Source organism: Aestuariibius violaceus (assembly GCF_040779325.2).
GTDB classification, from domain to species: domain Bacteria; phylum Pseudomonadota; class Alphaproteobacteria; order Rhodobacterales; family Rhodobacteraceae; genus Aestuariibius; species Aestuariibius violaceus.
This window is the reverse complement of record NZ_JBFONT020000001.1, coordinates 992,518-1,102,316: the sequence shown is the minus strand read 5'-3', so window position 1 is coordinate 1,102,316 and position 109,799 is coordinate 992,518. Positions and strand designations below refer to the sequence as shown.

Sequence of the window (109,799 nt, the reverse complement as noted above, 5' to 3'; positions counted from 1 at the left end):
CCTTCCAGTTGTTCCAGGTGTTCGGCCCGACGCCGCGGATGTCGCAGACGGTGAGGACCGTCAGCAGGTCGAGCCGTTCGCGCGTCTGCACCGCCTTGGCGAAGTCGCGGACGGTGCGCGGGTCGGCGATGTCGCGTTTCTGGGCCATGTCGGACATCAAGAGGTGATGCCGGACGAGCCACTCGACCGTCTCGGCTTCCTTCTTTTTCAGCCCCAACCGGGGCGCCACGTCACGGGCGATGCGGGCGCCGAGGATCGAGTGATCCTCCTGCCGCCCCTTGCCGATGTCGTGGAGGAGCAGCGCCACGTAGAGGACGCGGCGGTTCACGCCGTCCTTCAGGATGCCGCTGGCGACGGGCAGTTCCTCGACCAGCTCCTCGCGCTCGATCTGGGCGAGCTGGCTGATGCATTGGATGATGTGCTCATCAACGGTGTAGCTGTGATACATGTTGAACTGCATCATCGCGACGATGGGTTCGAATTCCGGGATGAAGCGGGCAAGCGCACCCAGTTCGTTCATCCGGCGCAGGCCCCGTTCCGGATTGCCGTGCTTGAGGAGGAGCCGGAGGAAGATCTGCGCGGCTTCGGGGGTGGCGCGCACCTCTGCGTCGATCAGGTCGAGGTTGGCTGCGATGAGGCGCATGGCGTGCGGGTGGAGCAGCGTGCCGGTTCTGAGCGCCTCTTCAAAGATGCGCAGCATGTTGAGCTTGTCGGACAGGAAGGCCGCGTCATCGGCCACGGTCAGGCGGTTCTGGGCGATGGCATAGGGCGCGCGGGCCTGCTTGCGGCGCTTGAAGATGCGGGTCAGCATCGGTTCGGTCTTCACATGGGCGTCTTCGAGGGAGACGAGGAAGATCCGGGTCAGTTCGCCGACCGAGGTCGCGTGGCGGAAGTAATCCTGCATGAAATGTTCGACCGCCCGGCGCCCGCCCTGATCGAGGTAGCCCATCGCATCGGCGACCTCGACCTGCAGGTCGAAGGTCAGTTGGTCCATCGCCCGGCCGGTGATCAGGTGGAGATGGCAGCGGACGGCCCAGAGAAAGTCCTCGGCCGCGAGGAAGGTCGCGAATTCGTCCCTGGTGAAGACGCCGAGATCGACGAGTTCCGCCGCGTCGGTGACGCCGTTGACGTATTTGCCGATCCAGAAGAGCGATTGCAGGTCGCGCAGGCCACCCTTCCCTTCCTTCACGTTGGGTTCGACCATGTAGCGCTGGCCGCCCTGCTTGCGGTGGCGTTCCGCGCGTTCGGCGAGCTTGGCCTCGACGAAGTCCGAGGCGGTGGACTGGAAGAGGTCTGACATGAGGCGACGGCGCAGCTCGGACGAGAGCGCCTCGTCGCCCGTCAGGTGGCGGTATTCGACGAGGCTGGTGCGGATCGTGTAATCCTCGCGCGCAAGGCGCAGGCATTCGCCGACCGTGCGGGTGGCGTGGCCGACCTTGAGCTTCAGGTCCCAGAGGACGTAGAGCATCTCTTCCACGACGCTTTCGGCCCAGGGGGTCAGTTTGCGTTCGGTCAGGAACATCAGGTCGACATCGGAGTGGAGCGCCATCTCGCCCCGCCCGTAGCCGCCGATCGCGACGAGGGCGATCTGGCCCGGCGCGTCGGTCTGGGGGCGCGAGTGGATCTTCGTCGAGACGACATCGAAGAGGCTGCAGACGATCTGGTCGGTGAGCCAGGCATAAGCCCGCGTGACGGGGCGCGCGGTGCGGGGGGCGGCGCGGAATGCCTCTGCGATACGGGCGAGGCCGCCTTTGCGAGCCTCTTTCAGGATCCGGACGATTGCGGTGCGGCGATCGGCGGGATCGGCCCCGGCGGCCACGTCAAGGGCCGCGCGGACCGTGTCACGGTCGAAGATCTCGATGGCAGGCGCGACCAGACCCTCTTTCGGGGCCCAGTCGCCGCCGTTGTCAGAAACCAGCGCGGCCGAAGGTCGTGGGAGCTGGGTCAAGGATGACCACCCGGTTGTTGCGGATCGTCGCGACTGCGAGGGCCCTTTCATTAGTCCCATCGCGCAGAAGACGGAAGATGCCGCCCGTTCCCCGGAAGCCGGAGCGTTGCGTCAGGGCCGAAGCCGACAGCGCCTGCCGGTTGCCGGAGCTGACGAGCGCGCCGATGGCGGCGATGCCGTCATAGGCGAGGCCCGCCACCGGGTGGGCCGGTTCGCCGTAGGCCGCGCGGTAGCGCGCCTCGAACCGGGATTGCAGCGATTGGTCGGGGATGGCGAAGAGCCCGCCCTGGAGCGCCGGGAGCGTGAGGAACGCGGCCTCGGAATTCCAGCGGGTCAGGCCGACAAGCTGTGCGGGGGGGACCCGTTCCTTGACGCCGGTGGCGAGAACCGAGAGCTCGTCGCCCGGGACGGCGGTCGTGAAGACGGCCTGGGCGCCGGTTGTCTGCACCGTGTTGGCGATGCGGGGGCCCGCATTGACGATGCCGTTCTGGGACAGCGGGTAGCTTTCGACGCCGACAACCGTGCCGCCATTGCTGCGGACGGCAGCCGTGATGGCGTTGCGGCCGGTGGCACCCGGAACGGTATCGGCATGGGCGATCACGTAGCGGTTGACGCCCTGGCGGCGACCATATTGCGTCAGCCGGTCGGCCGTGTTGTCGAATGTCGGGCCGAGGATGAAGACGTTGCCACCCGCGATGGCGGCGTTGTTGGAGAAGGCCAGCACATTGACGTTGTTGCCCGCGACGGCGACGCCTGCCGCGTTCGCGGCCTCGGCATAGAGCGGGCCGAGGATGATCTGCGCGCCGTCGGCGACGGCCCTCTGTGCGGCATTTGCCGCCGGGCCCGCACGGCCGGCGGTGTTGTAGACCCGCAGGTCGATCTGCGCATCGTTCAGATCGCCGATGGCGAGGCGCGCCCCGTTCTCCAGGCTGCGGGCGAGGAAGGCGTCCGTGCTTTGCCCAGAGCCGTTCGGCACCAGAAGGGCGACACGGACGGGCGCATTGGTGTCGATGGTCGGACCCCCGCCAAGGCCGGCGGTGCCGATCGGTTCACAGGCCGCGAGCCAGGCGATTGCGAAGAGCGCCGCAAGGCGGGCGGCGGCCTTGCGGGCCGGACGGATAAGGGCGATCATGGCTGGCTCTCTCCTCCAATTGCGATCTGCAATCGCCCGGAGGCCGGCCGATCGCGTCGTGGCCGATCATAGGCGAGCGACAGGAGGGGTCGAGTCATGAATGTTAAGAAACAGCCACTCTCCGCCGGTCTGTATCTTGTTTCGACTCCCATCGGCACGGCGCGCGACATTACCTTGAGGGCACTCGACGTGCTGGCCTCGGCCGATGTGCTGGCGGCCGAGGATACGCGGACGGCGCGCAAGCTGATGGACATCCACGGGGTCGCGCTGTCGCGCCGCCCGCTGGTGGCGTATCACGACCACAGCGCGGCGAAGGTGCGGGCCCGGCTGGTGGACGAGATCGCTGCAGACCGGTCCGTCGCCTATGTGTCTGAGGCGGGCACACCGCTGATCGCCGATCCGGGATACGCCCTGGCGCGGGACGTGCGGGAGGCCGGGTTCGCGGTGACGGCCGTGCCTGGGGCATCGGCGGTGCTGGCGGCGCTGGCGGTCGGCGGGTTGCCTACGGACAGGTTCTTCTTCGCGGGCTTTCTGCCGTCGACCGGCGCGGCACGGAAAGCGGAACTGGCGATGCTGGCCCGGATCCCGGGAACACTGGTGTTCTATGAGGCGCCGCAGCGTGTTCGGGAAATGTTAAGTGATATGTGCGAAGTCTTGGGACGAGAGCGGGAGGGGGTGGTATGCCGGGAACTAACGAAACGGTTCGAGGAAACGGTGAGCGGGACATTGGGCGATCTGGCGGACCGCTTTGCTGAAACCGCGCCGCGGGGGGAGATCGTGGTGCTGGTTGGCGCGGCGACGGAGGCGCCGGTGGACGATAAGGATGTCGAAGCCGCCTTGCGGCGGGCGATGGAGACGATGCGGGTGAAGGATGCCGCCGCGGTGGTGGCAGGAAGTCTGGGATTGCCTAGGCGGGAGGTTTATCAGGCGGCCTTGCGGCTTCAGGACGAAGACTGATGTGACTTGAGTTGGAGTGAGTGATGAGTGGGAAAGTGTCTTTTGCGGCCGGCTTCGCGGCTGAGGAGAGTGTCGTCGATCGGTACCGCCGGAAGGGGTGCGAGGTGGCGGCCCGGCGCTGGCGCGGGAGTGTCGGCGAAATCGATATCGTTTTGCGCGATCCAGTGGACGATGGCCTGATCTTCGTCGAGGTGAAGAAGAGCCGCAGCTTCGGCAAGGCAGCGGAACGGCTGAACCGGAAGCAGATGAACCGGATCTGCGCGACAGCGGAGGAGTTTGCGGCGGGCGAACCGCGCGGCCTTCTGACCGATATGCGGTTCGACGTGGCATTGATGAACGGGATCGGCGACGTGCGGATCCTGGAAAACGCCTTCGGCGAGGCTTGAGCGGCCATTGTCACGCCCGCGCGGCTGGGCCATCTAGGGCGGATCGACCCGAGGATGGAGCGCGCCGATGGCCCTTGAAATCGCCTTTCAGATGGACCCGATCGAAGGGGTCGATATCGACGCGGACAGCACCTTTCGGCTGGCCGAGGAGGCGCAGGCGCGGGGGCATTGGCTGTTCGTCTATACACCCGACCAACTGGCCTTCGAGGAAGGGGTCGTCGCGGCGCGGGGGCGGGAGGTAACGGTACGGCGGGAGCGCGGCAACCATGCCTCTTTCGGGGACGAGACGCGCAGGCCGTTATCGGACTTTGATGTGGTCTGGCTGCGACAGGACCCGCCGTTCGATATGGGCTATATCACGACGACCCATTTGCTGGACCGGGCGGAAACGCTTGTCGTCAACGATCCGTTCTGGGTCCGCAACTACCCCGAGAAGCTTCTGGTGTTGGATTTTCCCGACCTCATCCCCCCGACGACCATCGCGCGGGACCTCGGCACGCTGAGGGAATTCCGGGACCGGCACGGGGATATCATCCTCAAGCCGCTTTACGGCAATGGCGGGGCCGGCGTGTTCAAACTGTCGAGCACGGACGGAAACCTCGCCTCGCTGCACGAGATGTTCAGCGGGCTGAGCCGGGAGCCTCTGATCGTTCAGAAATTTCTGCCGGACGTGACGCAGGGCGACAAACGCGTGATCCTGGTCGACGGCGCGCCGGTTGGCGCGATCAACCGGGTACCGCAGAAGGGCGAGACGCGGTCGAACATGCATGTGGGCGGGCGGGCCGAGTCCAGCACGCTCACCGACCGTGACCGGGAGATCTGCGCGGCGATCGGGCCGCTTCTGAAGGAGAAGGGACAGGTCTTCGTCGGGATCGACGTGATCGGCGGCTGGCTGACCGAGATCAACTTGACGTCGCCCACCGGCATTCAGGAACTGGAGCGGTTCGACAACGTCAACATCGCCGCGAAGATCTGGGACGCGGTTGAGGCGCGGCTTGGCTAAACTTACGGCTCTGCGCCGGTGACGCGGAAGCTGACCGCTTCGGCCACATGGGGGCGGCGCACAGTTTGGGAACCATCGAGATCAGCGACGGTGCGCGCGACGCGGAGCACCCTGTGGTAGCCGCGGGCGGAGAGACCGAAACGTTCGGCCACGCGACTGAGAAGTTCGCGGCCTTCGCTGTCGGGGGCGGCGGCCTCGTCTAGGGCGGCGCCTTCCAGATCGGCGTTGACGCGGACGCCGGTCATGTCGATGTAGCGGGCGAACTGTACCTGGCGGGCGGCGGCGACCCGTTCGGCGATTGTGGCCGAGGTCTCGCCATCTTCGGGCAGGTCGAGGTCGGTGAAGGCGACGGGCGGGACATCGACGCGCAGGTCGAAGCGGTCCATCAGAGGGCCGGAGATGCGGCCGAGATAGTCCTCTCCACAAGCCGGGACGCGGGCGCAGGCGCGGGCCGGATCGCTCAGATAGCCGCAACGGCAGGGGTTGGCGGCGGCGATTAGCATGAACCGGCAAGGGTAATGGATGTGGGCGTTGGCGCGGGCGACCATAACCTCGCCCGTCTCGATCGGCTGGCGGAGCGTTTCGAGGACCTGGCGGGGGAATTCGGGGAATTCGTCGAGGAAGAGGACGCCGTTATGGGCCAGCGAGATCTCTCCCGGCTTGGCCCCCTTGCCGCCACCGATGATCGCGGCCTGGCTTGCCGTATGATGCGGATCGCGGAAGGGCCGCGCGCGGTTGATGCCGCCACCGCTGAGGAGACCGGCGAGGGAGTGGACCATCGATGTCTCGAGCGCCTCGGGGGCGGTGAGCGGCGGCAGGATCCCCGGCAGGCGCTTGGCCATCATCGACTTGCCGGAGCCGGGGGTGCCGATCATCAACGCGTGGTGGCGCCCGGCCGCGGCGATTTCGAGGGCGCGCTTGGCGCGTTCCTGCCCCTTCACGTCGCGCATGTCGGGCCCGCCGGAGGTCGGCATGACCTCGCCCGGTTCAGCGGGCGAGAGGACGTTTTGGCCGGTGAAGTGCTGGACGACTTCCGAGAGGGATGCGGCGCCGATGACGGCGCAGGCGCCGACCCAAGCGGCCTCGGGCCCGCAATCTTTTGGGCAGAGGAGCGTTCGGTCTTCTTCGGCCGCCGTCATCGCAGAGGGGAGCGCGCCGATGACGGGGACGAGGGTGCCGTTGAGCGAGAGCTCTCCCAGCGCGACGGTCTGGGCGATGGTATCGCGGGGCAGGACATCGATGGCGGCGAGAAGCGCGAGGGCGATGGGCAGGTCGAAATGGGAGCCTTCCTTGGGCAGGTCGGCGGGGGAGAGGTTGACCGTGATCCGCTTGGAAGGCAGGGCGAGGTTCATCGCGGTGAGCGCGGCGCGGACCCGTTCCTTCGCCTCGGTCACGGCCTTGTTCGGCAGGCCAACGATCGAGAAGGCGGGCATGCCCGGCGTGACGGCGCATTGCACCTCGACCAGGCGTGCCTCGACCCCTTCGAACGCCACCGTATAGGCCAGCGCAGTCATCCCGATCCTCCTTCTGCCCCGGGAAGCAGGAATAGACGGCTCGTGGTTAGCGAAGGGTTAAGGGCAGATCAGCCGGGCCAGTCGGTTTGCGGGTAGTCGCGGACATATTGCGGCAGATCGGGACCGTCGGTCAGGGACTTGGCCCGCCAGGCGCGAAAGGTGGGCTCGGCAAGGTGGGCGGCGACGTAGGATGACGCGCTATCGGAAATGGAGAGGCCGTAGCCTGCGATCCGCGCGGCGACCGGGGCGAAGAAGGCATCGGCGATGGAGTAGTCGCCGCACAGCCAGGGGCCGCCGGAGCGGGTGAGGGCATGGTCCCAGATCACGTCGATCCGGCGGAGGTCTTCGGCGACCTCGAGACCCGGATCCCAGTCGCGATAGGCGACGCGCAGGTTCATCGGGCACATGGTGCGGAGCGCGGCGAAACCGGAATGCATCTCGGACGCGAGCGCGCGAGCGGTGGCGCGCTCAGAGATCCCCGCAGGCCAGAGGCCGGCGTCGGGGAACAGGTCGGCGAGGGTTTCGGCGACGGCGAGCGAGTCCCAGACGACGGACCCATCATCGAGGACGAGGGTCGGCACGGTTCGCGCGGGAGGCGTGTCGGTAAGCTGCTCGGCCACCGACTTGCCAAGGAACGAGATGAAGTCGGTTTCGACCGGCAGATCGAAGCGGTCGACGAGAAGGGCGGCGCGGAGCGACCAGCTGGAATAGGCGCGGTCGCCGAGGATCAGGCGATGGGTCATGCAGCGGTTTTCGCCGGAGGAGTGGCGCGAGGCCAACGAATTCTCGTGATGGGGTGGCGCACGGTTTTCGATGGTCTCAGGGGCGCCAGTTGATGCCGCGGACGGACCAGGCGCCCTCGTGCCGTTCGATGATTGTGAGCGAGAGCGGGTCGATGCGGATGCGGAAGGCGGCGACGGCGTCGAGGTCGAGGGCGCGCTGGATCTGGGTGAGGACGGGGCCGAAATGGCAGACGATTGCGATGTCTTCGGGACCCTCTGCGATGAGCTGGTCGATGGCGGTGTCAGTTCGTGCCCGCAGGTCGTTCCAGCTTTCGCCATCCGGAGGGGCGATGGGGCCCGGCGTTTCCCAGAACGCGCGCAGGTGGTCCGGGGTCTCTGCATCGATATCGGCGAAGGTGCGATCCTCCCAAGCGCCGAAATGCAGTTCCCGCAGGTTGGGATCATGCGGCAGGCGGAGGCGGCCTGCGGGGATGCTGTCTGCCGTCGACTTGGCGCGGGAGAGATCGGACGAGATCATATGGGCGGACGAAGGAAGCGCGTCGCCGAGGCGGTTCAGCGCGGCGGTGTCGGAGAGATCGGCGGCGAGATCGGTCCAGCCGACCATCGTCTTGGCATGGGTAGGCCCGTGCCGGATCAGCCAGAGGCGTTTGGTCATTTGATCGGCAGCTCGCCCTTGAGCACGAGCGGCAGGCCCGCGGTCACCAGAACGACGAGATCGGCCATGGCCGCCACGCGTTGATTGGTCTCTCCCTGGATGCGCTGGAATTGCCGCCCGAGTGAAGTTTCGGGGATCACCCCGCCGCTGACGTCATTGCTGACGATGGTCACCGGTCCGTTGCGATCCGAAAGCGCATCCAGCAATGCCTCAAGGCGGGGCGCTATGTCATGCCCGCCGAGGAGGAGATTGGTCAGCCAGAGTGTGAGGCAGTCGATCAGGACAGGTGCCGCTGGGGGGGCCGTTCCGAGAGCACCCGGGAGGTCCTCCGGCGCCTCGATCGTCTGCCAGTCATTCCCCCGGCGTGTCCTGTGACGTGCGATCTTCACGGACATGTCATCGTCAAAAGCCTGCGCCGTCGCGATGTAAATCCGCGGCAAATCTTCAACTATGACAAGACGTTCCGCGAACAGAGACTTACCGGAAGAAGCGCCACCTAGAACCAGGGATGTCGTTTTCAACGCCATGCGCGCAACTTTATTGATCCAGCGACGTTTGATCCCCGTAACACAGCCATGTCGCAGAAAACAGACGCTGCCGATCGGCATACACTTAGGAGAGCGCAATGGCCCTAGACGGATCTTACGATCAATCCCTCTCTCGCCGGGCCATGAAGGCCGAACTCTTGGATGCCGAAACGGAGTTGCGCCTCGCCTATGCCTGGCGGGACGAGCGCTGCGAAAAGTCGCTGCATCGTCTGATCACCGCCTATATGCGCCTCGCGATTTCCATGGCGGCGAAGTTCAAGCGCTACGGGGCGCCGATGAACGACCTGATCCAAGAAGCGTCTCTCGGGCTCATGAAGGCGGCCGACAAGTTCGACCCCGATCGCGGGGTGCGCTTTTCGACCTATGCCGTCTGGTGGATCAAGGCATCGATCCAGGATTACGTGATGCGTAACTGGTCAATGGTTCGGACCGGATCGACCTCTTCCCAGAAGTCGCTGTTCTTCAATATGCGCCGGGTGCAGGCGCGGCTTGAGCGGGAGGCGGCCTCGTCCGGAGAGAACCTTGACCGGCATCAGTTGCGCCAGATGATCGCGAGCGAAGTGGGCGTGCCGCTGCATGATGTCGAGATGATGGAAGGGCGCTTGTCGGGATCTGACTATTCGCTGAATGCGACGCAGTCGGTCGAGGACGAAGGGCGCGAGTGGATCGATACGCTTGAGGATGACAGCGAGCAGGCGGCCGAGACGGTGGAGAACCGGCACGATACGGATTGTCTGCGCGATTGGCTGGTCGCGGCCCTTTCGGCGCTGAATGATCGTGAGCAGTTCATCGTTCGTGAACGGAAGCTGCGGGAAGAGCCGCGAACGCTTGAGAGCCTTGGCAACGAGCTGGGCCTTTCGAAAGAGCGTGTGCGGCAGCTGGAGGCGGCCGCCTTCGGGAAGATGCGGAAGAGCCTTGAGGGGCAATCGCGTGAGGTGCATCACTTCTTCGCATGACACCTTCCGGACAAGGCAGACTTAAAGGCGTGCGATTGAACGGGTTGCGCGCCTTTTTTGTTGCGGTCTGGCCTGCGATCGGCTCTGCCGCGGCGGCGGATGATGTTGCCGATGCGGTCGAAATGGCGCGTGAGGCCGAGATCGTGATCATCGGCGAGTATCACGACAATCCGGAGCATCACCGGATCCAGGCTGAAATCGTCGCGGCCCTGCAACCGACGGCAGTCATCTTCGAGATGCTGTCGGACGATCAGGCCGCGCGTATCGAGCCAGACACCGTGCGGGAGGCGGACGTTCTTGGCCCGCTGCTTGACTGGGAGCGGTCCGGGTGGCCCGATATCGCGTATTACGCACCGATTATGGCCGCGGCGCCCGAGGCGCGGATCGTCGGGACCGGGCCGCACGGGTTGAACCGCGATGTCGATCCACCCCAGATGGCCGGGGTGCCGGAGGATGCCGCCCGGTTTGGCTGGCCGGGTCCGCTGCCCGAGGAGCAGCAGGCCGCGCGCGAGGCTTTGCAGGCGGAAGCCCATTGCGGGGTGATGCCGGAGGCACGGCTGCCGCTCATGGTCGATCTGCAGCGGCAGCGCGACGTGATCTTTGCGGCGCGGACGCTGGAGGCGTTGGAGGCTTTTGGTGCCCCGGTGGTTCTGATCACCGGCAACGGCCACGCACGCAATGATTGGGGGGTGCCTTTCGCTTTGGCGCAGGCCGCCGATGCACGTGTCGTCGCCATCGGGCAAGGAGAGGGCGGGGAAGCGCCGCTTGGACCCTTCAACATCGTTCTGGATGCGGACGCGCCAGAGAGGAGCGACCCTTGCGCGGCTCTCCTGGAGCAGGCTGGCTAGTCCATTTAGAATCGTTCCAAAGAGTTGACACGCGCCCGCAGGATCCGCATATTCCGTAGACCGCTTTCCGGAGATCCAGAACATGTTCATCCAGACCGAATCGACCCCGAATCCGGCGACGCTGAAGTTTCTGCCGGGCCAGTCCGTGCTCGATGCGGGAACCGCGGATTTCCCGACGCCGGACAGTGCCGGCCCCTCGCCGCTGGCGCAGCGGATCTTTGCAGTGGATGGCGTGACAGGCGTGTTCCTCGGCAACGATTTCGTGACGGTCACCAAGGCCGAAGGGGTTGAGTGGGACCACATCAAACCGGCGATCCTTGGCGCGATCATGGAACACTACCAGTCCGGCCAGCCGGTGATTGAGGGCGAGCGCGCCTCGGGCCACGCCGAGCATACCGGCGAAGACGCAGAGATCGTGGGCCAGATCAAGGAGCTGCTCGACACGCGCGTGCGGCCCGCGGTGGCGCAGGATGGCGGGGACATCACGTTCCACGGCTTCGACCGCGGGATTGTCTACCTGCACATGCAGGGCGCCTGCGCCGGGTGCCCGTCTTCGACGCTGACGCTGAAGATGGGGATCGAGAACCTGCTGCGGCACTACATCCCGGAAGTGCTTGAGGTCCGCCCTGTCGCCGCCTGACCCGACAATCCTCGCCTTCGACACATCGGCCGCGCATTGCGCGGCCGCTTTGCTTCGGGGTGGAGAGATCGTTTCCAAGCGCTTCGAAGAGATGAAGCGCGGGCAGGCAGAGCGGCTGATGCCCTTGCTTGAGGAGGTTCTGGCTGAGACCGGAAGTGTCTGGGAGGAACTGGATGCCATCGGAGTCGGGATTGGGCCGGGGAACTTTACCGGCATAAGGATCGCGGTGTCCGCAGCACGGGGTTTGGCCTTGGGGCTAGGGGTGCCTGCCGTTGGAGTGTCGACGTTCGAAGTGGCCTACGAGCCGATTGACTACTCAATGGCCGGAGCCCGAGCCAGGAAGCGAGCACAAGTCAGGCAGTTGAGCGACTACGTGTATCTGGCGGCTCCAAAAGACTGTCTTTACGGTCAACGTTTTAAGTTCGGTAGGCCGCAAGGAGAGCCTTGGTTAGAGAAACCCCAAGACAACGATCTTTCACCTCACGAAGCCGAGGTCGAATGGGCCGAAGGTGGCATCGAGAAGCTATCAAAGCTTGCGGCTGAGAAGACTTTAACGGGAGAAGACATCCCGCGCCCTGCCCCTCTGTATGTCCGGCCCGCGGATGCGGCGCCGCCGAAGGATCCGGCTCCGGTGATCCTTGATGGCTGATGTGGAGGCTCTGGCGTTGCTGCATGCGGCTGCTTTCCCGCGGGGGCGCGGGTGGTCGGCGCGGGAGATCGCGGCGATGCTAGATCTGCCGGGGGTCTTCGTGGTGGAGCGTGAAAGCGGCTTCGCGTTGGGACGGATTGCTGCGGATGAGGTGGAGCTTCTGACGCTGGCGGTCGACCCGATATTCCGCCGCCGCGGCGTAGGGGGCGCATGTCTGACGGACTTCGAGGATGTGGCGGCCGGACGGGGCGCGGTGACCGCGTTTCTGGATGTGGCAGCGGATAACGGCGCGGCGCGCGCGCTTTATGCGCGTGCGGGATACGCCGAGACGGGCCTTCGCGCCGGGTATTATCCGGGCGGCGTGGATGCGGTGCTGATGCGGAAACCATTGGTGGGCCTTGCGGTTTCCGGCTCGCCCGAGCTGGGCGAAACCTCCCAGACTGAGGTTGAACGTTAGACCCGTCTGAGTCTGTTGGCGAGGCGGAGACAGTGCCCGGCCCCGTCTGCCTGAATTACGGGCATGTGACCGTCGTGACCCTAGCGTAAACACTAGAAAGCTATTGATCTTCCCCGGATCAGCGGGCCTTATCTTGCGGTGTTTACCTGCGGGGTGGCGGTTCTGCTCTGGCCTCCCGCCAAAGAGAACAGGGAGTTCCCGGATGAGCTTGAAACAGACTTTCCTTGGCGCAGCGGCGGTGCTGGCACTGGGTGCAGGCAGCGCTTTGGCCGATCCGGCCATTGTCTTTGACCTCGGCGGCAAGTTCGACAAGTCGTTCAACGAAGCGGCCTATAACGGCGCCCAGCGCTGGTCGGAAGAGACCGGTGGCGACTACCGCGAGGTCGAGATGCAATCCGAAGCCCAGCGCGAGCAGGCGCTGCGACGGCTGGCGGAAAGCGGGTCGAACCCGATCGTGATGACCGGTTTCGCCTTCGGCAACGTGCTGTCCGAAGTGGCGCCGGATTACCCGGACACGACCTTCGTCATCGTCGACTCGGTGGTCGATGCGCCGAACGTGCGGTCGGTGGTGTTCAAGGAGCATGAGGGGTCGTTCCTCGTCGGCATGATGGCGGCGATGGCGTCGGAAAGCGGCACGGTCGGCTTTATTGGCGGGATGGATATTCCGCTGATCCGCAAGTTCGCCTGCGGCTATGCGCAGGGCGTTCTGGCGGTGAACCCGGATGCCAATGTGATCGCCAACATGACCGGTACGACGCCTGCCGCGTGGGCGGATCCGGTGAAGGGGTCCGAGCTGACGCAGGCGCAGATCGCACAAGGGGCCGATGTCGTCTACGCGGCAGCGGGCGCGACCGGCGTGGGCGTTCTGCAGACGGCGGCAGATGAGGACATCCTGTCGATCGGCGTGGACAGCAACCAGAACTACCTGCATCCCGGTGAGGTTCTGACCTCGATGCTCAAGCGGGTCGACAATGCCGTCTTTGACGCCTTCACGGCCGGTGCGGACGTCGAGACTGGCGTGATGGTCATGGGGCTTGCCAACGAAGGCGTGGGCTATGCGCTGGACGAGTTCAATGCAGAGCTTGTGAGCGACGAGATGAAGGCGACGGTGGACGCGGCAGCGGCGGCGATCATCGCCGGCGAGACCGAGGTTCACGACTATATGAGCGACGAGACTTGCCCGGCGCTCTCCTTCTGAGGACGGCTGGCTAAGACCACGAGCGGGGCCGCGCCGGATGGCAGCGGCCCCGTATGTATACTTGGAGATCGTCTGCGATGAGCGAGACCGCACCGGCAATCGAGCTGAAGGGTATCTCGAAGGCGTTCGGGCCGGTTCAGGCCAACAAGGATATCTCGATCAGGGTGATACCGGGAACGATCCACGGAATCATCGGTGAGAACGGCGCGGGCAAGTCGACGCTGATGTCGATCCTCTATGGCTTCTACAAGGCCGATGCGGGCGAGATCTGGATCCGGGGGCAGAAGACCGAGATCCCCGATAGCCAGGCGGCGATCTCTGCAGGCATCGGAATGGTTTTCCAGCACTTCAAGCTGGTGCAGAACTTTACGGTTCTCGAAAACATCGTTCTGGGGGCGGAGGACAGCGGCTTGCTGCGGCCGTCGCTTGCGCGGGCACGGCGGGAGCTGGAGCAGCTGTCCAAGGAGTATGAGCTGAACGTCGAGCCCGATGCGAAGATTGAGGATATCGGGGTCGGGATGCAGCAGCGGGTGGAGATCCTGAAGGCGCTCTACCGCAAGGCCGAGATCCTGATCTTGGACGAGCCGACCGGCGTTCTGACCCCGGCGGAGGCGGATCACCTGTTCCGGATCCTCGCCAACCTGAAGGCCGAGGGGAAGACGATCATCCTGATCACCCACAAGCTGCGCGAGATCATGGAGATCACCGATACGGTCAGCGTGATGCGGCGCGGCGAGATGACGGCGACGGTGAAGACCGCCGAGACCTCTCCGCCCGAGCTGGCCGAATTGATGGTCGGGCGCAAGGTGCTGTTGCGGGTCGAGAAGGCGCCCGCGACGGTGGGCGAGACCGTGCTGGAGGTGCGGGATCTTCGGGTGAACGACGACAAGGGTGTCGAGCGGCTGAAGGGCGTCAGCTTCGACATCAAGGCGGGCGAGATCCTGGGCATTGCCGGGGTCGCCGGGAACGGCCAGTCGGAACTGCTCGAGGTGCTTGGTGGGATGCGCGCGGCGACCGGCACGGTGCGGATGAACGGGCAGGAGATCGATCTGACCGGCACCAAGTCCGACGGCCAATCGCGGCGCGCGCGCGGGATCGCCCATGTGCCGGAAGACCGGCAGCGCGAGGGGCTTATCATGGAGTTCCACGCCTGGGAGAACTGCGCCTTCGGCTATCACAAGGACGAAAAGTTCGGCAGCGCCTTCCTGAACAATGCCGCGATGAAAGACGACATGGCCGGCAAGATGGAGCGGTTCGATGTACGCCCGCCGGATCCGAACCTGGCGGCAAAGAGCTTCTCAGGCGGGAACCAGCAGAAGATCGTCCTGGCGCGCGAGATCGAGCGGTCGCCGGATCTGCTGCTGGTTGGTCAGCCGACGCGCGGCGTCGATATCGGCGCGATCGAGTTCATCCACCAGCAGATCGTCGCGCTGCGCGATCAGGGGAAGGCGATCCTGCTGGTCAGCGTCGAGCTTGACGAAATCATGGGGCTGTCCGACAGGATCGCCGTGATGTTTGATGGGCAGCTGATGGGCGAACGGCTGCCGGGTGATACGGACGAGACCGAGCTTGGCTTGCTGATGGCGGGTGTCACGGATACCAGCGGTGATCATGACTTCCGCAAGGTCGAGGCCAATTTGGCCCATGCGGGGCGCGAATGATGCGTTGCGTAACGATTGATCCGTATAAGGTTCGCGAGCTAGGTTTGCCACGCGGGCCGGGGGAAGTTTGGAAGGGCAGTGACAATGACCGACGAAGATCGGGACGCAGACGCGTATCAGATCGACGCAGCGATAGACCGGCTGATGCGCAAAGAGGCGGAGCTGAATCCGCAGCGCAAGCTGCGAGCGCCCAAAAATCCCTTCAAAGGAGGCGATCTGCGAAGCTACCTGATCTTTGGGGGCGCAGCTTGTGTCGTGATCTTCATCCTGGGCGCGGTGTTCGGCGCCTGACATCAAGGCGCGGAGGGCTCTGATGGAGGTCATGCCCAAATGGGTCGAGATCGTCCTCGTCCCGCTGATTTCCCTTCTCCTGGCCGCGATCCTGTCGGCCCTCGTGATTCTCGCCATCGGAGAAGACCCGCTCGAGGCGTTGCGCTACATGGTCGACGGGGCGATCGGATCGGCCTACGGCTGGGGCTACACGCTCTATTACGCGACGAATTTCATTTTTACCGGGCTTGCTGTCGCGGTCGCCTTCCATGCGCGGCTCTTCAATATCGGTGGTGAGGGGCAGGCGGCGCTGGGGGGCCTTGGCGTGGCGCTAGTCTGTCTTTTCATTCCCTGGCCGCACTGGTCGCTGGCTTTGCTTGGCGCGATGGCGGCCGGCGCTCTCTTTGGCGCGCTCTGGGCGGCGATCCCGGCCTATCTGCAGGCCGCGCGGGGCAGCCACATCGTGATCACGACGATCATGTTCAACTTCATCGCGGCCGCCGTTCTGAACTACTTCCTCGTGGGCCCACTGAAACCTGCCGGTTCGATGGATCCTGCCACCGCGCGGTTCCCCGAAGCGACCAACCTGCCGACCTTTCACGAGATGTTCGGCTGGACGGGGATCGGGTTCTCGCCCTCGGTGCCCGCCAATGTCTCTTTCATCATCGCGGTGATCGCGTGCATTGCGGTCTGGGCGCTGATCTGGCGGACGCGGCTCGGCTACGAGATCCGTGCCTTCGGCCAGTCGGAGCCAGCCGCGCTCTACGCCGGCATCTCAGGCACCAAGATCGTCATGATCGCGATGCTGATCTCCGGCGGACTGGCCGGTCTGATGGCGATCAACAACGTGATGGGCGAGGCCGAGCGGCTGGTCCTGAACGCGGTCGAGGGCGCGGGCTTTATAGGGATCGCCGTGGCGCTGATGGGCCGATCACATCCGTTCGGCGTGTTCCTCGCCGCCCTGCTCTTCGGGTTCCTCTACCAGGGCGGGGCCGAACTGGCGCTCTGGACGTCGATCCCGCGGGAGTTGATCGTGGTGATCCAGGCGCTGGTGATCCTTTTCACCGGGGCTCTCGACAACATGGTGCGGATGCCGCTCGAGCGGATCTTCCTCGCCATGCGCCGGCCGCCCAAGCCCGAAACCAAGCTGGAGGCGGCGGAATGATTGCGGACTGGTGGCCGGCACTTCTGATTGCTTGGGGCATCCAGGCAGCGAGCCTGCTGTCGCCCGGGCCTGCGGTAACCCTGCTTCTCGGGGTGTCGGCTTCGCGCGGACGTGGCGCAGCGGTGGCAACGGCCTGCGGGATCGGTTCAGCGGCAATCGTCATGTCGCTCGGCACGGTGCTGGGAGTCGCAGCGATTTTCGTGCTCTATTCCGACCTGATGACGGTGGTGCGGCTGGCGGGGGCTGTCTTCCTCTTGTGGCTCGCCTTCAAATCGTTCCGGACCGCGATCGTCCTGCCGCCCCTGCCGGATGTCCAGTTCCGGCCAAGGAGCGGGTTCCGGACGGCGCTGACTGGATTTGTCCTCCAGCTGTCCAACCCCAAGGCAATCTTCTTCTGGCTGGCCATCGCGAGTGCCGCCAACCTCGCAGCAGCCCCTTGGCCCGTCGTCGTTCTCTTCGTCCTCGGCGCATTCTTGAACTCGCTCCTCATCCATCTCGGCTGGGCGCTGCTTCTGTCGGCAGCACCGGTGCGGGCGCTTTATCCCAGAGCGCGGCGCTGGATTGAGGGCGCGATCGGCGTCTTCTTCACCGTTTTCGCGGTACGGCTGGCGATGGAGCGAAGCTGATGGACTTCGGCACGCTTCTCCAGGTCCTCGACTCGACGGTGCGGCTTGCAACACCGCTTCTGCTTGCTTGCCTTGCGGGGCTGTTTTCCGAACGGGCGGGGATTTTCGATATCGGCCTCGAAGGGAAAATGCTTGCGGCGGCGATGCTCTCAGCCGCGATGGCCTTTGTCACGGGATCCGCCTGGATCGGCCTTCTGGCGGGGATCGGTGCGTCGATGTCCCTGGCGGCGGTTCACGGGATCGCGTCGATCACCTTTCGGGGGAACCAACTGATCTCGGGCGTCGCGATCAATTTCCTCGCAGCGGGGCTCACGGTGGTGGTTGCGCAAAGCTGGTTCAGCCAGGGCGGGAGGACGCCTGCGCTCATGTCCGGCGGCCGGTTCGAGCCGATCACGCTTCCCTTTGCCGAGGCGCTCTCTGACATCCCGATCCTCGGCCCGCTTTATGCCGAGCTGATCTCCGGCCACACGATCATCGTATACATCGCCCTTCTCGCTGTCCCCGCCACCTGGTGGATCCTGTTCCGCACCCGCTTCGGCCTGCGCCTGCGTGCCGTCGGCGAAAACCCGGCTGCGGTTGATACGGCCGGGATCTCCGTCGTCGGCCTGCGCTTCGCAGCGGTGGCGATTTGCGGGATCCTCTGTGGGATCGCAGGGGCCTATCTCTCGACCGCCCTGCAGGCCGGCTTCACCAAGGACATGACGGCGGGTCGCGGCTTCATTGCGCTGGCCGCACTGATCTTTGCAAAGTGGCGCCCCTGGGCCGCCCTTGGCGCCTGCTTGCTCTTCGGTTTCCTGCAAGCGCTGGAACTCCGCCCCGACGTCATCGAAGCCGTGCTCAGCGTCCGCGTCTGGCCGCAGCTTCTGGTCGCCCTGCCCTACATCGCGACGGTCATCATCCTCGCCGGCTTCGTTGGCAAGGCGATCCCGCCGCGCGCCGGCGGCGAGCCCTATGTGAAAGAGCGCTAGCTCCTTCATCTGGCCAAAAATACTCAGAATCCGCCAGCGCGCGAACCATCCCCGCCACCTGACCAATAGCGACCACCCCGCCTGCTGCGTCCCGCCCGCTGCAGGCGCGAACGCAGCGCACAGCTCCGGGTTCTCCCGCCCGCCCCATTGCGCTGCGACGCGGCGCGGCGCTATGAGAGGTCATGCAGATATACCTCCCCATTGCAGAAGTGTCGGTGAACGCCTTCCTTCTCGTGGGTCTGGGCGGCCTCGTCGGTATCCTGTCGGGCATGTTCGGTGTCGGTGGTGGCTTTCTGATGACGCCGCTTCTGTTCTTCATCGGCATCCCCCCACCAGTCGCCGTGGCGACGGAAGCGAACCAGATCGTCGCCTCGTCCTTCTCCGGCGTGCTGGCCCATCTCAGGCGGCGGACAGTCGATCTGAGGATGGGCACCGTCCTCCTCGTCGGGGGGTTGATCGGGGCGGCGGTCGGGGTCGTTATCTTCAACTGGCTCAAGGCGATGGGCCAGGTCGATCTTTTGGTGCGGCTTTGTTACGTTCTTTTCCTCGGCGTCGTCGGCGGGCTCATGTTCATCGAAAGCCTCAACGCCCTGCGCCGCTCCAGACGGAAAGCGCCCCCCGTGCGGCGGCGTCATAACTGGGTGCACGCCCTGCCGTTCAAGATGAAATTCCGGGTCTCGGGTCTGTATATCTCGGTCATTCCGCCCATCCTCGTCGGGATCAGCGTGGGTGTCCTCGCTGCGATCATGGGGGTCGGCGGCGGGTTCATCATGGTGCCTGCGATGATCTATCTGCTTGGGATGCCGACGAAGGTTGTCGTCGGAACATCGCTCTTCCAGATCATCTTCGTGACCGCGTTCACCACGCTTCTTCACGCGACGACCAACTACACGGTCGACGTAGCCCTGGCCGTTCTGCTGTTGATCGGGGGCGTCGTCGGAGCACAGTTCGGCACGCGGCTCGGCGCGCGCCTGAAGGCCGAACAGCTGCGCATCCTGCTGGCGATCCTCGTGCTTGCGGTCTGCGGCAAGCTGGCCGCCGATCTGCTGATCGAGCCCCGCGAGCTCTACTCCATCGGAGAGGTCGAGTGAGCCGGACACTCCTCGCGCTTCTCTGCCTTCTTGCGGGGCCGCTCGAGGCCGAGGAGATCGTCCTCGGTCTCAGTCGGGATCAGGTCGCGATCACAGCGACGTTCGAGGGCGACGATGTGCTCATATTCGGGGCCGTGCGGCGCGAGGCACCGATCCCGGAGGGGGCACCCTTGAACGTGATCGTGACCGTCAAGGGCCCCGACGAGCCGATCACCGTCCGGCGCAAGGAACGCCGCTTGGGCATCTGGGTGAATACCGATGCGGTCGAGGTGGATTCCGCGCCGTCTTTTTACGCTGTTGCCGCAACCGGCCCCTTGCGGGAGGTTTTGAAGGATACCGAGGATCTGCGCTACCGCATCACGATCCCCCGCGCGATCCGGTCGGTGGGTGCGCCGATGAACGTGACCGATCCTGCGGCCTTTACCCGTGCTCTGATCCGGATCCGGGCGGGAGACCGCCTGTACCAGACCCTGGAAGGCGCCGTCGATCTGGAGGCGCAGACGCTTTTCCGGACCGAGATCGGGCTGCCCGCGAACCTCACCGAAGGCGATTACATCGTCCGCATCTTTCTGACGCGGGAGGGTCGGATCGTCGATGTCTTCGAGACTGTCATCCCGGTCGAAAAGGTTGGCCTCGAACGGTGGCTCTACAATCTGGCCCATGAAAAGCCACTGATCTACGGGCTCATGTCGCTTGCCATCGCGATCTTTGCGGGTTGGGGGGCGTCCGAGGTGTTTCGGATCGCACGCCGTTAGGGCGCGAAATCGCTTGCCGGATTGGGTCCAGGGGCGTCTACTTGGCCACATATTGCTAAGAGGCGCTGCATCCAATGGATACGGTCCTAGGAAGATGCCCGGGCGCGCCGCATGCGAAGGTGCAGGGATGGTGGCCACCGCCGGTCGGGGTCGTGTGTGACGCGACCTTACCGACAGACGGAGATGTGCATGTTCCCTTCACTGACACGCGGGGCCGACAACCTCGAGATCCGATGGCCTGACGGGCTGATCGGGCAATTCCCGTATATCTGGCTTCGCGACACCGATCCGGCGGGGTTCCACCCAATGACCGGCGAGCGGGACTTCGATCTGATGACCGTGCCGCCCGACATCGCCCCGGAAGCGGCCGAGATCGAGGGCGGTGCCTTGTTGCTTCGATGGCCGGGAGAGGAGCGGTCAAGCCGGTTCGACCTCGACTGGATCAGGACGCACCGCCCCGGTGTGTCGCGAGCGGACCCAGCGGATGTGCCGTTGAAGGTCTGGCGGGCAGAGCTGGGGCCGGACGGTGTACCGCGGACCTCTGCGGAGGCGGTCCTCACATCTGATGCGGCACTTTCCAGCTGGCTGCGCAAAACGAAAGCCTTTGGATTATCGATCGTGGACGGCTTGGCTGACGACGTGGACGCCGGGGAGGCCATCGCGCGGCGGGTCGGGCATCTGCGGGAAACCAATTTCGGCATAACCTTCGAGGTCGTATCGAAGCCCGATCCCAACAACCTTGCCTATACGGCGGACGCATTGCCGCTCCACACCGATCTGCCCAATCAGGAGCTGCCGCCGGGCTATCAGTTCCTCCATTGCCTAGCGAACGAGGCAGAGGGTGGCGGGTCGGTGTTCTGCGACGGGATCGCCGTGGCAGAGCGTCTGAAAGCTCAAGATCCTGACGGGTTCGAGCTGCTGTCGACGGTTCGGGTGCCGTTCAGGTTTCAGGATGCCGAGACGGACATCCGGTCCCGCAAGACGGTCTTGACGCTTAATGAGGACGGGCAGGTCAGCGAGCTTTGCTGCAACGCTCACATCGCAGATATCCTCGATCTGGATCCTGGGATCATGCCCGCCTATTACCGCGCCTACCGTCAGATGATGGAGCTGACGCGCGATCCTGGCTATGTGATTTCCCTGCGTCTCTCTGCGGGAGAGATGGTCATTTTTGACAACCGCCGGGTGCTCCACGGGCGCGAGGCATTCGATCCGGCTACCGGTTTTCGGCATCTGCACGGCTGCTACGTGGACCGGGGCGAGTGGGACAGTCGGATCCGGGTGCTCGCACGTGCGATGGGCGCAGGCTAGGGATCCGCACTTTCCGCTTCGAGCGTGAAAGCCGCTGGGGCCGCTTGCAGGTCGTCGATGCGAAGCGCGCCGCTTGGCTTGGCCAGCCGGTTCCGGACGACCCAGCGCAGCTGGGTCTCGGCGCGGGTGATCGCGACATAGGCGAGGCGTTTCCAGAGAGGCTGACCCGCCTCCACCCGACCCATGCGGGCGGCGGCGTAGAGGTCCGGCGCGAAGACCTGGACGCGGTCCCACTGGGAGCCTTGCGCTTTGTGGATCGTCACTGCCGCGCCATGAAGGAACGTCGCCCCCATGCGGGCGGCGAAGGGGATGAACGGCTCTTCGCCATCCTGCTGTTCGATCTTGACGATGGAGGCGGCCGAGACCTGCGGATCCTCCGCGCCGATCACGTGCAGGCGGGAGAAGCCGGGGCGACGGCCGGGGCCGAGGTAGATGACCTGCGCGCCCTTGATCAGACCGCGCGCCTCAAGATCGAGGCGCTTCTTGCGGTGCTTCAGCGGCAATTCGATCCCGTCGCAGATCAACGGTTCGCCCTCGAGCAGTTCGTCCTCCGGGGCGCCATAGGCGGCGCGGAAAGCGTGGATCAGGCGGATGCGGGTCGCATTGCGCCAGACAAGGACGGGGGAGCGGGCCATCAGATCGGCCTCGACCCGTTCGGCCCAGACGACACGGGTGTCGCTCCGGGCGGCGTCCTGGATCATGTCCTCGAAGCGCTGAAAGTCGACATTCGGGTCTGCCAGCGCATGGGCGAGATCGAGGATCGGGTTATCCGCATCCTGCCTGTGAATGCGGGACAGCTCGCGGCGGCGGGTCGGCGGGAGGGCTTCAAAGACCATGCCGGTCCCCTCCCCCTTCGGCTGAACCGGAGGGAGCTGGGCGGGATCGCCAAAGAGGACGAGGGTTGGAAAAATCTCCTGCAGGTCCTCGAATTGCTTGGGATCAAGCATGGAGCTTTCGTCAACGAAGCCGATATCGAGCGGTTCTTCCCGCCGCTTCCAGCCGGTGATGAAGTCGGAGCCGCGGAGGCCGGCAGCGGCGAGCGCAGCGGGGATGGACCGGTGGTTCTCGTAGGAGACACGCGCGCGTTCGAGGGCCTCGTCGCTCAGGCCCTCAATTTCGGGCCGGTCGCCCTGCCCGGCCAGCCAGTCGGCGATCGTCTCGTACTCCGGGTCATAGACCGGCGTGTAGAGAATACGGTGGATCGTGGTCGCTGGGACGCGGCGGTTGCGCAAGACGCTGGCCGCCTTGTTGGTGGGCGCGAGGATGGCGAGGGTTCGGCGATCCTTTCGGCGGCGGCCCTCGTAGTCGCCGGAGACGACCTCTACGCCGAGCTCTTCGAGCGCGTGGTAGAGCCGTGCGAGAAGCAGCGTTTTACCCGACCCGGCCTTGCCTGTGATTGCGAGAACCGATGAGCCGTCGCGCGTGTCGGCGGGCGTCAGCATCTCCTGATCAAGGTCGATCCCGGCCGAACGGAGAAGCTCCGTTACGGCGTCATAAGCCTCGGCTTGATCGTCGGAAAGGTCGTGTGCGGGGAGCGCCATGTGACGACCTTAGAGCGGTCGCCAGTTGGGAGCCAGCGGTGTTCAAGCAGTTAGCGCGGTCAGGCTGTTTTGCCCAAAATGCTGTTCGAACCAATGCTCCGACAATTCGGAACTCACGCCTGCGCGTTGGAGAACCTGATCGCGGTCTTCCATGGTAAACGACCAGAGGCCGACGCTGATACGGTCGCGGCCTTCGCCCTGGCTGCCCAAGACTTCGGGAGACGCACCGATCATCCGGTATATGCGGATCATACGGGCATCGAAGACGCCAAGGAAATGCTCGACCGAGAAGCCCCGCATGAGTTCGCCGCCGCCGAGCATCAGAAGGCCCGCAACCTGCGAATCCGCATCGGGCGAGAGGCAAAACCGAGTGCATTCCCAGATAAACGGGCTTTTCAGATGGGCGATATCGGCGATGTGGGAGAAGTGATCCTCGACCATCGTCGAACCGATCGTGGGCAAGAAGCGGGCAGATCCACCGTGCCGACCGTCGGGCCGCTGCCAGATCACGTAAAGGGGGTTGAGATCGTCGTACTCGTCGCGCTCAAAGCCGTCTGCGTCCACGCTGACCTCCCAGCCGAGACGATCGCGGAACTGCGTCGTGCGGTCGCGGAACATCGTATCGCGGAGTTGCGGATGATCGTTCAGTTCGTCGCCGAAAAGATAGCGTAGCATATCGTTACCCTGTGCCGTCCGTGGTGACAGGACGGTAGGGAGGCGATCGCTAACGATCGTTGAGGACTACGTGCGCTTGAGGCGCAACAGGTTCTAGGACGCCCGTCGCTCCGGAAGCCGGCCGGGCCATCCACCCAAGGCGTTGGGCGCTGTCGCGCCGATCACGATCAGGCCCTGCGACATGGCCCGAGCAACCGCATGGGTGGTGTTGAGCGCGTTGAGCTTGAACCGCGCGCTTTCGATATAGGCGCGGAGCGTGTGTTCCGAGATCGAGAGCGTGTCGGCGACTTGCGCACGGCTGTAGCCCATCGCGAGGAACGTCAGCGCATCGACCTCTCGTGGCGACAGGCTTTTCGACGCTTCGGGAAGCCGAGTCTCTTCAAACTCCAGTCCCTTCTGATTGAAGACGTTCGCGACCAGGATCAGCTCACGCCGGTGCTTCTCGGTAAATGTTTCCCACTCATCGTCCGAGCATTGAGTCGACACCGTAAACAACGCGAATTGTCCGTTCGGCCCGCGGATCGGGATCGAGTAACCCTGATTGCCGACCCCATGTTCGAGCGCCTCCTTCTGGAAGGCGCGGGCGGCTTTTGAGGACCAGTCGAGCCGCTTCCAATCGACCGGATGAAACCTCTGGAAGCATCCGATAACGACGGGATCGATGCGGAGATAGTCCCGCTCCACATAGATCCGCGCCCACTCTCGCGAATAGGTGCCGCAGCCGTATTGCTCTCCCTCAGAGGAAACCCAGTGGTAGACGATATGGTCGACCCTGTAGAGATCGCGCAGGGCAGTTATATGCCGCTGGAGATCATCAAGTGAGGTCGCTTGTTCCAGTTCTTCCAAAAGACTGTTCAGTTTTTGCGGCATACGTCCTCTTGGAGGCCTGCGGCCCCTTTCGATTGGACGCAATCTCGGCGGTTGCCACCAAACTTGCATCGCCCAGCTGCTCAGCAAGGATCGGCAAACCGTTCTGACGTGCAAAAGCGGTCAGATCCGCTAGGACGTCCAATATCCATTCCTGTCCCGTCACTACCTTCTCCCTCAAGAAGTTAACAAACTGTTAACACAACTATAGCAAGAGCACGGATTCACGAATATTCACCGTTTGAAACCCCCCATTTTTAGCGGGTGTGGCAAAATTTAAGTGTCTGATCTGCAAGCACGCGTGTTTCCCGCCGGGTAAAGACAAGCCCGCCCCCGGTCAGGAGGCGGGCTTCGAATCGGGCACCTATCAGAGGTTCTCGGGCAGCGCGTCCTCAAGCGTCCGGAGTCCGGCTCGCGGGGCCTGAACCAGCACCGCCATATTCCCCGGCTTATGCTCGTTGCGCATCATCTTCATATGCGCGCCCGGAATGTCCTCCCACGGGAAAACCTCGGACATGCACGGATCGAGCCTGCGTTCCACCATCAGCTTGTTGGCGGCAGCCGCCTGCTTGAGATGCGCGAAATGGCTGCCCTGGATGCGCTTCTGATGCATCCAGACGTAGCGGGCGTCCATGGTGAGATTATAGCCCGTCGTCCCGGCGCAGATGACCACCATGCCGCCCTTCTTGACCACAAGGGTGGAGACGGGGAAGGTCGCCTCGCCCGGGTGCTCGAAGACCATGTCGACGTTGACGCCTTTGCCGGTGATGTCCCAGATCGCCTTGCCGAACTTGCGGACCTCGGTGAACCAGGCCTTGTAGTCATCGGTGCCGACCTTAGGCAGTTGGCCCCAGCAATCGAAATCCTTCCGATTGATGACGCCCTTGGCGCCGAGCGACATCACGAAGTCACGCTTGTCCTCATCCGAGATCACGGCGATCGCGTTGGCCCCGGCGGTGTTGATGAGCTGGATCGCATAGGAGCCAAGGCCACCGGAGGCCCCCCAGACGAGAACGTTCTGACCCGGCTTCAGTTCATGCGGATGGTGGCCGAACAGCATCCGGTATGCGGTCGCAAGCGTCAGGGTGTAACAGGCCGCCTCTTCCCAGGTCAGGTGGCGCGGGCGCGGCATCAACTGCTGGGCTTGGACGTTGGTGAACTGCGCGAAGGACCCGTCCGGCGTCTCGTATCCCCAGATCCGCTGGGAGGGGGAATACATCGGGTCGCCGCCGTTGCATTCCTCATCATCGCCGTCGTCCTGGTTACAGTGGATGACGACCTCGTCCCCGACCTTCCAGCTTTTCACCTTGTCGCCGACAGCCCAGACGATGCCGGACGCGTCGGAGCCTGCAATGTGGAAGTCTGCCTTATGGACATCGAACGGGCTGATCGGGACACCGAGCCCGGCCCAGACGCCGTTATAGTTCACCCCAGCCGCCATCACGAGCACCAGCACCTCGTGACTGTCGAGCGCGGGAATATCCACGACCTCGACCTCGAACGACTTGTCGGGCTCGCCGTGGCGCTCCCGCCGGATCGTCCATGCATACATCTTCTTCGGCACGTAGCCCATCGGGGGCATCTCGCCGATTTCGTAGAGGTCCTTCTCGGGAGCGTCGTAGGCGAGCGGCTCCGGGGAGGTGTCGAGGGCCATGAGGCGTCTCCTTGCGCTGACGTTTCGCCGCGCTGCGGAAAAACGGCGCGGTTCAGAGGGCCATATCAGATGCTAAAGCAACTTTGCAATCTTCAACCAGCCATGATACGCAATTTTATTACTTTGCGACTGCAGAAACAAGGGAGTCTTGCGAAGGCCATCCTGCAGATGCAGCATAAAAGGCAAGGATCCGCCGTGCCCCCTCGTCTTTCGGGTAGGGACCATCGGCATTTTCGACGATCAGGTCGCGCTGGCGCAGCGCCGCGATGCCGCGTTGATAAAGATCGGCCGGATCGGAAACGGGCAAGCGCCGGTCGCGTTCTTGCGCCGTTTCGGCCAGCGCCTGTACGCGCGCCCGTGTTGCCGGGCCACCCACTTCAAGCACGGCCCGCGCGGTGATTGGCACCGGCAAGATGGGGATGATGGCGGTAATTCGAGCCATGAGTTCCCGCGCGAGATCCTCTGTATCACCCGTATAGTCGGCAAGATGGAGCGGTTTGCCAAAACTCACCGACGCGATGCCAAAGCCGGCGAAACGGCCAGTCAGGCGCTGCCTCAAATGGCCCAGGAGCGCTCGGGCGATCTTCGTTTTAGATACAACAAAACGACGATCGGTCTGGCCTTGGGCGGCAATCAACACCCTGTCTTCCAGAACGCGGTCGTAGTTGAGTCCGACCGGCACGAAGATTACATCACGGCCCTCTTCCCCCCGGCGGGTGACATAATCGAGCAGACCGTGCTTGGGCGCCGCGGTGTAGCCATCAAGTGATAACCCGCCTTCGGGAAAGAAGGCCTGCGTGACGCCATTCTCTGTGGCCAGTTGCACATAGCGCGCCAGCACGCGCCGATAGAGGTGCCCGCGAGACCGGCGGCGAATGAAGTAGGCACCCATCATCTTGATCAGGGACGAAAGCGGCCAGATCCGCGCCCATTCGCCGACGGCATAGCTCATCGCCGAGGCGCGGGAGACAAGCCAGGTGACGAGCACGTAATCCATGTTGGACCGATGGTTCATCACGAAGATCACTGTCGCGTAAGGATCGATCGTCACAAGCGCATCCCGATCGAAGCTGCCGATACGCACCTCGTAAGTCGAATTTGTAAGCCAGCGCGCCAGGCGCATACCGACAGAGAAATAGGCGGTAGCCGAGAAAGACGGCACGATCTCGCGTGCATAGGCCCGTGCTTGCTGGAAGGCGACGTTTTCAGGGATGCCTTCCGTCCGGGATTCTTCGACGACAGCGTGGGTCACTTCGGGATCGTACAGAAGCCTTTGGATCATGTCGTGCCGGCGCGCGAGTTTGAACGGCTCAATTGGGCGGGCAAGGCGCTTGTTGAGCTCGGCAACGACCCGCTCCGCCCGCTTGCGGAAAAACCAGCGAACCGATGGCAGCAGAAAATGACTGAGTGCTGTGACTGCTGCGAAAGCGAGAATCACCAGAAGGAGCCAGAGGGGGAGCGTCACCGGTTGGGTCATCTCAGTCGACCCTGACAGGGAAACAGGTCTGCGTAAATCGGAGGCAAACCAGATAATGGGCGCGACATTATGTTACAAAAGGGAGGGGTTCTACGCAGGGTTGTGACCAAAAAACCGCAGTTACGGGACAAGACCAAGACGAAGGAACGGACGAATTTAGTCTGGCTTGTCGCATTTCGCCTAATTGGTTAACAACCTGAACGTGTATAAGTGAATTATCTTCAACCCGAAGCTGCAATCCAGACCATGGAACGGGACGACTAATATGACACTCACCCCACTACTCTCCCGACGTAAAGCCCTAATCACGCTTGCCTCGGCTGCCTCTGTCACTGCCTTCACACCTTTGCGCGCAAATTCGGCAACCGCAGCCGAAGCTGCACGAAAGGTCAACCTGTCCGGCCGGCAACGTATGTTGACCCAGCGCATGAGCCGTGCCGCCGTCTTCTCCCATCTCGACGTCGAGCAGACGCGGCACATGGAACTGCTGCGTGTCTCTCATACGGACTTCACCAAGGCGCTTGCCGGGTTGCGCAATGGCGACGCCGATCTTGGCCTGCCGTTGGAAGACGATGCGAAAGTGATTGAGGGCATCTCCTCTGTCGAGGAGCTCTGGACGCCGTTCGATGCCAAGGTTCGCGGGATGCTAGACCGCGATGCCGTGACGCCTGAGGACATCGCCTACGTTGCTGAAACGAACACCAAGCTGTTGTTCCTTTGCGACAACGTCGTCCAGCAGATCGTCGAAGTCTATGGCAACAAGGACGTCCACATCGGCCACGTCGTTTCGATCAACGTCGCCGGACGTCAGCGGATGCTGAGCCAGAAGATGGCCAAGGAGGCCGGGCTGATCGCTTTCGGCGAGCACAAGGAAGAGGTCGCTGCGACTTTGAACAAGACCGCGGATCTGTTTGATGTATCGCTTTCGGCACTGATCACCGGACTGCCGACAGTGACCCTGCCCGCGCCGCCGCCTGGCGTTATGATGAAACTCTACGAGGTCGAGGCGGTCTGGGCCGACTATCAGCCGATCATCCGCCGCGTCGCCAACATGCAGGAAGCCGCAGACTACGAACTGGCAGCGATCGCGGCGCAGGCCGATCCGCTGCTCAAGAAAATGAACGACGCAGTTACCGCCTACGAACAACTGGTGAGCTGATCCGGCATCAGGCGGTGGGACCTGAATGCTGCGATTGCAAACTTTCCGGTTATGTCGTATTTCGCCTTGCACACGAAATATCGTTGCGAGGCGAAAATGGCGGACCAACCCTGGCTTTTCCGGACCTATGCCGGTCATTCGACGGCTGAGGCATCAAACGCGCTTTACCGTGGCAACCTCGCGAAAGGTCAGACGGGGCTGAGCGTTGCCTTCGATCTGCCGACACAGACGGGCTATGACAGCGACCACGAACTGGCCCGTGGCGAGGTTGGCAAGGTTGGCGTCCCGATCTGTCATCTGGGCGATATGCGGATGCTGTTCGCGGACATCCCGCTCGATCAGATGAACACCTCTATGACAATCAACGCGACAGCACCCTGGCTGCTGGCGCTCTATATCGCGGTCGCCGAAGAGCAGGGGGCGGATGTCCGTGCCCTGCAAGGCACGGTGCAGAATGACATCATCAAGGAATATCTCAGCCGGGGAACATATATTTGCCCGCCCGAGCCGTCCCTTCGGATGATTACCGATGTGGCGGCCTATACGCGTCAGCATCTACCGAAATGGAACCCGATGAATATCTGCTCCTATCACCTGCAGGAGGCAGGCGCGACGCCGGAGCAGGAACTGGCCTTCGCTTTGGCGACGGCACAGGCGGTGCTGGATGATCTGAAGGGCAAGGTCGCGCCGGAGGACTTTCCGGCGATGGTTGGTCGCATCTCGTTCTTCGTGAATGCGGGCATCCGGTTCGTCACCGAGATGTGCAAGATGCGTGCCTTCGTGGAATTGTGGGACGAGATCTGTCAGGTCCGCTACGGCGTAGAGGATCCGAAGTATCGGCGCTTCCGCTACGGCGTGCAGGTCAATTCGCTGGGCCTGACCGAGCAGCAGCCGGAAAACAACGTATACCGCATTCTGATCGAAATGCTGGCGGTCACGCTGTCCAAGAAGTCTCGGGCCCGGGCCGTGCAGCTGCCTGCATGGAACGAGGCGCTTGGCCTGCCACGGCCTTGGGACCAGCAATGGTCGCTCAGGATGCAGCAAGTGCTGGCCTATGAGACCGACCTTCTGGAGTATGAGGATCTGTTTGACGGCAGCCCGGTCGTGGCCGCGAAGGTTGAAGAGCTCAAATCCGGTGCACGCGCGGAACTTGCCCAGATTGACGCTATGGGCGGCGCCGTGGGCGCGATTGAATACATGAAAGGGCGCCTCGTCGAATCGAACGCCGAACGGATCGGCGGGATCGAAAGCGGAGAGACGACAGTCGTCGGCGTGAACCGCTGGGAGGAGGGGGAGGACAGCCCGCTCACCGCCGGGGACGATGCCATCATGGTTGCGGATGCCGAGGCGGAGGCAGACCAGATCGCGCGACTTGCCACCTGGCGGGAGGCGCGAGATGGCAACGCGGTTCAGAAGGCCCTCGTCGCCCTGCGCGAAGCTGCGAAACGAGGGCTCAACATCATGGGCCCGTCCATCGAAGCCGCGAAAGCCGGTGCGACGACGGGCGAATGGGCGGACGTGATCCGGCAGGTCTTCGGCCAGTACCGCGCGCCAACCGGTGTCAGCCCGCTGCCATCAAATCGCACCGAAGGCCTTGACGACATCCGGGCCCGGGTCGATGCGGTCAGTAATACGCTTGGCCAGCGCATGACATTCCTCGTAGCAAAGCCGGGGCTCGATGGTCATTCCAACGGGGCCGAACAAATAGCAAGCCGCGCGCGTGATTGCGGAATGGCGATTATCTACGAAGGAATTCGCCTGACACCAGCAGAGATTTTAGAGACCGTGCGATCGGAAACACCCCACGTAATCGGGCTTTCCATTCTTTCTGGATCTCACATACCTTTGGTTGAAACACTAATGGAATTACTACGAAAAGCGGAGCTGGATCATATTCCTGTTGTCGTTGGTGGCATCGTTCCGGACGAAGATGCCGTACGGCTCAAATCGATCGGGGTTGCCAAAGTCTACACGCCAAAAGACTTTCGTCTTGGGGACATCATGAATGACCTGGTCGATCTGGCCTCTGCGGAAAGCATTGCGGCAGAGTAACCAAGTCGCGAACAAATCACGATCTCAGATTTCAGGATTTGATTTTCGATCGATTTTCTGTCTTTAGGACTTCATCTAGTCCGGAGAACAGAATGAAAATTGATCTGAGCAAGATGAAGCGCAAGGAGCTCGAGCAGCTGCGCGCCGACATCGACAAGGAACTTGAGCAGGCCGCTGCACGCGATTTGAAAGAAGCGCGGGACAAGGCTGCGAAGATTGCGGCCGAGCATGGCTTCACACTTGACGAACTCACTGGAAAGGCGTCGGGACGCAAAGGGCGCCAGACGAGCAAAGCCCCGGCGAAGTATCGCAACCCTAAAGACCCAACACAAACCTGGTCCGGCCGTGGTCGTCGCCCGAAATGGATCGTCGATGCAGAAGCCAAGGGGCAATCGCTCGACAAATTCTTGATCTGAGGCCATTCTCAGCAAGCGTTGCAGGCCCGGCTCCGCAGCCGGGCCTTTCTATTTTCTGGAGAAAGAAATGACCGTTCATATCGGAGCAAAGCCAGGCGAGATTGCCGAAATCGTCCTTATGCCAGGCGATCCAATGCGGGCGAAATGGGCGGCAGAGACTTTTTTGAAAGACGCCACCTGCGTGAATGAAGTGCGCGGGATGCTTGGCTTTACAGGTACATGGAACGGAAGTCGCGTGACGATCCAAGGGTCAGGAATGGGCATGCCAAGCCTGTCGATCTATGCCAATGAACTGATGCGAGACTACGGGGCAAAGACCCTTATCCGGATTGGGTCCGCCGGGGCGATGCAACAGGAGGTCGCGATCCGTGACCTTGTTATCGCGATGACAGCGTCGACGATTTCCACACCGTCGTGCGGCTTCTTTAAAGAACTGAATTATGCCCCATGCGCCGATTGGAAATTGCTTCACAGCGCCTGGGCCGCGGCCAAAAAGACGGATGCAAAGGTTCACGTCGGAGGCATCTATTCGTCGGATGTCTTCTATGATGAACGCCCGGACCTGAACGAACAAATGCAGCGGCACGGCGTGCTCGCCGTCGAAATGGAAGCGGCTGAGCTTTATACCGTCGCTGCCCGGTATGGCTGCCGTGCCCTGGCAGTTTTGACGATCAGCGATCACCTTTTGACGGGCGAGGCCTTACCATCGGATGAGCGCGAAAGATCCTTTGGCGAAATGGTTGAAATCGCATTGGCGGCGGCAACAGCCGAGCCCTAGGGCGGCGGGACCTTGCCTGCCTCCACCCGAAGTCTGGGCCATTATGCGCTAAGACTTTCTTCCCCGCTGGAACTCTTGGCAGGAAACAACGTTGTTGCGCTGCACTTCAAGACAAGAAGGACCACACCTTATGACCAAGACTTTCAAACTGATCGGCATCGCCGGAAGCATCGCCCTCCTTGCCGCCTGCGCCCGAAACGAGCCCGAGCCGGTCGTGATCGTCCAGCCCCAGCCGATCATTGCCAAGGATGGCACGGTGATCCAGCCAGAGCCTGTTGTGGTCCCTGCCGAAGACGACGGTCTTGCCTCCGGCCTGTAAGGCAGTTCGGCGTGGCATCCTGCGGGATGCCACGCTGGCCCTTTGAGCGCGACCGTAAGGCATATTCCTTAAGAACCTATGAAAGCGTCGAGTCGGGCCTCAAGACCTCAATCTTGAGCGGGTGACAGATCGCTTCATCGCTCGAATGGGTCGCACCGCAATCTCCGCCGGGACAGGCGGAAAGGGCGATAAGCAAGTCCATCTCGGCCAGGAACTCGATGAAGTCGCCTTGCCGAGCGGGGCTCGCCTTCATGAAGTATTTCCCTGAATCGCGCATGAAGCCCGTGCACATGAAGACGTTCAACACGTCATGGATGTGCGGTTCCACATCTTCGAATGAGAGATCCAGATGATCAGCCAACGCCCGGGTGAGGTTCGAGTGGCAGCAATGCTCATAACGCTCACCGCCCGACAGCAGCGCATGGGTGTAGGGATCGCAGCGGGTTCCGATGACGTCGTGGACGCCACCTCCAAATTCGTCGATCCCGTACCAGTCAAGCGTATCGTGGATGATCGTGGCCATCGGGCGGAGATGCGGCAAGGTCGACCAGAGCCGGTCGCCCGTTGAGACATGGGTTCCATGCAGCGCGCGGGTCTTTCCGGAAAAGAACCGCTCGGACAGGTCCGCAACGTTCCAGAGGTTGAGGTCGCCGACCTGCGATCCTTCCGGGCAGGAGATACGGAAGACGTGGCCTTTGGGAACTTCGATGCAGCGTCCTTCCCGGGGCGGAACGGTCACGTTCCCCACCATCTTCAGATCCTCGCGAAGACGGGCAAGCCGCGCCGGATCGGGGCGCGGCAGGCTGTCGTTGGGATAGACGATGACCGGCGGCACTGTACGCCGCCGGTCGGCATCTTCAGGCGGGTGCGGCATCCTCTGCATCCTTCGCTCGCGATGGGCGGCCACCGAAGAGGCGCTTTCCGCCTTCCGTCTTCGGCCCGTACCAATCCTCGTTCCGTGTCGCGAGCATCGTGCCCGCCAGAGCGGCGAAGGCAAGGGTCGCGCCAGAGATGAGCGCGTAATCCGTACTGCGCAAGATGAGGAAGAGAACGCCGTAGAGGGTCACCAGCGCCCCACCAAGCCAGATCGTTCGGCGGCCGAGCCTCAGTGCTGTCGCCCCGAAGAGGGTGATGAGACCGATGGTTAGCGCACTCGCCAAGAGATACGCAGCGCCGAACCCGATCTGTTCGGCATAGGCGACCATCAGGACGAGAAACAGCGACTGGGCCAGCCCGATCAGGATGTACTGGACCGGGTGGGCGGGCCGTTGGCTACCTTTCTCGATCAGAAGCACCGCCAGGAAGGTGAAGGCGATGAAGAGAAGGCCGTAGCGGGCGGCACGGAAGGCCTTCTGGTAGAGGTCGTTCGGTTCGTAGAAGCGGACGCCAAACGTCGTGCTTTGGGCCTGATCCTCGGCCGTCGCGCGCGAGATCTGCGGCAGGTTGCGGGCCAGATGCGGCACGATCCAGCTGGCGGTGAAGCCGTCGGTCGTCACCTCTCGTTCGGTCGGCAAGAAGGCCCCGCTGAAACTCGGATCGGGCCAGTCGCTTGTCATTTCAAGCGAGGTGCGGCGCCCGACCGGCGTGATCTCGAAGGAATGCGCACCGTTCAACCCCAAGCTGAGGGCGTAGCTGTCGATATCTCGCGGATCGCCGGTATCCGCCTGAATGCCAGCGCGGTTGCCGGACCCGCCGCGCGGCTCGAGCGATAGATCACGGCCCTCGGCCATCAGAGCCGTTTCTCCCCTCAGCCCGCGATTGCTGCCGAGGCCAATCTCGATCCTGGCCTCCTCCCAGAGGATCGTCTCCCCTTCGCCGAGGTGGTCATCGAGGTCGTCGAGGTCGAAGTCGAATCGCGCATCGATCTGCGCGAAATAGACCGGGACCTCGAAGATCCCCCGGCTGCGGACCGAGCTTTCGGTCACGGCGTCGAAATCGAAGGTGTCGGGCAGGATAAAGATTGGCGCTTTGCGGATGATCTCGGTCTGCTGAACTGCTTCGACCGTGACGCGCCGCGTGACCGGATCGACACGCTGTTGCTCTTCGACGACGGTGTGTGGCCCTTCGACCGGGATGACGAGCTGCGGGCCAAAGATCGTCTGCGACCCGCCCCATTCGGCGCCCAGCTCGCGCTCTGTCTGGCGGGAGTAGTCGGCGCGCTCGCCGATGAGTTCTCCGATCAGAAACATCGGCACCGACATCAGGATGACGAGCAGGCCGACGATGAAAAATCGCATTCCGGCGGATCTAAGCATAATGTCCCTCCATTGCTTTTGGAGGGCACGCTAGATGGGAGGCGCTGGACTGCTGAGGGCCGCTCGTGCAGCCCTCGTGCAGGCGTCAGACCATGCGTTCGACCATCATCTTCTTGATATTCGCGATCGCCTCTGCCGGGTTCAGCCCCTTCGGACAGGTCTTCGCGCAGTTCATGATCGTATGACAGCGGTAGAGCTTGAACGGATCCTCGAGGTCGTCCAGCCGCTCCGGCGTCGCCTCGTCCCGACTGTCGATGATCCAGCGATAGGCATGAAGCAGCGCGGCGGGGCCGAGGTAGCGGTCGCCGTTCCACCAGTAGCTCGGGCAGGCGGTGGAGCAGGACGCGCACATCACGCATTCATAAAGCCCGTCGAGCTTCTTGCGGTCTTCGATCGACTGCTTCCATTCTTTCTCGGGCCGGTTCGTCTTGGTCTCGAGCCACGGCATGATCGAGGCGTGCTGGGCGTAGAAGTGGGTCAGGTCCGGGATCAGGTCCTTGACCACCGGCATGTGAGGCAGCGGGTAGATCTTGATGTCCCCCTGCACCTCGTCCATCCCGTAGATACAGGCGAGCGTGTTGATCCCGCCGATATTCATCGCGCAGGAGCCACAGATCCCCTCGCGGCAGGACCGGCGGAAGGTCAGTGTCGGGTCGATCTTGTTCTTGATGTAGATGAGCGCGTCCAAAACCATCGGCCCGCAATCGTCGAGGTCGACGAAATAGGTATCGACCTGCGGATTCTTTCCGTCATCCGGGTTCCAGCGGTAGATGTGAAACGCGCGCAGATTGCTCGCACCGTCCGGCTTGGGCCAGGTTTTCCCGGTCCGGATGCGGGAGTTCTTGGGGAGTGTCAGCTGAACCATCGATCACCCTTTCCTCATCAGGATTTTCCTAGCCGAAGCCGTGATGAAGCACCAACCGAAAATGCGAGAGAAATCGACGCACTAGGCATCAGAACTGGGAGAGAAACTGATTAATCGACGCACTGGGGATCCTTAGAGAAGGCCGCGATTGTGAAGCCAATCTTTCCACAAGCTGCGCGGGAATGTCATCGCGAGCAAGCGTCGGTAGACCTGTCTCTGCACCGATTTCGCGGGCGCGGTTATCTATGCTGATCGCCAAGACACGATGCCCATGCTTCAATCCTCTGATGCAGCCGTGCAAACGCGTGCCGACGACGTCGGTACTGGTCGATTCCAAGTAAGCGTCGTAGGCGCCAAGTGATGCTGGCAGAACGGTGATGCCTGAGAGATCGGTGAGTTCCCGCAGATAATCGAGGTCTCGCGGCTGCTGGGGCCAGAATGTGAGCTTCTGGTAAGTGTCCTTGAGGATCGCGACCATTTCCGCATCGAGCGGATCGGACTTGTGCTTGGTCAACGTGAAGCAGACGGTGTCAGGTTTTTCGGCAGGTACAGACGGAGAGTAATCGGCATATCGCCAAAGCGTCGGGCAGGTCGTGTTGATCGCCTTCCTGCCCGACGCCGCAACGATTCTGCCACCCGAGCTGTCGCGGACGGCGTGAGCGTATCTGGACGACAGAACCTGGGCCAGGAGCTTGCGTTGCACCCGCAGCACCTTATCAAAATCCCGGTTTGCACCCACACCAAAGAGAACGACCTTGTTTTTCAGAACCGGCCGATCCTCTTCGCGAATTGTCCAGATGAAACGCCGCTTTGTCTGATCGTGAGGGGCAAGCGCATTGGTGCCGAGAAGAAACGCGATCTCTGCCTTTTCAACCAGTTGGCGCCCCCATGGGCCGAGGCCATCGTGGCCGGAAGACGTCGTGATATAAGCCTCTGGGAAGAGGGTCTTGATGTATGGCCGACACTCTTCAACGATGATCTCGTCACCCAGATTGTCGGACGCGATGGAGGTATCGATCAGATGGATATGTCGCATGACGCTTGTCCTGCCATGGACTTAGCCGGATGGACAGCGATTTAGATCACCGGTATCCGGTCGAGGCTTAGGTATGGACCCAAAAGATGTTTGCCCTCGCATCGCTTAGCTTCGACGCACCAAGCACGACCTTTATCCGGCTTCATGCCCGAAGACTGGCGCCGGGTAACACGGTTTTTGTAAGCACCGATCTTCCCGAGGACCCCCTGCCCGGCCCGGTTCTGGTGACGGGCGGGGCCGAGCCTGTCGCGCTGTCGGCGGATGGCAAGGACGTGGTGCTTGGAACGGCGCTTTCCCGGAAAATCTGGAACAAGAGAGAGCATCACATCGCACGGTTTCTGAAGCATTACTCCGTCAAGACTCTGATGGCCGAGTTCGGCCCCCGAGGCGTGGCGATGCGACGGCCAACGCAGATGGCAGGCGTGGATCTTTATGTTCATTTTCATGGGTCTGACGGCTCCCGCGCCTTGCGGGAGGAGAGATGGCAGAATCGCTATCCCAAGCTTTTCGAAGACGCGAAGGGCATCTTCGCGCCGTCGCGCTTTATTGCCGACAACCTTGTCGCTGCAGGCTGCCCCGCCGATAAGATCACCGTTACGCCGTGCGGCATCGAGCCAGAACACTTCCCCCTGTCAGAGCGGCAGCCGAAGCGGTGCCTTGCCGTGGGCCGGTTTGTCGAGAAGAAGGCCCCGGACATCACGGTTCGTGCCTTCCTAAAAGCGGCCGAGCATGACCCTGATGTTGTGCTGGACTTCGTTGGGGACGGGCCGCTTCTTGAGACATGCAAAGATATCGCCGGGGGGTCCGATCAGATCAGGTTTCATGGCAGCACAGGTCACGACCGTGTTCGCGCTCTTATGGGACAGGCGACCTATTTCCTGCAGCATTCTGTGACGGCAGAGGACGGGAATACAGAAGGATTACCCGTTGCGATCCTTGAGGCGATGTGTGCCGGTCATTGCGTGATCACAACCCGCCATAGCGGCATCCCCGAAGCGATCGAGGATGGTGTCCACGGTCTTCTGTGCGACGAACATGATGAGGCCGCAATGGCGGCCAATCTCAAAAAAGCTCTTTCGGATCAGAGTCTTGCGCTAGAGCTTGGCGACGCTGCCCGGGAACGGGTCCTTGCGCATTTCACCGCTGATCAGTCGATTGCCAAGCTACGCTCGGTCATGGGATTGGCCTAGAGAAAGACATCAAATCCATTCTGCGCGATGCACCGCACTGTCTCCGGACGCTGCGCGATGGCAACGATGGTTTCCGTCGTACGGGCGTCCGGACCTGTCAGCGCGGCCCGGGCGATCGTCAGGATCTCCGAGGAAGAGGCGTTGTCGATGATGCAGTCGGTGACCGGGGCGACGTCGAGGCCTGGAAAGCGGGTTGCGACAACGCCGCTGACAACGCTTTTGGCCGCCTCGCGGGCCAGCGTGTCGGCCGTGTCAGGCGTCGAGGTGCAGGCGACCAGAAGGAACGGTAGGGCGAGAAGAGACTGCTTCGACATTTGATCAGGTCTTTTTCTTGTTCTGGATCAAAGCGATACAGGTTCGCTTTCCGCCGGTCATGCCAAAAAGTGAAAACTGGCAGAACCGGCGGTTTTCGGCGTGGCGATCTTGCCAGAGGCTTTAGTAGACCCGCGCCTTTGGCTCGATCTTCTTGAGGTCGATGCCGCCTTCGTTGTGGCCCATCAAGGGGTTGAGGTGGACGGGCCGGTAGGTGAGGTCGACCCCGCCATTGACCCAGGCCAGGGTGTGCTTGCGCCATTCGTCGTCGTTGCGGTCTGGGAAATCCTCGTGGGCATGGGCGCCGCGGCTTTCCTTGCGGGCCTCGGCGGAGACGACGGTGGCGAGCGCGTTGGGCATGAGGTTGGTCAGCTCCAGCGTCTCCATCAGGTCGGAATTCCAGACGAGGGACCGGTCAGTGACGGACAGGTCGTCGACCTTGCCCGCGATTTCCGTCATGTTTTCAACGCCTTCCTTGAGCGTCTCCGACGTGCGGAAAACGGCGGCATCCTTCTGCATGGCCTTCTGCATCTCGAGCCGAAGGTCGGCCGTCGGGGTCTGGCCCTTGGCGTGGCGCAGGCCATCGAAGCGGGCGAAGGCCTTGTCGATGCTGGCCTGGTTCGGTTTCATCGGCGCGGCGGCGGCGTCGACCACCTCGCCCGCCTTGATGGCGGCGGCGCGGCCGAAAACCACGAGGTCGATCAAGGAGTTGGAGCCCAGGCGATTGGCGCCGTGGACGCTGGCACACCCCGCTTCGCCCACAGCCATCAGGCCAGGCGCGATCCGGTCGGGATCATCTTGTGTGGAGTTCAGTACCTCACCCCAATAATTGGTAGGGATACCGCCCATGTTGTAGTGAACCGTCGGCAAGACCGGGATCGGTTCTTTCGTCACATCTGCCCCGGCAAAGATCTTGGCCGATTCGGAGATGCCCGGCAGACGCTCTGCCAGCGTCTCGGGCGGGAGGTGCGAGAGGTTGAGGTGGATATGGTCCCCATCGGGGCCGACCCCCCTGCCCTCGCGAATTTCCAACGTCATGCAGCGCGACACGACATCGCGCGACGCGAGGTCTTTGTAGGTCGGTGCATAACGCTCCATAAAGCGTTCGTTCTCCGAATTGGTTAAGTAACCGCCCTCACCGCGCGCGCCTTCGGTGATCAGGCACCCGGCGCCATAGATGCCGGTGGGGTGGAATTGCACGAATTCCATGTCCTGAAGCGGCAGACCGGCACGGGCGACCATGCCGCCGCCATCGCCGGTGCAGGTATGGGCCGAGGTCGCCGAGAAGTAGGCGCGGCCATAGCCGCCGGTCGCCAGAACGGTCATCTTTGCGTTGAAGACGTGGAAGGTGCCATCCTCGAGCTTCCAGCAGAGGACGCCCTGGCAGATGCCATCATCGCTCATGATCAGGTCGATCGCGAAGTATTCGATATAGAATTCGGCGTTGTTTTTAAGGCTCTGGCCATAGAGCGTGTGCAGAATCGCGTGACCCGTGCGGTCGGCCGCGGCGCAGGTGCGCTGCACCGGGGGGCCTTCGCCGAACTCGGTCGTATGGCCGCCGAAGGGGCGTTGATAGATCTTGCCGTCCTCGGTGCGCGAGAAGGGCACGCCGTAATGCTCCAGCTCGTAGACGGCCTTGGGTGCTTCTCGGGCGAGGTATTCCATCGCGTCGGTATCGCCCAGCCAGTCGGAGCCCTTGACGGTGTCGTACATGTGCCATTGCCAGTGGTCGGGGCCCATGTTGCCGAGGGAGGCCGCGATGCCGCCCTGGGCCGCAACGGTGTGGGACCGGGTCGGGAAGACCTTGGTCACGCAGGCGGTCCTGAGGCCCTGTTCGGCCATGCCGAGGGTCGCGCGGAGGCCGGCGCCCCCGGCACCCACTACCACGACGTCATAATCATGCGTCTCGTAGTCGTAAGCGGCCATAATCGTTATCCTTTCCTAGATCGCGATGCGGGCCACGGCAAAGATGCCGGCCGCGGCAAGCGCGATGCTGATACAGCTCATCACAACGATGAGGAGCTTGCGGGTGAAGCCTGCGGTATAGTCCTCGATCAGGACCTGAACGCCGCCCTTGAAGTGGTAGAGGCCGACGCCGAAGGTGAGCGCGGCGATGAGGGCGGGCAGCGGCTGGCTGTAATAGGCGATGACCTCTTCGTAAGGTTTTCCAAGGGCATAGCCGAAGGTGAAGAGGAAGAGCGGCATCAGGATCAGAAGCGCGGCCGATGAGACCATCATCGACCAGTGATGGTCCGTCCCCGTCTTGGCGGAGCCGAGGCCGATGGCGCGTTTGCGGTCGGTCATGAAGGACATGTCAGGCTCCTTAGACGACGATGGCGGTGAAGATGGTGAGCAGGACCGAGCCGATGATCATCACATAGCCCATGGTGTAGGACGTCTCGAGGTCGAGGCCATAGCCGCTGTCCCAGATCAGGTGCCGCAGACCGCCCAGGAGGTGGTACCAGAGCGCCCAGACCGACAGGAACAGGACCAGATCGCCGAACCAGGAGCGGACGAAAGCGTCAGCGGTTTCAAAGGCTTCCGGGCCGGTCGCCGCGGCGAGAAACCACCAGACGATCATCAGCGCGGCGACGATCAGGGCGTTGCCGGTCAGGCGCACGAAGATCGAGGTCATCGAGGTCATCTGCGGCTTGTAGATCGTCAGGTGCGGAGAGAGCGGGCGGTTGCCCCGGTTCACGTCGGCCATGGATCATCCCTTCGCTGCGCGCGGCAGGTAGGCTCCGCGCTGGCTGCCCTTACCTGGAACAATTCCAGCCAGTTGTCACGGGGGGCATGGCGTCGCGGCGGGAGAATCCGGCGCTTGTGATCACGTTCGTTAACGGAGCGGTCGGCGGGGGTTTGGCCCGGCAACGGGGAAACCGCGCGAATCGGCTGGATTTCCTTGGTTAATAGGCGTTTCGCCCTGTCGGCGATCGGTCGGCATTCCGTCGGACTTCTGTCGGACATCGGGGGTGGAAATGCCATCGTTAACCGGGCGGGCGGAGGTTTCGGCGCGCAACGGGCGGAAACACTGGTCGCCCCGGATAGCGGATCGTTGATTTTCGCCGACATCGTGCCGGCCGGGAACTGCGGCCTTTCGCCATCTGTTTGCGGTCAACCAAGATGGAGAGGTGGCATGGCGAAAGATCGGGTAGCGGTGGTGGCAGGCGGCAGCGCGGGGGTCGGGCGGGCCGTCGTTTCGGCACTGCTGGACAAGGGCTACAAGGTGGCCGTTTGCGCCCGCGGGGAAGAGCGGCTGGCGGCCATGCGCGAGGAGATCGGCGCGGAGCGGTTGCTGGCGACGTCGGTCGATGTGGCGGATGCGGCCGCGATGGAGGGGTTTGCCAAGGAGGTCGTGGAGACCTTGGGCGTGCCGTCGGTCTGGGTGAATTCGGCCATGCTGACGGCCTTTTCACCCTTCCGCGAGATGCCGCCGGAGGAGTTCGAGCAGATCGTGGCCGCGACCTTCATGGGTCAGGTCAACGGCACCCGCGCGGCCTTGCGCGTGATGGAGCGGGGACGGATCGTCAACATCGGCTCGGGCCTCGCCTATCGCCCGGTGCCGTTCCAGTCGGCCTATTGCGCGGCGAAGCATGCGATCAACGGGTTCACCGGGTCGATCGCGTCGGAGCTGATGCGGGAGAAAAGCGGCGTGTCGCTGGCACTGGTGCAGCTGCCCGCGGTGAACACCCCGCAATTCACCTGGGCACGGAACCGGATGAAGAAAAAGCCGCAGCCCGCACCGCCGATCTACACGCCTGAGCTGGCGGCGAAGGCGGTGATGAAAGCGGCGGAAGGCGACGCGCGGGAGATCTTCGTCGGCAAATCGGTGATGCAGCTGGTTTTCGGGACGATGGTGCTGCCCGCGTGGCTCGACAAGAAGCTGGCCGAGGACGGCGTGGAGACGCAGAAATCGGACGAGGCGGAGCCCGGGGACCGCGAGGACAACCTCGAGACCCCGGCGGAGCATCCAGCGACCGCCGATGGACGGTTCGGGGACCGCGCATCGAGCGACGGATGGATCGTCGATGCCGATCTGGCACGGAAGGTCGTGTTCTTCGGGGTGCCTGCGCTGGCGTTTCTGCTTGGGTTGGTGATCGGGTGAGGAGCGTTATCCCCGGCTTGACCGGGGATCTCGTTGAGCTGGGGAGATCTTCGGATCAAGTCCGAGGATGACAAGATTGGAGAGGTCAGGTAGCGCCGGGCGGGGTGGTGATAGCGGCGAGGCGCGCATCGGTAGCGCGCCTCTAAAGAAAGCCTTAGCGCGCCAGCGGCAGGCCTTCCTTGTCGCCCATCGAGCCGATGATGAGGCGGACGAAGTCGATCAGGGTCCAGATGCCGAGACCGCCGAGGGTCACGAGCATCAGGAGGCCGGTGCCGATCTTGCCGAGGTAGAAGCGGTGGACACCGAAACTGCCAAGGAAGAAGCAGAGAAGGACTGCGGGCACGAATTTCTTTTCGGAAACGGCGCCCATATCGGTCGTTGCTGTCATGGTTATGTCCCTTTGATTACTGGGGTTTCAATCAGGAAAGCCGGATCGGCCGGCCTTGGCCGTCGCGCCACTTCTCCACGATGAGGAGGTAGAAGATCACCATGGAATGGAGGATGTCGACCAGCAGGAACAGCAGCCCCATGGGGCTTCCCAAGCCGTAAAGCAGGTAGAGGCCTAGGATAAGCAGGCCCAGATCCACCGCACCATGCAGGTAATCTTCGAGATAGAAATGATGAATACCGACGACGCCGAAGATCCCACACAGGATGATCGCTGTGCCGTAGGATTTTGGCGATCTTTCTTCGTTGTCGAATGCCGTCATTTCAAAAACCGTCGTCTTTCCCTTGGCCGCCCGCGTATCGCTGGCACGGCCGGGCGCAACCTTCTGGGACTTTGCGGCATAAATCAGATTAAAACGTGGCGCGCCGGACACGGGTGACTTTTTTGCATCTGTGGAGGGAACCCGCTGTCTAGGCAGGCATGAGCGCCCAGTAATCAAGGTCGAGCAGGACGTCCGCGAGGTACTTGCCGTCGTCCCCGCGCAGGGCACCCGGCGCCCCCTTGGTCGCGACGAGGCGGAGGCGGAGGGCGGTGAGGCCGGGGGCGAGATCGGCCTTGTCCAGGACCTCGGACCAGGCGCGGACAGTGTCGCCCGCGAAGCAAGGATTGGCGTGGGCGCCGGCATTGATGGCGAGGATCATCTGCGCGTTGGCGAGGCCATTGAAGGAGAGCGCACGCGCCAGGCTGATGACGTGGCCGCCATAGATCAGGCGCTTGCCGTCCTCTCGGTTCGTGGCGTCGAAATGGACCTTGGCGGTGTTCTGCCAGAGGCGGGTGGCCATCATGTGTTCGGCCTCTTCAACCGTGACGCCGTCGACATGGTCGATGATTTCGCCGATCTGGTAGTCGGCGGCGCGGTGGGGCTCTCCGGCGAGGGCGGTGTCGTAGCGGTCGAAGGTGAGGCCGTCGGGGAGGGTCAGGGCATTGGGGGCCACGTGGTCGGCGAGGTCGGGGATGGTGGTTTCGGGGGCGGGAGCGTCGGGGTCGGATTTGCGGACCATGACCCAGCGCACGTAGTTGAGGACGGGGGTGTCGGCCTCGTCCAGCCCCGTCGTGCGGACCCAGACGACGCCGGACTTGCCGTTGGAATTCTGCTTCAGCCCGATCACCTCGGAGACGGAGCGGAGGGTGGTCCCGGGATAGACGGGCCTGAGGAACCGCCCTTCGGCATAGCCGAGATTGGCGACGGCGTTGAGGGAGATGTCGGGGACGGTTTTGCCGAAGACGGTGTGGAAGACGATCAGGTCGTCGAGCGGGCTTTGCGGCAGGCCGCAGCGCTGCGCGAACGCATCCGAGGAATGGAGCGCGTGGCGGGCCGGGTAGAGCGCGTGGTAGAGCGCGCGTTCCCCGCCCGAGAGGGTGCGGGGGACGGCGTGGGTTATGGTCTCTCCCAGGCGGTAATCCTCGAAGAAGCGGCCGGGATTGGTTTTGGTCATTGGTCGCCGAGTTTCATGTCGGGGGAATAGGCGGCGGTGACGTGCTTGGTCACCGCCTGGCCGCAGCGCATGACGCCGTTGGCCTGATCGAAGGCGTAGGTCGGGTTGCCGTGGAGCTGCCAGCCCTTGTCGAGGGCCTGGGTGACCTTGTGGCAGAACTCGGACGTGTCGTCGTGGGTGAGGAAGCGGTAGAGCGTGGGCATGTCAGCCTCCGAACGGCCAGGGGCCGAGCCAGCCGTGGAGCAGGGCAACCACGGCGAAGACGACCAGAGCGGCGATGGGGGTGGTGATTTCCTTGCGGATTGGGGCGATCGGCGGACGCTCCCACGCGGTCTCGCGGTTGAGGACCACGATTTCGGCTGTGGCCCAGAGTAGGAGGCCGCCGAAAAGGATCAGCGAGGGGAGGTCGCCGTTTACCAGCAGGTGGGCGGCGGTGAAGATGATGAACCCGGTGAGCTGCGGGTGGCGGATGGTGCGGGTGACGCGGGATTTCGCGCCGGAGGCGGCGAAGAGGTAGAAGGCGATCAGCATCAGCAGGTTATTGAGGTGGACCGCCCAGGACGGCAGCTGCCAGAGGAAGATCGGGTCGGCCCAGCGGTAGCCGAAGATCATCGCGAGGATGGCGAGCGCGAGGGCCGCGGTGACGGCGCCTTTGCCGGCCTCGCCCATTGCAGCACGGCGGTCGGGCGCATAGCGCTTGAAGAAATGGGCGGCAGCCCAAAGGGCGACGCCGACGATCAGCAGTAAGTATCCCATCAGGCGGCCCGGGCGATCGCGTCGGCCTTGGCGAGCGTGGCCTTGGCGGTTTCGACATGCAGGTTCTCGACGATCTGGCCATCGACGACGGCGATGCCTTCGCCCTTGGCGGTCGCCTCCTCGTAGGCTTCGATCTGGCGGCGGGCGAGGTCGATTTCGTCGTCGGTGGGGGCGAAGACCTCGTTGGCGATGGCGATCTGGTCGGGATGGATCAGGGACTTGCCGTCGAAGCCCATGGCACGCCCCTCTTCGCATTCGGCGCGCAGGCCGCCCGTATCCTTGAAGGCATTGTAGACCCCGTCGATGGCCACGACCCCGGCGGCGCGGGCCGAGATCAGGCTGGCCTGGAGCGCGGTGGTCAGCGCGGCGCGGCCGGTGGCGTGGAGATCCTTGGCGAGGTCGTTGGTGCCCATGACGAAGCCCGCCATGCGGCGGGAGCGCGCGATGGCGGGCGCGTGGAGGACGCCGATCGGCGTTTCGATCATCGCCCAGATCCGCGTGTCGTCATAGCCGGGAAGCGCATCCATCTTTCTGGCCAGTGTCTCGATATCGTTGGCGCTGCCGACCTTGGGCAGGAGGATCCCGTCGGGGTTCTCATTTGCGATCTCGGACAGGTCGTCGGCGCCCCAGGGCGTGTCGAGCGCATTGATCCGCACGATGCGGGCCCGGTCGCCATAGCCGCCCTCTTCCAGCGCGGCGCGGAGGGTGCCGCGGGCCGCCTCTTTCTCGGCCGGGGCGACGGCATCTTCCAGGTCGAAGAGTATCGCGTCGACAGGCAGCGTGCGGGCCTTTTCAAGCGCACGGGCCTTGGCACCGGGAATGTAGAGGGCGGAACGGTAGGGGCGGGCTGGCATGGGGACCTCGCAATATTGTTGCGCCGCATTGACATGAAGGGACGGGATCTTTCAAGACACTTGTCACCAAACGGTCGCAGCGGGCCCCCTGAATAGCGTTGCGGCGCTTGCATCGCGGGGGCGCGGCGTTACACTTATAGCAGATTTCTTTGACTCCTTTCCGAGGACTCTCTCGATGAACAAGATTTTTAAGCAGGACACCCGCCTGGGCAAGTTGACGACTGCGCTGGGCAAGGACGTGCTGGTCCTTCTAAGACTGAACGGTACGGATCGTCTGAATGGCCTTTTCGACTACACCGTCGAAGCCCTTTCGACCGATCCCAACATCGATTTCAACGCACTGATCGGCACCCATGCGACGGTCGAGATCGAAAGCCACGACCATGGCCCGAGCTATTTCGATGGCATCGTGACGCAGGCGCGCTGGCTGGGCTCGGGCGAGAACGGCATGCAGTATGCCATGACGCTGAACCCCTGGCTGTGGCTGGCCGGGCGGCGGCGTAACCAACGGATCTTCCACGACGTCAGCGTGGTCGAGATCCTCGAGACGCTGTTCGAGCCCTATGCGAGCCTCGGCGATCCGCATCTCGAGAACCGGCTGAAGAAGGATTATCCCAAGCTCGAATACACCGTGCAGTACCGCGAAAGCGATCTGGCCTTCGCCTGCCGGCTGATGGAGCGGTTCGGGATCACCTACCACTTCACCCATGCCGAAGGGTCGCACACGATGGTGCTGACCGACACGGTGGAAGAGCACAAGCCGATCCCCGGCGACAAGCGGCCCTTCAAGGGCGTGGACGGGCACCACAACCACGAAGACGAGCATTTCTGGGAGTGGCATCCGGAGCGGAACCTGACGACCGGGGCGATTCGCCTGACCGACTGGAACTTCAAGACGCCGACCGCGTCGATGGAGGTCGACCGGATGGGCGACGCGGCCTATGCGCAGGGCCAGATCGAAAGCTACGATTTCCCCGGCGATTACCTGGAACAGGGCCGCGGCAAGGTCGTGGCCGCCCTGCGGACCGATCAGGAGCGGGCGCAGGACAGCCGCCACCGGGCGCTGGGCGACTGCACCTCGCTAAGCTCGGGCATGACCGTGGCGTTGGTCGGCGACGAGATTGCCGGCGCGACGGGGGAGAGCTATCTGTGCCTCGAAGCCACGCACACCTATTTATCCGAAGGCTACGGGTCGGGCACGAGTTCCGGCGACTACGCCTATACCGGATCTTATGTTCTGACGCCGGTCGCGACGCCGCTTGCCCCGCAGCGCGTCACGCCGCGCCCGATCGTCCATGGTCCGCAGACCGCTGTCGTCGTCGGTGAGGGCGAGATCGATTGCGATGAGTTCGGGCGCATCCTGGTCCATTTCCCGTGGGACCTGGACAAGGACTATTCGATGCGCTGCCGGGTCAGCCAGAACTGGGCCAGCAAGGGCTGGGGCGGCATGGTCATCCCCCGGATCGGGATGGAGGTCGTCGTCGAATTCATCGAGGGCGACCCGGACATGCCGCTGGTCACGGGCTGCGTCTATAACGGGCGGAACGATCCCCCCTACCCGCTGCCGGCGGCCAAGACGAAGAGCGTCTTCAAGACCGACACGCATCAGGGCAGCGGCTTCAACGAGCTGACCTTCGAGGACGAAAAGGAGCAGGAGCTGATCTATATGCATGGTCAGAAGGACCATCAGATCGACATCCTGAACGACCGCGCCAAGACGATCGGGCGCGACCAGTCCGAAAGCGTCGGACGCGACAAATCGATCACCGTCGGCCAGGACCACACCGAAAGCGTCGGACGCGACGCCCGGCACAATGTGGGCCGCGACGTGATCTACGACGTCGCCCAGAACCAGCAGGAGAAATACGGCAAGGACCACGTCCACTATGTGGGCAACATCCACAAGCAGGACATCTTTGCTGACCACCTGATCCAGACCGGCCGCAACCGGGAAGAGACGGTGAAGGGGCGCTATACGCTGAACGTCAACCAGTCGATCACCAACAATACCAAGACGCACACGCTGATGGCGTTCGAGAAGTTCGTGATCAAGGGGCCGGGCGGGAAGATCACCATCGACGCGTCGGGCATCACGCTGGAGGCGATGAAGATCAACCTCAAGGGCATGGTGTCGATGGGCGGCGGCGGCAGCGCACAGGTGCCGACGCTGCAGGGCGCGGCCAACAAGGGCCTGCCGCTGGTCGAAGAATGCCTCGCGCAGAAGGATGAGGGCTGATGCTGCCCATCGCACGGCTTGGTGACAAGCATGTCTGCCCGATCTGCGGGCCGAACATGATCGTCAGCGGGGGAACCTCGCTGTGCGACAACAAGCCCGTCGCGCGGGTGGGCGATATGACCGCCTGCGGGGCGACGATCGTTCTGGGCTCCAGCATGGTGAGCGAGCAGGGCAAGCCGATTGCCTATCTGGGCTCGACCACGTCCCATGGCGGTGTGATCGTCAGCGGATCGCCGACCAACAAGATCCTGCCGTAAAGCCCGCGCAACACCCTGCGTGCGGGCCGTCAACCGGCCTGCAATCAGACCGCGTCCACCCTTCCTCCATATCCAAGCGATGGAGGACGGAAATGGAACGCAAGCAGGGTTGGATCGCGCTTTTCTTCTGGGGATGCGCTGCGGCGCTTGCCGCGCAAGTCGTGGCGGCTGAGGGAGCGGCCTGCGGGCCGCGGGCGCAGATCGTGGAGCAGCTGGAAGACCGCTATGGTGAGCGGCGGCGCGCGGCGGGGCTGACGGCGGACGGTCTGCTGATGGAGCTGTTCGCGGCCGAGGGCACGGGCAGCTGGACGATCACGCTCACGCAGCCCGGCGGCCCGACCTGCCTGGTCGGCGCCGGTCAAGCGTTTCACGCCCTTTCCGCCCAGGTGGCGGAGGATGGCCAAGGCGCCTGACGCTCTTGCGCCAAAGGTTGCCGAAGGACGGCAATCGCCCGGCCTCCCCCTGAAAACCCGGGCCGCGGGATGATATTTTAGGTCTCTGCGATGACACCTTTGAAGGAGGTTGAGCTAATGAGACTGCATGTGATGACCGCGGCGGCGCTTCTGCTTGGGGGGGCGGCTTTTGCCCAGGACGCGACCGGAGAGGTGGCCCCGACCGAGCCGACGGAAGGGACGACCGAGATGTCCGACGGCATGGTCGCGCCCGAGCCGGAAACCCCGCTTCTGGTCGATGAAAACCAGCTGGCCAGCCGCGGCGTGCAATACACCGCACCGTCGGTCCAGCTGGAGGGCTTCAGCACGGCCGACGCCGCTGCAATTCCGGCGGAGCAACTTGACGGCGCGCGAGTCTACAGCACCGACGAATCGAGCGTTGGTGAGATCGGCGAGCTTCTGGTCGACACTGAAGGGAACCTTGCTGCCGCTGTGATCGAGGTGGGCGGCTTCCTCGGCTTCGGGGAAAAGCCCGTTGGCGTTGAGATCTCGGAATTGCAGATCATGCAATCGGCCGAGGGTGGCAGCCTGCGCGTTTATATCGACGCGACCGAAGATCAGCTGCAGGAACTGCCGGATTACCAGATCCAGTAAGGGATCGCGCTTGACGTGATCGGGCCGGTCCTTCGGGACCGGCCCTTTTTATTTGGAGGGGGCCGGCCCCGGCTGCGTTATCTCCGGGTCAAGCGGCGCCAACGGCCTTGTCGCGCAACCCCATTCAAGGCCGGATGACACCCTCTTACGGTTGGCCCCCGCCTGCTTGAACGGGTGCTTTTCAAAAAAAGATGGCATTTGCCGCGAATAACTTCCGGCGCCGGTGCGTAGCCTTCCCGAGAGCGGCGATGAAGACGCTCACGGGATGACCGAGACGACGGATTACAGAGTGGAGAAGGACGGACAAATGCAAGACGCACAGTACAGCCTGGTTCTGGAAGGCCCCTCGGAGAAGCGGGACTACCTGTTCTCTGCCGATGCCGATCTTCTGCGCGAGATCGGGATGCGGTGTGCCAATGATCTGGAGGTCTATGACGACCTGATCCTCGTCTCCCCCTGCGGCCGTGAGCTGGACCGGTTCGATATCTGGACAAGCCAGTGGCAAGGCGAGGCGGCGTAACCTCCGCTGGCCCCTGCGCGCTCCCGATCAACGGCACCTGACTTTTGGTCATCTTGGCAATGAGCCGAGGATGACCGACAACCAAAACTACCAAACCTGTCTGTCACGCCACAAGACACGCGAGAACAGGACGGGTTCGGTGTGTGTGGTGCTGCTCAGGCCCCAGTGAATTGTTGTTACGGCCTGAGGATGTCGGCAATGAAGATAGCAGTTATCGGCGGCGGTTTGACGGGGTGCCTTGTCGCCTTGGAGCTTGCCGAACGCGGCCATCCCGTGGCGATCTTCGACAGGGAAGACGCGCTGATCCAGCGGGCATCTCTCGCCAACGAAGGCAAGATCCATCTGGGCTATGTCTACTCCGCCGATCCGACCATGCGGACGGCGCAAACGCTGATCGACGATGCGTTGCTGTTTCGGCCGCTTATCGAGAGGTGGATGGGCGCCGCAGAGTTCGACGCCTGTCTGACGGAACCGTTCAGCTACGTCGTTCCGCATGGCAGCCAGGTTTCGCCCGAGCGGATCCTCGAGCATTTCCGGCAGGTGGATATCTGTCTGAAGGAACGGCAGGACGAGCTGAATCTGTGTTATCTCGGGCAGGCGCAGCTATCGAGCTTCGCCGTTGCGGGACGGTGCCCGACGACGCAAGGATTGTGGGTCGAGACGCCGGAGCGCGCGGTCTGGCCGGCCGGCATTGCCGCGGTCCTTCGTACCTGCGTGGCGTCCCATCCCCGGATCGAGGTCGTCGCGGGAGCGGCGGTCTGTCATGCGCGGGCGGGCCGCGGGAAATGGCAGCTTGTCCTGGCCGATCCCGGCCGGGCACCCGAGGGCCCGTTCGACATCGTCGTCAACGCCGCCTGGGCCGAGCGGCGCAACATCGACCGCGGCAGCGGCTTTCCGTCGTCTGACGCCTGGTTCACCCGGTTCAAGTTCGGCGTGCTTCTGGAGAACGCGGCGGAGGCGTTCGGCGGCGCAGTGCCACGGAACGCGACCGGGACGCTCGGTCCCTATGGCGACAGCGTCTATTACGAGAAGGACGATTGCCTTTACTGCAGCTGGTACCCGGTCGGAATGTGCTACACCTCATGCGAAGATGATACGGATTTCCTGCTCCCCGCCGCGGCCGAGGCGAACCGGCTGATGCGGGAGACATGGGAAGGCTATGCCACCCTCGACCCGGCCTATGGAGTGCTGGGAGCTCTGGCCGGTCGGCTTGAAGCCCGGCTGGTTGGAGATTTCATCGTCGCGGCCGGGCAGACCGATATCGTCGATCCGGCGAGCGGGCTGCACGAACGCTGGGTGCAGGGGCCGCGGGAACTCGGTCGCGGATACTGGTCGGTCGATACCGGGAAGTACACCTCGGCGCCCCGATGCGCGGCCACCTGCGCTGACGCGATCGCGGGGGCGGCATGATCCCGTTCCTCAAGCCGCGCCCGCTGGTGTCGGTCTGTATTCCGGCCTATCGGAGCCAAGATTTCATCCGGGAGACGGTCCAGAGCGCGCTGGATCAGACAGTCAGCGATATCGAAATCATCATTTCGAATGACGGCGGCCATCCGACCCCCGACCTGAGGCCCTTTCGGTCCCATCCCAACGTCCGGATCTACGAACAGAGGCGGCGGCAGGGATGGGTGAGAAACAGCAACCTCGCGCTGTCGAAGGCGCGGGGGGCTTTCTTCATGATCCTGCCGCATGACGATCTGCTGAGGCCGACATACCTGGAGGAATGCCTCCGCATTCTGGAGGAGGACGATGCGGTGTTCGGCGCCTATAGCGATATCGGCCGGGATGGTGGGCTCATGATAGCGTCGGAGGTTCCTGGCACGGTCGAAGCGCGCATGATCCATGTGATGCAGAACCTCTATAACGGATACAGCTATCGCGCTCTGATGCGGCGGCGTCCGCGAGATTGGGCCGGTCTGCGGCTGACGCCCAACCCGCCGTCGGATTTCTGTGTTGATACCACCTGGATCCTGCAGCAGGCCGCTCTGGGCGAGCTCAGAAAGGTCCCGCGGCCGCTCTACTGGAAGCGCATCCATGATCGGAACACTCATACGCAGTGGCGGACCCTTCCCGGGCACATGCTGGCGGCGGCCTGGCGGCGGCAGTGTCTGCAGATGGGCAAAATTGCGCTTCGGGCCACGGGAGACGCCGAGTTGGTCGCCGAACTGGTCGCCCACAGGCTGGATCCGCGTAACGTGGCCGAGGCGCCAGCTCATCTGAAGGCGTTGGCGCCCTTGGGCTGTCCTGCTTGACAGCGCGGGCGCTCGCCTCTCTTTCTGGGGCGATGTTTGCCTTGTCGCCGAAGATGATCCGCCTTGCCGCCGCCTTGTCGCTTCTTGCCGGCGATCTGGCGGCGCAATCCGTCGAGCAATGCCACGAGTTCATCGATGTGACGATGATCACCGAACCTTGGGAGGAGCGCAGCCGGAGCTTCGCGAACGGCGCGGTGCGGGTCTTCGAGGCCACGGGCGATCCGAACCTCGCCAACAGCGCGGTGATCGGTCTGCTCCATCCCGTGCCGGGGGAGCTGGCAGGATCGGGGATGTTCCGCGGCTGCACGGCGATCCTGAGCGATCGCGACAGGCGGAGTTTCTTCGGCGAGGTTCTGATCGAGGCGACCGAGGCGAGCTATGATCCGGCGACAGGGCTGACGCTGCGCATCCCGGTTCGGTACGCGACCGATTCCCGCGGGCTGCCGACAGAGGACATGGTGACGGTGACCGTCAATCAGGCAACCGGCTGGGTGACGGCGGAATGATCCTGGGCGTCGGCACGGACCTGGCCAATATCGAGCGGATCCAGGGCACGCTGGAGCGGTTCGGCGACCGGTTCCGCAACCGGGTGTTCACCGAGATCGAGCAACGCAAGGCGGAACGGCGCAAGGACGTGGCGGGGACCTATGCCAAGCGCTGGGCCGCGAAGGAGGCGTGTTCCAAGGCACTGGGTACCGGTCTGCGCATGGGGATCGCCTGGAAGGACATGGCGGTGTCGAACCTGCGCACCGGCCAGCCGGTGATGCACGTGACCGGCTGGGCGGCGGAGCGGCTGGCCGAGATGACCCCGCCCGGTCACGAGGCGATCATCCACGTCACGCTGACCGACGATCATCCCTGGGCGCAGGCATTTGTCGTTATCGAGGCACGGCCTCTCGCCGATGTGGCCGGCGGTCGACCCACGCCCGCTTGACACCCCACGTCGCCCCCCGCATGTAGCGCCGGACCACTTCGGAGCCCCACCCCTCATGTCCGAAAAGACCGGTATCCTCTCCAGCATCGTCGAGACGCTGAAGACCATCGTCTACGCGCTGCTGATCGCGGGGATCTTCCGCACGCTGTTCTTTCAGCCGTTCTGGATCCCGTCGGGGTCGATGAAGGACACGCTGCTGATCGGGGATTTCCTGTTCGTCAACAAGATGGCCTATGGCTACAGCTACGCCTCGTGCCCGTCGATCCGCATCCCGCGCTTCGGGATCGATATCGATGCGCGCGATTTCTGCGGGGTCTTCGACGGCGACAATGGGCGGCTTTTCGGAGGCGAGCCCGAGCGGGGGGATGTGGTCGTCTTCCGCCATCCGGTGACGGGGCGGGATTTCATCAAGCGGCTGGTCGGTCTGCCGGGGGAACGGATCCAGATGCGCGGCGGCGTGCTGCATATCAATGGCGAGCCAGTGGAGCTTGAGGATGACGGGGTGTTCGTCGAGACCTACATGCCGCAGGGCCCCGAGCAGCTGAGCCCGCGCTGTGCGAACACGCCGGTCTCGCCGGGCGGGACCTGCGAGAAGCCGCGCCAGACCGAGACGCTGCCGGGCGGCGCGACCCATCCGGTGCTGAATGTGGGCGAGCAGGCCTCTGACAACACGGGCGTCTTCACGGTGCCTGAGGGGCATTACTTCTTCATGGGTGACAACCGGGACAATTCGACCGACAGCCGGGTGCCGCGGGCATCGCGCGGGGTGGGGTTCGTGCCCTATGAGAACCTGATCGGGCGGGCCGACCGGGTGATGTTCTCGTCCGGGGGGCGGTCGATGCTGGCCTTCTGGACATGGCGCGGCGACCGGTTCTTCGAGAGGATCGAGTAGGGCGTGAGGAAGGCGCTTTTCGCGGGATACGACTGGAGCGGGACGACCCCGCGCGGGACGTTTCTGCTGAGCCTGATCGTGCTCTTGGCCCTGATCGCCGCCGTCCGCTATGCGCTGCTGACGCCGGGGGTGCCCTATTGGGCCGAGGCCGGGGCGATCGTCCTCGGCGCGGCGCTGATCGTGCCATGGGTCGGGATCTTCGTGCGCCGCCTGCACGATGCTGGGCGCAGCGGCCTCTGGGCGATGTTGAGCCTCGTGCCGGGGCTAAACGTGCTGTTGGCGGTCGTCCTGATGCTGCTGCCGGGAAGTGCGGAGTTCAAGCGCTGGCCGCCCTCCGGCGGGCGGTCGCTGGGTTACCTGCTGATCTGGGGGCTGGCCCTGGTGGTGCTGAGCCGCCTGCTCTGGGAGCCTTACACGATCCCGTCGGGCAGCATGAAGCCGACCTTGCTGGTGGGCGATTACGCCGCCGCCATGCGGTTCGGCGACCCGGTGGAGCGGGGGGCGGTGATCGCCTTTCGCCATCCCGTGACCGGACGGGCCTTCGTCGCGCGGATCATCGCCCTGCCGGGAGAGACGGTGGAGATGGCGGACGGGACGGTGGTTCTGGATGGCGCCCCCTACCCCGCCGAGCCCGCGGGCATGTTTACAGAGGTGATGGCGCGGCAAGGCCCGCTGGGCCTCGTGCCGCGCTGCACCAACGGTGCAGTGGGCTTCGGCGCGGTCTGCGAAAAGCGGATGCTGGTCGAGGAACTGCCGGGGACCGCGCCCTACGAGATCCTCGACATCGCCGATCAACGGTCGGACGATGCGGGGCCTTTTACCGTGCCTGACGGCCATGTCTTCGTGATGGGCGACAACCGCGACAACTCGACCGACAGCCGGACGCCGCAGGCCGCGCGCGGCTTTGGATATGTCCCCATCGAGAATATCGAGGGGCGGCTGATGCGGGTGCTGTTCTCTTATGCCGGGGTCTCTCCGCTGGAGGTTTGGACCTGGCGGGCGGGGCGGTATATGGAGCCTGTCCGATGAAGCTTTCCTCTGACCTTCAGGCCTTCGCCGACCGGATCGGCCACGATTTCGCCCGGCCCGAGTTGCTGGTGCGGGCGCTGACCCATGCCTCGATGTCCTCGGCTCACCGGGACGATAACGAGCGGCTGGAGTTCCTGGGCGACCGGGTGCTGGGGCTGGCCATGGCCGAGGCGCTGCTGGAGGCCGACCGGACCGCGCCCGAGGGGACGCTGGCGCCGCGGTTCAACGCGCTGGTGCGCAAGGAGGCCTGCGCGGATGTCGCCCGTGACGTCGATCTGGGGGCGGTGCTGAAACTCGGCCGGTCGGAGCGGAAGACGGGCGGGCGGCGGAAAGACGCGCTGCTGGCCGACGCGATGGAGGCGGTGATCGCGGCGGTCTACCTCGACGCGGGCTTCCCGGCGGCGCGCGATCTGGTGCGGCGGCTGTGGGGCGACCGGATCGATGCGGTAGAGGACGATGCGCGGGACGCGAAGACCGCGCTACAGGAATGGGCCCAGGCCCGCGGGCAGACGCCGCCCGACTATGTCGAGCTCGCCCGGTCGGGGCCGGACCACGCGCCCGTCTTCACCATCGAGGTGCGGTTGCAGTCGGGGGAGACGGCGAAGGCCGAGGCCGGGTCGAAGCGGCAGGCGGAACAGGCGGCGGCGAAGGCGCTTTTGCGAAGCTTGCCTGATTGAATAGAAGACGGTTTGCGCCCGAAAGTCTTTTGAAAGAAAGCCTATTCGTCAGAAGACGAAACCAATGGTCTGGCTAGTGAGATGCTTTGACCTAAGCAACATCCTCGATCTTTGATAAACGATCGCGCAAGTCTTCGATGACATCGGACTCAAGTTCCCAGCGGGGATTTCCAAACTGTCTGGATCGCGCGTTGAGATCGCCAATGGCGTTTTCAAGCGCCTGCCGAGCATCCACGACCCGTCCGAAACGCGCCAATGTGAAAGGTAAAGTGAAGTCCGATGCGCCGATGACGCACGTTATCCCGGTAGGAGGCATGGATTTGCGTTGCGAAACCCATTCAAAGCGACCGTTCTCTTCGACCAGTGGCATAAGGTCGGTCATTGTCTGGTGGTGCGACCAAAAGGCGTCTGCCTGGATTACACCAGCGCGACACATCTTGTCGGCCTCTTTCCGGAACGAAGCTTCACCGCGTTCAACGTGAGCTTGTGGGACTGACCGTTCACTTGGTTGGACCCAAAGATCGCCACGCGCAGTTTTGAAAGTCCGATGCCACATGACCTTTCGTCCCGAAAGGTGCGGTACGAAGTCGAGACTGTACCCCCATGCCACAGAGAGTGGGCGAGGAAGGCCAGCGTCATGAACCATGAAGAGCCGTCTCAATCCTTCGGATGTCGGGTCCGGGTCACACCAGACGCTGGATTTCTGCCGATCCGACCGGAGCAATCCCATAGGCTGAAGGAGAGGGTCCAGTATGGATGCGATGTATTTCTTGCATGTGCGCCAATCAAAATCCGGCAGAGCAGGATGCGTTTTGGTTGAGAAGAGACGCCGCAAGATCATAGAGATAGGTCCTCTCGGATAAACCGCCCGATTATGCCATGAAGTTTTTCAGGTTTCTTTGCAAGCTGGCCGCCACGCGCTAAAGCGCTCCAGCCTTGTGCCGAGACGTCTACACTCTCGTCCCCCGTGACGCCGCCGCCGGGACCGCCTAAAAGGCCCCACCGCAATCGCAAGGATAGCCCATGACCCGCGCCGGATTTGTTGCCCTGATCGGAGAGCCGAATGCGGGCAAGTCGACGCTTTTGAACCGGATGGTGGGGGCCAAGGTCTCGATCGTCACGCACAAGGTGCAGACGACGCGGGCGCGGATCCGCGGGGTCGCGATGGCCGGCGAGAGCCAGATCGTCTTTGTCGATACGCCGGGGCTGTTCCGGCCGCGGCGCAGGCTCGACCGGGCGATGGTGGCGGCGGCCTGGGGCGGGGCGGCGGATGCGGATGTGATCGTGCTGCTGATCGAGGCGCATCGGGGGATCACCGACGGGGTGGAGCAGATCCTCGAGAACCTGGCTGACCACGCGGGCAAGGCACCCGTGGCGCTGGCGATCAACAAGATCGACCGGGTGAAATCCGAGGTGCTGCTGGGGCTGACGCAGGAGATGAACGAGCGGTTCCCATTTGCGAAGACCTTCCTGATCTCGGCCGAGAAGGGGCACGGGACGGACGACCTGAAGGATTGGCTGGCGGGCGAGGTGCCCGAAGGGCCGTGGCTTTACCCCGAGGATCAGATCGCGGACCTGCCTTTGCGGATGCTGGCGGCGGAGACGACGCGGGAGAAGCTGACGCTGCGGCTGCATCAGGAGCTGCCCTATCAGCTGACCGTTGAGACGGAGGGCTGGGACGAGCGCAAGGACGGGTCGGTCCGGATCGACCAGCTGATCTATGTGGCCCGCGACGGGCACAAGGGCATCATCCTCGGCAAGAAGGGCGAGACGATCAAGGCGGTGAGCCAGGCGGCCCGCGCCGAGCTGGAGGAATTCCTGGATCGCAAGGTGCATCTGTTCCTGCAGGTGAAGGTGCGGCCGAAATGGCTGGACGAGGCAGAGCGGTATTCCGAGATGGGCCTTGATTTCCGCGACGGTGATGGCTGAGGCGCGGCTGGCCTCTGGCCTGTGGGTGTCGGCCTATCTGGCGCGGTTGCGGCTGGCGGATATCCCGGCCTTCGTGGTCAAGCGCGGCGACGACACGGCGGGGGCGGTGCTGGTGAAGCTCAACACTTTGGACGGGCAGGCCAAGGCGTTCCAGCGCAGCTATGACCTGATGAGCGGAGAGCGGGTCTGGATGACGCTCGCCGATGGGGCGGAGGCGGAGGTGGACGCAACGCTGGCCCGGCAGAGGGACATCGACCGGGATCTCTGGGTGATCGAGGTCGAGGATCGTGCGGGGCGGCATCTGCTGGATGAAGACGGGTTGAATTAGGGCGCCTGTCGGGGAAGGGGCCGCCCCCCAACTCCGGTCATTTGGGAAAGTGCGTCTTCGATCCTAGCGGGTGCCGAAGGTCGCGATGGCCTTGTTGAGGAGGGTCAGGAGCTGGGCGCGTTCAGCCTCGGTGAGGCCGCTGAGGGCGTCGGAGTTTTCGGCGTCGGCCGCCGCGATGGCGGGATCTCGGAGCGCGCGGCCCTGATCGGTCAGCCAGGTACGCTTGACCCGACCGTCCTCTGCGTCGCCCCGTCTTTCGATAAGACCGTCACGCTCCATTCGGGCGAGGGTGTTGGCGACGGTCGCCTGTTCGATGCCGAGGCGGTCGACGAGTTCCTTCTGGGTGAGGCCGTCACGGTCCCAGAGTTGCAGCATGACCGGGAAGACGCCGGTCGAGAGGCCGAGGGGGCGGATGCGGGCCTGCAGGCCGGAGGCGAAGAGCCGGGCGAGGTGGTTCGTGAGGTACCCGGCAGAGCTGCGCATCGAGAAGGTCATGGGGCGATCATAAACTTCATAGTGCGCTATGCAAATTATAGATAGTATGCTATGTTTTCGGTGTTCCTGAGTCGGGTTTCGGCTCAGGCGTGATCATAAATATAGCACGCTATGAAAGGAGTGCGTGATGATGAAAGTCCTTGCCCTCAACCTCGCCGCCGGCACGGCCTCGGCCGATGTCGTCTTGATCAACGCCTTCGAGGTTCCCGACGGCCAGCGCGAAGCGGCCATTGCCGCTTGGGAGGTCTCTCGCGACTTTCTGGCCGAGCAGCCGGGCTATATCTCGACGGTGCTGCACGCATCCCTATCGCCGGAAGCGCGGTTTCAGTTGGTGAACGTCGCCCGCTGGGAAAGCGCCGAGGCATTCGAGGCCGCCATCGCCGAGATGCGCGCGGCAGGCGCTTCTCCTCAGATCGAAGGGCTCGGGATCAATCCGGCGCTCTATACCGAAATCCGGCGCGATTGAGGGGGCCTTACGGCTCTTCGAAGAGGCCGGTGGGGAAGCCGTCGATCGTCTCGGTGTTCTTCTTGCGCCAGTAGGCGTCGACGCCCTCCGGGCCTATCTCCTCGTAATATGGGAGGAGTTCCTCACCGGCGCGCTGCCCCTGATAGGCCATGAGCGGGACGCCCGTGCCGCAGGAGGTCTGGACGCTGTCGATCGTGACGTCGAAGATCTGGCGGCTGCCGGCCATGGACGGGAAATCGGCCGCGGCGGCGTCCCATCCGACGTCGCGGGGGTGGAGGATGTCGGCGCGTCCATAGACCCGCAGGATCAGCGCGTCGCCCTCGAAGGCGCAGAACATCAGCGTGATGCGGTTGGCGAGGCGCAGGTGGCCCGCCGTCTCGTTCCCGCTGCCGGAGAGGTTGAGCCAGCGCAGGCGGGTGTCGCCCAGGATTCGCAGCGTGTCCGCCCCCTTGGGAGAGAGGTTGACCCGCCCGGTCGGCGCGGCCGTGGCGACGAAGAAGACCGGTTGTCTTTCGATGAACCGGCGCAGCGTGCCGTTGAGCTTTGTTCCCAGTGCCATGGCGCCCTCCTGACGGGAGGCTAGTCAGGCAGGGGGGCGGCGATCAATCCCTGACGGGCTGGTGACAGGGCTAGCGGCGGCCGATGATCTCTTCGGCCAGCGTCGGGTGGACTGCGGTGGCGCTGAGGAGGTCGGCGTCGTCCAGTTCGCCCGCGATGGCGGCGGCAGCCCAGGCGATTTCGTCGGCGGCGCTTTCGCCGATCAGGACCGCGCCGATGACCTTCTGCGTGTCGGGGTCGCGGGCGACTTTGCCGTAGGCTACGGCCCCGGTCTGCCAGACGGTGCCCTCGGGCAAGGGGGTCGTGTCGCCCTGCAGGAGGTCGCCGGTATCGGGCTGGCCGACCTGGCCCATGGGCGGGTGCAGGAAGGTGGCGGTCGCGACGAGGTCGAGGTCGATGGGCGGGGCGCCTTGCCCGAAGAGGATATCGGCCAGCGCCTCTCCATCACGGGTGGCGACGGGGGTGAGCGGCAGGCGGTCGGCGACATCACCGATGGCGTAGACGCCCGGCTGGGAGGTCTCGAAGCGGGCGTCTATGGCGAGCGCGCCGGTATCAGCTTTTTCGAGTGTTTTCGGGAGCTTACCGAGGCCGTCGATGTTCGGCGACCGGCCGGTGGCGCAGAGGACGCGGTCGGCCATGTCGGTGGTGCCGTCGGAAAGGGTTAGCGTGATGCGGGTGCCGTTGCGGCGGGCGCTGTCAATGGTGAGGCCGTTCGAGATCGCGATGCCGCGGTTCTCGAAGGTCTGCGCGGCGTGGGCGACGGCATCGGCGTCGAAATCGGTGAGCAGGCGGTCGTCTTCGTTGACGATGCGGACCTGCGCGCCGAAGGCCCGGAAGATCGAGGCGAATTCACAGCCGATATAGCCGCCGCCGATGACGACCAGACGTTCCGGGATCGTCGTCCAGCCGAAGACGTCGTCGCTGGTGTCGAAAAGCTCGGCGCCGTCGATGGGGAGCGTCTGGGGGGCGCCGCCGGTGGCGAGGACGATATGGGGGGCGGTCAGGGTGCGGCCCCCGGCCCGGACCTCGCCGGGGGTGTCGAGGGTGGCGGTGGCGCGGATGAGGGTGACGCCCTTGTCGGCGAGATCGTCTTCGAAGTTGCCGCGGATATCGGAGATTTGGCTGTCTATTCGGGCCTTTAGGGCGGCGAGGTCCAGCGTGCCGGGCGGCCCGGAGAGGCCGAGATCGGCCATGGAGCGGGCGCGGGCGAAGACCTCGGATGCCTCCCACATCAGCTTTTTCGGGACGCAGCCGCGGTTGACGCAGGTCCCGCCGAGGTGGTCACGCTCGATCAGGGCGACACGGGCGCCGTGGCCCGCCGCCCGCTTGGCGCAGGCGAGCCCGGCGGAGCCGCCGCCGATCACGATGAGGTCGAATGTGTGATTTGCCATGAGGACCGAACGCCGCCCGGCATCGGGGCGTTCCGGTTCACTGGAGAGGCGGATGTTAACGGGATGTGAGCGGTGCGGACGGCGGGCGGAAGGGGCGCAACCGCCCTGCCCCCGCGAATCGGGCGGATTTCCGGGTTAATCGAAGGAATTCGGCGCGTTGCGGCGTGGCGGCGTCTGGTCGGCATCACGTCGGCATTCTGTCGGACATCTTTCAGCGAGTTTGCCTGGTAACGGACCGTTCTGCTGCGGTGCGGCGCAACGGCGTGGACAATTGGGCGGATGGCAGGGATTGTTTCCAAGATTGGATGATGGGTGAAATCACCCATCCTACGGTGGGTGATTGGGCCGGGGCGTAGTGCACTGAAAGACCGGATTTGCGATGGCGGAGTATCGCCTCGATGTGTTTGCTCGAACGGCCGTTTTTGGGGGACAAACCGAAAACTCCCGCCTCTCGTCTTCTTGCCAATCCGCGGCGTGCAGGTCGAATTAATCGCTGTCGACTACGGGTTGCTTGCGTAGTGCCTCCAAGACTTTCTCGACGACCGAGAACCGGAGTTCGATATTCTGAAAACTTACGACCGACGGATCGCATTCTTCAACGCTGCGACTTTCTCGGCAGCGATCCCCATAAAAAGCAGCCATGTCGTCGCCAACCAAATTAACCACGACAAGTGGTTCTTCATTAGGAGGATCATCCATGAATTTCAGCGAGTAAAACCAGCAAGTGCTCCTGCAAATTCCGTAGACATAACGACCATGCAGCATCGGCGCTTTGGAGACAACTGCGGTATGGGAGGTCAAATAATTTCCGTGCAGGTCTTGTGATACAAGCCAGAATGCGTCGTTGAAGGAGGTAAAGCCAGCGTCACTCAAATCATCGCGAGTGCGAATATTCCAAGTTCTATTTGGCAAATAGCCCTCTAGCTCAGTACCGTTTCTTAGAGCATGATAATCGCGGTGCTCTGCCAAGTGATGATGCAAACGAAAGTCATCCAAAGTACTATCCTTACTTAGAATATAGAATCTGAAATCGACAAGCGGTCCAGAGGGGTGGTCTATCTCGATTCCGAAATATTCAGGTAGCTTCGATAGGACGCCACGCCCAAAACGCATTATTTCAGTGTCTTCATTCAATCTGCCAAACCCACGCCGTATTGTGTCGTCATCGCGGGTTTCCAAATACATATCAAAGTCCAAGACCCTCCAGTTGACGTAGACCTCGCGTGCCCAATGCTCATGTTTGAAAGTCGGCCTGATTATTCCTGGGCTGGACTTTGCTCCGATGGGAAGAACACCAAATAAGTTCCCGCGGATCTGTTTGTCCGTTGAGGCAGGAAAATAGTAACGTCTGCCGTCGACCTCGTAAGTCATGTGAAGATCGGGAAATTGACCGCAATCTTCCATTCGGCACAGCTCATCCCAGTCCTTTACAGCTGTGGAGCCGTCAATGAAAGAAATGACGTTGAAACAAGCGTAAGCTAGGAGTCCGAGCGGGACGGCTATCCAAAAAATTTGCCTCACGGGTAATACTTAAGGCTGCAACTATGGCGAGAATTTGTCGCTTCTTGAAGTCCGGTTAAAGGACGGCGCATTGGCAAAAAAGGCTCAAAGCATATGCTCGGAGTTCCTAACCCTTACCGCCTTGGCGCTTCGGTGGTTAGGGACACGGGTGCCGAGCTTCTCCGATCCGCCTCATAGGCGGGAGAGGTAGGTGGCGTATTCGAGGGGGTGGATGATGGGCATGAGACGCGCGATCTCGTTCCGGCGGATGGCGGTGTAGAGGTCTCGGTAGGCGTCTCCGAAGATCCAGGCGGTGACGTCGGAGGTGGCGAAGCGGTCGATGGCGGCGGACCAGTCGTCGCCGAGGGGTGGGGTTTCCGTCTCGCCGCGGGGGGCGGGCGGGGTGAGGCGCTGGTCGAGGCCCCAGAGGATGCCGCCGAGGATGGCGGCCAGCGCGAGGTAGGGGTTCGCGTCGGCGCCGGCGATGCGGTGTTCGAGGCGGGCATCGCGGCCGGATGTGGTGGGAACGCGGACGCCTGCGCCGCGGTCGTCGAGGCCCCAGTCGGGGGCGGTTGGCGCGAAGCTCATCGGTTGGAAGCGGCGGTAGGAGTTGAGGTGGGGGGCGAAGATCGCCTGGCAGTCGGCCATTGTGGCGAGGGAGCCGGCGATGGCGTGGCCGAGGGGGTCGGAGAGGCCATTTTCCGTGGCGAGGATGTTGTCGCCGTCGGCGTTCAGCAGGGAGACATGGGCGTGGAGGCCGTTGCCGGGGCTGTCGGCGTAGGGTTTGGCCATGAAGGTCGCCTCGAGATCGTGAGAGGTGGCGACGGTGCGGACGAGGCGGCGGAAGAGGACGGCCATATCGGCGGCGTGCAGGGCGTCGGCGCAGTGGCGGAAGTTCACCTCGAACTGGCCGGGGCCGTATTCGGCGATGACGGTTTCGGTGGTCAGGCCCTGGGCGGCGGCGCCTTCGAGGATCGCGTCAAGGACGGGGGCGGTGCGGTCGAGCACCTCCATATCGTAGTTCTGGGCCTGGGGGGCGCCTTCGGGGGGGACCGGCGGGTCTTCGGGTGCTGTGCGGGGTTGCAGGAGGTGGAATTCAAGTTCGAGCGCGACGCAGGGGGTGAGGCCGCGGTCGGCGAAGCGGGTCACAATGTCGGCCAGACGCCCGCGGGGGGAGGCCCATTCGCCCGCCATCTCGACCAGCACCTGCGCGCCGCCGCCGGGGATCGGGGCGAGGGTTCCGGGGACGGGGAGGAGCGCGCCGTCGGGGTCGCCTTGCACGATGCCGAGGCCGCTTTCGGGGACCTCCTCGCCGAAGATGTTGGGGGCATAGGTGGAGACGGGCAGCTTGACCGTGCCGCGGCCGATCTTGTCGAGCGCGGTGCCGGGGACCCATTTGCCGCGGAGGACGGCGTTGAGGTCGCAGAGCATGACCTCGACCCGGTCTGGTTCTCCGTGGGTCTTGAGGAAGGTTGCGACTTCGTCTTTCCAGCTCATGCGGCGGCCAGTCTTTCGTCGCGCTCGCGCCGGATGGCGGCGTGTTTGGTCGTGAGGGAGGCTGCGATGACGCCGAGGGCGACGAGCCCGATCAGGATGGTGGAGAGCGCGTTGATCTCGGGCGTGACGCCGAGGCGGACGGCGGAGAAGATGCGCATGGGCAGGGTCGTCGCGGCGGGGCCGGCGGTGAAGGACGCGATGACCAGATCGTCGAGCGAGAGGGTGAAGGCGAGGAGCCAGCCGGAGAGGACGGCGGGCCAGATGATCGGCAGGGTCACCAGCCGGAACGCCTCGGCCGGGGAGGCGCCGAGGTCGAGCGCGGCTTCTTCGAGCGAGCGGTCGAAGGAGGCGAGCCGGGCGGAGACGACGACCGAGACGTAGCACATGGCGAAGGTCGTGTGGGCGAAGATGATCGTGAAGATCCCCCGGTCGAGCCCGATCGCGATGAAGAGGAGGAGGAGGGAGAGGCCGGTGATGACCTCCGGCATGACGAGGGGCGCGTAGATCATGCCGGAGAAGAGGGTGCGGCCCCGGAAGCGGCCTGCGCGGACCATGGCGAGGGCGGCCATCACGCCGAGGATTGTTGCGATGGTGGAGGAGAAAAAGGCGACGCGGAGGGTAACCCAGGCGGCGTCGAGATAGGCCTCGTTGCGGAGGAGTTCGCCGTACCAGCGGGTGGAGAAGCCGCCCCAGACGGTGACGAGGCGGCTGTCGTTGAAGCTGTAGACGATGAGGATGAGCATCGGCAGGTAGAGGAAGGCGAGCCCCAGCGCCAGCGAGGTGACGTTGAACCAGGTCGGGCCCCTCATGCCTCGGCCTCGCGCTGGCGCTGTTCGTTGCGCTGGAAGAGGATGATCGGGACGATCAGGATCAGCAGGAGGATGACGGCCACGGCGCTGGCGACGGGCCAATCCAGGTTGTTGAAGAACTCCTCCCACAGCACCTTGCCGATCATCAGCGTGTCGGACCCGCCGAGCAGGGAGGGGATGACGAATTCTCCGATGGCCGGGATGAAGACGAGGAAGCAGCCGGCGATGACACCGGCCTTGGAGAGGGGGATGACGACGAGCCAGAAGGCGGTGATGCGGGAGCAGCCGAGGTCTTCGGCGGCCTCCAGCAGCTCTTTGTCGATGCGGCCGAGCGTGGCGTAGATCGGCAGGACCATGAAGGGCAGGTAGGTATAGACGATACCAATATAGACCGCCCAATCAGTGTTGAGGATCCGGAGCGGTTGAGAGATCAGGCCGAGGCCGAGGAGGACCTGGTTGAGGTAGCCTTCGGTTCCGAGGATGCCGATCCAGGCGTAGACGCGGATCAGGAACGACGTCCAGAAGGGCAGGATGATGAGCATGAGCAGCGTCGGCTGCCAGCCGTCCGGCGCGCGGGCGATGCCATAGGCGATGGGGAAGCCGATGGTGAGCGCGAGGAGTGTGGAGATGGTCGCGATCTGGAGGCTTGAGAGGTAGGCTTTCCAATAGAGATCGTCTTCGCTGAGGAAGACGAAATTCTCGAAATCGAGCTGGCTGAGGTAGTCGCGGAGCCCATCCGAACTTGCCCATGTCGGCAGGTAGGGTGGAATCGCACGAACCGGGTCACTTAGCGAGATGAGCAACACGATGGCGAAGGGGATCAGGAAGAGCGCGAGCAGCCAGAGGTATGGCAAGGCGATGGTGAGCCGTCTCATTGCGTCAGCACGATCCCGGCGGCGTCGCTCCAGCCGAGCCAGACCTCGTCTTCCCAGTCGAAGGGGCGCTCGGTGGCGCGTCTGGTATTGGCTGTCATTGCCTTGACGACCTGCCCGGAGGGCAATTCGACGTGGTAGGTGGAGGATAGGCCCAGATAGCCGATGTCGATCACCTTGCCTTGGACAACGTTGTCGGCCTCGGGCTTGTCGGGGGAGATCGTCACTTTCTCGGGCCGGACGGCGTAGGTGACGTCACCCGAGACGTCGCCTTCGGCGTGGAGGGTGACGCCTTCGGCCACGTCGACGGCCACGCGGCCGCCATTGGGCCGGGCCTGGCCCTGGATCAGGTTCACGTCGCCGATGAAGTCCGCCACATAGACCGAATTCGGCTGTTCGTAGATCCGTTCGGGCGTATCGACCTGCACGAGTGTCCCGGCATTCATCACGGCGACGCGGGAGGCGACGGTCATCGCCTCTTCCTGGTCGTGGGTGACGATGACGAAGGTGGTGCCGGTCGTCTCCTGGATCTCCATCAGCTCGAACTGGGTTTCCTCGCGCAGCTTCTTGTCGAGCGCGCCGAGGGGTTCGTCGAGAAGCAGGAGCTTCGGCGCCTTGGCGAGCGACCGGGCGAGGGCCACGCGCTGCCGCTGGCCGCCGGAGATCTGGTGCGGCTTGCGATTGCCGAGATCCTTGAGCTGGACGAGGCGCATCATCTCGTCCACCCGCGCCTCGCGTGCGCCCCTTTCCATCCCGTCGCGGCGCAAGCCGAAGGCGATGTTCTCGCGCACAGTCAGGTGGGGGAAGAGCGCGAAGCTTTGAAACATCATGTTCACGGCGCGCTTGTTCGGCGGGACATGGGCGATGTCGTTCCCGTCGAGCAGGATCGTGCCCTCGGTCGGGTCTTCGAAGCCCGCGAGCATGCGCATCAGGGTGGTCTTGCCGCAGCCCGAGGGGCCGAGGAGGGCGAAGAATTCCTGCGGGTAGATCTTCAGGTCGAGATCATCGATCGCGATGAAGTCGCCGAAGCGCTTGGTGACGCCCCTGAAGTCGATCAGGGGCGCCGCGTCAGGATCGGTCCACGGCGCGAAGGCCGCTGCGTTGACCATTCGGTCTAGCGCTCTTGCAGGGCGAGCCGGAGGCCCAGCCCGCAATAGATGCTGCCGACAACGCGCCCCTGCCAGATCTGGAAGGTTCTGTTCCCGCGCAGCCAGTCACTGAGATGACCGGCGGTGATCGCGAAGATGAGCGTGCTGAGCAGGCCGAGCGCGATCAGGATCGCGCCGAAGATCGCAAGTTGCATCATGACGGCGCCGTTTTCAGGCACGACGAACTGCGGGAGGAAGGCGACAAAGAACAGGGCCGTCTTGGGGTTCAGCAGTTCGGCGAGGATGGCCTGCCGAAAGGCGCGCCGAGGGGTAACAACCTGGACCGGGCGGTCGGATCGGGGACGGCTTGCGAAGATCGCCTTGAGACCAAGATAGATCAGGTAGGCGGCGCCCAGATATTTCACCACGGTGAAGGCCACGGCAGAAGCGAAGACGATTGCCGACAGCCCGATGACGGCGAGAATGGTGTGGATCACATCGCCGACGGCAATGCCGAAGGCGGTTGCGATCCCGGCGCGGGTTCCCGACCCCGTTGCCCGCGCCATGGTCAGGAGCGTCGCGGGGCCGGGGATGAACACGAACCCCGCGACGATTGCCGTGTATGTCAGAAGGCTTAACGGATCGATCATGACCATACCTCGCCGAAAGTCTGCTTAGGTGCCCGACTTGATGCGGGTCCACATCCGCGTGACGGTCCGCTGGGTGCGGGCGTCGTAGGGCGTTGTCGTGTAGAGATTTTCGAGCGTCGCCTCGTCGGGATAGATCGCCGGATCCTCGATCACGTCGGCCTCGAGATATTGCTGCGAGGCGAGGTTGCCGTTGGCGTAGTAGACGTAGTTCGAGGCGGCGGCCATGTTCTGGGCGTCGAGCATGAAGTCGAGGAACTGGTGGGCGCCGTCGGGGTTCGGCGCGTCCGCCGGGATCGCCATCTGGTCGAACCACATCAGCGCGCCCTCCTTCGGGGCGTTGTAGACGATCTCGACCCCGTTGTCGGCTTCGGCCGCGCGGTCGCGGGCCTGGAGGATGTCGCCGGACCAGCCGAAGGCGACGCAGATCTCACCGTTGGCGAGTGCGTTGATATATTCGGAGGAGTGGAATTTCTGGACGTAGGGCCGGACAGCGCTCAGCACCGGTTCGGCCAGTTCGATCGTGTCGGCATCCTGCGCGTCGGGGTTTTCGCCGATGTATTGGAGTGCGGCCGGGATCATCTCGGTCGGGGCGTCGAGGAAATAGACCCCGCATTCGGCGAGCTGTTCCATATTCGCCGGGTCGAAAATCAACGCGAGGCTGTCCAGCGGCGCGTCTTCTCCGAGGATCTCTTGCACTTTTGCGACATTCGCGCCGATACCGGTCGTGCCCCACATGTAGTTGATCGAATACTGGTTGTCGGGGTCGTACTGCGCCGTCCGGTCTGCGATCACGTCCCACAGGTTCTCGGCATTTGGCAGCTTCTCGAAATCGAGCGGCTGGAAGGCGCCCGCCGTGATCTGCCGTTGGAGGAAGGTGCCGGTGGGCACCACCACGTCGTAACCCGAGCTGCCCGCCAGCATCTTGGTCTCGAGCAATTCGTTGCTGTCGAAGACGTCGTAGATCAGATCGATCCCGGTCTCTTCCTCGAACTGGGTCAGAAGCTCTTCGTCGATATAGTCGGACCAGTTGTAGACCCGCACCTCCTGCGCCAGCGCGGCCTGCGCGGCGAAAAGGGTGGCGATGGCGGTAACGGTGGTTCTCATTAAGGCGACTCCCCTAAGTGTCGGACTTTGCAGCGTAGGAAATAGCGGATCGCGCGCGCTTGCAAGACAGACGCGCGCTTGCCGCATGCGCCGCATGGACAAGCGCCGCCTTTCCGAGCAACTTGGCCGAAAAGACATCCCGGCGGGGGCCGCGGCACTGTAACGAGGGACATCCGATGAACATCCTGACGAACCATCTGCCCACCGCCGAGCTGCAGCGCATCGACGCGGCGCATCACATGCATCCGTTCACGGGTGGCGATGCGCTGGCCAAGAAGGGCGCGCGGATCATCACCCGGGCCGACGGCATGATGCTGACCGACAGCGACGGGCGCGAGGTGCTCGACATGATGGCGGGGCTCTGGTGCGTCAATATCGGGTATGGGCGGCACGAGCTGGCGGAGGCGGCGTATCGGCAGATGAAGGAGCTGCCCTATTACAACACGTTCTTCCAGACCTCGCATGTGCCCGTCATCGCGCTGTCGCAGAAGCTGGCGGAACTGGCGCCGGAGCCGTTCAATCAGACGTTCTTTGCCGCCTCGGGGTCGGAGGCTAACGACACCAATATCCGCCTTGTCCGGCAGTATTGGGCGGCGGTGGGCAAGCCCGATAAGAAGATCATCATCAGCCGGAAGAACGCCTATCACGGCTCGACAATGGGCGGCGGGTCGCTGGGCGGGATGGCGCATATGCATTCCCAGGGCGGGCTCCCGATCGAGAACATCGTCCATATCGACCAGCCGCATTGGTGGGCCGAGGGGGGGGATATGACGCCCGAGGAGTTCGGGTTGCTCCGCGCGCGGCAGCTGGAGGAAGAGATTGACCGGCTGGGCGAAGGCAACGTCGCCGCCTTCATCGCCGAACCGATCCAGGGGGCGGGCGGCGTGGTCATCCCGCCCGAGACCTACTGGCCGGAGATCCAACGGATTTGCGATGCGCGGGAAATCCTTCTGATCGCCGACGAGGTGATCCTGGGCTTCGGGCGCACGGGCCGCTGGTTCGGTAGCGAGTATTACGGGATCCGGCCGGATATCATGACGATCGCCAAGGGGCTGTCGTCGGGTTATGCGCCGATCGGCGGGTCCATGGTTTCGGACCGGGTGGCGAAGGTCATCGCCGAGAGCGACTTCAACCACGGCTACACCTATTCCGGGCATCCGGTGTCCTGCGCCGTGGCGCTGGAGAACCTGCGGATCATGGAGGAGGAGAGCCTTCTGGATCATGTGAACCAGATTGCGGCGCCGGCGCTTGCCAAGGCCATCGCGACCTTCGAGGACCATCCGCTGATCGGCGAGGCGCGATCGCTCGGGATGCTGGGCGCGCTGCAATTCACGCCGGACAAGTCGCGCCGGGCTCCGTTCAAGGCGCCGAAGGGGACAATCGGGGAAATCGCCCGTGATGCCTGCTTCGCCAACGATATCGTCATGCGCCATGTGGGCGACCGGATGATCGTCTCTCCGCCGCTGATCATGACCGAAGCGGATACGGAAGTCTTCGTCGACCGGGCGACCCGGGCGCTGGACCAGACGTATGACAAGGCCAAGGCGGAGGGGCTGCTCGAAGCCGCCTGATGGATCTTCTGACCGCCAACGACCGGCCGGGCGAATACCCGCCCTCCTACTACGCGGCCGTGAACGATCTGCCGGAGCCGCGGCTGGCGTTCGAGGCGTCGGCGATCACCGATATCGCCATCGTCGGCGCGGGCTATACCGGCCTGTCCGCCGCGCTGCATTTGGCGCGTCGGGGCTACCGGGTGACGGTGCTTGAGGCGCAGCGGGTAGGGTTTGGCGCCTCGGGCCGCAATGGCGGGCAGGTGGGAACGGGACAACGGCGCGATCAGGACTGGATCGAGCGCAAGGCCGGCAGCGAGGCCGCGCGGCACCTTTGGCAGATGGGCCTTGATGCGGTGTCGCTCGTTCGTTCGTTGGCGGCCGAGGCGGGGGTGCCGGTGAAGGACGGCATCCTGGAAGCCGTCTACCGCCCCGACCGGATGCCCGCGGCGCATATCTATGCCGACTGGTTGGGCACCGAGTACGGGTATGAGAAGACCGAGACGTTCTATCGCACCGATCTGCGGGACCTGATCGACAGCCCGGTCTATGAGGGCGGTGTGCTTGACCACGGCGGAGCGCATCTGGACCCGCTGGCCTATGTGCTTGGCCTTGCGCGGCTGGCAGAGGCGGCGGGCGTCACGATCTACGAAAACTCCCGCGTTACCGGCCTGACGGATCGCACGGTGCGGACGTCGAAGGCGACGCTGACGGCAGAGCATATCATCCTTGCCTGCAACGGGTATCTCGGCGATCTGGCGCCTTATGTCGCCGACCATGTGATGCCGATCAACAATTTCATCGTCGCGACCGAGCCGTTACCTGATCCCCCGATCAAGCGGGACATCGCGGTGGCCGACGACAAGTTCGTCGTGAATTACTTCCGGATGCAGGACGACCGCCTGATCTTCGGCGGCGGCGAAAGCTACGGTTATCGCTTCCCGCGCGACATCGCCCGGAAGGTGCGCGGGCCGCTTGCCCGGGTCTTTCCGCAACTGAAGACCGTGAAGATCACCCATGCCTGGGGCGGCACGCTGGGGATCACGATGACCCGGATGCCGCATCTGATGCGTGTGGGTCCCGCAACCTTGTCGCTTTCCGGCTATTCCGGCCATGGCGTTGCCATGGGAACGCTCGCCGGTCAGATCGCGGCAGAGACCATCGCCGGGCAGGCGGAACGGTTCGATACGCTGGCTGCGATCCCTGCGCCGCCCTTCCCCGGCGGGACGTTTTTCCGCAGCCCGTTGCTGGTCCTCGCCATGCTTGGATACCGCTTGCGCGACATGCTTTGAGAGGTCAAAGCCACCCAAAGTTGCGTTTCCGTCTTGCGAACGATCCTGTGCGAAACCCCTTTATCGTCCCGGATCGTTCTCAATCTTGCCCGATTCTGTCCCGATACCTTTGTCCAACAAGGAGTTACCGGGAGCGTTCGGATGGATCGTCTGACCGAGATGGAGGCGTTTGCCACGGTCGTGGATCAGGGCGGATTCACCGATGCCGCCAAGAAGATGGGGATTTCGAAATCCGCCGTCTCGAAACACGTCTCGTCGCTTGAGGCGCGGCTGGGGGCGCGGCTGCTGAACCGGACGACGCGCCGTGTCAGCCCGACCGAGATCGGCCTTGCCTATTATGACCGCGCGCGCCGTGTCCTGAACGACGCCGGCGAGGCGGATGCGCTTGTCACATCGATGCAATCGGCGCCGTCGGGTCTGCTGCGGATCTCGGTCGCGACCGATTTCGGCGTGAACCATCTGAGCCCGGTGATCGGCGCGTTCCTGCAGGAATATCCCGACATCACCGTGAACATGGTGCTGAACAACCGGTATGTGGAGCTGATTTCCGAAGGCTTCGACATGGCGATTCGGATCGGCGAGCTTGAGGATTCGACCCTGCGCGCCCGCAAGCTGACCGAGACGACGAAGCGGATGATCGCCTCGCCCGCCTATTTCGAGAAGTATGGCCGGCCCGAGAAGATCGACGACCTGAACCATCACAAGCTGCTGCATTACTCGAACCAGTCGAATGGCGCGGTGTGGAAGCTGACCGCGCCGTCGGGCGAGAAGCGCCAGGTGCGCACGGCCGGGTGGCTGACCGTGAATGACGGGCAATCGCTGTTGAACGCCGCGATCTCGGGGCTTGGCATCGCCTACCTGCCGTCGTTTCTTTACGCAGAGGCGAAGGCGGATGGCGTGGTCGAAGAGGCGATCCCGGACTTGCCGGTGGAGCTTCAGGGGATCTATGCCGTCTACCCGCCGGGCCGGTTTACCCAGCCCAAGGTGCGCGCCTTCATCGATTTCCTGGTTCACTCCTTCACCGAGAAGGGCCCGGAGAACTGGTAGGGTCCCAAAGCTCGATTGAGGCGTCCGGCTGAGGCCTTCCGCCAGCACCGCGGTAAGTAGTCTTGCGTTTCCTTGGTAAAGCAGATCGTGCCGCAGACCATCACAGGTCTTGGGTCAGACGGCGCGGTTGCGTTATGCACCGGGATGCCACCAAAACCCAATATGCGGCCTGATCCGGTTACTCGGTTGATATGACGATCGCCTCGACCCGGCGATTGGCGGCCCGACCCTCTTCCGTCCGGTTGTTTCCGATCGGGGCCAGATAGCCCATCCCCTCGCCTTCGAGCCGCGTGCGGTCGATCCCGTAGCTGTCGACGAGCCGTTGCAGCACTGATCGGGCGCGGGCGCGCGACAGGGCGATGTTTGCCTCAAGCGATCCTTCCGCGTCCGTGTGTCCGACCAGCGCGATGCGCAGGGCCGGATCGGTGCGCAGGGAGGCCACCAGCGCGTCGAGGCTGGCGAACGGTCCCGGCCCCAGATCAGAGGATCCGGTCGCGAAATTCAGATCCCCAAGGATCGCCCGGCCGACGGTTCCGAGATCGCGTGCGATGTTCCCGCTGAGCCCGGTGGTCGTCGTCGGTGCGGCGATGATTGGCCGGGGGGGTGGCGATGGCTCGGCAGTTGCGCTCTCCCTCGGGGTTTCGTCTTCCTTCACCACCGCGGTAAGCGGTAGGTCCAACCCGCCAGCGACGCTTATCATCTGAACAAACCCGGCCGAGCTGGTTCGGCTTACCAGCACCAGGAGCGCTGCCGCATCTTCTGGCCGTTCTGCCGACAAGAACCGGAAATCCCCCAGATCGACCTGCATCCGCGGTGCGCCGATCACGTCGATCCCGAAGCGGAAGTCGAAGCCGCCGCAGCCTTCGGTTTCGCAAGCGAAGAGGATGTCCCAGTTATCCGCTTCGAGCTGCTGGCGGATCGGCGCAATCAGCTGCGCCGTGGTCAGCCCGCCGCCGATCCGCCAGACCCGGCGGTTGACCGTGCCTGTGCGTTCTTCCACGGCGACGCCGGTCTCGGCCCAAGGGCCGATTGGCATGGAATAGGTGGTCGCCGGCTCGACCTCTTCGACCTGAAGAGTGGCCGTCGCCGGGAGGTCGAGCGTCTGTGCTGCCCCTGGCCCGGTCAGAAAGGCCGCCAGAACGACTGTGATGAAGCGCGTCATCGCGCCTTTGAATGGTAATCGTCGTTCGGGCGCATATCGACGGCCGATGCGACCCGGTTCGACATGTTGAAGAAGCCGACAACCGACGCGATGTCGAAGATGTCCCGGTCGCTGAAGCCAACCTGCCGCAGCGCTTCCCGATCATCCTCCGTGATCTTGTGGCTTTCGACCGTCACCTTCTCGGCGAAGATGAGCATGGCCAGTTGGCGGGTATCGAGGGGAGCGGTGCGCCAGTTCATCACCAGATGCTCGCCCAGCTTCGGGTCGCCCGACAGTTCCCGCACTGCCGCACCATGGGCGGTGAGGCAGTAGAAACACTTGTTCACCGACGACACGGCGACGGCAATCATCTCGCGTTCGAGCTTGGACAGGCCGCTCTCGCCCAGCATCAGGTCGTTATACATCCCTGTGAACGCGTTCAGCTTGTCGATGTCGAACGCGTAGGCGCGGAGCACGTTCGGGACGAGGCCGAGCTTTTCCTGACAGATGTCGAAATACTTCCGCGTTGCCTCGGGCATCGGATCGACCTCGGGGAGATCGAGGGCTGTGGGGGTGTCGGTCATGCAGACTCCGGATCGGGGTGAATGCGGTAATGGTAGTGGCCGATCTCGGACATGCCCAGAGCGCGATAGAATCCGTTTGCCGCTGTATTAACCTGGGTTGTCATCAGCAGGATGTGTTCGGCGCCGTGCCAGCCGGCCCACCGCGCCGCGGCCCCCATCATCTGTGCGGCCAGGCCCCGGCGGCGGAAACGATCCAGCACATGCACCGCATGGACCATCGCGAGATCCTCTGCGCAGCCGACGAACAGCGCACCGGCTGGCTGGTTGTCTGTTCGCCCGAGGAACGCGGTTTTTGGCTCGGGTGCCCGCTCCATGATCGCAAGCCGCGACGGGCCGATCCCGTCTTCGGCCCAGATTTCCTTCATGATCTCCAGGGGCGGCCAGACGTTGAAACAGGTGATGGGCGGTGGAGCCGGGAATGCGCTCACCGGCGCGGAGTAGGCATTCACCGCGTCCTTCACGCCATAGCCGCGGGCCGCGAGCAGCGTGTCCAACCTATCCTCACCCTCCCGGATCATGAAGAGCGGGGTCTGTCCCAACGACCGCATCGCAGCCTCCGCCGCGGGTATGTCGTTGTCGGTGACCGCGGCTTCTGCGGTTGCCGACGACACTCGCCCGCCACCGCCGCGCCCTTCGCGGATCGTCCATGGTCCGACGCGCTGGCGCGAGGCGGGCGGCCACGTCCCTTCGATGACGCGGTAGAGCCCGGCCATTCCCGGCCCGGTCATTCCGGCAGAAGCTTCGTCAGCTCCACCATCGCGGCGTCGATGCGGCGGGCATCCGTTCCGCGCACGACAACCTGGGCGCCGAATATCCCGTCCTTCTGGAACGGATAGGAGCCGAAGCTGAGATCCCCATACCGTTCGGCCAGGTCCCCCAAAGGCCCGGCGATATCGCCTTCGCCACGCTCGATCCTGAGGGATTGCGACAGAAGCGGCGCGCCCCCTGTCAGAGTTGGCAAGACGGAGGCCACCATCGCTTCGAAGATCGCAGGCACGCCCGCCATGACGTGCACGTTCCCGATCGTGAAGCCCGGCGCTGCCGAGATCGGGTTGTCGATAAGGACGGCCCCTTCCGGCACCCGCGCCATACGCAGCCGTGCCTCGTTCAGTTCGGTACCGGCCCGCTGGTAATGCGCTTCCAGGATCGACCGCGCATCGTCGCGGATGCGGATCGTCGCGCCCATCGCCTCGGCCACGCAGTCGGCGGTGATGTCGTCATGGGTTGGCCCGATCCCGCCGGAGGTAAAGAGGTGATCGTACTCGTCCGACAGGGCGCGCACGGCCGCCACGATCGCCGCCTTGTCATCGCCCACCACCCGCGCTTCGGCCAACGTAATCCCGTGTGCCGTCAGCCGCGCCGCCAGATGGTGCATATTCGCATCCCGCGTGCGCCCTGACAGGATCTCATCCCCGATGACAAGCATGGCGGCGTTCGGATTTGACATGGCATTCCCCTCTCTTCCCCTGCGGTATAGGAGGGCGCATGCGCTTTGACACCCCCCTCGTCCCCGCCCGCCTGATCCGCCGCTACAATCGCTTTCTGACCGATGCGGAGCTTGAGACGGGCGAGATCATCAAGGCCCACTGCCCCAATCCCGGCTCTATGATGGGCCTGAAGGAACCGGGCCTGCGCATCTGGCTGGAGCCGAACGACGATCCGAAGAAGAAGCTGAAGTATGGCTGGCGTCTGGTCGAGCTGCCGGATGGCCACTGGTCGGGTATCGACACGGCCGTTCCGAACCGTGTGGTGGGGGAGGCACTGCGCAGCCGTGCAGTGGCTGAGCTGTCCGGGTATGAAGGCGTCCGGCCGGAGGTGAAGTACGGTACCAATTCCCGCATCGATTTCTTATTGACCCAGGAGGGCCTTCCCGACGCCTATGTGGAGGTCAAGAACGTCCACCTTCGGCGCGAGGACGACTGGGCCGAGTTTCCCGACAGCGTCACCGCCCGTGGGGCCAAGCATCTGGGTGAGCTGTCTAACATGGCGGCCCAGGGCCACCGCGCCGTGATGCTTTACCTCGTTCAGCGCACCGATTGCGCACGGCTCAAGATGGCTGCCGATCTGGACCCGGCCTATGCCGCCGCATTTCAGGCGGCGCGGGACGCCGGTGTCGAAATGCTCTGCTACGACACCGTGATCGACCGCGACGGCGTCTCTTTCGGTCGCCCATTGCCGATTGCTGCGACGCCGCATAACTAGAATATCCGCGATAAACGGCCTATTTATGGTCTGTGGCAAGCGACAGGAGCGTGGTTTTGGACGAGTCGAAAGGTCGGCTGACGAGGGATGGTATTCGTATATACGATCTCGCGGATTTCGCCGGAATGCACCGTGCGGGGCGTCTTGCCGCGCAGATCCTCGATGCCGTGGCTCCGCTTGTCGTGCCGGGGCAGACCACCGGTGCGCTTGACCAGTTCATCACCGAGCAGGTCGAGGCCGCGGGAGCGACGTCTGCCACGATCGGCTACAAGGGCTACGAGCATGCCAGCTGCATCAGCGTGAACCATGTCGTCTGTCACGGTATTCCTGGCGGCAAGGTCCTGAAGGACGGCGATATTCTGAACATCGACGTGACCGTGATCGTCGATGGCTGGTACGGCGATACCAGCCGGATGTATGTGGCCGGCACCGTCAGCCGCAAGGCAGAGCGTCTGATCCAGGTGACGCATGACGCGCTTATGCTGGGGATCGAGGCAGCGAAACCTGGCAACACCTTCGGCGATATCGGCTTTGCCATCCAATCCTATGTTGAACGCCAGCGCATGTCGGTCGTTCGCGACTTCTGTGGGCACGGTCTGGGCCGCGTCTTCCATGCGCCGCCCAACGTGCTGCATTACGGGCGCCCTGATACCGGCCCGCGGCTGGAGGAAGGCATGTTCTTCACGATCGAGCCGATGGTGAATCTCGGCCGTCCGGAGACCAAGGTGCTGGCTGATGACTGGACGGCTGTCACCCGGGATAAGTCGCTGTCCGCCCAGTTCGAGCATTCCGTGGGCATTACCGCCCATGGTGCTGAAATCTTTACGCTTTCTCCGGCAGGTAGGTATCATCCTACTTGGACATGACGTAACCGCACTTGCAAATCACTTGCAAATAATGTCAGCATAGCTTACCTATTTCCTGCCTGACCGAGCAGAAAAGGGGGGCATCCATGATGAGTTTCTTGAAGTCCACACTCGCCGCCATCATCGCCGCGACCGGCCTGACGGCACCGGTGCTGGCGGAGCCCGAGGTAACGCTGCGCTTCCAGCACTTCGTCTCACCGCTCTCTGCGAACCCGACCTATTTCATGGACCCTTGGGCCCGGGCCATCGAAGAACAATCGGGTGGCCGGATCGAGATCGAGCTTTATCCCTTCATGCAACTCGGCGGGAAGGCCCCGAGCCAGTATGACCTGATCCGCGACGGCGCGATCGATGGCGGCTGGGTCATCCCCGGCTACCAGCCCGGCCGCTTTCCCGAAGCGGAAGCGCTTGAATTACCCTTCATGACCACAAAAAGCGCCGAAGAGGCGAGCCGTGCTGCCTGGACTTTCACGCAAGAGCACCTGATGGACGACTTCGCGGATGTTCACGTGATCGCCGCGCATATGCACGGGCCTGGGATCGTTCACAAAACCGGCGCACCTGTCGGGACGGTCGAGGATTTTGATGGCCTCCGCCTCCGCGGCCCGTCCCGTCCGGCGACGCTGCTGCTGAAGGAGATCGGGGCAGAGCCTGTCGGCATGCCTGTCCCCGCTTTCCCCGAGGCGTTGTCGAAAGGTGTCCTCGACGGTGGGGTGATCACGTGGGAGATGTCGCCGTCACTCAAGCTCGATGATCTGACCGACAGCCACACGGATGTCGCCGGGGACCGGTCCCTCTACAACCTCTACTTCATCTGGGCGATGAATAGAGACGTCTACGAAGACCTTCCGGATGATCTGCGGGCAATCATCGACGCCAATTCCGGCATGATGGCGAGCGCCTGGGCGGGGCGTGCCCATGATACCGGCGACAGGGTCGGACGCGAGCTGATGGCTGCCGCGGACAATACCATCGCCGAACTGAGCGAGGCTGAAACCGCGCGGCTGCGTGAGATCGGGGAGAAGGTGCGTGCAGACTGGATCGCCGAAGTCAGCCGCAAAGGTCTAGACGGTGCCGGCCTGATCGACAGCGCCGAAGCCGCGGTGGCCGCCGAGATGGCGGATCCCTCCTGAGCGGCTACCCCCAAAGCTCTGGCGATGGCGGGAAGACATTTCCGCCGTCGTAGCGCAGGGGGGGCTTGCGGTCTTCGGCGAGCAGGAGCGGGCCGTCGAGATCCACGATCTCCGCTCCCTGGGCGACGAGCATGGCGGGAGCCATGGCCAGTGATGACCCGACCATGCAGCCGACCATGATCCCGAAGCCGGCCTGCCGCGCGGCGTCGCGCAGTGCCAGCGCCTCGGTCAGGCCACCGGTCTTGTCGAGCTTGATGTTCACCATGTCGTACTTGCCAGTGAGTTCCGGTAGCGACGTGCGATCATGGCAGCTTTCATCTGCGCAAACGGGGAGGGGGCGCGCGATTTCGGCCAACATCCCATCCTTCCCGGAAGGCAGGGGTTGCTCGACCATTGCAACACCGAGCCGCACCAGGTGAGGCGCCAATTCTGAATACAGCTCTGCCGTCCACCCCTCGTTCGCATCGACGATGATCTCGGTGTCGGGCGCGCCGCGCCGCACAGCCTCAAGCCGTTCCATATCGCCTTCGCCACCGAGCTTGATCTTGAGCAAGGGCCACGCCGCATGTTGTCGCGCCTTCTGCTCCATCACCTCCGGCTCTGCCAAGGATAGTGTAAATGCCGTTCGCACTGGCTTGGGACGATGCAGTCCTGCCAGGTCCCAGGCCGGCCGCCCTGCCTGCTTGGCCTCCAGATCCCAGAGCGCGCAATCGACTGCATTTCGCGCCGCCCCGGGCCTCAGAGCCTCCTGCAAGTCTATACGGCTTATGTCGTCCGGCAGGGCTTCGATTGCCTTTGCAACGCTGTCGAGCGTTTCATCGTACCGAGCATAGGGCACACATTCGCCTTGTCCTGCTGCAGTGCTGTCGAACGCGTCGACGCGGATGACCTGCGCCTCTGTCCGCGATCCGCGGGCAATGGTGAAGGTTTCGGCCAGCGGAAAGATGTCGCGTGTGACGCTCAGGCGGGTGCTCATCGGCCCTTGCGGGCCTCTTCGCTGGACCGAGAAGATCCGTGAGGATCGACGAGGGCGTCGACCAGCCGCCCGGCCCCGTGCCGTACCGGATCGACTGTCGGCAAACCCATCCGAGCCTCGATCTCCTTCACGCAGGTCTGAGCTTCGTCATCCGACAGTGCCTTGGTGTTCACGGCAACCCCAACCACTTTGCAGGCCGGGTTTGCCAGACGCGCCAGAGGCAGGGCCGTGTCCCGCAACGCCTCAAGCGTCGGCAAGCTGTAATGGGGCAGACCGCGCATATGCGTCCGCGTCGGCTCGTGGCACAGGATCAGCGCGTCGGGCTGGCCGCCGTGGATCAACGCCATCGTCACTCCGGAATAGGAGACATGGAAAAGGCTTCCCTGGCCTTCGATATGATCCCAGTGATCAGCGTCGTTATCCGGCGTCAGCCATTCCACCGCCCCCGCCATGAAATCGGCGACCACCGCGTCCAGGGGCACTCCAGCGCCGGTAACCAGGATTCCAGTCTGCCCCGTGGCCCGCATCGTCGACTTCAGCCCCCGGGCCTGCATCTCGCGGTCCATCGCCATTGCCGTGTACATCTTGCCGATGGAGCAATCCGTGCCGACGGCCAGACACCGCCTGCCCGTCCGCTTCTGCCCGTCTGCGATCGGGTATTGGACTGTCGGGACCCGCACGTCATGCAATTCCTGCCCGGCCCGCGCGGCCGCCTCAGCCAGGGCCGGTTGATCGCGGAGCATCGTATGGAGCCCGCTTGCCACGTCGAACCCTGCAGCCAGCGCATCACTCAGGAATGCAATCCAGTTGTCGGCCATCCGTCCGCCCCGATTCGCAACCCCGACGACAACCGTCTTTGCTCCGGCGGCCTTCGCCTCGTCCAACGTCATATCGGGCAGGCCCATATCCGCCTGACAGCCCGGTAGTCGCACCTGACCGACGGCGATCTCGGGCCGCCAGTCGCGAATTCCCTGTGCGACCTTGGCGGCCAGCGCGTCCGGCGCGTCGCCGAGGAACAGAAGATAGGGTGTTGGAATCATTGAAGGCTCGCCTTTGGTATGGGGAAAGCATGGCAGAGCCTTCGATGCCGCGAAAGCCCCACAGCGCTTGCGCTCTGTTGCGCAAGAATCTATCGGCAAGGCGACAAATCATTTGCAATTCTTGCCTGAAGGAATCCGTACATGTCGTTCCTCATCCAGCCTGTCGCCCCGGCCCGGCCGAACCGTTGCCAGCTTTTCGGTCCGGGCTCTCGTCCTGCGCTGTTTGAAAAGATGGCGGCCTCTGCTGCGGACGTCATCAATCTTGATCTCGAAGACTCGGTCGCCCCCTCCGACAAGGATACGGCGCGGCAGAATGTGATCCAGGCGATCTCAGAGGTCGACTGGGGCACCAAGACGCTGAGCGTCCGGATCAACGGGCTTGATACGCCGTACTGGTATCGCGACGTGGTCGACCTGCTGGAAAAGGCGGGTGACAGGCTTGACCAGATCATGATCCCAAAGGTGGGTACAGGCGGGGATATCTATGCCGTCGATGCGCTGGTGACCGCGATCGAGGCTGCCAAGGGCCGGGCCAAGCCGATCGCCTTCGAGGTCATCATCGAAAGCGCCGCTGGAATCGCCCATGTGGAAGAGATCGCCGCGGCCAGCCCGCGCCTTGTTGCGATGAGCCTGGGTGCCGCCGATTTCGCGGCCTCCATGGGCATGGCGACGACCGGTATCGGCGGCACGCAGGACGACTACTACATGCTGAAGGACGGCCAACGGCATTGGTCCGATCCGTGGCACTGGGCGCAGGCCGCCATTGTCGCCGCCTGCCGTACTCACGGCCTCCTGCCCGTCGATGGTCCGTTCGGCGACTTCTCTGACGATGAAGGCTACCGCGCCCAGGCCCGCCGCTCCGCCGTGTTGGGCATGGTCGGCAAATGGGCGATCCACCCAAAGCAGATCGCGCTTGCCAACGAGGTTTTCACGCCGTCCGAGGCGGCCGTGGAAGAGGCGCGAGAGATCCTCGCTGCCATGGAAGAGGCCAAGGCAAAGGGAGAGGGGGCGACGGTCTACAAAGGGCGCCTTGTCGATATCGCGTCGATCAAGCAGGCGGAGGTCATCGTCCGACAGGCCGAGATGATCGCGGGCTGACCGGGATGTGACTTGCCGGGCTGGGGCGGCGCTGCCACGTTGCGCCGGAACGACGGACAGGAGACTGCCTCATGCGCCCCCTCTCCCTTTGCCTTGCCCTTCTGGCCGGACCGGTGGCCGCCTGCGGGCCGGACACGGATTGCGTGATCGGCGACCGGACCTACCGGCTTTACCTGCCCGAGGGTCATAATGGAGAGGAGATCGGCGCGTTCTTCTTCGCCCACGGCTATCGCGGTTCCGCCGCCGGGGCGATGCGCAACGGATCGCTCCGCAGTCTCGCCGACGAACTCGGCATGGCCTTTGTCGCGCTCAAGTCGGCGGGGGAGGACTGGAACCTCGCCCATCGCCCGCGGGAGCCCCAGCAGGAAGAGGCGCGCGAATACGACTACGCCGCTGCCGTGATCGAGGATGTCGCCACCCGCGTCCCCCTCGCCCGCGATCGCCTTGTCGTCACCGGATTCTCGGCGGGCGGCATGATGACCTGGACGCTCGCCTGTGGAATGTCCGAAAGCTTCGCGGGCTTTATCCCGATGTCCGGGACGTTCTGGGCACCTGTCCCCGAAAGCTGCCCCACACCGCCCGCGAACATCGTCCATATCCACGGGACCGAAGATCCGGTCGTGCCGATCAAGGGCCGCCCGATCGGAGAGACGAGCCAGGGCGACGTTACGACCGTCATCTATCGCTACACCGCCGAAGGCGGCTTCAACGATCCCTCTCAGACGGAGGCCCCGGGCGGCTTGTCCTGTACCGAGACCGCCAATCCCGATGGCAAGATCCTCGACCTTTGCCTCTTCACCGGCGGCCATTCCTTTTCGACCGAGCGCTTGCGACACGGTATCGATCGCGTCCTCGGCGCCTCCTGACCGTCAGCCGCCCGATATCTCACCTTCCTGCATCGCGAAACGCTCCACATAGCTGTCGCAAAGCGTGATCGTGCGCCCGTTCCGGCTCCACTCTGCCGCACCGTCACAATTGGCAAACCGCAAGGTGATCTGCGAGTGCCAGTCGACGTTGCGAAAGACCACAGCGAGTTCGGCCAGAACGCCGCTTTCCTGCATCTCTGCTGTGAGCGGCCCGTCTTCGTATATCAGCCGGAATTCAGTGCTCAGCCGCCCCTCGGGCATCCGGTAGGGCGCCACGATCCGCCGCCAGCTTCGCGCGATCTCGGGCGCGGCCTCCGCACAATCCTCGGCGGCATCGCGGGGCATGTCCACCAGTTGCGCAATCTCGCCAAACCGCCCGGGATCAGAGCCGTAAAGCAGACAGGCCGCGCGGAATGCCCGCCGCGTGTCAGGAGGGTGCTCGCCCCATAAGTCCGCCTCACCTGACTGCTCTCCTTCCAACCACAGCGACGCGGCCCGTGCCATCACGATATCGGCTGCTCGATCGGGCCAGATCTCGGCCACGGCCAGCGTCGCGAAGGCATCGGCGATCACCTCCTCGTTGCCGAGGACCGGCAGGTCGAATTCCCGGATCAATGCGTGCGCCATCTCGTGCATGACCACGTGGATCACGACATTTTCCACAAAGGGCGTTACCTCGGTTTCCGCCGCCGCCGGCGCGGCAAGTGCCGCCGCGAGAAGCCCTGTCCGTATCATGCCGCGTCCTCCATTGCGCCCCGTGCCTGGTTCGGCCTATCACCAACCGCGCACCCAGAGGGAGATCGCAATGAGCCGCACCGTCTACGTCAACGGCGAATTCCTGCCCGAAGAGCAGGCCAAGGTGTCGGTCTTCGACCGTGGCTTCCTGTTCGCCGACGGCGTCTACGAGGTGACGAGCGTCCTTGGCGGCAAGCTGATCGACTTTGCGGGCCACACCAAACGCTTGGACCGTTCGCTCAAGGAGCTTGGGATGGAGATGCCGCTGACCGAGGACGAGCTTCTTGGTATCCACAGGCATCTCGTCGAGGAGAACGGCATCGAGGATGGCCTCGTCTATCTCCAGATCACCCGGGGCGCCGCCGATCGCGATTTCGCCTACCCCGAAGCGGGCACGCCCCAGACTGTCGTCCTCTTCACCCAGGCCAAACCCGGCCTTGCCGATAGCCCGCAGGCCGAGAGGGGCATCCGCGTCATCACGATCCCTGATGAGCGCTGGGGCCGCCGGGACATCAAGACGGTACAGCTTCTCTATCCTTCGATGGGCAAGATGATGGCCAAAGCCGAGGGCGCCGACGACGCCTGGATGGTGGAAGACGATTGCGTCACCGAAGGTACGTCGAACAACGCGTATATCGTCAAGAACGGCACCATCGTGACCCGCCACCTGGGCACGGAGATCCTGCACGGCATCACCCGTTCAGCCGTCCTTCGCTTTGCGCGCGAAGCGCAGATGAAGGTTGAAGAACGCGCCTTTACTCCTGACGAAGCAAAAGAGGCCGACGAAGCATTTATTACCTCTGCTTCGAGCTTCGTCATGCCTGTCGTGCAGATCGACGAGGCAACCCTTGGCGACGGCACCCCCGGGCCCGTTGCCCGCCGCCTGCGCGAGATCTATCTGGAGGAGAGCCGCAAGGCTGCCGTGTAGAGGTCAGCCCGTCGCGACGACTTCAATGTCGGCGTCTTCCAGATCGTCGGCGTCGAGCCCTTCGAAGACGACATAGGTCTCGCCGTCGTAGCTCAGCGTGGCGCCGTCGTCGGTATCCTCGAACTCGATCAGATCCTCGTCGATATCGTCCTCATCAAGCTCGAGGATAAGGGTCTCGTTGTCCGGATCGAAATCCGTAACCGTCGCTGCCGGACCGTCTTCATCAGGTTCTTCGACGATGAACCGGTCGTCGTCATCGCCCCCGGTCATGACGTCGCCTTCGTTGCCGATCAGTTCATCCTCGCCGTCGCCGCCGTCCAGAACGTCGCGGTCGCCGTCATCGTCGGGGTCGGCCCCGTCGAGCAGGTCATCCCCATCTTCGCCACGCAGGACGTCCGCGCCCTCGCCGCCGACCAGTTCGTCACGGCCCGAGCCGCCAGTCAGGACATCGTCCCCATCTTCGCCGAAGAGGTCGTCATCACCGCTGCCACCGTCGATCACGTCGTCGCCATCATCGCCAAAGGCGACATCGTCGCCGCCGCGCATCAGGAGGGTGTCGTCGCCCTCGGTGCCGCGAATCCTTTCATCGCGATCGGTGCCCTCGAACGTGGCGCCGTCATCGTCGTCATCATCATCGTCTCCGAATGAAAATTCGAGGGATGTCGCAAAGGGCAGCAACAACAGGAGAAGGAGGATATACCAGCCGCTTTCCATTTGTGATCTCCGCGCCAGACGTCATTCCGATCCTTCGACGCGGTGACGGCAACGTCAACCCGGTCGCGGCTGTGCTCTGGCGGCGTGATGCTCTCTGATCCTTGGTCCCTCGCACGAAAAAGGGCCGCTTCGGCGATGAAACGGCCCTTCCGAGAAGTACGGAGGTGGGTCGGTTAGATCACGATCCACCTGGGATGGGTATCACCACCAGGATTGCCTAGTGGCGGACCTCCCAAGCTGTCCCGACCTCGCTCTCCAATGTTTCTCTGATCACTGGATCACCTCCTTTCTCAATGTTTCGCCTATGGAGAACGCTGCCACAGATGTTGCGTTCTACCAAACGAAAAATACCACAGAGAGCGGTCAGGCGGCGCCTTGCCGCAGGCGGGACACGATCAGGCGGAACGGGATGAGTGCGATCAGCGCGATGGAGAGCTTCACACCCCAGTCTGCGATGGCGAGTGTCACCCAGAGCGGGGCTTCGGGGCCGGTCAGCAGGAGGGGCGCTGCGTCCTGTGCCCAGGCGATGTTCGCGTCTGCAGCGGCGCCGAAGGTGAGGGCGGCGGAGAAGGCGATGAAGAAGAAGAGCGCGGTGTCCACAGTGGAGCCAATCAGGGTCGAAACGAGCGGTGCGCGCCACCAGACGCCCTCGCGCAGGCGCGAGAAGATCGCGACGTCGAGGAGTTGCGCGACGAGGAAGGCGGTGGCCGAAGCGATAGCGACGCGGAGAGGGACGGCGGGCCCGTATTCCAGCACGATCTGCGAGCCGATGACCGAGCAGACGATCCCGATGGCGAAGCCTGCGAAGACGACCTTGCGGGCCTGTGCCGCGCCATAGAGGCGGTTCATCAGGTCGGTCACCAGGAAGGCGAAGGGGTAGGTGAAGGCGCCCCAGGTGAGGAGCCCGTCAAGCAGCAGGAACTGCACGAGGATGTTCGAGGCGACGACGATGGCGGCCATGGCGGCGATGCCAGGCAGAAGCGTGCGGGACATGGGACTGATCCGTTTTGACAAGGGTGCGGCACTTGGCCCGCCACGTTGGCGGACGCGGCTGAGTAGGGCAAAGCGCGGTGCCGGTCAATCGGGCAGGCGGTATTCGACGATCTGGGTTTGCTGCAGCGGGTTGAAGTTGTCGTCGGAGATCATGAGGAGGCGGATCGAATTGTCCATCTCGTCGCGGAAGACGGTGATGCCTTCGAGGTTGTCGTGGGTGAAGGCAGGGGTTTCGAGGTGTGTTTGCTCGCCCGAGCCGTCCATCGCGAAGCTTCTGACGCGGCTGCGGAAGGCGAGGCCCGTGAAGGCGCGTTCGAGGACATAGAGACGGTTTTCTAAGATGTCCGCACCTGCGACGAGAAAGGGCCCTTCGCGTGGGATGCTGAAGAGGACAGACCACTCAACGCCATCAAAGCTGAAGACAGGGAAGGGTCGGTCGAGTTGGCCGGAACGTTCGGGAATGGCGATGACGTTGCCGTTGTCGTCGGTCGCCAGCGCTTCGATTCCGGAGTTTTGCTGAAGGCGAGCCTCGGGCGGCAGATCGGGGAGGCGCGAAACGGTACCGTCGAGAGTATAGCGGAGAATGCGATGCTGGCCTTCGAACGAGATGTAGAGGGCATCGGCGGCAATCGTTAGGCCCTCGGCATCGAAGCCCGTACCTGTCAACTCGGCGACGGGCCTAAGATCTTCGGCAAGAATTGGTTCCAAGTCGATTATCCCGGTTCCAATGCCCGCATCGTTGCGAAAGATCGGCCCGGTATAGATGCTCCCGCGGTCTGTAATGATCGTGAACTTGCCAGTTGTAAGCAAATCGTCCGAGGAAACCGATTGATATTCGATTGCAGAGAAACCGCCGAACGCAGTTTCGTTTCGTATCGTTCCCAGAGCACGCATCGCGACCAACTCGGCCTCCGGGGCCGCGCAGCAAGGCAGGGCTGCCGCGAGCAGGAGCGCTATTGATCGGAGCAAGTCAGTCAGATGTCAGGACGGCGGTGCATTGGGCGGGGAGGTTCGCCATCGTGATCTCTCGCCGGGGTCTGGGCGGCGGGGCGTTCGGATCCGGCGGGGGCGGGTTGAGGATGTTGCGCACCCATTGGCGGGCGTCGGCACAACCATCGCCGGCCGGGATGGGGGACTGGCTTTCGCACCCGCTCGCGCCCGGCGGGCAGTTCAGGCGAACGTGGAAGTGGTAGTGGTGGCCCCACCAGGGGCGGATCTTGCGGAGCCAGTCGCGATTGCCTGTTTCGGCTTCGCACATGGCGACCTTGGCGCCGGGGAAGATGAAGATCCGCGCGACGCGGGGGTCGCTGGCTGCCTGGCGCAGGATATTCATGTGCTGTTGAGTCCAGTTGCCGTTCGTGTAAGCCCCCTCGGCCCGGCGCAGGGAGATGGACGAGATGTTCTCGCGCGCCTGCGGGCTGAGGCGGAGATTGTCTGCAGGGCGCAGCCAGATGTCGATGTCGAGACCGGACTGGTGGCTGCGGTGGCCGCTGGTCATCGGGCCGCCGCGCGGCTGGCTCATATCGCCGATATAGAGCCCGTTCCAGCCGGGCTGTGTGGCGGCGAAGCGGCTGAGGTCCTGGACATAGTCGATGGCGACAGGCTGGGCCCAGTTGCGGTTGCGAGAGAGGCGCATTGCTTGCCAGGTCGGCCCCGTCTCGGGCAGTTGCACCGCGCCGGCCTGACAGCCGCGAGAATAGCCACCTAAGGGGGCTGGGGCCTGCCGGGAAGAGATTTGGGCCGCCCCGAAGAGGTGCTTTGCGACGCGGGTGTCGCCGTTATTGGCGGGCGCGCTTTGGGTGGATACGACCGTAGCGGTTTCTTCCCCAGGTCCGCAGGCGGCGAGGAGGATCAGGAGGGCTGCGGTTGCAAGTCTGCGGACCATTCGGCTCGGTCTCCATCCTTTTCCACCCAGACTAGCAAAACAAGGCCGATAAGGAAGAGAAAGATGACCGGAATGAAACCTAATCGAGCATCTTGCAGCAACCAGGTGAAGAGCGCGATGAGGGCGGGCGCAAGAAAGGCGGTGGCTTTGCCCGAAAGCGCAAAGAGGCCGAACGCTTCGGCGGGCCGGGCGGGGTCGGCGTGGCGGACCATCATCGAGCGGGAGGCGGCGTAGATTGCGCCGCCCGCACCACCGATCGTTGCGCCGCAGATGTAGAAGACGATGTCGGGAAGCGCGCTGCCTTCGGCCAGCGGGATGCCGAAGAGGCTTTCGCGCGACATGGCGACGATCGTCGTGCAGACGGTGACAAGAGCGAGGATACAGGTGATGATGACGGGCTTGGGGCCGAAGCGCCGGTCGGCCATGCCGCCGATCCAGGTGACGATCGCGGCGGTAACGGCACCGACGATCCCGAAGATGCCGATCTGGATGATCGACCAGTCGAGAACGAGCGTCGCGTAGACGCCGCCGAAGGCATAAAGCGCGTTGAGCGCGTCGCGGTAAAGCATTGAGGACAGCAGGAACGCCCCGAGGCTGCGGCGACGGACAACTGTCCGGGCAAGTGTCCTAAGCTCGCTGCCGAGGCCTCCGACCTTTTCGGTCGCCGTCTTCACCGCGTCGTCCCGGACGTAGAGGAAGAAGGGGATCATGAAGACGATGAACCAGAGCGCGATGACCGGCCCGACGGATCGGGTACCTTCGCGGGTTTCCGGGTCGAGGCCGAGGATCGGATCCAGGCCGATCAGGGTGCGGCCGGTTTCATTCTCAGCCAGAAAGAGCAGCATGATGAAGAGGGCAAGAACCCCGCCCACATACCCGAAGGCTGCTCCGGAGCCGGAGATCTGGCCAGCCTCGGCTTCGGTTCCGAGCGACGGCAAGTAGGCGTTGACGAAGTTCAACATGCTCTCGCCCGCTATGAAGCCGACATAGAAGAGGAGGAGCATCAGGTAGAGGTTCGCGCCATCCGGCGTCATCCACCAGAGCGACCAGGCGCCGATGACGTAAAGGACCGAAAAGAAGATGATCCACGGCATCTTGCGGCCCGAGCGGTCGGCGAAGATGCCCAGGATGGGGGCGGTGAAGGCAACGAACATGCCTGCAATGGTCTGACCTAAGGACCAGACGGATTGGGCGCGGGCATCGGAGGCGGTTTCATTAAGCCCGGTGCCGAGGAAGTAGTCGGCAGCGACGGCAGCGAAGTAGGGACCGAAAACGAAGGTCAGACCAAGCGTATAGTAGGGTTGGGTCGCGAAATCGAAAGCCATCCAGCCCCAGATGCGTTTTCTTTTTGTTATCTCGCTCATTGGTTCTCCTGCCCGGTGGCCGGATAAGACAGAGCGGGAGGCTGTGTGGCAAGCAGCGAACGCCTAATGACGGTCGGGCGGCCAGGGCCGTGTTGCATCTGCCGCGATCCAGTTCGCTACCCAATCGGGCAGATCGGGGCTTTCGCTGCCTGCGCCGAGCGCCTCGAACACGCGTGTCGGATCAACCATCTTGCCCTTCTCGACGATGGCCGAGCGGTAGAGGGCCTGAACGGCGCAGTCCTCTCCAATCCAGATTTGCTGGTCGATATAGAAGAAACGGTGATCCCAGCCGACGGCGCGACTGACCGTTGTGAACGTCTGGAACGTCGGGATGCGCTTGCGGTAGCGGACAGAGACACCCGCCATGGTCAACCCCCATTTCTTCTCGCGGAGCGTGGTGAGAAGGCCCGTGCGCTTGGCGAGGACGAGGCGGCCGAGGTCGAGGATCGTAAGGATCCGGCCGTTATTCATCTCGAGGAACCCGTCGATATCGTGCGGCCAGCAGCGGTGGCGGCTGATATGCGCCTCGGTCAGACCCAAATCGGGAGCATCGCGGTGCAGCCACATCTCTTTGGCGAGGCGCAGGAATGGATACATTTGCCGTCTCCTTCGCGGCGGACCCTTGCGGAGGGTTGGGGCCGGGTCAACCGGAACGGCGCGGCAGGCGCGGCGGGTCTTGCCCGCCCCGTTCCGAGCGCCTAGGTCTGGCGTCTGAAACGGAGGTCCGATGGTATCCTTTTTGCAGATCGTGCTTTTGGCGCTAGGCATCGCGAAGATCATTATCTTCGCGCATTTCATTCTGAGCTGGCTAATCAATTTCCAGGTTCTGAACCTGCGTCAGCCGGTCGTTGCCCAGATCTGGTACGGTCTGCAGCGCGTCCTTGAGCCCATCTACGAACCAATCCGGCGCTTTCTGCCGCAGATGGGCGGTGTTGACCTGTCGCCGCTAGTTGCGCTGTTCGCGATCTATGCGGTCGAGATCATCATCCGAAACAATCTGCCTGCCTTCGTCTAACCCCGTGGAGCTGCGACACCTTCGCTGACGCTGTCGTCGGCCCTATAGCCTTCGACATAACGAGCGATCGTTTTGCGGGCGGCGGCCTCATCATTGGCATCTATGGCGGCCGTCAGGGCGCGAAAGGCACCAGCAACCTCGATCTCAGACGGGTGGCGTTCGCGGGCGGCGAAGATTTTTTCATGCGCCGTTTCTAGCCGGTCCTCACCGACGAGAAGTTCTTCGTGCAGTTTCTCCCCCGGGCGCAGGCCGGTGATCGCGATCTCGATATCGCCGTCGGGGTTGTCGGCATCGCGAACGGTGTAGCCGGAGCTTTCGATGACCTGCCGGGCAAGGTCCTTGATCGGGACGGGGGTTCCCATGTCGAGCACGAACACCTCTCCACCCTTGGCGAAGGAACCGGACAGGAGAACGAGGCGCGCGGCCTCGGTCACGGTCATGAAGAAGCGAGTGACATCCTCATGCGTGACGGTCAGCGGTCCGCCGCGAGCAACCTGATCCTGAAAGAGCGGGACGACCGAACCGGAGGAACCAAGCACGTTGCCGAAGCGCACCATGGCGAAGATCGTATCGCCGGGGCGGGAGGCGAGGTCCTGCACCGCCATCTCGGCCAGCCTTTTGGAGGCCCCCATGATGCCCTTTGGCCGCACCGCTTTGTCTGAGGAGACGAGGACAAAACGTTCACAGCCGGCGGCCTTCGCAGCCCGTGCGAGCGCTGCGGTGCCGAGAACGTTGTTGGAGAGACCTGGCAGCGGGTTCGCTTCGACGAGCGGTACATGCTTATAGGCCGCCGCATGGAGGACGACATCGATCTGGTAGCGGTCGAGCGCGTCTCGGATCTGACGATCGTCGGTCACCGATCCTAGGCTGGGGATGACTTCGACATCCGCCGGGGCAAGGTCGGAGAGTTCCCTTTCGATCTGGTAGAGCGCGGCCTCGGACACGTCGAAGAGAACAAGCCGGGTTGGGCGGCATCCGAGGAGCTGTCTGCAGAGCTCTGATCCGATGGAGCCGCCTGCCCCGGTAACGAGGATCGAACGGCCACTATAAACGTCGCAGCCGAGATCAGGGGTGCAATTGAAGGTCTCCCGGCCGACGAAGGTATCGGGGCGGACCGGGGTGAGCTTGTCGGCCAGTGCCTCAGCACCGATAAGCTGGGCGAAAGAGGGCAGAGCCTGCACATCGACGCCAAGCGCCTCAAGCCGCCGGGCGATCTGGTTGAGGCGGGGGGCTGAAAGCGAGGGCATCGCGAGACAGACCAGACTGACATCCCGCTTCCTGATCAGTTTTTCGATCTTGGCGGAGCTTGCGACCGGCAGGCCCGCGATGGAAAGGCCTTGCATAGCGGGGTTATCGTCGATGAAGCCGACTGGTTCGACGGATTCGTCGTGGCGAAGCGCGGTGGCAAGTTGCAAGCCCGTGGATCCTGCACCGTAGATCAACACGCGGCGGCGCGGCCCGGCACGGCGGTAGGCAATCAATACGATCTGGAGCATCGCAAGCCGGAGCATCGCCGAGCCGATGAAGAAGCACATCGCAAAGGTGATCCAGAAGCCCGGATCGCTGTAGCCTGCAATCCAGCCGAGAAGGGCAAGGACGCTGCTGAGGACGGCCGAATAGACACCGCTTCGGACGAGGCCGTTGGTGTCGTAGCTCTTCAGCCTTACCCGCGGCATGCCGAGCATGACCGAGACGAGCGCGGCGATGGCGATGGCCACGATCGCTCCGTCAACTTGGGTAAAGAGGTCATAGAGCGGGCGCTCGGAGCCTTCGATGGCGAGGCTGCACCACAGGGCGATCGGGACCACGGCGAGGTCTGTGAGGAAGAGGAACCCCTGCCGTTGCCGACGCGTCAGACGCTGGAGCGCATCCATTATCATGATGCTTTAGGTCCGATGGTGCAGAGGCCAGTTGCGAGGCACAGAATTGGATTCAAGGCTGCGTCACCCCCTGACGCCTCGATCATTGTTGACCATTCTCTTAGGGCCAGTTGGGCTGTCAAAGCAAGCGCTCAGACTCAACCTGTTGAATTGCTTGGGCGATTCTCTGCTGTGATGGCCCACCCCTGTCGACTTGGACGGCGGAGGCGCCCGCCAGCGACAAGGCGGAGCGTTTGGGTGAGGATCCAGAGGTCGAGGGTAAACGATCGATTGCGCGCATAGATGCGATCGAGCCGAGCCTTTCGCGGCACGCAGCGCCGGGCGTAAACGGCGTCGGTCTCTTGAGGCGTGCGGCAGGCAGCGAGGAGTTGCGCCTCATGCCGAGCGAAGACCAATGTGGCAAGCCCGGTAATGCCCGGCCTGCAGCTCAGGACATCCGCATAGAGATCGGGGAACCGTTCGACGTAGACCCGCAGCGGCGGGCGTGGACCGACAAAGCTGAGATCGCCGCGTAAAACGTTGAAAAGTTGTGGAATCTCATCAGCGCGAATTCTGCGCAAGATAGTGCCGGTTGCGGTTATCCGCTCAGTCTTGTCGCCACCAGAGACACCTGTACCAGGATCGTCAGCGACACGCATGGTGCGAAACTTCCAGAGATTGAAGCTCTCATGCGGGGTCTTCATCCTTTCGGACAGAAAGAGAACCGGGCGACCGTCTTTGACAAGTATCAGCATAGCAAGACCAAGCCACAGAGGTGCAAGGGCGATCGTCAGAACCGAAGCAAGGCCCAGATCAAAGAGTCTCTTTCCCGCAGTAATCCCGGAAGTGCTTCCTGTATTATCCATTTCACACGCCTTACCCGCCTGAAGAAGGTCCGCCAAGGGTCGCGGCGGCGCGTTCTGCCAATTGACGGCTTCTTAGGGGCATGTAGTATCCGCCCGCGGAGCGAAGCACTGCTTCCAATAGCCAAAAGGGCAGTCCGGGGGACATGATATGGGACGATTGAACCGGAACCTCCGGGCCGTGATGATTGTCACGCTAACGCTTGTGCTGGCCGGGTGTTCGCTACCGCGGAGTGCGCCCATGGAGCGCGAGATCGTCCGTGGGGCCAACAAGGACACTGCGGATTTCGCGGTTTACCCCGTCACGCGGGCCTATCTTCCAATCATCGCAAGCTGGCCATTCGATGACGGGCTGCGCCACAACTGGCCTTCAGCGGGCGGTGGATCGTTAAATCAGGTCATCCGACCAGGCGATCAGGTCTTTGTCACAGTCTGGGATAACAACGAGAACTCACTTCTGACCGCGCCGGGCATGAAGGTCGTCGAACTGGCCAATATCCGGGTTTCGCCAGGTGGGACGATCTTCTTGCCCTACATCAACACCGTCCAGGTCGCCGGCCGAACGCCGGAAGCGGCGCGCAACCTGGTTGAGCGGCGCATGGTCGAGGTTCTGCCATCGGCGCAGGTTCAGCTGCGGATCGAACAGGGCCGTGCAAGCACGGCCAACCTGGTTACGGGTGTCTCTGCACCGGGAACTTATCCGTTACCGGACGAGAACGTCTCGATCCTCAACCTTATCGCGTTCGGCGGGGGCGTTGCGCCAGGCTTGCGGAACCCGCAAGTGCGTTTGCTGCGCGGGAGCGAGCGGTTCGAAACCTCAGTTGAGAATCTGTTCGAGAGTCCCCGGCTCGATGTGCGCGTACGCGGTGGGGATCGTGTCTTGGTGGTCGAAGATGACCGATATTTCCTCACGCTCGGCGCTGCGGGAGCGCAGACACAGATATTCTTCACGCAGACCTCGATCAGTGCGCTCGACGCCGTCTCGCTGATGGGCGGAATTCAAGCGGCGCGGGGGGATCCGCAGGGTGTTCTGGTCCTTCGGGAGTACGGCCCCGGCGCCATAGGACCGAGCGGTCCGACCAAGCAGAGGGTCGTTTTCACCATCGACCTGACAGAGACGGACGGCCTCTTTTCAGCCCGACGGTTCAGGATCCAGCCGGGCGACGTGGTTTTGGCAACCGAAAGCCCAATCACAACAACGAGCACAATCATCGGCCTGATCGGCAGCGGCTTCGGTCTGGCAGGCCAGGCGCAGCGGTTCCAGTAGGGACGCAACGCGCGCCGACCTAGGCGCGCGTTTACCATTGATCGCGCAAAGCGGTCCCTGCCATTTTCAAGGGGACCGCCATGACCGACCAATCGCCGATACTCGCCCTGCCCTACATCCAACCGTCGCAGGCGCAGAAGCATGTCACCCATAACGAGGCGGTTCGTCTGCTGGATCTTCTGGTGCAACTCAGCGTGACGTCTGCTGACCGGACGATCGCTCCGGCTGCCGCGGCGGAGGGTGAACGCCACGTGGTCGGTACCGGGGCGACGGGCGATTGGGCGGGTCATGACGACGAAATCGCGATGCGCGAGCATGGCGTCTGGCAGTTCTTCACGCCGCAGCCGGGGTGGCGGGCCTATGTCGAAGAGGCCGATGGGATGATCGTCTTTGGCGATTTGGGGTGGGAGCCATTCGGCGCCGTTCCCGAAGAGTTGCAGAACGTGCAGCGGGTCGGTGTCGGTACGAGCGCGGATGCGGGCAATCCGCTTGCCGTATCCGGACCGGCGACGCTTTTTACCCATGCAGGGGGCGGGCATCAGGTGAAGCTGAACAAGTCTGACGCTGACGATACGGCGAGCCTTCTGTTCCAGACCGGTTGGAGCGGCCGAGCCGAGATCGGGACGGCGGGCAATGACGACCTGTCGGTGAAGGTGAGCGCTGATGGCTTGGCCTGGGAGGAGGCGCTGCGTATCGATGGGGGGACTGCGGCGGTGACGATCGGGACGGTGCTTGCGTTGACCCCGGGATCTGTGGCCGGCCTGCCTGTGGGTGCTGCAGCCGGTACGCTCGCCTTCGTCACCGACGGTCCCGCGGGGTCGCAGCCGGTCTATTCGGACGGTGCCGTGTGGCGAGCGATGGATGGGACGACGGTTTAGGCCGTGAGGTAGCGTCGCAGGCCGTCTTCGAGCGGGATCTTGGCGCGCCAGCCGAAGGTCTCGGCGGCGCGGGTTGGGTCGAGGATGGTCGATCCAGCCTCAGCGACTGCAGGTCTTCGCTCGATCTGGAGCGTCTCACCGGTCAGCCTCTCTGTCATCGCGATCAGGTCGATGACTTTGGTCGCGATGCCGGTCCCTATATTGAAGGTGTCGTTGTGTGAGTATTCGAGGGTGGCCGCGATGGCTGCAACTGCATCTTTGATGTGCAGGTAGTCACGGCAAGTAGCTCCGTCGCCGAAGAGGGTGAAAGGCCTGCGGTCTGCCAGCCGGTCACGGAGGATGCGGATGATGCCCTGCCCGGGGCGGGCGGCTTCAGACCCGTAGAGCGAAGCGAAGCGAAGGATTGTTAGCGGTAGTCCCGCCTCAGCCAAGAAGGCCGCTTCCGTTGCCAGCTTGAGGTTGCCATAGGCGGAGATTGGTCGCGGTTCTGTGGTTTCCAAGACAGGGGCGCGTCCCGGGGCGCCATAGACGGCCGCCGAAGAGGGCAGGATCAACCGTCCACGCCATCCCGCCTGTCGCAGGGTTTCAAAGAGCATGGCCTCGGCCTTGGCCTTGGCGAGGTGGGACGAATCGGCTGAAGAACGAGGATCGGCGAGGCCAGCGCAGTGGATGATCGTTGCCTCAGGAGCTACCGCGCCAAACCAGTCGCGGTCGAAAAGATCCGCGGTTCGGTAGGTTTGGATATTGCGTGGGAAGGGGGTTTGCGGCGCACTGCGATAGATGGCGATGATTTCGGTCGCGGGGAGACGCGTGGTGGCCTCGTAACCCAGCATACCAGACGCACCCGTGATGACGACCGGCGTCACGCCTTGGCGCCTCGTTTACCTGCGCCGAGCATTGCAGGCGCCTTCTGATCCAGCGGCCAGCGGGGCCGCGCAGCGAGGTCGAGACCGTCCTGCGCACCGGCGATCAGGCGCTGGGCGCCAGCATAGGCAATCATTGCCGCATTGTCGGTGCAGAGCGCCAGCGGAGGGGCGACGAAAGCCATGCCCTGTTGTCGGGCGAGCTTCTCGAGGCCTGCCCGTAGCATGCCGTTTGCAGCGACCCCGCCAGCGACGGCTAACGTCGGTGTCTTGGGGCGCTCGGCGAGATAGATGTCGAGGGCGCGGCGGGTCTTTTCGACGAGGATGTCGCGCACAGCGAGTTGGAAGGCGCCACAAAGGTCGGCGCGGACAGAGCGTTTCAGGCCGCCATCCCGGGCCACGGCCGCGTCGCGCTGGCGCAGAACGGCGGTCTTGAGGCCCGAGAAGGACATGTCGCAACCGGGTCGATCAAGAAGCGGACGGGGCAGCGCGATGGCGCGCTGATCGCCGTTGCGGGCCTCCGCCTCGACAGCCGGTCCGCCGGGCTGGGACATGCCAAGCAGTTTCGCTGTCTTGTCGAACGCTTCACCTGGTGAGTCGTCGATAGTCCCACCGAGGCGTGTAAAGTCTTCATCGCCTCGCACGATCAGGATCTGACAATGGCCGCCCGAGACGAGCAGTAGGAGGTAGGGGTAGGTGACGTCATCGGTGAGGCGGGGCGTCAGGGCGTGACCGGCAAGATGGTTCACGCCGATCAGCGGCAGGCCAGTGGCGGCGCTGAGACCCTTGGCGCACATCACGCCCGCGAGCACGCCGCCGATCAAGCCTGGGCCAGCGGTCACGGCGATGCCGTCGAGATCCTCGAGCGCTAGACCAGATTGAGACAAAGCGTCCTCAATGCAGAGGTCGATCTTTTCGGCGTGCGCTCGGGCCGCGATCTCGGGCACGACACCACCGAAGCGAGCGTGCAGCTCAGACTGGCCGTAGACGACATTCGACAAGATCTGAGCCTTTGATCTGTCCACGCGCAAAACGGCCGCGGCAGTGTCGTCGCAGCTGCTTTCGATCCCGAGGATATGAAAGGTACCGGTCATGGGCCCTGGCTTGCCTTGAACCGTGCGGCAGGTAACACTTGCGGGCCCGGCCCACAATGATCGAGGAAAGAGTGATCAAGCGTGGCGTTCCCGTCCTGCTAACCCGGCCAGTGGAGGTTGCCGCTCTATTCGCTGCGTCGTTGCGGGCAAGCTTTGGTGATCGCGTCTCGCCGGTCATTGCACCTATGGTGGAGACTGTCGATCACCCAGCCGAGATCGACTGGAGTGCGGTGTCAGGCATCATTGTGACATCGCAGAGCGGGTCGGGGCGCCTGGGCAAGCTGGGAATGCCGAAGGGATTGTCCTGCTATTGCGTCGGTGAAAGGACCGCAGCAGTGGCGATGGAGCAAGGTGCGGTCGTCAAGGTTGTCGCGCCGGATGCCGACCGTCTTGTCAACGAGGTCATGGACGCTGCGCCGGCCGGGCCGCTTCTCTACCTGCGGGGGGAGCCATCGCGTGTTCCGATCGCGGCGCGTTTGTCGGAGGCCGGCCTCGACGTGACCGATGTGGTGGTCTACGCGCAGCGCGACGTGCCGTTGTCCCCGAAGGGCCGGGTCGTACTGGATAAGGAGCGGCCGGTCATCCTGCCGGTCTTTTCCCCTCTTTCTGGACAGCGACTGGCCCGTCTGGCGCCTGTTCGAGCGCCGGTGACGCTCGTAGCGATCAGTGAGGCTGCCGCGGATCCAGCGCGGGCACTTGGTGTGGCCACAGAGATAATTGCACGAAACCCAGACGGACCTTCGATGGTTAGGGCAGTAGGCGATGCGCTTGCCATGCTTGAGCCGTCCCCGCCGCCGGACTAAGTAACGAGAGTGGCTTGCATTGGGTGGGCCGGAAAGGGAGGGCGCCCAGTGACCGGAACCGACGAGACCCCTGACCGGAAACAAAAGGACGATCAAGACGTCGACGCCGGCGTGCCGGAGGATGGCGCGGAGGTTCCGCCGAATGCACCGGTTATGGTCGACCCTCAGCTAAAGGACGCAGACGAGGTTCCGGCGGAAGGGGCTGATGTCCCGGACTATGCGCCGGTTATGACTGATCCGCAGTTGAAAGATGCGCCCACCGAACGGGATGTTGACGACGGCGTGCCCGAGGGTGGGGCAGAGGTACCTGACTACACGCCCGTGATGACGGATCCGCAACTACTGGACGAGGATGGTTCGCCTCGGGGTGTGGACGCCGGCGTGCCCGAAGGTGGGGCTGAGGTTCCGGATTATGCACCGACAATGGTGGACCCTCAGCTGCAGGAGGCGACGAGTACCCGGAAAACAGAGGACACCGAACCGCAACCCGCTCCCGCGCCTGCTGCCGCAGCTGCGACGACGAAGTCTTCGGGTGGAGGTGTCTTCACGTTGTTGCTTGGCGGGGCGCTGGCCGCGGCTTTGGGATTTGCCGCGGCGTTCTTCTACTTCGAAGGCGAGTTGGCCCCCGGTGGAAGTTCGGCAGAGTTGGAAGCGACGCTTCAGGAGCAGAGGCAGCGGATCGACGCGCTTGAGGCCGGTCTGGCCGATGCGGGGACGCCGGGAGAGGATCCGGCGCTTGCTGAGGAGATCGCGATCTTGCGCGAAGATGCCTCGGCACAGGTGGCCGATGCGGTTTCGGCGGTCACGGCACTGGACGAGCGGTTGGCGGGAATCGAGACCCGTCTTGCCGACCTCGAGGCCCGCCCTGCCGGAGGCGGCGACGGCCAGCCTGCGGATCTCGGCGGTTTGCCGGACGATGTCGCGGCCTTACGCGGCACTGTCGAGACGATTGCGGACGACCTATCGGGCCTGCAAGACCAGATCGGCGAACTTGAGGGTCGGATGAGCCGTCAGGAAGAAGGCGCGATCGCCGCCGCGGATGAAGCGTTTGCTGACGCTGCGCTGACCCGCATCCAGACAGCCCTGGGGACCGGAGAGCCGTTTGCCGATGCACTTGCCGATCTCTCTGCCCGGATGGAAGCGCCTGAATTGGCCACGCTGGGGGAACATGCCGCGTCAGGTGTCGCGACCGCTCAAGAGCTGGCCCGCGACTTTCCCGCCGCTGCCCGCGCTGCGCTGTCGGCAATCCGGTCGGGGAGCGAGGCGACGGGCCTTGGTGCCTTCGTTCAGTCACGGCTGAATATCCGATCGGTCGAACCACGCGAGGGTGACGATCCCGATGCCGTTCTATCTCGCATCGGGGCAGCGGTTGATGAGGGACGGGTGGCCGATGCGCTGACCGAGATTGACCTGCTGCCGGAAGAGGCACAGACCGCAATGGCCGACTGGATTGTCGCGGCTCGGGCGCGGGCTGATGCTGTCAACGCCGCCTCTACCCTCAATGAGACCATGATCTCGAATTAAGGACAGCTTATGCTTGTTTCCCTCCTCAAGGTTCTGTTTTTCGTGGCGCTCGTCATCGCGATCGCCTTCGGCGTCGAACAGGTGATGCAACTCGATGGTCAGGCGATAGTTACCTTCGGCGGGTTCGAAATGACGCTCAGGCCGCTGGAGCTGCTGATCGGCGCTGGAGTGCTGCTCCTGACAATCTGGGTCACGATCAAAGCGATTGGCTTCCTGGTTGCCTTTGTGAAGTTCCTAAACGGAGACGAGACAGCGATTTCGCGCTATTTCAATCGAAATCGCGAAAGGAAGGGCTTTCAGGCGCTGTCCGAGGGCATGATGGCGCTCGCCTCGGGCGAGGGGCAACTGGCGATGCAAAAGGCGGAAAAGGCGGATCGCTACCTGAACCGGCCGGAGCTGACGAACCTGATCACAGCGCAGGCGGCCGAGTTGACGGGGAACCGTAAGAAGGCCGAGGAGACCTATAAGAAGCTTTTGACTGACGACCGGACCCGGTTCGTGGGCGTCCGCGGGATCATGAAGCAGAAGCTCGCCGATGGCGATACCGACACGGCCTTGAAGCTGGCCGAGAAGGCTTTTGCACTGAAGCCGAAGCACGTGGAGGTGCAGGATACGCTTCTCAAACTGCAGGCGGATCGCGCCGATTGGGAGGGCGCGCGGAAGACGCTAAGCGCCAAGTTGAAATCGGGTTCCCTGCCGCGTGATGTCCATCGTCGCCGCGACGCCGTGCTGGCCGTCAGCCAGGCCCGCGATGTGCTGGCCGAGGGGGCCACGATCGAGGCGCGGGAAACGGCAATCGCGGCCAACCGCCTGTCGCCCGACCTGATCCCGGCCGCCCTGATGGCGGCACGCAGCTATATCGAGGACAAGAAGCCGAAATACGCGACCCGCGTCATCAAGAAGGCGTGGGAGGCGCAGCCGCATCCCGACCTCGCCACCGCCTTTGCCGAGATCGAACCTGAAGAGAGTGCCGAGGCCCGGATCAAGCGCTTCCAGACCCTCATCCGGCATAACCCGGACAATGAGGAGACCAAGATGCTGATGGCCGAGCTTTACATCGCGGCCGAGAACTTCCCGGAGGCGCGTCGGGCGCTGGGGGATCTACCGGTCGAGCATCCGACGGCGCGCAATCTGACGATTATGGCTGCGATCGAACGCGGTTCGGGTTCAGACGATGCGATCGTTCGGGGCTGGCTGACCAAGGCCCTGACGGCGCCGCGCGGGCCGCAATGGGTCTGCGAGAATTGTTCCCAGATTCACAGTGCCTGGCATCCGACGTGCTCGAATTGCAGTGGCTTCGACACCCTGGCCTGGAAGGAACCTCCGGCGGGTGAGATTTCGATGCCGGCCTCAACAGAGATGTTGCCGCTGATCGTCGGCAGTCCGAACCAGCCCAGTGCGCACGGCACCGCCATCGTCTCAGCCGAGGCCGCGGAGAGTCCGGTGGCTGAGAGCCCGCAACCAGTGGAAGGGGTCGTCGCCGAGGATGCTGTTGTCGTTGATGCGTCAGACGATAATAGGACCGACGACGGCGGGCGCGTTGAGGAGGAATTGGAGATCTTCCCGCTCGAAGAAGACCAGAAGAAGTCCGCCTGAACCCCCCGTCATAGGTGCATTTTAGGGCTACCCTCCCACGCGCCACGATGCTAAGTCCCGCGCCGGGCCGCTGTAGCTCAGCTGGTAGAGCACGTCATTCGTAATGATGGGGTCGGGGGTTCGAGTCCCTTCAGCGGCACCAGATCTTCTCAAGACAGCCTAAATTGCGACGATCTTGGCGCTTTTGGAAGGGATAAGAGATGCCTTCCCAAAGGAACCGAAGCCATCGTTTCGCGTGAGATGGTGCAGCGATGTGGGTAGCTCTTCCGATCGACGTGACCGAAAATGGTAGCGTTTATCAATGGAATGGAGTGCTCGTCAGATCGAGCACCGTTGGACCAAAAAAACGTTTAGCGTTACCCTGGCCTTCAGGGATGCTGTTGGGGGGGAATTGTTGGCTTCGGTCTTTGGAATGACGTTCTCGCTAGCGCCTTAGAGACACGCTTTACCGGATCCGGATTTCCCTACCATCCCAAACTTAGACGTCGGCAGCGGGAGCGGATGATCAACGGTTGAGAGACTGTTGAGAGCACAGCGTGTTGTAGAATGAAAGGCCATGTCGGTGAGCAGCGACCGCGACTTTGGCTCGTTCGCGTTGACCGAAACCCGTCCATCCTCGGCTGATGACCGGCGCAAAGACGATTGGCCGTACTGCCTGACACGGTACCAGCGACCTCACAGGGGGATCTAGACTGATGGATAAACCGAAGAGACGGACATGTCTCAAGACCGGGGTGGCTGGGGTCTCCGCTATCGGACTGGCCCCATCCACATAATGCTGGCCGTTTTGATGGTAGCCGATGGCTTTCCGGTTCAGCCTATCTTCCCGAAGGAGAGCAACCCGAAGGACCATGAGCCTTAGTTTCTCTCAGTCTTGTCAGAGAGGTCTGGGGAGGCGGCCGAATTCATCGACTTCTCGTCCGACCCCACGACGCAGGCCCTGATGAGGCGCAAGATCGGAACGGCGCCGTTGGTCGACCGATCAATGACGGACCTGACAGAAAAGGAATTCACCTTCGTTTCCGGCACACGCGCCATCCGCCCGGCCTACGACGCTTTTATCGATCGAAAGATCTTCATCAAGGAAACCTGGGACAAGATGCTAGCGGGAGCCTCACGCCCCTATGGCGGGGGGCGAGCTTCAACGGATTTCCAAGATGTTCGGTGGCACCCGTGCCGTCGAACCGACCGATTTGACCTTTCTTGACGGCGAGTTGATTGGCCTTCTGGGCCCTTCGGGCTGCGGAAAGACAACGCTTCGCCCGAGGTGCATCAGGCGTCGTCAAACGCCATGGAGTACCTGCAGACGGGTGCGGTGATGACCGCCGAAGATATCTTCGTGGCAATAGGGGCGGGGCGACTGGAGGCTGAGTGATCGCTGAACAGGACCTGCCGGGGCACTGGTGCCGCGACTGGCTGCCGGGTAGGCCTTCGCTTCGATGATACGACACACGTTCATTGGGTGCAGGCGGGTAGGTACTATGCCGCCATCCGGATCCCTGCGGACCGCCCAGTTCTGACCGGGAGAAAGCTGGCCGACGCGCCGCCTGAGACGCTGCGATTGCTCATACAGGCTGAGGCTTTCGCCGGAACGACGGATGTGTCTTGTGGAATCTGCACTTGGCATCGCGCGGTGAACTGGCACGGGCACCAAGACGAAGTTGACACGGGGCGCATGTCATTCGACGGCGATGCACTGATCGAAGAAGAGGTCCATGCATCCTATACCGGACGCTGGCTTCACGAGGGCGGCTGCTTTAACGCAAGGCTCTTTACTCTGGTGGCTTCAGTGGCGTCCTCGTGGCAGACGAGACGCGGTTTGTGATCGTTTCCTGCCGCCTCGACGTTCCGTCGTCAGAGACCCTGGTTAACGAAGTCGATGCGGGGGGCGTTTCCGATGATATCACTGCGAACTTTGCTCCTCACTGCCTTTTCGAGCAATGGCGGGGTGCCGAGGGCATTGTTTGCCTGTCAGCCAACCCGGTTCGTGAAGATGCAGCTTTGCTGCGTCGAAATGAGAATGGGCTCGTCCTTCGCGATGTCGACCTTCACGGCCTCGCGACGACAGGGTATCTGCGACCCTAGCCTTACTGCCACAGGCCGAGGTAGTGATCCAAGATCGCATGGTATCTCTCATGTCCGGCGGCAGGATCGTCCCCGTCATAGACCTGGCCCACGGGCATGTCGCGGAGCCGCAGGAAGGTCTGACGGTAGTCGGCGACGCTCGTGCCGGGTCGATCGTCGATTGGTGGCCCGTCATGGATTGCATCCGCGCCGAATAGTGCTCCAGATCCTGCGTGCCACAAACCGATCTGCCCCGGAGCGTGGCCCGGCATATGTAGTACCTCGGCCACTCAATCTCCCAGATCCACAACCTCTCCTCCCGAAGCAAGGTGTGTGACCGGTGCGCCGCGTAACCCATAGGTCGCTGGATCGTAGTCTGCCCAAGGGATTGCATCGAGAAGCAGCGGCCATAACTGCGGGTAGCCCGCGTCTAGGAACAGGCGCTGCAGACGGTCCGGGATCTCATCGCCATCGAGGCTTTAGGGTGTCGGACCGGCCATCTCATTAGCTTCGAGCGAATGGCCAAACGGATGTCGAACCCATGCGCCGCGCTGATGTGGTCGACATGGGCGTGGGTTGTGAACAGGACAAGCGGTCTGCCCTGCTGCGGCCGGATGCCATCGATGACGGGTCGCAACGGCACGATGCCCATGCCGCTGTCGATCACCAGATCGGTCCTGGATGCGAGAACGAGAAAGATGTTTGCGGAAAAGATCGGGTGGACATGCGGCTCGGCCACGCACCAGATCCGCAGGCCGACCTGCGCAATCCGGTACCACGAGGAGGCGCCGGAAAGCGTCATGCCGATGGCATGCGCTTTACACCGATCTGTTCCAACTTGTCTGCCTATCCCTTCAGCAAGTTGTCTGGTTTTGCCCAAGTCTCAAGCAGGTCGTTGCAAGGCGGTGTGCAAAAGCGATGGATCGTTGGGATCAGTCCGCACTCCCGACGCACAGTAGATCCGCAGGGCGTCTAGGGTTCCGCTCCGTTCACGGGGGCCTGGTCCGAGAGATGCCGCCCGCGCGGTAAACCCCGCGCGAGTACACGGCGGGACAAAATCCCGGGAGAGCACTGCGACGGGTTTGTAGGTCTCTCAGGTTCCGCCACCGCATCCCAGATAAACGATCCCGGCGGAACGACGTAGAGGAAGGCAACCCAATGTCTGTACTTCGCCATATCGCGGCTTCCACGGCCATTCTCTTATTCGGCCTCGCCGCACCCGCGCCCGCTCAGGAAAAGACCGACTTCCGCATCGCTTGGTCAATCTATGTCGGCTGGATGCCCTGGGGATACCTGGAGGACTCGGGCATTATGGACAAATGGGCCGAAAAGTATGGGATCGATGTCGAGATCGTACAGATCAACGACTACGTCGAGTCGATCAACCAGTACACGGCCGGAGCCTTCGACGGCGTCTCAGCCACAAACATGGACACGCTCTCCATCCCGGCGGGCAGCGGGGTGGATACGACCGCGCTGATCGTCGGCGACTTCTCGAATGGCAACGATGCCGTCATTCTCAAGGGCGAGGGTGGCCTGTCGGACCTTGCCGGCAAACCAGTGAACCTGGTGGAGCTTTCCGTTTCACACTACTTGCTAGCACGCGCGCTTGATAGCGTTGGATTGGCCGAAGCCGACCTTGCCGGCGTCGTCAACACTTCGGACGCAGACATGATCGCCGCGTTTCAGACAGACGATGTGGAGGCCGTCGTAACTTGGAATCCACTCGTCTCGACCATCCTCGATGATCCAGCAGCGAACAAGCTGTTCGACAGCTCGGACATCCCCGGCGAGATCATCGACCTCATGGTCGTGAACACTGAGACCCTTGAAGCGAATCCGGAATTTGGCCGAGCTCTGGTTGGCGCCTGGTACGAGGTGATGGGCCTGATGATGGCGGGGGACGAGGAGGTGCTGACCGCGATGGCCGAGGCTTCCGGCACCGACTTGGAAGGCTACAAGGCCCAGCTGGCGTCCACTCAGATGTTCTATGACCCCGCGGATGCAGTTGCCTTCGCGCAAGGCGCCGAACTGCCATCGACCATGACCAGTGTCGCCGAATTCCTGTTCGATAAGGGCATCCTTGGCGAAGGCGCGCCGTCAGCCGACTTCATAGGCGTGGCCTATCCTGACGGTTCGACCACAGGCGATCCGAATAACGTGAACTTCCGCTTCGACACGACCTACATGCAAATGGCAGTGGACGGCGCGCTCTGATCACAGGGCGGAGGCAAAGCCGTGCGTTGGATAAACAGGCGTCCAGGCGTTGTGCTGAGGGTGGTTCTGATCGGCTTGCCCTTTGTCCTGTTGTTCCTCGCCTATTCGATCGGATCCGAGATCCGGCTGGCCGCCAACCCCTCCGATAGGCTGTTGCCCTCGCCCGCGACGATCGCTGCCACGGCGGAGCGCCTCTTTACCGAGCCGGACCGGCGTTCGAGCCGGATCCTGCTTTGGCACGACACCTGGGCCAGCCTGCAGCGACTGTTCGTTGGCGTGGTGATCGCAGCCATGCTCGCGACGGTTCTCGGGCTGTTGATCGGCTTGTTGCCCCATTTCCGGACCGCTCTTGCCGGTCTGGTGGCAGTGGTGTCGATGATCCCGCCACTCGCGATACTGCCGATCCTCTTCATTGTCTTCGGTCTGGGGGAGACATCGAAGGTCGTGCTGATCGTGATCGGAATCCTGCCTTTCATGATTCGGGACCTCAGCCAGCGTGTCATCGAGATCCCGCGCGAGACGATCGTCAAAGCCGAGACACTCGGCGCATCGAGCTTCGTCATAGCGATCCGCGTCGCGCTGCCGCAGATGCTTCCGCGCCTGATCCAAGCGGTGCGTCTGTCGCTTGGGCCTGCTTGGCTGTTCCTAATCGCCTCTGAGGCGATCGCAGCTGAACAGGGGCTTGGTTACCGGATCTTCCTCGTGCGCCGTTTCCTCGCGATGGATGTCATCCTGACCTATGTCATCTGGATCACGTTTCTGGCCTTCATGATGGACCTCACCTTGCGGTCACTGTCCCGTCGCCTGTTCCCGTGGACGGAGGTCACGCTGTGAGCTTTGTGACAGTCGAGAACATCTTTCAATCCTACGGTCGCAGGCCAATCCTCGAACGGGTGAATCTGACGGTAGATGAAGGGGAGTTCATCTCGATCGTTGGCGCATCAGGCTGCGGCAAGTCCACTTTCTTGCGGTTGCTGCTGGCTCAGGAGCAACCAAGCCGCGGTGAAATCCGCATTGCTGACGCCCCGCCAGCTGCCGAACCGGGGTTGGACCGTGGCGTGGTCTTTCAGAAATACTCGGTCTTTCCTCATCTGACGGTGCGCGACAATGTGGTGGCGGGCGAAAGTTTCCGTAGGCGGTGGGGCTATTTTACCGGCGCAGCCCGGCGCGATGCGATCAGGCGCGCCAACGAAACGCTGGCCCGGATCGGCCTGTCGAACGTTGCCGATCAGTACCCGGCTACGTTGTCGGGGGGCATGCAGCAGAGGCTGGCGATCGGCCAGGCTTTGGCCGCAAAGCCCCGTATCCTTCTGCTGGACGAACCTTTCGGTGCCCTCGATCCCGGCATCCGTCTTCAGATGCACGGTTTCCTGACCGATCTGCGGGCCGAAACGAACATGACCGTCTTCATGGTGACGCACGATCTGGCAGAGGGCTTCAAGCTGGGTGATCGCGTCGTCGTCTTTGACAAGCCCCGCTGGGACCCAACGGATCCAGACCCGTACGGCGCCACCATCACCTACGACTTCGATGCCCGCGATGGCGGGATCCCGTTTCAACGCATTCAGGAGGAAATCCATGCTGTTCACCCCGCCTGACCGGACCCGATCGCACCATCCCAGCGACCTGCGCCGTGATGCGCGCCGGTTCCATCACCCCGACCTGACCCGGCTGCAAGGCTGGAAGTCGATGAAGGCCGAGGCCGATATCCCGGAGGGCAGCTGGGATGAGGAGCGGCGCTGGGCCCTGCGCATGGGCCTAACTGGTGCGGATTCGATCGAGGATAAGTCGATCCCGACCTTCGCGCGGGGCGAGCTGCCGCATTACGCCGGCATCAACACCTTCCTCAAGGCGCCCTATGCCGAAGACGTAACGGAGGTGAAGGACTATGATGCCACAGTTCTGGGCATCCCGTTCGATGGCGGCACGACCTATCGCCCCGGCACGCGTTTCGGTCCGCAGGGCGTGCGGAAGATCAGCGCGCTTTATACACCCTACAATTACGAGATGGGGATCGATCTGCGCGAGCAGATGACGTTATGCGACGCAGGCGATGTGTTCACCATCCCAGCCAATATCGAGAAGAGCTTCGACCAGATCAGCCGCGCCGTCAGCCACGTATTCTCGTCCGGATCGCTGCCGGTCATGATCGGCGGCGACCACTCTATTGGATTTCCCTGTGTACGCGGCATCGCCGGATGCACCTCAAAGAAGATCGGCATCGTCCATTTTGATCGTCATGCCGACATCCAGGAAAAGGACCTGGACGAGCGCATGCACACCACACCGTGGTTCCATTCGACCAACCTGCCCAACGTACCCGCCAGGAACCTCGTACAAGTGGGCATCGGCGGCTGGCAGGTGCCGCGAGAGGCCGTCAAAGTGGCCCGCGAGCGTGAAACCAATATCATCACCATGTCCGATATGGAGCGGATGGGTGTGGACCGCACAGCCGAGATGGCGTTGGAAATGGCCTGGGACGGCGTTGACATGGTTTACATGTCGTTTGACATCGACAGCATCGATTGTGGCTTCGTTCCTGGCACCGGCTGGCCGGAACCAGGAGGCTTCCTTCCGCGCGAGGCGCTGTCGCTTGCTTCCAAGGTCGCTGCCGAGGGGATCTGCGGGATGGAGTTGGTCGAGGTCTCACCGCCTTACGATACGTCGGATATCACGGCGCTAATGGGCACGCGGGTGATCGTGGATGTGTTAGGGTCACTGGTCGCAAGTGGCAGGTTGGGCGCCCACAAGGCGCATATCGACAAGCCTGTCACCATCCCGCATGGCGACTTTGAAGGAAAGCGGTGGTCCAATGCCACATGACATCGTGAACGGCCATATCGGCCACAACCTCCACCACGATCATCTGCACAGCCATATTCCTCCGGAGGATGCGGCGGCTGAGTTGCAGGTCATGGCCACGCAATTCATCGATGGTTTCATTCAGGCCGCCGATAAGACGAGCTATCTGCGCTTGGCTGGCGTGCCGTTCGAAAGGCAGGGTGCGGGCGGGACGAACGCGCTGAAGCTGGTGGATATCGAGCTCAAGACCGAATGGCAGGTGGGCACTGCATCGCCGTCTTTCGGATCGCGCGACCTGAGCTACTTACCGTTTCCAGGTGAGATGGTTCGCGAAAGGACCAACATGGCCCTGATCTACGTTTCAATCGATGAGAAAACATTGATCGATATTCGTGATTTCCTGGCGCAAAGAATGAGGGATCCGAGAGAAGAACGGTGACCGCTCCAGCATCTGCCCTCTTGTCAGCGGTGATGTCCCGGATCTGGGCGCTTCTAATCTCTTCTGCATCAAACATAAGCCGGCGGCCACGCGTGTGAGGAAAGCGCTCCCTGCTCGAGGTACTCGAATCTTGCAGAGGTGGAGAGGCGAAAAGGGCGATTCCCCGAAGAGATGGATAAGTCGTTAGGCTCAGAAAACCATCAAGCTGGGGATCTACAAACGCCGAAGCAACTTAGGGGGCCAGGGCTTGGGTGTTTGGCGGTCATCGATGCTGACGTGAGAGGTCCCCTAAAAGCGCAATCCGCAAGCTTACTTGAAAGACACACCCTGCCTGGGAGGAAAGCGGGTCGCGACGGTCCTGGGGCACTTGTAACAAAACACTCACAAATCCAGTTCCGGCGCGACCCGGTAACACGAAAAAACGGTCCTAGTAGGAAAGAAGTCTCAGAATAACAACAACTTGATACTGAAAAGGTCTTTGCTGAGACTTGCCACCCATCCCCATTTCCGTGTCTGTAAACCGAATATTAACTATTGCTGTGAATGTGGCGTGAATCCGCCGTCAGTTTTTTGTGAATTCGACAAGATTTCGAAGTTTTTGAGGCGCAAACCGGTCATCAGATCAGTTGCGAGTGTGTGATGTCCAACAGTCTGGCGGCTCTCAGACTCGCGACAGGGTATTCGGGGCTCGACATCAGTTCGAGAGAGAAGTCCGGCTCTAACTCGCGAAGCCTATATAGGGCGGTTTCGGCTTCCGAGACATTTCCGAGCTTGAAATGAAGGGCCGCCAGAAATCTTAGTGCGGGGCGAAAAGTTGGCGCATAGCCGTGTGAAATCGCGGCATAGCGTAGAGCCTCGTCAAGACGCCCTGCGCGAACTGCTGTCACGGAGCATCCAATCGCGGAGCTTGCGGGGCTGAGGGCCGACAACGGATCTTGATGCGCAGTCAGAGCGTCAGCATGGGCTTCATCGTGCCGACCCGCCTGCGCAAGCGTCACGGATCGGCTGATATGGGCAAGCAAGTTCCCCGGATCAGCCCGCACGGCCCGGTTAGCCAAGTCTGATGCCAGCTCCAGATGACCATTTCGCACAGCAACGAAAGACGACACGCTCAGCACCGTCGCGTTCTGGGGCGCCATACGCAGGGCACGATCGGCGAAGTCCGTTGCCTCCTGCCGGGTCTGCCGGAAATCCTCTGTTTGCCGCTCGAGGATTTGCGTGTTCCGGATGTAGGCCCTCAACGCCAGAACAGTGTGGCTCTCTTCCGCGGTGCCGAGGATCGAATCGGCTCTCAACAGATTCGACCGGGAGTAGCCGAACACATCGGTCAGTGAGACCGAACTGCCCCTTGCGTCGCTCTCGGTGTCTGCTGATCCCGCATGAAGGAGTGCGAGGGTCGTTTCACCAGAAACCTCCCGAAAGCGGTTCGCGACCCTTGAGCGATCGGTTTCAAATGTTCTGCTCCAGATCTGCTGTCCGTCGCGGCCACGGCAGATTGAGACATGCAAGGCCAGATCGTGAACTGCCCCGATCCCGCGGACATGAACTTCGACCGCATCGGGAAAGTCAGTCTTCGCCGATGCATCATGAAAAATTCGCAAGGGTAGGAAGTCGGATGCTCGCTGTGCGGCATCCCGCAGCGCAAGGTCGGCAAATCCGTCGAGTTGTTTGTCGCCCGTTTTAGGCGGTGTGAGGATCACTGCTGCAGGCTCGAAGCGGATAGTGGGACGGGTATCTCGTGAAACTGCTGTCGCCGGCTTGGCGCTCCATAGCTTCGAAAAGTGCTGGCGCTGGAGGAGAAGCCACTCTTCAAACTCACTGTCCCGAATATCCAGATCGTCCGCGAACTCTGTTGTTTCCGGTACGGCGTTCGCGGGCAGGTCAAGAGAGATGTC

Annotated in this window: 117 protein-coding genes, 1 tRNA gene and 1 riboswitch (2 of these 119 only partly in view); of the genes, 62 read left to right on the top strand and 56 right to left on the bottom strand. The window is 63.2% G+C overall.

Features of this window, described 5'->3' with window-relative positions:
* Together AADZ90_RS05590 and AADZ90_RS05585 are read right to left on the bottom strand one after the other, a co-directional pair.
* Window positions 1-1,948, bottom strand: the 5' portion of a protein-coding gene (locus AADZ90_RS05590) for a [protein-PII] uridylyltransferase (RefSeq protein WP_367308732.1). Its footprint begins 860 nt before the window's first position; the window shows 1,948 of its 2,808 coding nt (coding positions 1-1,948); the start codon lies at window positions 1,946-1,948; its stop codon lies beyond the left edge, outside the window.
* Complete coding sequence (locus tag AADZ90_RS05585; RefSeq protein WP_367308733.1) at window positions 1,908-3,080, bottom strand: penicillin-binding protein activator; 1,173 nt, start codon at window positions 3,078-3,080, stop codon at window positions 1,908-1,910. The genes AADZ90_RS05590 and AADZ90_RS05585 overlap by 41 nt, the downstream gene beginning before the upstream one ends.
* A gap of 96 nt (window positions 3,081-3,176) precedes the next feature.
* Here AADZ90_RS05585 and rsmI point away from each other — a divergent pair, with 96 nt between their 5' ends.
* From rsmI to gshB, 3 genes are all read left to right on the top strand, one after another.
* Window positions 3,177-4,037: a 16S rRNA (cytidine(1402)-2'-O)-methyltransferase gene (gene rsmI, locus AADZ90_RS05580; RefSeq protein ID WP_367308734.1), complete on the top strand. Its 861-nt coding sequence runs from the start codon at window positions 3,177-3,179 to the stop codon at window positions 4,035-4,037.
* Between the two features lie 23 nt (window positions 4,038-4,060).
* Window positions 4,061-4,423 carry a YraN family protein gene (locus AADZ90_RS05575; RefSeq protein ID WP_367308735.1) on the top strand — a complete coding sequence of 121 codons (363 nt, stop codon included), beginning with the start codon at window positions 4,061-4,063 and terminating at the stop codon, window positions 4,421-4,423.
* Window positions 4,424-4,490: 67 nt separating this feature from the next.
* Window positions 4,491-5,426, top strand: coding sequence for a glutathione synthase (gene gshB, locus AADZ90_RS05570; protein WP_367308736.1), 936 nt, complete (start codon window positions 4,491-4,493; stop codon window positions 5,424-5,426).
* A 2-nt stretch (window positions 5,427-5,428) separates the two neighbouring features.
* On the opposite strand, the gene AADZ90_RS05565 is transcribed toward gshB, so the two are convergent.
* The 4 genes from AADZ90_RS05565 to cobU all read right to left on the bottom strand — a co-directional run bounded on the left by AADZ90_RS05565 (window position 5,429) and on the right by cobU (window position 8,946).
* A complete protein-coding gene (locus AADZ90_RS05565) occupies window positions 5,429-6,940 on the bottom strand; it encodes a YifB family Mg chelatase-like AAA ATPase (RefSeq protein WP_367308737.1) in 1,512 nt (503 codons plus the stop codon).
* A 68-nt stretch (window positions 6,941-7,008) separates the two neighbouring features.
* Window positions 7,009-7,683 carry a glutathione S-transferase gene (locus AADZ90_RS05560; protein ID WP_367308738.1) on the bottom strand — a complete coding sequence of 225 codons (675 nt, stop codon included), beginning with the start codon at window positions 7,681-7,683 and terminating at the stop codon, window positions 7,009-7,011.
* A 76-nt stretch (window positions 7,684-7,759) separates the two neighbouring features.
* Window positions 7,760-8,338 carry a histidine phosphatase family protein gene (locus AADZ90_RS05555; protein ID WP_367308739.1) on the bottom strand — a complete coding sequence of 193 codons (579 nt, stop codon included), beginning with the start codon at window positions 8,336-8,338 and terminating at the stop codon, window positions 7,760-7,762.
* Window positions 8,335-8,946: a bifunctional adenosylcobinamide kinase/adenosylcobinamide-phosphate guanylyltransferase gene (gene cobU, locus AADZ90_RS05550; protein WP_367308740.1), complete on the bottom strand. Its 612-nt coding sequence runs from the start codon at window positions 8,944-8,946 to the stop codon at window positions 8,335-8,337. Before cobU ends, AADZ90_RS05555 begins: the two co-directional genes overlap by 4 nt.
* Window positions 8,947-8,963: 17 nt before the next feature.
* Between cobU and AADZ90_RS05545 the strand changes: the two genes are divergently transcribed.
* The 14 genes from AADZ90_RS05545 (at window position 8,964) to AADZ90_RS05480 (ending at window position 21,481) form a co-directional block, all read left to right on the top strand.
* Complete coding sequence (locus AADZ90_RS05545; RefSeq protein ID WP_367308742.1) at window positions 8,964-9,842, top strand: RNA polymerase factor sigma-32; 879 nt, start codon at window positions 8,964-8,966, stop codon at window positions 9,840-9,842.
* 35 nt (window positions 9,843-9,877) lie between these two features.
* Window positions 9,878-10,690 carry a ChaN family lipoprotein gene (locus AADZ90_RS05540; RefSeq protein WP_367308743.1) on the top strand — a complete coding sequence of 271 codons (813 nt, stop codon included), beginning with the start codon at window positions 9,878-9,880 and terminating at the stop codon, window positions 10,688-10,690.
* 82 nt (window positions 10,691-10,772) lie between these two features.
* Window positions 10,773-11,330: a NifU family protein gene (locus tag AADZ90_RS05535; RefSeq protein WP_367308745.1), complete on the top strand. Its 558-nt coding sequence runs from the start codon at window positions 10,773-10,775 to the stop codon at window positions 11,328-11,330.
* Window positions 11,305-11,979, top strand: a complete 675-nt coding sequence (gene tsaB, locus AADZ90_RS05530) for a tRNA (adenosine(37)-N6)-threonylcarbamoyltransferase complex dimerization subunit type 1 TsaB (protein ID WP_367308746.1) — start codon at window positions 11,305-11,307, stop codon at window positions 11,977-11,979. The genes AADZ90_RS05535 and tsaB overlap by 26 nt, the downstream gene beginning before the upstream one ends.
* Window positions 11,972-12,436, top strand: a complete 465-nt coding sequence (locus AADZ90_RS05525) for a GNAT family N-acetyltransferase (protein ID WP_367308747.1) — start codon at window positions 11,972-11,974, stop codon at window positions 12,434-12,436. The genes tsaB and AADZ90_RS05525 overlap by 8 nt, the downstream gene beginning before the upstream one ends.
* 202 nt (window positions 12,437-12,638) lie before the next feature.
* Window positions 12,639-13,634 carry a BMP family lipoprotein gene (locus tag AADZ90_RS05520; RefSeq protein WP_367308748.1) on the top strand — a complete coding sequence of 332 codons (996 nt, stop codon included), beginning with the start codon at window positions 12,639-12,641 and terminating at the stop codon, window positions 13,632-13,634.
* Between the two features lie 77 nt (window positions 13,635-13,711).
* Window positions 13,712-15,295 carry an ABC transporter ATP-binding protein gene (locus AADZ90_RS05515; RefSeq protein WP_367308749.1) on the top strand — a complete coding sequence of 528 codons (1,584 nt, stop codon included), beginning with the start codon at window positions 13,712-13,714 and terminating at the stop codon, window positions 15,293-15,295.
* An 84-nt stretch (window positions 15,296-15,379) separates the two neighbouring features.
* A complete protein-coding gene (locus tag AADZ90_RS05510) occupies window positions 15,380-15,586 on the top strand; it encodes a hypothetical protein (RefSeq protein ID WP_367308750.1) in 207 nt (68 codons plus the stop codon).
* A gap of 22 nt (window positions 15,587-15,608) precedes the next feature.
* The gene (locus AADZ90_RS05505; RefSeq protein WP_367308751.1) at window positions 15,609-16,730 is read left to right on the top strand and encodes an ABC transporter permease; all 1,122 of its coding nucleotides are present in this window, start codon (window positions 15,609-15,611) and stop codon (window positions 16,728-16,730) included.
* Window positions 16,727-17,356: a LysE family translocator gene (locus AADZ90_RS05500; protein ID WP_367308752.1), complete on the top strand. Its 630-nt coding sequence runs from the start codon at window positions 16,727-16,729 to the stop codon at window positions 17,354-17,356. Before AADZ90_RS05505 ends, AADZ90_RS05500 begins: the two co-directional genes overlap by 4 nt.
* Complete coding sequence (locus tag AADZ90_RS05495) at window positions 17,356-18,324, top strand: ABC transporter permease (RefSeq protein ID WP_367308753.1); 969 nt, start codon at window positions 17,356-17,358, stop codon at window positions 18,322-18,324. The genes AADZ90_RS05500 and AADZ90_RS05495 overlap by 1 nt, the downstream gene beginning before the upstream one ends.
* 182 nt (window positions 18,325-18,506) lie before the next feature.
* On the top strand, window positions 18,507-19,415 hold the full coding sequence (locus AADZ90_RS05490; RefSeq protein ID WP_367308754.1) for a sulfite exporter TauE/SafE family protein: 909 nt from the start codon (window positions 18,507-18,509) through the stop codon (window positions 19,413-19,415).
* Entirely contained in the window at window positions 19,412-20,170 is a 759-nt protein-coding gene (locus tag AADZ90_RS05485; RefSeq protein WP_367308755.1) for a TIGR02186 family protein, read from the top strand. The genes AADZ90_RS05490 and AADZ90_RS05485 overlap by 4 nt, the downstream gene beginning before the upstream one ends.
* Window positions 20,171-20,359: 189 nt before the next feature.
* Entirely contained in the window at window positions 20,360-21,481 is a 1,122-nt protein-coding gene (locus AADZ90_RS05480) for a TauD/TfdA family dioxygenase (protein WP_367308756.1), read from the top strand.
* On the opposite strand, the gene AADZ90_RS05475 is transcribed toward AADZ90_RS05480, so the two are convergent.
* The 5 genes from AADZ90_RS05475 to AADZ90_RS05455 all read right to left on the bottom strand — a co-directional run bounded on the left by AADZ90_RS05475 (window position 21,478) and on the right by AADZ90_RS05455 (window position 27,695).
* A complete protein-coding gene (locus AADZ90_RS05475; RefSeq protein WP_367308757.1) occupies window positions 21,478-23,022 on the bottom strand; it encodes an ATP-dependent DNA helicase in 1,545 nt (514 codons plus the stop codon). The two genes, AADZ90_RS05480 and AADZ90_RS05475, sit on opposite strands and share 4 nt — an antisense overlap.
* A gap of 42 nt (window positions 23,023-23,064) precedes the next feature.
* Window positions 23,065-23,697, bottom strand: a complete 633-nt coding sequence (locus AADZ90_RS05470) for an acyl-homoserine-lactone synthase (RefSeq protein ID WP_367308758.1) — start codon at window positions 23,695-23,697, stop codon at window positions 23,065-23,067.
* A gap of 93 nt (window positions 23,698-23,790) precedes the next feature.
* Window positions 23,791-24,567 (bottom strand): helix-turn-helix transcriptional regulator, encoded by a 777-nt coding sequence (locus AADZ90_RS05465; protein ID WP_367308759.1) that lies wholly within the window; start codon window positions 24,565-24,567, stop codon window positions 23,791-23,793.
* Between the two features lie 364 nt (window positions 24,568-24,931).
* On the bottom strand, window positions 24,932-26,218 hold the full coding sequence (gene ccrA, locus AADZ90_RS05460) for a crotonyl-CoA carboxylase/reductase (protein ID WP_367308760.1): 1,287 nt from the start codon (window positions 26,216-26,218) through the stop codon (window positions 24,932-24,934).
* A gap of 118 nt (window positions 26,219-26,336) precedes the next feature.
* Window positions 26,337-27,695 (bottom strand): 1-acyl-sn-glycerol-3-phosphate acyltransferase, encoded by a 1,359-nt coding sequence (locus tag AADZ90_RS05455; protein WP_367308761.1) that lies wholly within the window; start codon window positions 27,693-27,695, stop codon window positions 26,337-26,339.
* 265 nt (window positions 27,696-27,960) lie between these two features.
* Between AADZ90_RS05455 and AADZ90_RS05450 the strand changes: the two genes are divergently transcribed.
* From AADZ90_RS05450 to AADZ90_RS05430, 5 genes are all read left to right on the top strand, one after another.
* Window positions 27,961-28,854, top strand: coding sequence for a type IV pili methyl-accepting chemotaxis transducer N-terminal domain-containing protein (locus AADZ90_RS05450; RefSeq protein ID WP_367308762.1), 894 nt, complete (start codon window positions 27,961-27,963; stop codon window positions 28,852-28,854).
* A 96-nt stretch (window positions 28,855-28,950) separates the two neighbouring features.
* Window positions 28,951-30,906, top strand: coding sequence for a methylmalonyl-CoA mutase family protein (locus AADZ90_RS05445; protein WP_367308763.1), 1,956 nt, complete (start codon window positions 28,951-28,953; stop codon window positions 30,904-30,906).
* 92 nt (window positions 30,907-30,998) lie between these two features.
* Window positions 30,999-31,322 (top strand): H-NS histone family protein, encoded by a 324-nt coding sequence (locus tag AADZ90_RS05440; protein WP_367308764.1) that lies wholly within the window; start codon window positions 30,999-31,001, stop codon window positions 31,320-31,322.
* 67 nt (window positions 31,323-31,389) lie between these two features.
* Window positions 31,390-32,100: a purine-nucleoside phosphorylase gene (deoD, locus tag AADZ90_RS05435; protein WP_367308765.1), complete on the top strand. Its 711-nt coding sequence runs from the start codon at window positions 31,390-31,392 to the stop codon at window positions 32,098-32,100.
* Window positions 32,101-32,230: 130 nt separating this feature from the next.
* Window positions 32,231-32,419, top strand: a complete 189-nt coding sequence (locus tag AADZ90_RS05430) for a hypothetical protein (RefSeq protein ID WP_367308766.1) — start codon at window positions 32,231-32,233, stop codon at window positions 32,417-32,419.
* A 76-nt stretch (window positions 32,420-32,495) separates the two neighbouring features.
* On the opposite strand, the gene AADZ90_RS05425 is transcribed toward AADZ90_RS05430, so the two are convergent.
* The 4 genes from AADZ90_RS05425 to AADZ90_RS05410 form a co-directional block, all read right to left on the bottom strand.
* Window positions 32,496-33,293: an urea carboxylase-associated family protein gene (locus AADZ90_RS05425; protein ID WP_367308767.1), complete on the bottom strand. Its 798-nt coding sequence runs from the start codon at window positions 33,291-33,293 to the stop codon at window positions 32,496-32,498.
* Window positions 33,277-34,674 (bottom strand): cell envelope integrity protein CreD, encoded by a 1,398-nt coding sequence (gene creD / locus AADZ90_RS05420; RefSeq protein WP_411996949.1) that lies wholly within the window; start codon window positions 34,672-34,674, stop codon window positions 33,277-33,279. Before creD ends, AADZ90_RS05425 begins: the two co-directional genes overlap by 17 nt.
* Before the next feature lie 85 nt (window positions 34,675-34,759).
* Window positions 34,760-35,539 (bottom strand): succinate dehydrogenase iron-sulfur subunit, encoded by a 780-nt coding sequence (locus AADZ90_RS05415; RefSeq protein WP_367308769.1) that lies wholly within the window; start codon window positions 35,537-35,539, stop codon window positions 34,760-34,762.
* Between the two features lie 88 nt (window positions 35,540-35,627).
* Window positions 35,628-36,575 carry a polysaccharide pyruvyl transferase family protein gene (locus AADZ90_RS05410; protein ID WP_367308770.1) on the bottom strand — a complete coding sequence of 316 codons (948 nt, stop codon included), beginning with the start codon at window positions 36,573-36,575 and terminating at the stop codon, window positions 35,628-35,630.
* Window positions 36,576-36,661: 86 nt separating this feature from the next.
* Here AADZ90_RS05410 and AADZ90_RS05405 point away from each other — a divergent pair, with 86 nt between their 5' ends.
* The gene (locus tag AADZ90_RS05405; protein ID WP_367308771.1) at window positions 36,662-37,765 is read left to right on the top strand and encodes a glycosyltransferase; all 1,104 of its coding nucleotides are present in this window, start codon (window positions 36,662-36,664) and stop codon (window positions 37,763-37,765) included.
* Here AADZ90_RS05405 and AADZ90_RS05400 read toward each other — a convergent pair.
* From AADZ90_RS05400 to sdhC, 4 genes are all read right to left on the bottom strand, one after another.
* Window positions 37,762-38,079, bottom strand: a complete 318-nt coding sequence (locus AADZ90_RS05400; protein WP_367308772.1) for a succinate dehydrogenase — start codon at window positions 38,077-38,079, stop codon at window positions 37,762-37,764. The two genes, AADZ90_RS05405 and AADZ90_RS05400, sit on opposite strands and share 4 nt — an antisense overlap.
* 121 nt (window positions 38,080-38,200) lie before the next feature.
* Window positions 38,201-40,003, bottom strand: coding sequence for a succinate dehydrogenase flavoprotein subunit (sdhA, locus tag AADZ90_RS05395; RefSeq protein WP_367308773.1), 1,803 nt, complete (start codon window positions 40,001-40,003; stop codon window positions 38,201-38,203).
* A gap of 15 nt (window positions 40,004-40,018) precedes the next feature.
* Window positions 40,019-40,390 carry a succinate dehydrogenase, hydrophobic membrane anchor protein gene (gene sdhD, locus AADZ90_RS05390; protein WP_367308774.1) on the bottom strand — a complete coding sequence of 124 codons (372 nt, stop codon included), beginning with the start codon at window positions 40,388-40,390 and terminating at the stop codon, window positions 40,019-40,021.
* 10 nt (window positions 40,391-40,400) lie between these two features.
* On the bottom strand, window positions 40,401-40,784 hold the full coding sequence (gene sdhC / locus AADZ90_RS05385; RefSeq protein ID WP_367308775.1) for a succinate dehydrogenase, cytochrome b556 subunit: 384 nt from the start codon (window positions 40,782-40,784) through the stop codon (window positions 40,401-40,403).
* Window positions 40,785-41,213: 429 nt separating this feature from the next.
* On the opposite strand from sdhC, the gene AADZ90_RS05380 reads away from it, so the two are divergent.
* Complete coding sequence (locus AADZ90_RS05380) at window positions 41,214-42,182, top strand: SDR family oxidoreductase (protein WP_367308776.1); 969 nt, start codon at window positions 41,214-41,216, stop codon at window positions 42,180-42,182.
* 154 nt (window positions 42,183-42,336) lie between these two features.
* On the opposite strand, the gene AADZ90_RS05375 is transcribed toward AADZ90_RS05380, so the two are convergent.
* The 6 genes from AADZ90_RS05375 to AADZ90_RS05350 are packed head-to-tail and all read right to left on the bottom strand — an operon-like array spanning window position 42,337 to window position 45,676.
* The gene (locus AADZ90_RS05375; protein WP_367308777.1) at window positions 42,337-42,570 is read right to left on the bottom strand and encodes a TM2 domain-containing protein; all 234 of its coding nucleotides are present in this window, start codon (window positions 42,568-42,570) and stop codon (window positions 42,337-42,339) included.
* Window positions 42,571-42,601: 31 nt separating this feature from the next.
* The gene (locus tag AADZ90_RS05370; protein WP_367308778.1) at window positions 42,602-43,003 is read right to left on the bottom strand and encodes a TM2 domain-containing protein; all 402 of its coding nucleotides are present in this window, start codon (window positions 43,001-43,003) and stop codon (window positions 42,602-42,604) included.
* 37 nt (window positions 43,004-43,040) lie between these two features.
* Entirely contained in the window at window positions 43,041-44,066 is a 1,026-nt protein-coding gene (locus tag AADZ90_RS05365) for a MaoC family dehydratase (RefSeq protein WP_367308779.1), read from the bottom strand.
* The gene (locus AADZ90_RS05360; RefSeq protein WP_367308780.1) at window positions 44,063-44,269 is read right to left on the bottom strand and encodes a DUF1737 domain-containing protein; all 207 of its coding nucleotides are present in this window, start codon (window positions 44,267-44,269) and stop codon (window positions 44,063-44,065) included. Before AADZ90_RS05360 ends, AADZ90_RS05365 begins: the two co-directional genes overlap by 4 nt.
* 1 nt (window position 44,270) lies before the next feature.
* Window positions 44,271-44,822 (bottom strand): NnrU family protein, encoded by a 552-nt coding sequence (locus tag AADZ90_RS05355; RefSeq protein ID WP_367308781.1) that lies wholly within the window; start codon window positions 44,820-44,822, stop codon window positions 44,271-44,273.
* Window positions 44,822-45,676, bottom strand: a complete 855-nt coding sequence (locus tag AADZ90_RS05350) for an HpcH/HpaI aldolase/citrate lyase family protein (protein WP_367308782.1) — start codon at window positions 45,674-45,676, stop codon at window positions 44,822-44,824. The genes AADZ90_RS05355 and AADZ90_RS05350 overlap by 1 nt, the downstream gene beginning before the upstream one ends.
* Window positions 45,677-45,851: 175 nt before the next feature.
* Between AADZ90_RS05350 and AADZ90_RS05345 the strand changes: the two genes are divergently transcribed.
* From AADZ90_RS05345 to rnc, 12 genes are all read left to right on the top strand, one after another.
* Window positions 45,852-47,912 (top strand): type VI secretion system Vgr family protein, encoded by a 2,061-nt coding sequence (locus AADZ90_RS05345; protein ID WP_367308783.1) that lies wholly within the window; start codon window positions 45,852-45,854, stop codon window positions 47,910-47,912.
* A complete protein-coding gene (locus AADZ90_RS05340; protein WP_367308784.1) occupies window positions 47,912-48,169 on the top strand; it encodes a PAAR domain-containing protein in 258 nt (85 codons plus the stop codon). Before AADZ90_RS05345 ends, AADZ90_RS05340 begins: the two co-directional genes overlap by 1 nt.
* Before the next feature lie 92 nt (window positions 48,170-48,261).
* Entirely contained in the window at window positions 48,262-48,582 is a 321-nt protein-coding gene (locus tag AADZ90_RS05335) for a hypothetical protein (RefSeq protein ID WP_367308785.1), read from the top strand.
* A gap of 117 nt (window positions 48,583-48,699) precedes the next feature.
* Entirely contained in the window at window positions 48,700-49,215 is a 516-nt protein-coding gene (locus AADZ90_RS05330; protein WP_367308786.1) for a PRC-barrel domain-containing protein, read from the top strand.
* 307 nt (window positions 49,216-49,522) lie between these two features.
* Window positions 49,523-49,735 (top strand): hypothetical protein, encoded by a 213-nt coding sequence (locus tag AADZ90_RS05325; protein ID WP_411996948.1) that lies wholly within the window; start codon window positions 49,523-49,525, stop codon window positions 49,733-49,735.
* A 198-nt stretch (window positions 49,736-49,933) separates the two neighbouring features.
* Window positions 49,934-51,145, top strand: coding sequence for an FAD-dependent oxidoreductase (locus tag AADZ90_RS05320; protein ID WP_367308788.1), 1,212 nt, complete (start codon window positions 49,934-49,936; stop codon window positions 51,143-51,145).
* Window positions 51,142-51,987: a glycosyltransferase family 2 protein gene (locus AADZ90_RS05315; RefSeq protein ID WP_367308789.1), complete on the top strand. Its 846-nt coding sequence runs from the start codon at window positions 51,142-51,144 to the stop codon at window positions 51,985-51,987. Before AADZ90_RS05320 ends, AADZ90_RS05315 begins: the two co-directional genes overlap by 4 nt.
* 53 nt (window positions 51,988-52,040) lie before the next feature.
* On the top strand, window positions 52,041-52,493 hold the full coding sequence (locus AADZ90_RS05310; RefSeq protein ID WP_411996947.1) for a hypothetical protein: 453 nt from the start codon (window positions 52,041-52,043) through the stop codon (window positions 52,491-52,493).
* Complete coding sequence (acpS, locus tag AADZ90_RS05305; RefSeq protein WP_367308791.1) at window positions 52,490-52,921, top strand: holo-ACP synthase; 432 nt, start codon at window positions 52,490-52,492, stop codon at window positions 52,919-52,921. Before AADZ90_RS05310 ends, acpS begins: the two co-directional genes overlap by 4 nt.
* 55 nt (window positions 52,922-52,976) lie before the next feature.
* On the top strand, window positions 52,977-53,813 hold the full coding sequence (gene lepB, locus AADZ90_RS05300) for a signal peptidase I (RefSeq protein ID WP_367308793.1): 837 nt from the start codon (window positions 52,977-52,979) through the stop codon (window positions 53,811-53,813).
* Window positions 53,814-53,816: 3 nt separating this feature from the next.
* A complete protein-coding gene (lepB, locus tag AADZ90_RS05295) occupies window positions 53,817-54,842 on the top strand; it encodes a signal peptidase I (RefSeq protein ID WP_367308794.1) in 1,026 nt (341 codons plus the stop codon).
* Window positions 54,839-55,519 carry a ribonuclease III gene (gene rnc, locus AADZ90_RS05290; protein ID WP_367308795.1) on the top strand — a complete coding sequence of 227 codons (681 nt, stop codon included), beginning with the start codon at window positions 54,839-54,841 and terminating at the stop codon, window positions 55,517-55,519. The genes lepB (AADZ90_RS05295) and rnc overlap by 4 nt, the downstream gene beginning before the upstream one ends.
* Before the next feature lie 91 nt (window positions 55,520-55,610).
* Here the strand turns inward: rnc and AADZ90_RS05285 are convergent, their stop codons facing one another.
* The gene (locus AADZ90_RS05285) at window positions 55,611-55,889 is read right to left on the bottom strand and encodes a hypothetical protein (RefSeq protein ID WP_411996946.1); all 279 of its coding nucleotides are present in this window, start codon (window positions 55,887-55,889) and stop codon (window positions 55,611-55,613) included.
* A 653-nt stretch (window positions 55,890-56,542) separates the two neighbouring features.
* On the opposite strand from AADZ90_RS05285, the gene era reads away from it, so the two are divergent.
* Window positions 56,543-57,448 carry a GTPase Era gene (era, locus tag AADZ90_RS05280; protein ID WP_367308797.1) on the top strand — a complete coding sequence of 302 codons (906 nt, stop codon included), beginning with the start codon at window positions 56,543-56,545 and terminating at the stop codon, window positions 57,446-57,448.
* Complete coding sequence (locus tag AADZ90_RS05275; RefSeq protein WP_367308798.1) at window positions 57,441-57,776, top strand: DUF1491 family protein; 336 nt, start codon at window positions 57,441-57,443, stop codon at window positions 57,774-57,776. The genes era and AADZ90_RS05275 overlap by 8 nt, the downstream gene beginning before the upstream one ends.
* 63 nt (window positions 57,777-57,839) lie before the next feature.
* Here the strand turns inward: AADZ90_RS05275 and AADZ90_RS05270 are convergent, their stop codons facing one another.
* The gene (locus tag AADZ90_RS05270) at window positions 57,840-58,271 is read right to left on the bottom strand and encodes a MarR family winged helix-turn-helix transcriptional regulator (protein ID WP_367308799.1); all 432 of its coding nucleotides are present in this window, start codon (window positions 58,269-58,271) and stop codon (window positions 57,840-57,842) included.
* A gap of 127 nt (window positions 58,272-58,398) precedes the next feature.
* Between AADZ90_RS05270 and AADZ90_RS05265 the strand changes: the two genes are divergently transcribed.
* The gene (locus tag AADZ90_RS05265) at window positions 58,399-58,737 is read left to right on the top strand and encodes an antibiotic biosynthesis monooxygenase family protein (protein ID WP_367308800.1); all 339 of its coding nucleotides are present in this window, start codon (window positions 58,399-58,401) and stop codon (window positions 58,735-58,737) included.
* Between the two features lie 7 nt (window positions 58,738-58,744).
* Here AADZ90_RS05265 and AADZ90_RS05260 read toward each other — a convergent pair whose 3' ends face one another.
* The 9 genes from AADZ90_RS05260 to AADZ90_RS05220 form a co-directional block, all read right to left on the bottom strand.
* Complete coding sequence (locus AADZ90_RS05260) at window positions 58,745-59,296, bottom strand: pyridoxamine 5'-phosphate oxidase family protein (protein WP_367308801.1); 552 nt, start codon at window positions 59,294-59,296, stop codon at window positions 58,745-58,747.
* Window positions 59,297-59,366: 70 nt separating this feature from the next.
* Complete coding sequence (locus AADZ90_RS05255; RefSeq protein WP_367308802.1) at window positions 59,367-60,686, bottom strand: dihydrolipoyl dehydrogenase family protein; 1,320 nt, start codon at window positions 60,684-60,686, stop codon at window positions 59,367-59,369.
* Window positions 60,687-61,172: 486 nt separating this feature from the next.
* Window positions 61,173-62,057 carry a hypothetical protein gene (locus AADZ90_RS05250; protein ID WP_367308803.1) on the bottom strand — a complete coding sequence of 295 codons (885 nt, stop codon included), beginning with the start codon at window positions 62,055-62,057 and terminating at the stop codon, window positions 61,173-61,175.
* Window positions 62,058-62,378: 321 nt separating this feature from the next.
* A complete protein-coding gene (locus tag AADZ90_RS05245) occupies window positions 62,379-63,683 on the bottom strand; it encodes a glutamine synthetase family protein (protein WP_367308804.1) in 1,305 nt (434 codons plus the stop codon).
* Window positions 63,680-64,492 carry an ABC transporter permease gene (locus AADZ90_RS05240; RefSeq protein ID WP_367308805.1) on the bottom strand — a complete coding sequence of 271 codons (813 nt, stop codon included), beginning with the start codon at window positions 64,490-64,492 and terminating at the stop codon, window positions 63,680-63,682. The genes AADZ90_RS05245 and AADZ90_RS05240 overlap by 4 nt, the downstream gene beginning before the upstream one ends.
* Entirely contained in the window at window positions 64,489-65,367 is an 879-nt protein-coding gene (locus tag AADZ90_RS05235; RefSeq protein WP_367308806.1) for an ABC transporter permease subunit, read from the bottom strand. The genes AADZ90_RS05240 and AADZ90_RS05235 overlap by 4 nt, the downstream gene beginning before the upstream one ends.
* Window positions 65,364-66,473, bottom strand: a complete 1,110-nt coding sequence (locus AADZ90_RS05230) for an ABC transporter ATP-binding protein (RefSeq protein WP_367308807.1) — start codon at window positions 66,471-66,473, stop codon at window positions 65,364-65,366. Before AADZ90_RS05230 ends, AADZ90_RS05235 begins: the two co-directional genes overlap by 4 nt.
* Before the next feature lie 5 nt (window positions 66,474-66,478).
* Window positions 66,479-67,102 (bottom strand): LysE family translocator, encoded by a 624-nt coding sequence (locus tag AADZ90_RS05225; protein WP_367308808.1) that lies wholly within the window; start codon window positions 67,100-67,102, stop codon window positions 66,479-66,481.
* Between the two features lie 24 nt (window positions 67,103-67,126).
* Complete coding sequence (locus tag AADZ90_RS05220; RefSeq protein WP_367308809.1) at window positions 67,127-68,206, bottom strand: polyamine ABC transporter substrate-binding protein; 1,080 nt, start codon at window positions 68,204-68,206, stop codon at window positions 67,127-67,129.
* 176 nt (window positions 68,207-68,382) lie between these two features.
* Between AADZ90_RS05220 and AADZ90_RS05215 the strand changes: the two genes are divergently transcribed.
* From AADZ90_RS05215 to AADZ90_RS05205, 3 genes are all read left to right on the top strand, one after another.
* Entirely contained in the window at window positions 68,383-69,777 is a 1,395-nt protein-coding gene (locus AADZ90_RS05215) for an aspartate aminotransferase family protein (RefSeq protein ID WP_367308810.1), read from the top strand.
* On the top strand, window positions 69,777-71,048 hold the full coding sequence (locus AADZ90_RS05210) for an NAD(P)/FAD-dependent oxidoreductase (RefSeq protein WP_367308811.1): 1,272 nt from the start codon (window positions 69,777-69,779) through the stop codon (window positions 71,046-71,048). Before AADZ90_RS05215 ends, AADZ90_RS05210 begins: the two co-directional genes overlap by 1 nt.
* A 141-nt stretch (window positions 71,049-71,189) precedes the next feature.
* Window positions 71,190-72,095: a LysR family transcriptional regulator gene (locus AADZ90_RS05205; RefSeq protein WP_367308812.1), complete on the top strand. Its 906-nt coding sequence runs from the start codon at window positions 71,190-71,192 to the stop codon at window positions 72,093-72,095.
* Window positions 72,096-72,273: 178 nt separating this feature from the next.
* Here AADZ90_RS05205 and AADZ90_RS05200 read toward each other — a convergent pair whose 3' ends face one another.
* Genes AADZ90_RS05200 through AADZ90_RS05185 form a run of 4 tightly spaced genes read right to left on the bottom strand, consistent with a single transcriptional unit; the run spans window position 72,274 to window position 75,267 of the window.
* Entirely contained in the window at window positions 72,274-73,257 is a 984-nt protein-coding gene (locus AADZ90_RS05200; RefSeq protein WP_367308813.1) for an OmpA family protein, read from the bottom strand.
* The gene (locus tag AADZ90_RS05195; protein WP_367308814.1) at window positions 73,254-73,820 is read right to left on the bottom strand and encodes a peroxidase-related enzyme; all 567 of its coding nucleotides are present in this window, start codon (window positions 73,818-73,820) and stop codon (window positions 73,254-73,256) included. The genes AADZ90_RS05200 and AADZ90_RS05195 overlap by 4 nt, the downstream gene beginning before the upstream one ends.
* The gene (locus AADZ90_RS05190; RefSeq protein ID WP_367308815.1) at window positions 73,817-74,548 is read right to left on the bottom strand and encodes a GNAT family N-acetyltransferase; all 732 of its coding nucleotides are present in this window, start codon (window positions 74,546-74,548) and stop codon (window positions 73,817-73,819) included. Before AADZ90_RS05190 ends, AADZ90_RS05195 begins: the two co-directional genes overlap by 4 nt.
* The gene (locus AADZ90_RS05185; protein WP_367308816.1) at window positions 74,545-75,267 is read right to left on the bottom strand and encodes a competence/damage-inducible protein A; all 723 of its coding nucleotides are present in this window, start codon (window positions 75,265-75,267) and stop codon (window positions 74,545-74,547) included. The genes AADZ90_RS05190 and AADZ90_RS05185 overlap by 4 nt, the downstream gene beginning before the upstream one ends.
* A 38-nt stretch (window positions 75,268-75,305) precedes the next feature.
* Between AADZ90_RS05185 and sfsA the strand changes: the two genes are divergently transcribed.
* From sfsA to AADZ90_RS05170, 3 genes are all read left to right on the top strand, one after another.
* Window positions 75,306-76,022, top strand: coding sequence for a DNA/RNA nuclease SfsA (sfsA, locus tag AADZ90_RS05180; RefSeq protein ID WP_367308817.1), 717 nt, complete (start codon window positions 75,306-75,308; stop codon window positions 76,020-76,022).
* 56 nt (window positions 76,023-76,078) lie between these two features.
* The gene (gene map, locus AADZ90_RS05175) at window positions 76,079-76,888 is read left to right on the top strand and encodes a type I methionyl aminopeptidase (RefSeq protein ID WP_367308818.1); all 810 of its coding nucleotides are present in this window, start codon (window positions 76,079-76,081) and stop codon (window positions 76,886-76,888) included.
* A gap of 86 nt (window positions 76,889-76,974) precedes the next feature.
* A complete protein-coding gene (locus tag AADZ90_RS05170; protein ID WP_367308819.1) occupies window positions 76,975-78,021 on the top strand; it encodes a TRAP transporter substrate-binding protein in 1,047 nt (348 codons plus the stop codon).
* 4 nt (window positions 78,022-78,025) lie between these two features.
* Here the strand turns inward: AADZ90_RS05170 and dgcA are convergent, their stop codons facing one another.
* Both dgcA and dgcN read right to left on the bottom strand, forming a co-directional pair.
* Complete coding sequence (gene dgcA / locus AADZ90_RS05165) at window positions 78,026-78,997, bottom strand: N-acetyl-D-Glu racemase DgcA (protein ID WP_367308820.1); 972 nt, start codon at window positions 78,995-78,997, stop codon at window positions 78,026-78,028.
* Window positions 78,994-80,037: an N-acetyltransferase DgcN gene (gene dgcN, locus AADZ90_RS05160; protein ID WP_367308821.1), complete on the bottom strand. Its 1,044-nt coding sequence runs from the start codon at window positions 80,035-80,037 to the stop codon at window positions 78,994-78,996. Before dgcN ends, dgcA begins: the two co-directional genes overlap by 4 nt.
* 141 nt (window positions 80,038-80,178) lie before the next feature.
* Here dgcN and AADZ90_RS05155 point away from each other — a divergent pair, with 141 nt between their 5' ends.
* Together AADZ90_RS05155 and AADZ90_RS05150 are read left to right on the top strand one after the other, a co-directional pair.
* Entirely contained in the window at window positions 80,179-81,135 is a 957-nt protein-coding gene (locus AADZ90_RS05155) for an L-malyl-CoA/beta-methylmalyl-CoA lyase (RefSeq protein WP_367308822.1), read from the top strand.
* Window positions 81,136-81,206: 71 nt separating this feature from the next.
* On the top strand, window positions 81,207-82,001 hold the full coding sequence (locus AADZ90_RS05150) for a CE1 family esterase (protein WP_367308823.1): 795 nt from the start codon (window positions 81,207-81,209) through the stop codon (window positions 81,999-82,001).
* A 3-nt stretch (window positions 82,002-82,004) separates the two neighbouring features.
* Here AADZ90_RS05150 and AADZ90_RS05145 read toward each other — a convergent pair whose 3' ends face one another.
* Entirely contained in the window at window positions 82,005-82,736 is a 732-nt protein-coding gene (locus tag AADZ90_RS05145) for a DUF4344 domain-containing metallopeptidase (protein ID WP_367308824.1), read from the bottom strand.
* 70 nt (window positions 82,737-82,806) lie between these two features.
* On the opposite strand from AADZ90_RS05145, the gene AADZ90_RS05140 reads away from it, so the two are divergent.
* Window positions 82,807-83,664 carry a D-amino-acid transaminase gene (locus tag AADZ90_RS05140; protein ID WP_367308825.1) on the top strand — a complete coding sequence of 286 codons (858 nt, stop codon included), beginning with the start codon at window positions 82,807-82,809 and terminating at the stop codon, window positions 83,662-83,664.
* A 3-nt stretch (window positions 83,665-83,667) separates the two neighbouring features.
* On the opposite strand, the gene AADZ90_RS05135 is transcribed toward AADZ90_RS05140, so the two are convergent.
* From AADZ90_RS05135 to AADZ90_RS05110, 6 genes are all read right to left on the bottom strand, one after another.
* The gene (locus AADZ90_RS05135; protein ID WP_367308826.1) at window positions 83,668-84,378 is read right to left on the bottom strand and encodes a hypothetical protein; all 711 of its coding nucleotides are present in this window, start codon (window positions 84,376-84,378) and stop codon (window positions 83,668-83,670) included.
* 363 nt (window positions 84,379-84,741) lie between these two features.
* Window positions 84,742-85,371 (bottom strand): queuosine precursor transporter, encoded by a 630-nt coding sequence (locus AADZ90_RS05130; RefSeq protein WP_367308827.1) that lies wholly within the window; start codon window positions 85,369-85,371, stop codon window positions 84,742-84,744.
* Between the two features lie 84 nt (window positions 85,372-85,455).
* On the bottom strand, window positions 85,456-86,265 hold the full coding sequence (locus AADZ90_RS05125) for an esterase-like activity of phytase family protein (RefSeq protein WP_367308828.1): 810 nt from the start codon (window positions 86,263-86,265) through the stop codon (window positions 85,456-85,458).
* A 76-nt stretch (window positions 86,266-86,341) separates the two neighbouring features.
* On the bottom strand, window positions 86,342-87,256 hold the full coding sequence (mepA, locus tag AADZ90_RS05120; RefSeq protein WP_367308829.1) for a penicillin-insensitive murein endopeptidase: 915 nt from the start codon (window positions 87,254-87,256) through the stop codon (window positions 86,342-86,344).
* Window positions 87,223-88,620: an MFS transporter gene (locus AADZ90_RS05115; protein WP_367308830.1), complete on the bottom strand. Its 1,398-nt coding sequence runs from the start codon at window positions 88,618-88,620 to the stop codon at window positions 87,223-87,225. The genes mepA and AADZ90_RS05115 overlap by 34 nt, the downstream gene beginning before the upstream one ends.
* Window positions 88,621-88,683: 63 nt before the next feature.
* Entirely contained in the window at window positions 88,684-89,217 is a 534-nt protein-coding gene (locus tag AADZ90_RS05110) for an acyl-CoA thioesterase (protein WP_367308831.1), read from the bottom strand.
* A 130-nt stretch (window positions 89,218-89,347) separates the two neighbouring features.
* Between AADZ90_RS05110 and AADZ90_RS05105 the strand changes: the two genes are divergently transcribed.
* Window positions 89,348-89,635 carry a YggT family protein gene (locus AADZ90_RS05105; RefSeq protein ID WP_367308832.1) on the top strand — a complete coding sequence of 96 codons (288 nt, stop codon included), beginning with the start codon at window positions 89,348-89,350 and terminating at the stop codon, window positions 89,633-89,635.
* On the opposite strand, the gene AADZ90_RS05100 is transcribed toward AADZ90_RS05105, so the two are convergent.
* A complete protein-coding gene (locus AADZ90_RS05100; RefSeq protein ID WP_411996945.1) occupies window positions 89,632-91,515 on the bottom strand; it encodes a polysaccharide biosynthesis protein in 1,884 nt (627 codons plus the stop codon). The two genes, AADZ90_RS05105 and AADZ90_RS05100, sit on opposite strands and share 4 nt — an antisense overlap.
* 137 nt (window positions 91,516-91,652) lie before the next feature.
* Entirely contained in the window at window positions 91,653-92,333 is a 681-nt protein-coding gene (locus AADZ90_RS05095; protein WP_367309555.1) for a sugar transferase, read from the bottom strand.
* 265 nt (window positions 92,334-92,598) lie between these two features.
* Between AADZ90_RS05095 and AADZ90_RS05090 the strand changes: the two genes are divergently transcribed.
* Complete coding sequence (locus AADZ90_RS05090; RefSeq protein ID WP_411996944.1) at window positions 92,599-93,624, top strand: polysaccharide biosynthesis/export family protein; 1,026 nt, start codon at window positions 92,599-92,601, stop codon at window positions 93,622-93,624.
* Window positions 93,625-93,704: 80 nt separating this feature from the next.
* On the top strand, window positions 93,705-94,502 hold the full coding sequence (locus AADZ90_RS05085) for a DUF2793 domain-containing protein (protein WP_367308835.1): 798 nt from the start codon (window positions 93,705-93,707) through the stop codon (window positions 94,500-94,502).
* On the opposite strand, the gene AADZ90_RS05080 is transcribed toward AADZ90_RS05085, so the two are convergent.
* Complete coding sequence (locus AADZ90_RS05080; RefSeq protein WP_367308836.1) at window positions 94,499-95,368, bottom strand: NAD-dependent epimerase/dehydratase family protein; 870 nt, start codon at window positions 95,366-95,368, stop codon at window positions 94,499-94,501. The genes AADZ90_RS05085 and AADZ90_RS05080 overlap by 4 nt on opposite strands.
* Window positions 95,365-96,459: a tRNA (adenosine(37)-N6)-threonylcarbamoyltransferase complex transferase subunit TsaD gene (gene tsaD / locus AADZ90_RS05075; protein WP_367308837.1), complete on the bottom strand. Its 1,095-nt coding sequence runs from the start codon at window positions 96,457-96,459 to the stop codon at window positions 95,365-95,367. The genes AADZ90_RS05080 and tsaD overlap by 4 nt, the downstream gene beginning before the upstream one ends.
* Before the next feature lie 56 nt (window positions 96,460-96,515).
* Here tsaD and AADZ90_RS05070 point away from each other — a divergent pair, with 56 nt between their 5' ends.
* The 5 genes from AADZ90_RS05070 to AADZ90_RS05050 all read left to right on the top strand — a co-directional run bounded on the left by AADZ90_RS05070 (window position 96,516) and on the right by AADZ90_RS05050 (window position 101,701).
* Window positions 96,516-97,262 (top strand): uroporphyrinogen-III synthase, encoded by a 747-nt coding sequence (locus tag AADZ90_RS05070; protein WP_367308838.1) that lies wholly within the window; start codon window positions 96,516-96,518, stop codon window positions 97,260-97,262.
* A 48-nt stretch (window positions 97,263-97,310) separates the two neighbouring features.
* Window positions 97,311-98,786 carry a hypothetical protein gene (locus tag AADZ90_RS05065; protein ID WP_367308839.1) on the top strand — a complete coding sequence of 492 codons (1,476 nt, stop codon included), beginning with the start codon at window positions 97,311-97,313 and terminating at the stop codon, window positions 98,784-98,786.
* A gap of 9 nt (window positions 98,787-98,795) precedes the next feature.
* Window positions 98,796-100,382 (top strand): heme biosynthesis protein HemY, encoded by a 1,587-nt coding sequence (locus tag AADZ90_RS05060; protein ID WP_367308840.1) that lies wholly within the window; start codon window positions 98,796-98,798, stop codon window positions 100,380-100,382.
* Window positions 100,383-100,448: 66 nt separating this feature from the next.
* A tRNA-Thr gene (locus AADZ90_RS05055) sits at window positions 100,449-100,524 on the top strand.
* Window positions 100,525-101,506: 982 nt separating this feature from the next.
* Window positions 101,507-101,701 carry an ATP-binding cassette domain-containing protein gene (locus tag AADZ90_RS05050; protein WP_411996943.1) on the top strand — a complete coding sequence of 65 codons (195 nt, stop codon included), beginning with the start codon at window positions 101,507-101,509 and terminating at the stop codon, window positions 101,699-101,701.
* A 768-nt stretch (window positions 101,702-102,469) separates the two neighbouring features.
* Here the strand turns inward: AADZ90_RS05050 and AADZ90_RS05045 are convergent.
* Window positions 102,470-102,736 carry an MBL fold metallo-hydrolase gene (locus tag AADZ90_RS05045; protein WP_367308842.1) on the bottom strand — a complete coding sequence of 89 codons (267 nt, stop codon included), beginning with the start codon at window positions 102,734-102,736 and terminating at the stop codon, window positions 102,470-102,472.
* Between the two features lie 140 nt (window positions 102,737-102,876).
* A complete protein-coding gene (locus AADZ90_RS05040) occupies window positions 102,877-103,098 on the bottom strand; it encodes an MBL fold metallo-hydrolase (protein ID WP_411996969.1) in 222 nt (73 codons plus the stop codon).
* On the opposite strand from AADZ90_RS05040, the gene AADZ90_RS05035 reads away from it, so the two are divergent.
* From AADZ90_RS05035 to AADZ90_RS05010, 6 genes are all read left to right on the top strand, one after another.
* The gene (locus AADZ90_RS05035; RefSeq protein ID WP_411996970.1) at window positions 102,988-103,422 is read left to right on the top strand and encodes a hypothetical protein; all 435 of its coding nucleotides are present in this window, start codon (window positions 102,988-102,990) and stop codon (window positions 103,420-103,422) included. The genes AADZ90_RS05040 and AADZ90_RS05035 overlap by 111 nt on opposite strands.
* Window positions 103,408-103,515, top strand: a riboswitch (guanidine-I (ykkC/yxkD leader). It overlaps the preceding gene by 15 nt.
* Before the next feature lie 89 nt (window positions 103,516-103,604).
* Window positions 103,605-104,663: a putative urea ABC transporter substrate-binding protein gene (locus AADZ90_RS05030; protein WP_367308844.1), complete on the top strand. Its 1,059-nt coding sequence runs from the start codon at window positions 103,605-103,607 to the stop codon at window positions 104,661-104,663.
* A gap of 21 nt (window positions 104,664-104,684) precedes the next feature.
* Entirely contained in the window at window positions 104,685-105,497 is an 813-nt protein-coding gene (locus tag AADZ90_RS05025) for an ABC transporter permease (RefSeq protein WP_367308845.1), read from the top strand.
* Window positions 105,494-106,261: an ATP-binding cassette domain-containing protein gene (locus AADZ90_RS05020; RefSeq protein WP_367308846.1), complete on the top strand. Its 768-nt coding sequence runs from the start codon at window positions 105,494-105,496 to the stop codon at window positions 106,259-106,261. Before AADZ90_RS05025 ends, AADZ90_RS05020 begins: the two co-directional genes overlap by 4 nt.
* Entirely contained in the window at window positions 106,242-107,486 is a 1,245-nt protein-coding gene (locus AADZ90_RS05015) for an agmatinase family protein (protein WP_367308847.1), read from the top strand. Before AADZ90_RS05020 ends, AADZ90_RS05015 begins: the two co-directional genes overlap by 20 nt.
* Window positions 107,476-107,904, top strand: a complete 429-nt coding sequence (locus AADZ90_RS05010; protein WP_367308848.1) for a hypothetical protein — start codon at window positions 107,476-107,478, stop codon at window positions 107,902-107,904. The genes AADZ90_RS05015 and AADZ90_RS05010 overlap by 11 nt, the downstream gene beginning before the upstream one ends.
* Window positions 107,905-108,521: 617 nt before the next feature.
* On the opposite strand, the gene AADZ90_RS05005 is transcribed toward AADZ90_RS05010, so the two are convergent.
* Window positions 108,522-109,799: the 3' portion of an AfsR/SARP family transcriptional regulator gene (locus AADZ90_RS05005; protein ID WP_367308849.1), read on the bottom strand. It continues 291 nt past the right edge of the window; only the last 1,278 of its 1,569 coding nucleotides appear in the window; the start codon falls outside the window, past its right edge; its stop codon occupies window positions 108,522-108,524.

Bases quoted from the DNA above. Each gene is read 5' to 3' on its own strand.
- AADZ90_RS05425 (WP_367308767.1), bottom strand. From the start codon at position 33,293: ATGCCGCACCCGCCTGAAGATGCCGACCGGCGGCGTACAGTGCCGCCG.
- AADZ90_RS05410 (WP_367308770.1), bottom strand. From the start codon at position 36,575: ATGCGACATATCCATCTGATCGATACCTCCATCGCGTCCGACAATCTG.
- AADZ90_RS05545 (WP_367308742.1), top strand. From the start codon at position 8,964: ATGGCCCTAGACGGATCTTACGATCAATCCCTCTCTCGCCGGGCCATG.
- AADZ90_RS05510 (WP_367308750.1), top strand. From the start codon at position 15,380: ATGACCGACGAAGATCGGGACGCAGACGCGTATCAGATCGACGCAGCG.
- dgcN (WP_367308821.1), bottom strand. From the start codon at position 80,037: ATGATTCCAACACCCTATCTTCTGTTCCTCGGCGACGCGCCGGACGCG.
- AADZ90_RS05110 (WP_367308831.1), bottom strand. From the start codon at position 89,217: ATGTATCCATTCCTGCGCCTCGCCAAAGAGATGTGGCTGCACCGCGAT.
- AADZ90_RS05085 (WP_367308835.1), top strand. From the start codon at position 93,705: ATGACCGACCAATCGCCGATACTCGCCCTGCCCTACATCCAACCGTCG.
- AADZ90_RS05350 (WP_367308782.1), bottom strand. From the start codon at position 45,676: ATGCCAGCCCGCCCCTACCGTTCCGCCCTCTACATTCCCGGTGCCAAG.
- AADZ90_RS05260 (WP_367308801.1), bottom strand. From the start codon at position 59,296: ATGGCACTGGGAACAAAGCTCAACGGCACGCTGCGCCGGTTCATCGAA.
- AADZ90_RS05285 (WP_411996946.1), bottom strand. From the start codon at position 55,889: ATGCCACTGGTCGAAGAGAACGGTCGCTTTGAATGGGTTTCGCAACGC.
- AADZ90_RS05455 (WP_367308761.1), bottom strand. From the start codon at position 27,695: ATGACCCAACCGGTGACGCTCCCCCTCTGGCTCCTTCTGGTGATTCTC.
- AADZ90_RS05070 (WP_367308838.1), top strand. From the start codon at position 96,516: ATGATCGAGGAAAGAGTGATCAAGCGTGGCGTTCCCGTCCTGCTAACC.
- AADZ90_RS05355 (WP_367308781.1), bottom strand. From the start codon at position 44,822: ATGGGATACTTACTGCTGATCGTCGGCGTCGCCCTTTGGGCTGCCGCC.
- AADZ90_RS05405 (WP_367308771.1), top strand. From the start codon at position 36,662: ATGTTTGCCCTCGCATCGCTTAGCTTCGACGCACCAAGCACGACCTTT.
- AADZ90_RS05380 (WP_367308776.1), top strand. From the start codon at position 41,214: ATGGCGAAAGATCGGGTAGCGGTGGTGGCAGGCGGCAGCGCGGGGGTC.
- AADZ90_RS05090 (WP_411996944.1), top strand. From the start codon at position 92,599: ATGGAGCGCGAGATCGTCCGTGGGGCCAACAAGGACACTGCGGATTTC.
- AADZ90_RS05185 (WP_367308816.1), bottom strand. From the start codon at position 75,267: ATGTCAAATCCGAACGCCGCCATGCTTGTCATCGGGGATGAGATCCTG.
- AADZ90_RS05100 (WP_411996945.1), bottom strand. From the start codon at position 91,515: ATGATAATGGATGCGCTCCAGCGTCTGACGCGTCGGCAACGGCAGGGG.
- AADZ90_RS05575 (WP_367308735.1), top strand. From the start codon at position 4,061: ATGAGTGGGAAAGTGTCTTTTGCGGCCGGCTTCGCGGCTGAGGAGAGT.
- AADZ90_RS05125 (WP_367308828.1), bottom strand. From the start codon at position 86,265: ATGCGTGCTCTGGGAACGATACGAAACGAAACTGCGTTCGGCGGTTTC.
- dgcA (WP_367308820.1), bottom strand. From the start codon at position 78,997: ATGAGCACCCGCCTGAGCGTCACACGCGACATCTTTCCGCTGGCCGAA.
- sdhC (WP_367308775.1), bottom strand. From the start codon at position 40,784: ATGGCCGACGTGAACCGGGGCAACCGCCCGCTCTCTCCGCACCTGACG.
- AADZ90_RS05535 (WP_367308745.1), top strand. From the start codon at position 10,773: ATGTTCATCCAGACCGAATCGACCCCGAATCCGGCGACGCTGAAGTTT.
- creD (WP_411996949.1), bottom strand. From the start codon at position 34,674: ATGCTTAGATCCGCCGGAATGCGATTTTTCATCGTCGGCCTGCTCGTC.
- AADZ90_RS05555 (WP_367308739.1), bottom strand. From the start codon at position 8,338: ATGACCAAACGCCTCTGGCTGATCCGGCACGGGCCTACCCATGCCAAG.
- AADZ90_RS05445 (WP_367308763.1), top strand. From the start codon at position 28,951: ATGGCGGACCAACCCTGGCTTTTCCGGACCTATGCCGGTCATTCGACG.
- AADZ90_RS05315 (WP_367308789.1), top strand. From the start codon at position 51,142: ATGATCCCGTTCCTCAAGCCGCGCCCGCTGGTGTCGGTCTGTATTCCG.
- gshB (WP_367308736.1), top strand. From the start codon at position 4,491: ATGGCCCTTGAAATCGCCTTTCAGATGGACCCGATCGAAGGGGTCGAT.
- AADZ90_RS05155 (WP_367308822.1), top strand. From the start codon at position 80,179: ATGTCGTTCCTCATCCAGCCTGTCGCCCCGGCCCGGCCGAACCGTTGC.
- AADZ90_RS05475 (WP_367308757.1), bottom strand. From the start codon at position 23,022: ATGGCGCTCCCCGCACACGACCTTTCCGACGATCAAGCCGAGGCTTAT.
- AADZ90_RS05495 (WP_367308753.1), top strand. From the start codon at position 17,356: ATGGACTTCGGCACGCTTCTCCAGGTCCTCGACTCGACGGTGCGGCTT.
- deoD (WP_367308765.1), top strand. From the start codon at position 31,390: ATGACCGTTCATATCGGAGCAAAGCCAGGCGAGATTGCCGAAATCGTC.
- AADZ90_RS05335 (WP_367308785.1), top strand. From the start codon at position 48,262: ATGGAACGCAAGCAGGGTTGGATCGCGCTTTTCTTCTGGGGATGCGCT.
- AADZ90_RS05140 (WP_367308825.1), top strand. From the start codon at position 82,807: ATGAGCCGCACCGTCTACGTCAACGGCGAATTCCTGCCCGAAGAGCAG.
- AADZ90_RS05565 (WP_367308737.1), bottom strand. From the start codon at position 6,940: ATGACTGCGCTGGCCTATACGGTGGCGTTCGAAGGGGTCGAGGCACGC.
- AADZ90_RS05230 (WP_367308807.1), bottom strand. From the start codon at position 66,473: ATGGTCAACGCAGCGGCCTTCGCGCCGTGGACCGATCCTGACGCGGCG.
- AADZ90_RS05340 (WP_367308784.1), top strand. From the start codon at position 47,912: ATGCTGCCCATCGCACGGCTTGGTGACAAGCATGTCTGCCCGATCTGC.
- AADZ90_RS05130 (WP_367308827.1), bottom strand. From the start codon at position 85,371: ATGTCCCGCACGCTTCTGCCTGGCATCGCCGCCATGGCCGCCATCGTC.
- AADZ90_RS05365 (WP_367308779.1), bottom strand. From the start codon at position 44,066: ATGACCAAAACCAATCCCGGCCGCTTCTTCGAGGATTACCGCCTGGGA.
- AADZ90_RS05265 (WP_367308800.1), top strand. From the start codon at position 58,399: ATGATGAAAGTCCTTGCCCTCAACCTCGCCGCCGGCACGGCCTCGGCC.
- AADZ90_RS05450 (WP_367308762.1), top strand. From the start codon at position 27,961: ATGACACTCACCCCACTACTCTCCCGACGTAAAGCCCTAATCACGCTT.
- tsaD (WP_367308837.1), bottom strand. From the start codon at position 96,459: ATGACCGGTACCTTTCATATCCTCGGGATCGAAAGCAGCTGCGACGAC.
- ccrA (WP_367308760.1), bottom strand. From the start codon at position 26,218: ATGGCCCTCGACACCTCCCCGGAGCCGCTCGCCTACGACGCTCCCGAG.
- AADZ90_RS05440 (WP_367308764.1), top strand. From the start codon at position 30,999: ATGAAAATTGATCTGAGCAAGATGAAGCGCAAGGAGCTCGAGCAGCTG.
- AADZ90_RS05035 (WP_411996970.1), top strand. From the start codon at position 102,988: ATGCGCCGCGCTGATGTGGTCGACATGGGCGTGGGTTGTGAACAGGAC.
- rsmI (WP_367308734.1), top strand. From the start codon at position 3,177: ATGAATGTTAAGAAACAGCCACTCTCCGCCGGTCTGTATCTTGTTTCG.
- era (WP_367308797.1), top strand. From the start codon at position 56,543: ATGACCCGCGCCGGATTTGTTGCCCTGATCGGAGAGCCGAATGCGGGC.
- AADZ90_RS05275 (WP_367308798.1), top strand. From the start codon at position 57,441: ATGGCTGAGGCGCGGCTGGCCTCTGGCCTGTGGGTGTCGGCCTATCTG.
- AADZ90_RS05225 (WP_367308808.1), bottom strand. From the start codon at position 67,102: ATGATCGATCCGTTAAGCCTTCTGACATACACGGCAATCGTCGCGGGG.
- AADZ90_RS05190 (WP_367308815.1), bottom strand. From the start codon at position 74,548: ATGACCGGGCCGGGAATGGCCGGGCTCTACCGCGTCATCGAAGGGACG.
- acpS (WP_367308791.1), top strand. From the start codon at position 52,490: ATGATCCTGGGCGTCGGCACGGACCTGGCCAATATCGAGCGGATCCAG.
- AADZ90_RS05245 (WP_367308804.1), bottom strand. From the start codon at position 63,683: ATGAGCTGGAAAGACGAAGTCGCAACCTTCCTCAAGACCCACGGAGAA.
- AADZ90_RS05010 (WP_367308848.1), top strand. From the start codon at position 107,476: ATGCCACATGACATCGTGAACGGCCATATCGGCCACAACCTCCACCAC.
- AADZ90_RS05060 (WP_367308840.1), top strand. From the start codon at position 98,796: ATGCTTGTTTCCCTCCTCAAGGTTCTGTTTTTCGTGGCGCTCGTCATC.
- AADZ90_RS05040 (WP_411996969.1), bottom strand. From the start codon at position 103,098: ATGGGCATCGTGCCGTTGCGACCCGTCATCGATGGCATCCGGCCGCAG.
- AADZ90_RS05250 (WP_367308803.1), bottom strand. From the start codon at position 62,057: ATGACTTACGAGGTCGACGGCAGACGTTACTATTTTCCTGCCTCAACG.
- AADZ90_RS05115 (WP_367308830.1), bottom strand. From the start codon at position 88,620: ATGAGCGAGATAACAAAAAGAAAACGCATCTGGGGCTGGATGGCTTTC.
- AADZ90_RS05145 (WP_367308824.1), bottom strand. From the start codon at position 82,736: ATGATACGGACAGGGCTTCTCGCGGCGGCACTTGCCGCGCCGGCGGCG.
- AADZ90_RS05215 (WP_367308810.1), top strand. From the start codon at position 68,383: ATGAACATCCTGACGAACCATCTGCCCACCGCCGAGCTGCAGCGCATC.
- AADZ90_RS05200 (WP_367308813.1), bottom strand. From the start codon at position 73,257: ATGACGCGCTTCATCACAGTCGTTCTGGCGGCCTTTCTGACCGGGCCA.
- AADZ90_RS05325 (WP_411996948.1), top strand. From the start codon at position 49,523: ATGCAAGACGCACAGTACAGCCTGGTTCTGGAAGGCCCCTCGGAGAAG.
- AADZ90_RS05150 (WP_367308823.1), top strand. From the start codon at position 81,207: ATGCGCCCCCTCTCCCTTTGCCTTGCCCTTCTGGCCGGACCGGTGGCC.
- AADZ90_RS05205 (WP_367308812.1), top strand. From the start codon at position 71,190: ATGGATCGTCTGACCGAGATGGAGGCGTTTGCCACGGTCGTGGATCAG.
- AADZ90_RS05470 (WP_367308758.1), bottom strand. From the start codon at position 23,697: ATGCTACGCTATCTTTTCGGCGACGAACTGAACGATCATCCGCAACTC.
- sfsA (WP_367308817.1), top strand. From the start codon at position 75,306: ATGCGCTTTGACACCCCCCTCGTCCCCGCCCGCCTGATCCGCCGCTAC.
- AADZ90_RS05330 (WP_367308786.1), top strand. From the start codon at position 48,700: ATGAGACTGCATGTGATGACCGCGGCGGCGCTTCTGCTTGGGGGGGCG.
- AADZ90_RS05050 (WP_411996943.1), top strand. From the start codon at position 101,507: ATGGCGGGGGGCGAGCTTCAACGGATTTCCAAGATGTTCGGTGGCACC.
- AADZ90_RS05500 (WP_367308752.1), top strand. From the start codon at position 16,727: ATGATTGCGGACTGGTGGCCGGCACTTCTGATTGCTTGGGGCATCCAG.
- AADZ90_RS05525 (WP_367308747.1), top strand. From the start codon at position 11,972: ATGGCTGATGTGGAGGCTCTGGCGTTGCTGCATGCGGCTGCTTTCCCG.
- AADZ90_RS05415 (WP_367308769.1), bottom strand. From the start codon at position 35,539: ATGGTTCAGCTGACACTCCCCAAGAACTCCCGCATCCGGACCGGGAAA.
- AADZ90_RS05465 (WP_367308759.1), bottom strand. From the start codon at position 24,567: ATGCCGCAAAAACTGAACAGTCTTTTGGAAGAACTGGAACAAGCGACC.
- AADZ90_RS05430 (WP_367308766.1), top strand. From the start codon at position 32,231: ATGACCAAGACTTTCAAACTGATCGGCATCGCCGGAAGCATCGCCCTC.
- AADZ90_RS05490 (WP_367308754.1), top strand. From the start codon at position 18,507: ATGCAGATATACCTCCCCATTGCAGAAGTGTCGGTGAACGCCTTCCTT.
- AADZ90_RS05400 (WP_367308772.1), bottom strand. From the start codon at position 38,079: ATGTCGAAGCAGTCTCTTCTCGCCCTACCGTTCCTTCTGGTCGCCTGC.
- AADZ90_RS05270 (WP_367308799.1), bottom strand. From the start codon at position 58,271: ATGACCTTCTCGATGCGCAGCTCTGCCGGGTACCTCACGAACCACCTC.
- AADZ90_RS05560 (WP_367308738.1), bottom strand. From the start codon at position 7,683: ATGACCCATCGCCTGATCCTCGGCGACCGCGCCTATTCCAGCTGGTCG.
- AADZ90_RS05030 (WP_367308844.1), top strand. From the start codon at position 103,605: ATGTCTGTACTTCGCCATATCGCGGCTTCCACGGCCATTCTCTTATTC.
- AADZ90_RS05360 (WP_367308780.1), bottom strand. From the start codon at position 44,269: ATGCCCACGCTCTACCGCTTCCTCACCCACGACGACACGTCCGAGTTC.
- AADZ90_RS05015 (WP_367308847.1), top strand. From the start codon at position 106,242: ATGCTGTTCACCCCGCCTGACCGGACCCGATCGCACCATCCCAGCGAC.
- AADZ90_RS05235 (WP_367308806.1), bottom strand. From the start codon at position 65,367: ATGAGACGGCTCACCATCGCCTTGCCATACCTCTGGCTGCTCGCGCTC.
- AADZ90_RS05240 (WP_367308805.1), bottom strand. From the start codon at position 64,492: ATGAGGGGCCCGACCTGGTTCAACGTCACCTCGCTGGCGCTGGGGCTC.
- AADZ90_RS05170 (WP_367308819.1), top strand. From the start codon at position 76,975: ATGATGAGTTTCTTGAAGTCCACACTCGCCGCCATCATCGCCGCGACC.
- AADZ90_RS05255 (WP_367308802.1), bottom strand. From the start codon at position 60,686: ATGGCAAATCACACATTCGACCTCATCGTGATCGGCGGCGGCTCCGCC.
- cobU (WP_367308740.1), bottom strand. From the start codon at position 8,946: ATGCCGATCGGCAGCGTCTGTTTTCTGCGACATGGCTGTGTTACGGGG.
- AADZ90_RS05320 (WP_367308788.1), top strand. From the start codon at position 49,934: ATGAAGATAGCAGTTATCGGCGGCGGTTTGACGGGGTGCCTTGTCGCC.
- AADZ90_RS05585 (WP_367308733.1), bottom strand. From the start codon at position 3,080: ATGATCGCCCTTATCCGTCCGGCCCGCAAGGCCGCCGCCCGCCTTGCG.
- AADZ90_RS05505 (WP_367308751.1), top strand. From the start codon at position 15,609: ATGGAGGTCATGCCCAAATGGGTCGAGATCGTCCTCGTCCCGCTGATT.
- AADZ90_RS05135 (WP_367308826.1), bottom strand. From the start codon at position 84,378: ATGGAAAGCGGCTGGTATATCCTCCTTCTCCTGTTGTTGCTGCCCTTT.
- AADZ90_RS05210 (WP_367308811.1), top strand. From the start codon at position 69,777: ATGGATCTTCTGACCGCCAACGACCGGCCGGGCGAATACCCGCCCTCC.
- sdhA (WP_367308773.1), bottom strand. From the start codon at position 40,003: ATGGCCGCTTACGACTACGAGACGCATGATTATGACGTCGTGGTAGTG.
- AADZ90_RS05105 (WP_367308832.1), top strand. From the start codon at position 89,348: ATGGTATCCTTTTTGCAGATCGTGCTTTTGGCGCTAGGCATCGCGAAG.
- AADZ90_RS05195 (WP_367308814.1), bottom strand. From the start codon at position 73,820: ATGACCGACACCCCCACAGCCCTCGATCTCCCCGAGGTCGATCCGATG.
- mepA (WP_367308829.1), bottom strand. From the start codon at position 87,256: ATGGTCCGCAGACTTGCAACCGCAGCCCTCCTGATCCTCCTCGCCGCC.
- AADZ90_RS05345 (WP_367308783.1), top strand. From the start codon at position 45,852: ATGAACAAGATTTTTAAGCAGGACACCCGCCTGGGCAAGTTGACGACT.
- sdhD (WP_367308774.1), bottom strand. From the start codon at position 40,390: ATGTCCTTCATGACCGACCGCAAACGCGCCATCGGCCTCGGCTCCGCC.
- AADZ90_RS05520 (WP_367308748.1), top strand. From the start codon at position 12,639: ATGAGCTTGAAACAGACTTTCCTTGGCGCAGCGGCGGTGCTGGCACTG.
- AADZ90_RS05220 (WP_367308809.1), bottom strand. From the start codon at position 68,206: ATGAGAACCACCGTTACCGCCATCGCCACCCTTTTCGCCGCGCAGGCC.
- AADZ90_RS05480 (WP_367308756.1), top strand. From the start codon at position 20,360: ATGTTCCCTTCACTGACACGCGGGGCCGACAACCTCGAGATCCGATGG.
- rnc (WP_367308795.1), top strand. From the start codon at position 54,839: ATGAAGCTTTCCTCTGACCTTCAGGCCTTCGCCGACCGGATCGGCCAC.
- AADZ90_RS05515 (WP_367308749.1), top strand. From the start codon at position 13,712: ATGAGCGAGACCGCACCGGCAATCGAGCTGAAGGGTATCTCGAAGGCG.
- AADZ90_RS05310 (WP_411996947.1), top strand. From the start codon at position 52,041: ATGATCCGCCTTGCCGCCGCCTTGTCGCTTCTTGCCGGCGATCTGGCG.
- AADZ90_RS05375 (WP_367308777.1), bottom strand. From the start codon at position 42,570: ATGACAGCAACGACCGATATGGGCGCCGTTTCCGAAAAGAAATTCGTG.
- lepB (WP_367308793.1), top strand. From the start codon at position 52,977: ATGTCCGAAAAGACCGGTATCCTCTCCAGCATCGTCGAGACGCTGAAG.